Raw genomic sequence first — 94,235 nt, 5'->3', positions numbered from 1 at the left:
GCCTTATAGTAAAAACGTGCCATCCCAAACAAAACGTGCCGCCCCAAAGGGGGCGGCACGCTATCTTTTATCAGCCAACTCGCTGAAGTAAGGCTGCGAAGGCCGCGGGGCCGGGAGGGGTTTCCTAAGGGCACATCCCGCAGCCGCAACGCGGCGAGGACGTGCCCGTGGAAACCCCGCAGGCCCCGCGGCCGGTGGGAGCAACGCTACTTTACGACCAAGATGTCGCAGTCCGTATTGCGCAGCAGGAACGTCGAAATCGAACCCAGCAGCGCATACTTGATCGAGGACAGGCCGCGGGCGCCGCAGAGCACCAGGTCGGGCTTGACCACGTCGAGCATCTCGTCTTTGAGCGTCTCACGAATACGGCCGGCGCGAATCATGACTTCGACCTCGGGAATGTCGGGATTGGCCTTGGCCTCTTCGAGCTGCTTGGCGATGGAGTTCTTAAATGCCTCCTCTAGGCCGTTGACCAGATCGACCGGATAGGAACCGGCGCTCTCGAGCGCCGTGGAATCGATAACGTGGCCGATGATTAGCTTGGCGCCGTTGTTCGCGGCGACCTTGATGGCGCGTGCGAGCACAAAATCCTGCTGTTCAGTACCGTCGAGTGAAACAAATACCTTGGTGTAGCCCTCGTTCATGGTTTCCTCCTTGGTCTATCGCACGGGCGCGGGGCTCGTGCATCGGGCGGGCGCGGGCGCGTTGGCCGCCGGACACTTTATCTTGTTGCAGTTATACCCAAGGATTTGGGTTTGACCGCTCGCAATTCTGTGAACGGGCGAGTTTTTTGGTAAGGGTAGGCGCAGGCGCGCCGCCAACGGTTGATAATGGGACATCGCCCGCACCGTCCGCAGAACAATATCGGCGGGTGTCTAACGAGGGGGTCCCTTTGGATATCATCGAGCTTTTTAAATCTGCCTTCATGGGCCTGGTCGAGGGCATCACCGAATGGCTGCCCGTTTCGTCGACGGGTCACATGATCTTGGTGGACGAGTTCGTCAAGATGAACGTGAGCGAGACGTTCTGGAATATGTTCCTGGTCGTGATTCAGCTCGGCGCCATTTTGGCCGTCTGTGTGCTGTTCTTCCATGAGCTCAATCCCTTCTCGCCCAGCAAGGGTAAGGAGGGCCGTCGCGACACCTGGGTGCTGTGGGGCAAGATTGTGCTCGGCTGCATTCCTGCGGCGGCGATCGGCCTGCCGCTCAACGACTGGATGGAGGAGCATTTCTACAATGCTCCCGTCGTGGCGCTGGCGCTCATTGTGTACGGCGTGCTGTTTATCGTGATCGAGAACTGGCGCGCGAGCAAGCGCGAGGAAATGGCCGTTGCCGGTTCGTTTGGTTCGCGTGCTGTGGCGTCGGGTGGACGTCCCACCGGTGCGCACTTTGCGGCGCCCGCCGCGGCTACCGCTGAGGATGAGGGCGATGATGAGAATCTGGACTTTGGCTCCATCGCCACGCTCGAGGACCTGAGCTGGAAGACTGCGCTGGGTATTGGCTGCTTCCAGGTGCTTTCGCTGGTGCCTGGTACGTCTCGCTCCGGTTCTACCATCATCGGTGGCCTGCTTTTGGGCTGCACGCGTTCGGTGGCGTCCAAGTTCACGTTCTTCCTGGCCATCCCTGTCATGTTTGGCGCGAGTGCGCTCAAGCTGGTCAAGTACTTCATCAAGGGCGGCACGTTCGGCGCCAACGAGGTCGCTATCTTGGGCGTGGGCTGCGTTGTTGCCTTTGTGGTTTCGCTCATCGCCATCAAGTGGCTCATGGGCTTCGTCCGCCGTCACGACTTTAAGTGCTTCGGCGTCTACCGCATCATCCTGGGCATCGTGGTGCTCGCGTACTTCTTCGTTCTGGAGCCTATGCTTGGCCTGTAACTTGGTTGACGCTGCGCGGCGGCCAGAGCGACAACTTGTCATTCAACGAGGGCGGCATGACCAAAAGGTCTATGCCGCCCTCTTTTCATGCCAATTTGTTCGCTCTGGCCGCCGCTCGCTACCGTTGCCATGACATCGGTGGCTCCGTGATTGGTGCATTGGGGGTCAGATTTCTTTGCACCAACGTGGTGCAGACCAACCTGACCCCATTGCACCAAATCTGCCGGGGCGGGCCTGACGGTGGCGCACGGAGTCGTGGTGTGATTTGCGTCGGTGTCCGCGCGGCTCGGTATACTGGTACGGCTCAAACTATGGCGCTGCCCGCAGGCGCGCCGTCCGTCAGATGAGGAGTCGCCCATGACCCAGCCCTTGCCCTGGGAAAAGAACGCCGCGGTGCCCGTGCCGCCCGCGCCGGAACCCGTGCCGCTCGATGTATACGCCGCCCCCGCTGCGCCGGAACCCGAGCTCGTCCCGCTCGACATCTACGACGCTCCCGCGCCGGCGCCCAAGCCCATCAAGCCGCTCGTCGACATCGACAGCCTCAATCCCGCCCAGCGCGAGGCGGTCCTGACCACCGAGGGCCCGTTGCTGGTGCTCGCCGGCGCCGGCTCGGGCAAGACCCGCGTCTTGACCTTCCGCATCGCACATATGCTCGGCGACTTGGGTGTTAAGCCTTGGCAGGTTCTTGCCATTACGTTTACCAACAAGGCTGCGGCAGAGATGCGCGAGCGTCTGACGGCACTCATCCCCAGCGGCACCCGTGGCATGTGGGTGTGCACCTTCCATGCCATGTGCGTGCGCATGCTGCGCGAGGACGCCGATCTGCTGGGCTACACCGGCCAGTTCACCATCTACGATGACGATGACTCAAAGCGCATGGTGCGTGACATTATGCAGGCGCTCGGCATCGAGCAAAAGCAGTTCCCCATCAACATGATCCGCAGCAAGATCAGCTCGGCCAAAAACGCCATGATCGGCCCCGAGGACATGCTCAAGAGCGCCGATAGCCCCAATGACAAAAAGGCCGCGCAGGTCTACCTGGAGCTGGAGCGCCGCCTGCGCGCCGCCAATGCGATGGACTTTGACGACCTGCTCGTGCGCACGCTCGAGCTGCTGCGCACCCGCCCCGAGGTGCTCGATAAGTACCAGGAGCGCTTCCGCTACATTAGCGTCGACGAGTATCAGGACACCAACCACGTCCAGTACGAGATCGCCAACCTGCTGGCCGCCAAGTACCAAAACCTTATGGTCGTGGGCGACGACGACCAGTCCATTTATAGCTGGCGTGGCGCCGACATCACCAATATCCTGGACTTTGAGAAGGACTTTAAAAACTGCAAGACCGTCAAGTTGGAGCAGAACTATCGCTCCACGGGTCACATCCTGAGCGCCGCCAATGCCGTGGTGCGTCACAACTCGCAGCGCAAGGACAAGCGCCTGTTTACGGCCGAGGGCGATGGCGAGAAGATTCAGGCTTTCCAGGCAAGCGACGAGCGCGACGAGGGTCGCTGGATTGCCGGCGAGATCGAGAAGCTGCATGCCAAGGGTACGAGCTACGACGATATCGCCGTGTTCTACCGCACCAACGCCCAGTCGCGTATCCTCGAAGATATGTTCCTGCGCGCGGGCGTGCCCTACAAGATCGTCGGCGGCACGCGATTCTTCGACCGCGCCGAGATCCGCGATGTCATGGCCTACCTCAAGATGATCGTGAACCCGGCCGACGAGATGAGCGTCAAGCGCGTCATCAACACGCCGCGCCGCGGCATCGGCTCCACTTCGATCCAAAAGATTGAGCAGCTGGCGCGCGACAACCGTTGCTCGTTCTTCCAGGCCTGCGAGATCGCAACAGCCGAGACGGGCATGTTTAGTGCCAAGGTGCGCAACGGCCTGTCGAGTTTTGTGGCGCTGGTGCGCGAGGGCCGTCGCATGGACGGCGAGCTCAAGGACGTCGTCGAGATGATTGTCGACAAGACGGGCCTGCTGCAGGCGTTCCGCGCCGAGGGCACCATGGAGTCCGAGAGCCGCGCCGAGAACATCCAGGAATTCCTGGGCGTCGCCGCCGAATTTGAGGAGACGCACGAGGATATCGAGGGCACGCTCGAGAGTCTAGAAGAGCTGCGCGCAGCCGGTGTTGCCGACGTGCCTGCCGGCGCCGAGTCCGAGCCCGTCGTGGTGAGTGCGCCCGCGCCCGAGCCGGGGCCGTCTGCACCGGCATCCTCGTTTGAGGCACTCGTCGGCGCTCGTGACGCCGCGGGCTCCAATCCGCTCGATAGCCTAACCGCCCCGGCGCTCTCGCCGCAGGATGCCTTGGCCGCCGCCATCGCGGGCAACGCGTATGCCGCGCCGACGGAGATGCCGGCGGGTGCCGTGCATGCCGACGAGATCGAGCGCACCTACGGCCCGCTCACCTGCAAGGCGCTGCCGGCACTCATGGAGTGGCTGGCCCTGCGCTCCGACTTGGATTCCCTGGCCGGCGAGACACATGCCATCACCATGATGACCATCCACTCCGCTAAGGGCCTGGAGTTCCCCGCGGTGTTCGTGGCCGGCATGGAGGAGGGTATCTTCCCGCACGTGCACGACTTTGGCGGTAGTGACGATCCGGGCAAGCTCGAGGAAGAGCGTCGCCTGGCCTACGTCGCCATCACGCGTGCTCGCAAGCGCCTGTTCCTGACCTATGCGGCCACGCGTCGCACTTACGGCTCGACCTCTGCCAACCCGCGCTCGCGCTTCCTCAACGAGATTCCGTTCGAGGACATCGAGTTTAGCGGCATCGGTTCTGCCGGTTTTGAGGGCACGGGCTGGGAGAAACGCGGCGACCGTCACGGCACCTTTGGCTCGGGCATGGGCTCGGATATGTATGGCGGCAAGGTGTTTGGCTCGCATACGCGCTCGACCGGCGGTTCCGGTTCGCGCGGCGGATCGAGCTTCGACGATTTCTTTGGCGGCAGCAGCTATGGGACCGAGCGCCATCGTGGGGTCTCGCCCGACGCCGGCCGTGTTGCCTCGACCTTTGGCTCGGGCGCGCCGCGAGCCAAAAAGCCGTCGTCCAAGGTGTCGCCGACGGTGGAGCGCAAGGTCGATCGCGCCAGCGCGTCGCAGGACTTTGCCGCGGGCGATACCGTGAGCCACAAGACCTTTGGCACGGGTACCGTGATCTCGGTCGCCGGAGACATGATCGAGGTGCAGTTCGAAAAAACCGGCCAGACCAAAAAGCTCATGAAGGGCTTCGCACCTATCGTCAAGCTGTCGTAATCCCAGCGGACCTGGGCGGGCGTATAGGGCAACATCGCCTGCTCGGACAGTCCTGCGCAAGACGGAGAGCACATTAAGTGCTCTCCTTTGCGTGCGGAACTCGCGATCGATGTTGCCCTATACGCCCGCCCAGGTCCTTAGATAACGCTGCTTGCGAACGTCGCTCTGCTCGTTCGCTTTTTGGTCTGGAGAGCCGGGTGGGCTGATATATAGATACGAGTAGGGGCTCCTCCGTTGATGAACGGGGGAGCCCCTTGTTTCGTTTTGGTTGTTGTTGCGACCTAGAGGTGGCTGATGATCAGTTCCATCTTGCCTTTGAGGTCAATGGAGCTGACGGTACTGGGTGCCAGCAGGTGACTGCCCTTGTGGACGGGGTCGCCGCAGACGGTGCCTTCGCCGTCGATGACCGACAGGCACATGAAGGGCCAGCGCTGCTCGAGGGTCTTGCTGCCGTCGACGCGCACGCGATCGACGGTGTAGCAGGGGTTGGACTCGAGCTCGGTCACGCCATCGACCTCGGGCGCGGTCACCGTGCCGTCGGTCGGAGCCTGAACATCAAAATCGATGCAGTCGAGGCTCTGCTCAATGTGCAGCGGGCGCAGCTTGCCGTCGGTGCCGGGACGGTCGTAGTCGTACAGGCGATAGGTCACATCGCTCGACTGCTGCGTCTCCAAAATGAGCGTGCCGGTCTTGATGGCGTGCACGGTACCGGAATCAATCTGGAAAAAGTCGCCCTTGTGAATCGGCAACACGTTGAGCATGTCGTCCCAACGTCCTTCCTCGATCATTTGTGCGGCCTCGGCGCGGTCCTTGGCACGCTGGCCGACGATGATTGTGGCGTCGGGCTCGCAGTCCAGCACATACCAACACTCGGTTTTGCCCAGGCTACCGTTCTCGTGCTCGGCAGCGTACTCGTCGTTGGGATGAATCTGGATCGAAAGGTCGTCCTTGGCGTCCAGAATCTTAATGAGCAGCGGGAACTCCTTGCCCTCGCAGTTGCCAAAGAGCTCGCGATGCTCGGCCCACAGCCACGACAGCGTGTGGCCGGCATACGGGCCCTCCGCAATCTGGCAGTCGCCGTTGGGGTGGGCCGAGATGGCCCAGCACTCACCGATGGGGCCATCGGGAATGTCGTAGCCAAATACGGTTCCGAGCTGGCGACCGCCCCAGATCTTCTCGTGGAAGATCGGCGTCAGCTTAATCAAATCGGACATGTTCATACCCCCATTGTGTTGCGCGGGCGCTGCACAAAACAGCTCAAAGCGAGCGCCCGGATGACTACAAAAACCTATGCCAACGTTACGTTGTGCAACTCAAAGCGGTCGCCAACGTTGCGCGAGACCGAATACTCAAAGGCGGTGCCGCTGTCCAAAAAGCCAATCTGGGTGAGCTCGAGCAGGGGAGAGCCAGGCTTGGTGTCCAAGCGCTCGGCTTCTTCCTCGGTTGCTGCCACGGCGCGAATGGTACGGTGGAAGCTCGAAATCTTCAGCCCACATTGCTCGCGGATGAAGCGGTAGACCGATCCGTACAGGTCCTTCTTTTTAAGGCCTGGAATCAGCTCGAGGGGCATGTAGGTGTACTCGATAACGATGGGCTTCCCATCGGCCTGACGCACGCGCACGATGTGATAGGCAAAGTCATCCTCGGCAATTCCCAGCTGGGCTGCGATGTCCGCTGGTGGATTAACAATCGAGAAATCGTAGACCACCGAGGTCACCTTCTCCCCGCGGTGCTCATACGAAAAGCCCTGGGCACGGTCGTTTTTGCCCTGGAAAAACGCCTGACCGGGAAGTCCCGCCGTGTCCTTAACGTAGGTACCCGATCCGCGTCGGCTGGTAATAAGACCTTCCTCGGTGATTTGCTCGATAGCTCGTTTGACGGTGATTTTGGAAACGCTATAGAGCTCGCAGAACTCAACGACGGTGGGAAGCTTGTCGCCCGGTTTAAGAGTGCCATCCTCGATGCTTCGACGAATATCTGCAGCTATCGCCTCGTATTTGGGAATCATTGAACCTCCTTTCCGACATATATCAATACGCAAGTAAGTATAACCCTTAACAAGGCACCCATATAACCTTTATCTAAGAAGCTCGAGAAAGAAAAAAGAAAAAGACGCTTTACTTTTAGAATTAGAGCGCTATAGTTTAAGCAACGAACGGAATCTTTCCGCAGAACAGGATCGACCGTTTGGGGACGGTTTTGTTTTGGCGGGTTGGATATCGGTATGACCGGTGCGCGCCCGCGCCGGATAACCTGCCAAAGCAAACCCGTCTCCAACCGGAAGCTCTAGAACACGAAAGCGAGGACTTTGATGGCACAGTATCAGCTGCCCAACGACTTCTTCTTTGGCGCTGCTATGTCCGGCCCGCAGACTGAGGGTCAGTGGAACCAGGGCGGCAAGCTCGAGAACCTGTGGGACACCTGGTCCATCCAGGATCTGGGCTCGTTCTACAACTGCGTTGGCTCTTACGCCGGCAATGACTTTATGGCCAAGTACCAGGAAGACCTTCGCATTTTGAAGGACTTGGGCCTGGATACCTATCGCACTTCCATCCAGTGGAGCCGTCTGCTCGATGCCGACGGCAACCTTAATGAGGAGGGCGCCGCGTGGTATCACGAGTTGTTCCGCGCCTCTCGCGAAGCCGGCCTGGAGCCGTTTGTCAACTTGTACCACTTTGACATGCCCACCTACCTTTTTAACCGTGGCGGCTGGGAGAGCCGTGAGGTTGTCGAGGCTTACGCACATTACGCCGACGTCGCCTTCCACGAGTTTGGCCAGGAGATCAAGTACTGGTTCACCTTTAACGAGCCCATCGTCGAGCCCGAGCAGCGCTATCAGGAGGGCGTGTGGTTCCCGCAGCTCCACGACTTTAGCCGCGCTCGCACCGTGCAGTATCACATCTCGCTGGCACATGCGCTGGCCGTGGCCAACTACCGTCGCGCCTATGACGAGGGCGCCGTTCGCAGCGATGCCAAGATCGGCATGATCAACTGCTTTACCCCGGTCTACACCAAGGAGAACCCCAGCGAGGCGGACCTCGAGGCCGTGCGTATGACCAGCGGCATCAACAACCGCTGGTGGCTCGACCTCATTACCAAGGGCGAGCTTCCCGCCGACGTGCTCGACAGCCTGGCCGAGGGCGGCGTTAAGCTTCCGTTCCGTGCCGGCGACCAAGAGATTCTTAAGCAGGGTGTTGTCGACTGGCTCGGTTGCAACTACTACCACCCCACGCGCGTTCAGGCGCCGGCGAGCAAGATCGACCAGTACGGTCTGCCGCACTTTGCCGACGAGTACGTGTGGCCCGACGCCGTTATGAACGAGAGCCGCGGCTGGGAGATCTACCCGCAGGGCCTCTACGACTTTGGCATGGACTGCGCTAAGAACTACCCCGATCTTGAGTGGTTCGTTTCCGAGAACGGCATCGGCATCATGGACGAATACAAGAACCGAGACGCCGAAGGAACCATCCAGGATGACTACCGCGTCGACTTTGTACGCCAGCACCTGGAGTGGGTTGCCAAGGCAATTGCCGAGGGCGCCAAGTGTCGTGGATACCATTATTGGGCCGTCATCGATAACTGGTCTTGGGCGAATGCCTTTAAGAACCGTTACGGTTTTGTCGAGGTCGACCTTATGGACGGCTACAAGCGCCGCCTTAAGAAGTCGGCAGCTTGGCTCAAGCAGGTCGCCACGACTCACGTGGTTGATTAGCGAACGGGCGAACGCCCAGACCGCGCGCCGCTGCGCGCAACACATGGCACATCTGGTGGCAGAGGGCGACAGACCACCGTGCGCATAGGAAAAGGCCGGATTTGAAAGTTAGGAGCAATCATGGCCAGTGACAACGGAAAGAGCTTCCTCGACAAGTTTGCCGAGGTCTCTGCGAAGGTGGGAAACCAGGTTCACCTGCGTTCCCTGCGTGACGCCTTCGCGACCATCACGCCGCTCTATATCCTTGCGGGTATCGCGGTTCTTATTAACAACGTCGTGTTCCCTCTGTTCCCGCTCGATGCGGCGGGCCTTGCCAACCTTCAGACGTGGGGTTCGGCAATTACGCTGGGCACCCTCAACGTCTCTGCCATCATCTTGGCTGGACTGATTGGCTACAGCCTCGCTAAGAACGAGCGCTTCGATAACCCGCTCGCTTGCGTGGTCGTCGCCATCTCCGCTTTCGTCATCATGATGCCGCAGCAGATCACCGCCACGCTTGCCGCCACGAGTCCGCTGCTCACCGACAAGATTACCTCTGCCGAGGTCACGGGCGCCCTTTCGACTGCCAACACCGGTACCAACGGTCTGTTCGCGGCCATTATCATCGCCCTGCTCTCCGTTACGCTCTTCATTAAGATTTCCGGCGTCGAGAAGCTCAAGGTCAAGCTGGGCGAGGGTGTGCCTCCCGCGGTCTCCAACTCCTTTAACGTCATGATCCCGATGCTGCTCAACCTCTCGATCTTCGCCATTGCCGCGGCTCTGCTCGCCGTGTTTGCCGGCACCGATCTGTGCACCATCATCTCCACGTGCATCTCCAACCCGCTCAAGAGCATCATGAACGCCGGTCCGTGGGCTGTTATCCTCATCTACACCCTTGCTAACCTGCTGTTCTGCGTCGGTATTCACCAGTCCACCATCTCTGGCGCTACCGTCGAGCCGATCCTGACCATGCTCATCGTCGACAACATGGCTACCTTTGCCGCCGGTGGCACCATCCAGCCCGATCACTACATGAACATGCAGATCGTTAACAGCTTCGCCCTCATCGGCGGCTCGGGCTGCACCCTCATGCTTCTGCTCGACACGCTCCTGTTCTCCAAGAACAAGGCTTCCGAGACCGTTTCCAAGATGGCTATCCTGCCTGGTCTGTTCAACATCAACGAGCCGGTTATCTACGGTTACCCCATCGTGTACAACCTGCCGCTCATGATCCCGTTCGTCCTTCTTCCCGATCTGTTCATCGGCATCACCTATGGCCTTACCTGCGCAGGCATCATCAGCCCCTGCATCGCCCAGGTGCCCTGGACCATGCCTCCCGTCATCAATGCCCTGCTCGCTACGGGCTTTGACTGGCGCGCCGGCGTGTGGCAGGCTATCGAGCTTGTCATCGGTATGGCTGTCTACCTGCCCTTTATGAGGATCTCCGAGAAGGCCATCGCCAAGCAGGAGGCCCTTGCCGAGCAGAACGCCTAAACGTTCGTTTTCCCTTTCACCTTTGCGGGCGCCGGTACGCGGTGCCGGTGCCCGCACCTCTCTTTTGCGTAAGGGCGCAGAAGGAGGGCACAATAACCGCAAGGAATACAACCAGTCGTCGTCTGCGCGCCGCGCAGTTATAAGGAGGAAACCATGAAGAAGATCATGCTCTGCTGCAATGCCGGTATGTCCACGAGCCTGCTGGTCCAGAAGATGCAGGCCGAGGTTGCGAACCGTGGTCTGGATATTGAGGTCGAGGCTCGTCCCATGAACGAGGCCCACGATCACCTGGACGAGTGCGACATGTTGCTGCTTGGCCCGCAGATCGGCTACACCAAGGGCGATTTTGAGAAGGAGGCCGCCGGTCGTTTTCCGGTCGAAGTCATCAACATGGTCGACTACGGCCGCATGAACGCTGCCGGCATCATCGACCACTGCGTCAGCGTGATGGGCTAGGTGCTCCGCATGGACGATATGAACGAACTGCAGATGACCTGCTTTGAGATCATCAGCTACGTCGGTACCGCCAAGAGCATGTACATCAATGCCGTGCAAAAGGCCAAGGAGGGCGATTTTGACGCCGCCGAGGAGCTTATCAAGCAGGGCGACGAGGCCTATAACGGTGGTCACGATGTTCACATGGGGCTTCTGAAGAAGGAGGCCAACGGCGAGCGTAACGGCGAGGCCCCGTTGATTCTGCTGCATGCCGAGGACCAGATGGCCGGTACCGAGACCATGCGAGTCATGGCGACGGAGCTCATCGAGGTTCACAAGCAGCTGCAGGCACTTCAGGCCTAGTCGGCGTTATCGCCGCGATGGACCGTGCGGTCCAACAGACAACATAGTCCCTTTGACGGGCGCCGGGAGTCACCGCCTCCCGGCGCCCTTATTTTTGGGAATGGTCTTGCGTGGCCTGTTGGGCAGCCATTTGCGTTTTCCCAGATAAAACCTGCCAAAACAAACCTGTCTCTTTTTGGTAGGTTTTTGCCTTGGGAGCGGTACCATACAGGCAATGTTTAAACGAGAAAGGTGGGCTCCCATGGAACCTAAACAGTACTACATCGGCATCGACGTCGGCGGCACTTCGGTTAAGGAGGGCCTGTTCGACGAGGACGGAAACCTGCTTGCCAAGGCCAGCGTGCCCACGCCTCCCATCGTTGACGCTGCGGGCTTTGCCGCGGTGACCGAGGCTATCGACCAGGTGGTCGCCAAGGCGCAGATTCCGCGTGCCTTTGTGGCAGGCATTGGCCTGGCCGTTCCGTGCCCCATCCCGGCGTCGGGCGATGCCAAGGTCAAGGCCAACATTGCCATTAACCTGCCCGAGCTGAGGGTCGCCATTCAGGAGCACTGCCCCGATGCGGTCGTTAAGTATGAGAACGATGCCAACGCCGCTGCCATGGGCGAGGCCTGGCTCGGTTCTGCCAAGGGCGTGCAGAACGTGGTGATGGTCACCATCGGTACCGGCGTGGGCGGCGGCGTTATCGTTAACGGCGACGTGGTATCGGGCGTTGTGGGTGCCGGCGGCGAGATTGGCCACATGTGCCTGAACCCGGCCGAGGAGCGCACCTGCGGCTGTGGCGGCCATGGCCATCTGGAGCAGTATTCCAGCGCCACCGGCGTGGTGAGCAACTACCTTGCCGAGTGCAAGAAGGCGGGCGTCGAGCCCATTGAGCTCACCGGCCCCTCCGATTCCAAGGACGTGTTCCAGGCCTGCCGCGAGGGCGACAAGCTCGCGCTGGCCGCAGCCGACACCATGGCCGACTACCTTGGCCGCGCCCTGGCGCTTATCGCCAACGTGGTCGACCCCGAGATGTTCCTGATCGGTGGCGGCGCGTCCGCTTCGGCCGATGTTTATCTCGACAAGGTTCGCGAGCACTTTAAGCAGTACGCGCTCTCTGCCTCGCGCGAGACGCCCATTAAGGTCGCTTCGCTCGGAAACGACGCCGGCATCATCGGTGCCGCCTACGTAGCCCTGCGCGCCGCCGGTAAATAGTCGGTGCAGGAGGGCGGTGGTACAAGGGGGCAGACTTCGCCCCCAGGCTCGCCCCAAATTGCGCCGCGGCCCTTGCGTCTCATAAGGTTCGGCGCCAGCGTGCTACCATAGCTACGTCCAAGTACACATATCAAGTGGAGGATATCCATGGCAAACGTTCTTGTCTTTGGTCACCAGAACCCCGATAACGACGCCATCATGAGCGCCGTCGTCCTGTCCCAGCTGCTCAACCAGGTTGAGTATGCCGGCAACACCTACGAGGCCTGCGCCCTTGGTCAGCTTCCGGCCGAGTCCGCCAAGCTGCTCGCCGACGCCGGCATCGCCGAGCCCCGCGTGATCGAGTCCGTCGAGGCCGGTCAGCTCGTCGTCCTCACCGACCACAACGAGTCTGCCCAGTCCGTCGCCGGCCTTAAGGATGCCACGGTCTTTGGCGTTGTCGATCATCACCGCATTGGCGACTTCGAGACCGCCGGCCCGCTGCACTACATCTGCCTGCCCTGGGGCTCCAGCTGCACCATCGTCACCAAGCTCGCCGGCGTGCTCGGCGTTGAGCTTTCCGACGTCCAGGCCAAGCTGCTGCTCTCGGCCATGATGACCGATACGCTCATGCTCAAGAGCCCCACCACCACCGATGTCGACCGCGCCGTCGCCGCCAAGCTCGGCGAGCAGGTGGGCGTCGACCCGGTCAAGTTCGGCATGGAGGTCTTCCTCACCCGTCCGTCCGGCTCCTTCACCGCAGCCGAGATGGTCGGCAACGACATCAAGATGTTCGAGCCCGCCGGCAAGAAGCTGCTCATCGGCCAGTACGAGACTGTCGACAAGAGCCGCGCGCTCGGCATGATTGACGAGATCCGCGAGGCCATGCGCGCCTACGCCGCCGAGAAGGGTGCTGACGGCATTGTCCTGTGCATCACCGACATCATGGAGGAGGGCTCGCAGGTCCTGCTCGAGGGCGAGACCGAGGCTGCTCAGAAGGGCCTGGGCATTGCCGACGAGCACGACGGCGTCTGGATGCCGGGCGTCCTCTCCCGTAAGAAGCAGGTCGCTGCCCCCATCATGGCCGCCTGCTAGGTTTAGTTGACCGAACGCCACGACCGGATCGCGGACGCCCCGCGCTCCGGTCGTTTTTTGTGCATGCGCCGCGTCGTCTCTTGGACAGGCGTGCCCGTGCCGTTGAGCAAATAATGTTCAACCTGTGGTTCCGCTTTTCGGCCACGCCTGCGTGCTTGTCGTGCAGGGTAGGCTAGATGCAAGCGTAATACGTTAGAGCGCGGCGCCGCCACTTGGGCGGGCCGTGCTTTTTTAAGACGGGAGCTTTCCCGTGAAAGGAGCCGCCCATGGCAGCAACCGAGCAGCTGTTCAACGTCCGTGAGCGCAAGCGCTTTGAACGCCACGACATTTGGGAGCGCATCGCCGAGAACGGCACGATTTCCGCCGCGGTTATGGTCATCGCCGCCATCGCCGCCGTCATTTGCGCCAATACCGATGCCTACGAGGCCATCCATCACTTTTTGGAGACCCCGCTGTATGTGGGTCTGGGCAACCTTACGGCCGGTCTTACCGTTGAGCTTTTCGTCAACGACTTCCTCATGGCGATTTTCTTTTTGTTGGTGGGCATTGAGCTTAAGCACGAGATGACGGTCGGCGAGCTCAAGAATCCACGTCAGGCCATGCTTCCCATGCTGGCGGCCGTGGGCGGCGTCGTCGTTCCCGCCTGCATCTACCTGATCTTTAACCATGCCGGCGCCCGCAACGGTTGGGCCATCCCCATGGCAACCGATATTGCCTTTGCGCTGGGCGTGCTATCGCTTTTGGGCAACCGCGTGCCCAACGGCGTGCGCGTGTTCTTCTCGACGCTCGCCATTGCCGACGACCTCATCTCCATCGCCGCCATCGCCATCTTCTACGGTCAGAGCCCCAATCCGTTTTGGTTGGGCGCCGCCGCGCTTGTGACCTGCGCGCTCGTGTGGCTCAACAGGACGCAGCATTACCGCCTTGCCCCGTACTCGGTGCTGGGCCTGCTGCTGTGGTTCTGCATGTTCAAGAGCGGCGTGCACGCTACGCTTGCCGGCGTCATCCTGGCCTTCACCATCCCGGCCAAGTGCGGCGTCAAGCTCGATAGCCTCACTGATTGGTTGGGCGAGTGCCTGCCGCTGCTCGATGACCGCTACGACGACGAGGCGCACATCTTGGGCCAGCATGACTTTACCGTCTCGACCACCAGGGTCGAGCGCGTCATGCACCGCGTGACCCCGCCGCTCATCCGCATGGAGCGTCTGATCTCCACGCCGGTCAACTTTGTGATTCTGCCGATCTTTGCGTTCGTGAACGCACAGGTTCGCCTGGTGGGTGTGGATATGAGCACGTTGCTCACCGACCCGGTGACGCTCGGCGTGTACTTTGGCATGCTGCTGGGCAAGCCGATCGGCATCTTTGGCATGACGTTTGCCCTGGTTAAGTTTAGGGTCTGCGAGCTGCCGCATAACGTTAACTGGCACATGATTGCCGGTGTGGGCATTCTGGGCGGCATCGGCTTCACCATGTCGATCCTCATCAGCGGCCTTGCCTTCCCGACGGCCCAGTTTGAGGTTCTGGCTGCCAAGGCCGCCATCCTTGCCGGTTCGGTCACCGCTGCCGTGCTCGGTATGATCTACATGAGCGTGGCCTGCAAACACCCCGCGCCCAAAGACAAGTAAAAGCACATACAAGTTTGAAAACGCCGCCTGTGAACACCATCACAAGCGGCGTTTTAGTCATTGGGGACGTTCTTAAACGACTAGGTTTATTCCACCGTTCCGTAGACGGCGCCCCAGCCGTGGGCGGCAAGGGCGGAGTTGAGCTGGTCGCAAAGCGATTGGCGGTCGTAGTAGCCGGGCGGCAATAGGTTCACGATTTCCATGAGATCGGGCGCCAGGTCCAAGATCTCGGCCTGTACGATGAGATCCAGGCGGTCGATGGCGCGGCGGTCGTAAAACAGTCCGTCGACCAGGCGCTGCAGGTCGCCGAATTCCTCGGCCTGGAACGATCCGTATTCCATAGTGCCTCCTTGGGCGCCCCACGCCGGCATGCGCGGCGATTCATAATTCATTGCGATGAACTTAATCTATCACGGCTTCATGCCGTTGCGGCGGTGGCGGTCTATACTTAGACGAACTGCAACGTCCCGCTTCGCGAAAGGTCGCACCCATGCAGACGATCTACCAGAAGATGGAAACCACCGAACTCGATGCCGCCATCGAGGCACTAAAAGCCGAGGTCGCCGAGGTCAAGGCCAAGGGCCTGGCGCTCGACATGGCCCGCGGCAAGCCGTCGCCCTCCCAGGTGGACATCTCTCGACCCATGCTCGATATCCTCAATGCCGATGCCGATCTGCACGACGGCAACGTCGACTGCTCAAACTACGGTTGCTTTGAGGGCATTCCCTCGGCACGCAAGCTGGCGGGGGAGTTCCTGGGTTGCCCTGCCGAGCAGACGCTCGTACTGGGTTCGTCGAGCCTTCTGATCGAGCACGATATCGCCGGCATGTTTTGGCGCTGCGGTTCGTGCGGCAGCGAGCCTTGGGAGGCTTACGAGGCCGCGCACGACGGCAAGAAAGTCAAGTTCCTGTGCCCTGTTCCCGGCTACGACCGTCACTTTGGCATCACCGCCGACCTGGGTATCGAGAATGTCCCCGTCGCGATGACCGATAATGGCCCCGACATGGACGAGATCGAGCGCCTCGTTGCCGCCGACGATTCCATCAAGGGTATCTGGTGCGTGCCCAAGTATTCCAACCCCACGGGCATCACCTTTAGCGAGGACACCGTGCGTTGCCTGGTCGAGATGCCCACGGCCGCGCCCGATTTCCGCATCTTCTGGGACAACGCCTACTGCGTGCACGACCTGTACGACGAGACCGACGAGCTCGCAAACATCTTTGACCTCGCTCGCGCGGCGGGCACCGAGGACCGCGTGGTGGCCTTTGCCTCGACGTCCAAGATCACCTTCCCGGGCGCCGGCATCGGCTTTATCGGTGCGAGCCCCGCGGTTATCGCGGAGTTCTCCAAGCGTCTGAAGGCCGGCCTTATCAGCGCCGACAAGCTCAACCAGCTGCGTCACGTGCGCTTCCTTCCCACCATCGAGGCGGTCAAGGAGCACATGAAAAAGCATGCCGAGTTCTTGCGCCCACGCTTTGAGGCCGTCGAGCGCAAGCTCACCGAGGGCCTGGGCGACACGGGCTGCGCCACTTGGACGCATCCCCGCGGCGGCTACTTTGTGAGCTTTGATGGTCCCGAGGGCTCGGCCCAAAAGGTCGCAGCGCTTTGTGCCGACCTGGGCGTCAAGCTCACGCCGGCTGGTGCTACCTGGCCTTATGGCAAGGATCCGCGCGACACCAACATCCGCATCGCGCCGAGCTATCCCACGGTCGAGGACCTGGAGGCAGCACTCGACGTACTGGTGCTGGCCGTCAAGCTCGTCGCTGCCGAGCTCGCTCGTGCCGAGCGCGCCTAACGCCTAGGGCCCCGCAAGTCCGCGCCCAGTACTATCCGCATTTTCGATACGTAAAGGAGCGTATACATGGATTTGGGTATTTCCACCAACCCCACACCGGAGATCTACACCATTAAGGTGACCGGCGAGATCGATATCTCTAACGCCGATAGCCTGCGCAATGCCATTGACCTGGCGCTCGAGCAGCCCACTGAGGCCGTTGAGCTCGATTTTGCCCAGGTGAGCTACATCGATTCGACGGGCATTGGCGTGCTCGTGGGCGCCGCGCACCACGCGGTCGACCACGGTAAGCGCTTTAGCTGCACTAATGTGCAGCCCCAGGTGATGCGCGTGGTTCAGCTGCTGGGCGTCGACCAGGAGATTTCGATCACGGCGGCATAATCTTTGCCCCCAAAAGGGCGTGCCGTTTGGCATATGTTTGTGATGCGCTCGGACGTTTTGGCGTCCGGGCGCTATACTTGACCGAATGAATAGACGAGTTCCGGCCGAATGGCGCGGTGCGGGCTCGACTCACATCGAGCCTTGGAGGTATGTGTGTTTGGTATTGGAGAGGGTGAGCTCGCGATCATCGTGGTCTTCGGCTTTTTGCTGTTTGGCCCGGATAAGCTCCCGCAGATGGGCCGCACGATCGGCCGTGCCATCCGTCAGTTCCGCGAGACGCAGGAAAAGATGACGGCCGTTGTTCAGTCCGAGATCATCGATCCGGTAAGCGAGGCCGCGTCGGCTCCGGTCAAGCCCAAGAAGGCTGTCGTCGATGACGATTCCGATGCGGACGAGGATGCCGCCGGGACGGCTGCACCCGCAAAGAAGGAGACCTTTGCCGAGCGCCGTGCCCGCCTTGCCGCCGAGAAGGCTGCGAGCGAGGGTGCCACCGAGGGCGAAGGCGCTGCTGATGAGGCCGAGAGCGCCGAGCCCGCCAAGGCCGAGCCTGCTGCTGCCGCCGTCGAACCCGAGCCAGCTGCAGAGCCGGAGCCCAAGCCCGAGCCGGCAGAGCCCACGACGGCTGACCTCTACGCCCGTCGTCCCCGTAAGCGCAAGGCCGTCGTCGACCAGCTCGCTCGCGAGCTCGAGGGCGAGGACGACGCTGCTGCCGCCGACGCCCCGAAGGGAGGCGATGAGTAATGCCTATCGGACCTGCGCGAATGCCGCTTTTCGATCACCTGGGGGAACTCCGTCGCCGCCTGACCATCGTGGTCGTGTCGGTGTTTGCCGCCGCTATCGTGCTGTATTTCGCCACGCCTGTAGTGCTCGACATCCTGGAAGATCCCATCCGCTCCTTTGTGCCGGACGGTAAGTTCTACATCACTACCACGCTCGGCGGCTTTGGCTTGCGCTTCTCGCTGGCCATCAAGATGGCCGTGGTCATGTGCACGCCCATGATCATCTGGCAGATTCTGGCGTTTTTCCTGCCGGCGCTTCGCCCCAACGAGCGCAAGTGGGTCGTGCCCACGGTGCTCGCCTCGACGGTGTTGTTCTTCCTGGGCGCCATTTTCTGCTATTTCATCATCATTCCTGCGGGCTTTGAGTGGCTCATCGGCGAGACCTCGGCCGTCGCTACGGCGCTGCCCGATCTGGAGAACTACGTCAACATGGAGCTGCTCTTTATGATTGGCTTTGGCGTGGCGTTTGAGCTGCCGCTCATCATCTTCTACCTGTCCGTCTTCCACATCGTGTCCTACGCGGCCTTCCGCAGTGCCTGGCGTTATGTATACGTTGGCCTGCTTGTGGGCTCGGCTGTGATTACGCCCGACGGCTCGCCCGTTACGCTGGGGCTCATGTATGGCGCCCTGCTCTCGCTCTACGAGATTTCGCTCGCCATCGCTCGCGTGGTCATTACCGCGCGCGAGGGCAAGGAGGGCCTGTTTGTGAGTCGTCTGGACCTGTTCTCGGACGATGAGGACGACGAGGAGTAAATCGGTATGCACGAGGTTGGCATTGTCAACGGCATACTCGATACAGTGATTCGCGCGGCGCGTGGGGCGGGGGCCTCGCGCGCCGTTTTGGTAACGCTGCGTATCGGGGATATGACCGAGGTCGTGCGCGAGGCGCTCGACTTTGCCTGGGAGACGTTTCGCGACGAGGACCCGCTCACGCGCGGCTGCGAGCTTGCCGTGGAGGAGGTCCATCCACAAAGCGAGTGCCTGGACTGCGGCGAGGTCTTTGATCACGACCGTTTCCATTGTCGCTGTCCCCAGTGTGGCGGCTCCAACGTGCGTCTGCTGCACGGCCGCGAACTCGACATCGCAAGTATCGAGATCGAGACCCCCGACGATTAGCCCGCCAGCAACCTGGGGACGGGGTATAAATGGTAGAAGTAAGGAGCGCCGAGTATGGCCGAGAAAACGATTGATATCGCGTCGCCGATCCTGTCGCGCAACGAGCGCCTGGCAGATCAGCTGCGTCAGCGATTTAATGAGACAAACACCTACGTGATCAACGTCTTGTCGAGCCCCGGCTCGGGTAAGACAACAACGATTCTGGGCACCAACGAGCGCCTGCGCGACAAGGCCGGCTTGCGCTGCGCCGTCATCGAAGGCGATATCGCCTCGGACGTCGACGCCATCACCATGAAGGAAGCCGGCATGCCTGCCATCCAGATCAACACGGGCGGCCTGTGCCACCTCGAGGGCAACATGATCATGGAGGCCGTTGACGCGTTCGACCAGGCCGTGGGTCTGGAAAACATCGACGTCATCTTTATCGAAAACGTGGGTAACCTGGTCTGCCCAGTCGACTTTGACCTGGGCGAAAACCTGTCCATCATGATTCTCTCGGTGCCCGAGGGCGACGACAAGCCCATCAAGTACCCGGGCATCTTTCAGCACGCCGGCGCGCAGCTGCTCAACAAGGTCGATGTGGCCCCGGCTTTCGATTTTGACATGGATAGGTATACTAAGACACTCGATGGCCTCAATCCGCAGGCGCCGCGGTTTGCCGTGAGCGCGCACAAGGGCGAGGGCATGGATGCCTGGTGCGATTGGCTCATCGGGCAGATTGAGCAAGCAAGGGCGTAAGTCGGCCGCCATACGGGCGGGCGTAGCCGCAGAGATACGAGATAGGAGCCTCTTTTGAAGCTCATCATCGCCGAGAAAAACGACGCCGCGCGTCAGATTGCCGAGCGTCTGTCCACGGGCAAGCCCAAAAAGGACAAGGTGTACAACACCGCCATCTACCGTTTTGAGTGGAAGGGCGAGGAGTGCGTGACCATCGGCCTTGCCGGTCACATCCTAGCGCCCGATTTTTGCGACAGCGTGCTGTTCGATAAAAAGCTGGGCTGGTATTCGGTCACCGAGGACGGCGAGATGCTGCCGGCCGACATACCCGATGGCCTGGCGCGTCCGCCCTACGACACCAAGCGCAAGCCGTTTCTTGCCGATGGCATCTCAATCAAGGGCTGGAAACTCGAGAGCCTGCCTTACCTCACCTGGGCGCCCGTCATTAAGCTACCGGCCGAGAAGGAACTCATTCGTTCGCTCAAGAACCTCGCCAAGAAGTCCGACAGTGTCATCATCGCCACGGACTTCGATCGCGAGGGCGAGCTGATCGGTTCGGACGCCCTCAACAAGGTGCGCGAGGTTGCGCCCGACCTGCCGGTCGCCCGCGCCCAGTATTCTTCGTTTACCAAGGCCGAGATCACGCAGGCCTTCGATAATCTCGTCTCGCTCGACCAGAATCTGGCCGACGCCGGCGAGAGCCGCCAGCACATCGACCTCATTTGGGGTGCGGTGCTCACGCGCTACCTGACGCTCGCCAAGTTTGGCGGCTTTGGTAACGTGCGCTCTGCCGGCCGTGTGCAGACGCCGACGCTTGCCCTGGTGGTCGAGCGCGAGCGCGAGCGCATGGCGTTTGTGCCCGAGGACTATTGGCAGATCCGCGGCATGGGCGCCGCACAGGGTGCTGCCGAGGACGACCGCTTTAAGATTGCGCACAAGACGGCGCGCTTTACCGACAAGGATGCTGCTGAGGCGGCGTACGGCCACGTTGACGGCGTTGCGACGGCAACCGTCGCCGCGGTGACCAAGCGTTCGCGCAAGCAGCAGCCGCCCACGCCGTTTGCGACCACCTCGCTGCAGGCTGCCGCCGCAGCCGAGGGCATCTCACCTGCGCGTACCATGCGCATCGCCGAGTCCCTCTACATGGCCGGTCTCATCAGCTACCCGCGTGTCGACAATACCGTGTACCCTGCGACGCTCGATCTGGGCGCCGTGGTGAGCGACCTTGCAAAGATCAACCCGGCGCTGGCGCCCGTGTGCAAAAAGGTGCTCGCCGGCCCCATGAAGCCCACGCGCGGCAAAGTCGAAACCACCGACCACCCGCCTATCTATCCCACGGGCGAGGGCGATCCGTCCGCGCTCGACGGTGGCCAGCGCAAGCTCTACGACCTCATCGCCCGTCGCTTCCTGGCAACGCTCATGGGTCCCGCGACCATCGAGAACACCAAGCTCGAGCTCGACGTCAATGGTGAGCCGTTCGTGGCTTCGGGCGATGTGCTCGTGACCCCGGGTTTCCGTGAGGCGTATCCGTATGGACTCAAGCGCGACGAGCAGATGCCGCCGCTGGAGCAGGGCGATGCGGTCGACGTGTTCGACATTAAGCTCGAGGCCAAGCAGACCGAGCCGCCCGCACGCTACAGCCAGGGCAAGCTCGTGCAGGAGATGGAGAAGCGCGGCCTGGGCACCAAGTCCACGCGCGCGAGCATCATCGAGCGCCTGTACGCCGTGCGCTATCTCAAAAATGATCCCGTTGAGCCGAGCCAGCTGGGTATCGCCATCATCGATGCGCTGTCGCAGTTTGCCCCGCGCATCACGAGCCCCGATATGACCAGCGAGCTCGACGGCGACATGACCCGTGTGGAGCGCGGCGAGGATACCGAAGAGCATGTCGTGATGCACTCGCGCGCGCTGCTGGCTGGCGTGCTCGACGAGCTGCTCAAGCACACGCAGGAGCTGGGCGACGCCATCAGCGACGCCGTCACGGCCGATGCGCGCGTGGGAGCTTGCCCCAAGTGCGGCAAGGACCTGGTTATGAAGACGAGCGCCAAGACCCGTGGCAGCTTCATTGGCTGCATGGGCTGGCCCGACTGCGATGTGACCTATCCGGTGCCGAGCGGCGTCAAGGTGAGTCCGCTCGAGGGCGAGGCGGCCGTGTGCCCCGAGTGCGGCGCGCCGCGCATTAAATGCCAGCCGTTCCGTCAGAAGGCTTTCGAGATCTGCGTGAACCCCACGTGCCCCACCAACTACGAGCCCGACCTTAAGGTGGGCGAGTGCAAGGTGTGTGCCGAGGCCGGACGTCATGGCGACCTGATCGCGCACAAGAGTGAGAAGAGCGGCAAGCGCTTTATCCGCTGCACCAACTACGATGACTGCGGCGTGAGCTATCCTCTGCCGGCGCGCGGTAAGCTCGAGGCGACGGGTGAGACCTGCCCCGAGTGCGGCGCCCCCATCGTGGTGGTCAACACGGCGCGCGGCCCGTGGCGTATCTGCGTCAACATGGACTGCCCGACCAAGGAGAAGAAGCCCGCCCGCGGCCGCAAGACCACGACTAAGGCGAGCACGGCCAAGAAGACGACGGCGGCCAAGAAGACGACGGCTAAGAAAGCCACTGCCGCCAAGAAGACGACCGCGAAGAAGTCGACTACCAAGAAAGTAGCCTCCGACAAGTAACGGCGCGGTCGAAACATTGCCTAAAAAACGAGCGAGGACCCCACGATCCTCGCTCGTTTTTTTGACCGGCAGTTAGGGACGTTCCTTTTCTGCCGGCAGTTTAGGAACGTCCCTAACTGCCGGCTCGGGAACGACAAAGCGCTAGTTCACTTCGACGGGTTTGGCGCCGGGATAGCGCTCCTCAAAGTCTAGGCGATACTTATTGTCATTGGTGCCCGCCACGTTGTCGCGCGACAGCGGCGCCACGATCTCATTCTTGTGGTCCGCAGGCTTGGCGTATTTCAGGCTGATCTCCCAGGCATCACAGATTGCGTCAATGCGGTGATCCAGGTCGTCGTACAGGGCGATGATGTCCTTCCAGGAACTGTAGTTCTTGGAGCTCGTCGGGACGTCCAGGTCCTCGACGATGTCGTAATACTGCTCGATGGTGTCCTCTGTGCGCTCGGCGACGTCGGCGAGATTTTGACGGGTGGTGCGATCTTCTTCCAGATAGCTGCCGTTGAAGTTCTGCGCGCAGCCACGGACGTAGTTGTCGAGGTCTTCGAGCAAGTCGTAGTATTCGCTCAGTCGGCGGTAGAGGTTCTGCTCGGAGAGCGTTGCTTCGCCGCCATCCTCGTCGTCATCGTCATCATCGTCGTACAGGCTGTTGGGATCGCCGAGAGGCTTTAGGTCATCGTCGTCGACGTCATGGTGCAGCTTAGCTACCTCGGCAGTCGTCTGCGTGGCGGCGTTGTCGAAAGGCTTGATCACAAAGAAAACGACCAGGGCGATGATGATCGCCACCAGCACAACGATAACGGCGATAAGCGGCCCGGTGCCGCTCTTTTTGGGAGCGGGGGTCTGTGGCGAAGCGGGCGCGTATGCGGGAGCCGGCTGCTGTTGGGGCGAGCCGCTCGCGACGGGTATGCGCTGCGTGGTCTCGACGGCCGCGGGGCCTGCGGCGAGGTCGGGGCGATAGGCGAGGGGGTCGTCCGCCTTGGCTTGCGGCGTATCGAGGGAACCGGTCTGCTCAAAAGCGGGCTGGCTATCGCTCGCGGTTGTTTGTTCAACGGATGCACCGCACGAGGTGCAGAACTTGGCATTATCTGCAAGAAGCTTGCCGCACGAGGCGCAATACCGAGACATTGCCACTCCTTTCGCCACATTTCAATGCAATACGACGATTATACCCAGCACCCCAAAAAGCCGGCAGTTGGGACGTTCCTTTTCGGCCGGCAGTTTAGGAACGTCCCTAACTGCCGCCTGAGTAGCCATTGGCTAGGTGGGATTTGGGACGCGCCGAGCACTGGGGTATCATGGCTTGGTTGCTATAACTCGCATTTACGCGCCTTGTAGGAAGGGGCTGCGCCCATGGCTTTTGAGCCCGCTCAACATAGCTTTATCACGCTCGAGGGCGTTGATGGCGCCGGCAAGTCCACGCAGGCGCGCTTGCTTGCCCGCGCGCTCGAACTCGCTGGCTACCAGGTTGTGAGCCTGCGCGAGCCGGGCGGCACCGCCATCAGCGAAAAGATCCGCGCCCTGCTGCTCGATCCCGCCAACACGGCCATGGGAGATACCTGCGAGCTGCTGCTCTACGAGGCCGCACGCGCCCAGCTGGTGCACGAGGTCATAGCTCCCGCCCTCGCGGCCGGCAAGGTGGTCCTGTGCGACCGCTTCTACGATTCCACGACCTGCTACCAGGCGTTTGCCGACGGCCTCGATCGCCAGATGGTGCGCGACGCCAACAACCTGGCCGTCGCGGGTACGCACCCGGCTCTCACACTCGTCTATCGCATCACGCCCGAGCAGGCGGCGCTGCGCATGGCCGCCCGTGGTGCGGCCGACCGCATGGAGGCCAAGGGCATGGCCTTCCAAGAGCGCGTCTACCAGGGATTTTGCGCCATTGCCGCCGAGGAACCAAACCGCGTAAAGCTCATCGACGCGACCGCGTCCATCGAGGACGTCTTCGCGCAGACGGTCGAGCAGGTTCGCGTCTACGGCCTCGACATTCCGCAAGATGCCGTCGCTGCCGCGCTAGCCCAGGAGGCCGAGTAATATGGCCCCCGCTCAGGCAAGCCTGCTGGCCAAGCTCGACACCCAACAGCGCGTGCGCGACTTTTTGACCAACGCCATCGCAAGCGGCCGCGCATCGCACGCCTACCTGTTCTTGGGCGCGCTCGGCGCGGGCAAGCTCGACGCCGCGTGGGCGCTCGCCCAAGCCTTCCTGTGCGAGCAGGACGGCTGCGGCTCATGCGATGGCTGCGTGCGCGTCGCCCGCCATACGCACCCCGATGTGCACTATTACACGCCCGAGAGCGCCACGGGCTACCTCATCGCCCAGACCCGCGAGCTGCTCGACGACGTGCCGCTGGCGCCCATCCGTGCCAAGGCCAAGGTCTACATCATCGACCGTGCCGAGCAGCTGCGCGCCAACACCGCCAACGCACTGCTCAAAACGCTCGAGGAGCCGCCCGAGGGCGTTATGTTTATCTTGCTGGGCACCTCGGCAGACGTGATGTTGCCCACTATCGTGAGCCGCTGCCAGTGCGTGCCGTTTCGGCTGGTATCGCCCGCCGTCGCCGCGCAGGCCGTGAGCCGCGCCACCGGTCAGGACCCTGCGCGTTGCCGCATGGCCGTCGCCGTGGCGGGAAGCCCCACGCGTGGCATCGAGTTCCTCAAGAGCGCTGAGCGCCAGGACGCCCGCCGTCAGATGGTTCGCGCCATCGATTCGCTTATCGCCGCCGACGAGGCCGACGTGCTCAGCCGCGCCAAGTCGCTCATCGTCGCCGTTAAGGCGCCGCTCGCCGAGGTCAAGTCCACGCAGGAAAAGGTGCTCGAGCAAAACGCCGACTACCTGTCGCGTGGAGCATTGAAGCAGCTTGAGGACCGCAACAAGCGCGAACTCAACGCGCGCGAGCGTTCGGGTATCATGGAAGCGCTGGCGAGCGCGCGGACGCTCATGCGCGACGTGCTGCTGACGCTTCAGGACGAGGCGGCCGACGTGGTGAACGAAGACGTGCGCGACACGATCGGTCGGCTTGCCGCCGCGACCAATGTTGCGGGTGCCACCCGGGCGCTCGAGGCAGTCGCGACCGCCGAGCGCAACATCGCCAGAAACGTTACTCCCCAGCTGGCCATCGAGGTCATGCTGTTCGATATCAGGAAGGCACTGAAATGCCGTTAGTCGTACCCGTTAAGTTTACCTACGCCTCGCGCGACCTGTGGTTCGATCCGCAGGATCTGGATATCCTCGAGGCCGATTATGCCATTTGCTCCACCGAGCGCGGAACCGAGATCGGCCTGGTCACTGCCGATCCCTTTGAGGTGCCGCAAGATGAGATCGGTCAGCCGCTCAAGCCCGTGCTGCGTGTGGCGAGCGGCATCGACCTGCAGCTTGCCGACGACCTGGCCATCCAGGGCGACGAGGCCATGGTCGACTTCCGCCGCCTGGTCAAGGAGCTCGACCTCGAGATGAAGCCGGTCGGCGTCGAGTACCTGTTTGGCGGCGAGAAGGCCGTGTTCTACTTTGCGGCCGAGGAGCGCGTCGATTTTCGCCAGCTCGTCAAGGATCTGTCCTCGACGCTGCATATTCGCGTCGACATGCGCCAGATCGGCGTGCGCGACGAGACCCGCCTGGTGGGCGGCTATGCCCAGTGCGGCCAGGAGCTCTGTTGCACGCGCTTTGGCGGACAGTTTGAGCCCGTCTCGATCCGCATGGCAAAAGAGCAGGACCTACCGCTCAACTCGTCCAAGATTAGCGGCGTTTGCGGCCGCCTGATGTGCTGCCTGCGTTATGAGTTCGAGGCGTACAAGGACTTTAAGAGCCGTGCGCCTAAAAAGAAGACGCTCATCGATACGCCGCTTGGCAAGGCGCGTATTCAGGAATATGACACGCCGCGTGAGCAGCTGGTGCTGCGCCTGGAGAACGGCAAAGTCTTTAAGGTCAACCTGGCCGATATGACGTGCTCGGAGGGCTGCAAAAAGAAGGCCGCCGAGCAGGGCTGCAACTGCCGCCCCGATTGCGTGACGCGCGACGTGCTCGAGCGTATTGAGTCGCCCGAGATGCGCCTGGCGCTCATGGAGCTCGATCGCGAGAACGGCGTCGACGTGGGCGATGGCCTGTCGAGTGCCGACCGTCTGGCCGGCACTTCGATGCCCAAGCGCCGTCGTCGCGATGCCGAATCCGATGCGCGCACCGCTCAGGGCCAGGGCGAGGGTCGTGGCCGCGGAAAGGGTCGTGGCAAGGCCGAGGCGCCCGAGGCCGAGGGGGCGGCCGATGGCCGTCGCCGCCGCAAGCGCGCGGGCTCGGGCGATGCTACCGAGGCTGCAGCCGCGGGCAAGAACGCCTCTCGCGAGCGCGAGGTTCAGCAGCCCCAACAGCAGAATCGCGGCGGTGGCATGAACCCCACACGTCGCCGCCGCCGTCATCTGTCGAGCGAGGAGCGCGAGGACGCCTTCCGCGCCGCAGCTGCTCGCGAGGCTGGTGCCGCTTCCAAGGGCCCCTCGGCCTCCGATGCGCCTGCCGACAAGGGCGGCAAGTCACGTGGCGAGGAGGAGCGCGCGCCGCGTCCGCGCCGTCGCCATTCCTCGGGCGCGCAACAGAAGCCCTCAGTGCCCTCCGTGGCCGATCAGGTCTCGGATGGCGAGGTCAAGGTCACGCGCCGTCGTCCCGGAGATGGCGGGGGAGCGGCTGCCAAGGCTTCGCGTGGCGCCGCTCGCGACGAGCGCGAGCCGCGCGAGGATCGCGGTGGCGAGGGCTCGGCCGACCAGGGTCAAAAGCGCCGTCGCCGTCGCCGTTCCCGCAAGCCGCGCCAGGATGGTGGCGAGGGCTCGACCCCGTCTTCGTCCACACCACAACCGCCCGCCGGCGAATAACGCCCGCGAGCGGATTTAGCCCGCCTTGCCCCGAGCACATCGGGGTATCATAGCGCCGAATCAACAACCCTCCCTGCGACCGAACGTAGGGAGGGTTGTGTCTTGAAGAGCCATCTGAACATATTGAGCTGTCTGCAGGGTGCCGGTGCCCTACCGTTTGCGGACGAATTACTACCGTTTGCCGAGTGGGCGGCACGCGAGGCGCTCGAGGCATTGTCGCCAACACGATGTGCCGGCTGCGAGCGCGCCGGTGCGCTTATTTGCCAAGACTGCCTGGCCGCGCTCACGCTCATCGACCCACGTCATAGCTGCACCCGATGCGGCGCCCCGTTTGGGGATTTGCTGTGCACTGAGTGTTCGGTCGAGGGCACGTCCTCGGCAATGGCGGAGGCGCTCGACCGCTGCCTGGCGTGCGCCGTCTATGCGCATCCGCTGCCGCGCATCATTAAAGCGTACAAGGATGCGGGTGAGCGACGCCTGGCGCCGTATCTGGCAGAGCTGCTCTACGACACCGCCCTGCATGCCCAGGTCGTAGCGCCCGAACGCTTAGGAGGTGTGCTGTCCGGCGCGGATGCGGTGGTGTTTGTGCCTGCGACGGCGGTAGCGTTTCGGCGGCGTGGTTTTGATCATATGGAGGCCATTGCGCGCCCATTTTGCGAGCTGTCGGGCGTGCCGTTGCTGGACGCCCTGGTCAAGTACGGCCATGGCGACCAGCGCGAACTCGGTCGTGAGGAGCGCCGCGAGCGTGCCCAAGGCATGTATGAGACGGTTGAGGACGTGCACGGCCGCCGCCTGCTGCTTATCGATGACGTTATCACCACGGGCGCGACGATGGCCGCGGCTTCGGCGGAACTCAAGCGCGCCGGCGCCACGGCCGTTGATGGCCTCGCTATCGCACGCGTTTGGTAGGGGTGGTTTTGTGGCAGTAAAGATTGAGCGGTGCAACGAGCCGACAGACGAACAGCTAGCGGCTTCCGTAATCCTAACAGGCGCCTCGGCGCTACGCATGATGCGCGCCGAGCGCCGGCAGATGGGCTACATAAGCTGGAAGGACCTTGATCCCAAGGAGGAGTGCCGTGTGCTGCGCACGTCGTCGCCCTCGACCGAGGACATCTATCTTCCCGATTTGGTGCGGATTGGGGCCGCAAGCGGCGAGGTGCAAGAAGATCTGTGCTTGCTGGTGGGATCTGCGGCGCAGCGCCGCCGCATCCCTGGCGTGAGCTGGTCCGTGTGTTCCGGGTTGCCCGCCGGCTCGATTCTAGAGGTGGAACCGGGGGTGTACAGTCTATCTCCCGAGGCCCTTTGTGTTGCCATCGCGCGCGAGGTCGGCTGCATCCAGGCGTTTGCCCTGGCCCAGGAACTGTGCTCTAAGATTTCACTGAGCGACCGCGGGAAGTATCTGCCTCCCTACACCTCGCCTGTCGTGAACAAATTGGCAAAGGACAAAGACCAGCCGCCAGATGTCGGTTACTTTGAGGTCGAGTCCGTGCTGACACCCGATCGCCTGGTAGATTACCTCGCGGCATGCAAGGGGAATGTGGCCAAACAGCTGCTGCGCCTGTGTCCCTACCTGTCAGAAAATCTGCGCTCGCCCATGGAGTGCATCATGCTCGCTCTGTTTTCGCTTCCGTTTTCCTATGGCGGATTTGCCTGCGGTCCCTTTAAGACCGACTACAAGATCGAGTTCGATGACCGTGCGCAGGCAATCTCGGGGATGCCGCATGCAGTTTGCGATGCGTATCAGGAAGCAGCCCAGTTTGACCTGGAATACAACGGTGAGCTGGGCCATTCTTCTCGGAGGGGACGTATCCATGATGAAAAGCGCAACACGGGCTTGATTACTATGGGAATCGAGGTCGCGACGGTCAACAACGAAATGCTCTGTGACATGGAAGCGATGGAAGCACTCGCATGGCGCATCCACCAGCGTATGGGTAAGCGATATCAGAATCGCGTAGAGGCTCGTCGAAAGAGGCAAGATGCTCTGCTGAATACGCTCCGAGCGTGCTTTGGGCTCAAACCAGCGTAAAACTATGGCTTTATAGGGGGTCTGTTTATATGCTCTGTGCAAAAAACGGCAAATATGAGTACTGTTACTAGATTAGTGACAGCAAAAACAAAGAAACTTGGGCCGATAATCTGGATTCAGCGAAGAGATAATAAACGAATGTGGAATATCTTGGCGCCAAGCAGGCTGTGCGGAACTCAAAAAGGGCTCGTGAGGCGGTAATACGCTGCTACTAAATTGGTAACAGTACTCATATTTGCCGTTTTTTGCACACGGCACCCTGAGACGGGTGCCCCGGAGCTCCCCGTAGGGGAGCTCCGGGCTTCATAGGGGCACGAATGGTCCGCTCCGACCCGCAAAATCTGTACTCGAGATGCGAATGACGCCCCTAACCTTAAACTTTAGCTTGAACTTAGCTATAATGCGCTTCGTTCCTACCAGGCTGTGGTTGCGGACGGACGAAATGCCCGTCCTAGTCCAAGACAGACGCGGTCAAAGGGATCCACGTAAGCGACCGCGTGCGCGCGGCGCGATCATGGCGCGTCCTAGATGTAAGCCGCACCGTCCGTTCTACTTTCTTTGGGGCAATACCGCCTCGCGGGCGAGCGGGTCAGTCGTGAAGGTGGCTGCGGCCTCCCGAGCAAACACCCCGGTGCGCAAGTGTGGGGTCAAATACCAGGTCAGCTGGTGGGAACAACCTGATATTCCGCGCAACGCACGGATTGTATACGACACAGAAGGCAGGGTAGTGGACATGGTGAGGGGCAGCTTGATGCACGCGGCTCGGTTGGGTGCTGGGACCGCAGCGGTCATTGCCGTTTTGGGCCTGAGCGGATGCGCGTTCAACCCGCTGTCTACGTTCACGACTCCCACGATCGACCAGATCGAGTACGAGACCGTCACGCCGGCGGTGTCGGACGATGCCCTGGTCACTCCCGGAACCCTGACGGTCGCCCTCGATACTTCCGATGCGCCGCAGGCCATGCAGGACGCCGATGGCGAGCTCACGGGGTATGCGGTTGACGCCGCCCGCGCTCTCGCAAGCCGCATGGGCCTTAAGGTCGCCTTTGTCGATGCGTCTTCGGCAGATTCCGCGCTCGGCGACAAAAAGGCCGATATCTTTATCGGCGAGATTAACTCCACGGACGGGGACATTAGCTCGCTCGGCACCTGCCTGTACGATGCCACTTCCGTGTTCGGTAAAACTAGCGATGGTGGGTCGCTAAGCGTTTCCACCGATACCCTTAACACGTCCACCCTGGGCGTTCAGACGTCCTCGGCCTCGCAGGAGGCGCTTGCTAAGCAGAGCATCACCGCCAACCAAAAGACCTACTCCAACATCAACGAGTGCTTTGAGGCGCTCGAGTCCGGCGAGGTCGACTATGTGATCTGCGACTCCACGGCCGGCGGCTACCTTGCACGCCTGATGAGCGAGGTCTCCTATGCCGGTGCGCTCGAGGCGCCCTCGACGCTTGGTGTTGCGGGCCTCTCGTCCAATGACGAACTGTGCCGTGCCGTGAGCGATGCCCTCGACGGTATTACGGCCGACGGCACGCTCGAGGCGGTCCACTCTGTCTGGTATGGCACGATGCCCTACGACCTCACCACTAAGACGGTTTCGGGCGCTAACGTGCAGCCGGGCGACTCTGAGTCCAGTGAGACCACGTCCTCCGGCAGCGAGTCCTCCGATTCCAACAATGAGACCGCATCCTCCGAGGACAAATCGTCCAGCCAGGAAGGCACCATCACCGACGACGACATTAACAAACTCAATAGCTAGTTATTGCTAGGGGTGGTGTCTCCTATACGTTGGAAAGGACACCTCTTCACGGTTTCAACACGCACTGCCGGACTTCCCCGATGGGGGAGCCCGGCTTTTTCATCCCAATAAAATCAGCAGGTCAAAGCCAATTTTCGGGACCAAATACAAAGCCGCCGGCCCCCTCCTATAGCGCACTTTGCCACAGAAAAGTGCGAGACTTCGGTATGCGGTATCAAGCAATCGTTATTCGGGTCTTTAGGAATCCGCGTGATTAAATGCACGGCAATGGGTACATAGCCAGTACAGTAAGTCCCCGAGGCAGATTGGAGCCACGTATGGATATCAAGGTTTCTGGACGCAAGACGACGGTAACCGATGCTCTGCGTGCGCATGTGGATGAGAAAATCGGCGAGGCGCTCAAGGTTTTCGACATCGAGCCCATGACAGTCGACGTCGTGCTTCGTTATGAGAAGAACCCCTCGAACCCCAACCCGGCAATCGTCGAGGTCACGGCTCGTGCCCGCGGTTCGGTGATTCGCGTTGCCGAGCACGGCGCAGATATGTATGCTGCCATCGACCTCTCCGCCGATAAGGTCACCCGCCAGCTGCGCAAGTTCAAGACCAAGGTCGTGGACAACCGCCAGGGTGGTGCCAGTGCCGCGGATGTCGCGCCGGTCGAGCGCGTTGAGGATCTGGCCGACCTGCTGCTGCCCGAGGAGGACGATGACCTGCTCGTCCGCGAGAAGGTCATCGATGTCACCCCGATGACTGAGGAGCAGGCGCTGGTGCAGACCGATTTGCTCGGTCACGACTTCTACGTGTTCGAGAACGCGACGACTGGCCTCATCAATGTGGTGTATCACCGTAAGAATGGTGGATATGGCATCATCAAGCCCCGTATCGAAACACTTGACGAGTAAAATACGTTAACTTGCATGAGTTAACGGCCGGCGGTCATCCCATGCGGATGGCCGCCTTTTTTACGTAAGGAGTCGCTTTGATGGACAAGGCTGCATCTACCGGCCATTCAGACCGCTGCCGCATCGTCGTCGATACCTGCTGCGACTTTAGCCCCGAGGTCGCCGCGAACCTCGATGTCGATATCTTGGGCTTCCCCTTTATCATCGATGGCGAGGAACGCACGGACGATATCTGGTCGAGCATCACACCCAAGGAGTTCTACGACCGCATGCGCGCCGGTGCCCGCGTGTCCACCTCCGCCGTGTCGCTCGGTCGCTATATCGAGTTCTTTACCGAGTGCGCCAAAGAGGGTACGCCCACGGTCTACCTGTGCTTTACCTCGGCGCTGTCGTCGAGCTACAACTCCGCGTGCCAGGCGGCAGACGCCGTGCGCGCCGAGTATCCCAACTTTGAGCTGTACGTGGTCGACAACGCTCTGCCCTGTGCGACCGGCGCGCTCTTGGCGCTCGAGGCCGTGCGCCAGCGTTCGGCGGGACTGACCGCCAAGCAGCTGGTCGATTGGGCAAACGAGGCAAAGACCTACGTGCACGGCTACTTTACGCTTGAGAGCTTCGACGCACTGGCTGCCGGCGGCCGCATTCCGCCCGCGGCGGCGCAGCTCACGGCAAAGCTCGACGTCAAGCCCGAGCTCTCCTACGACCTGGCCGGCTCGCTGTCGCTGATCGGCGTCAACCGCGGCCGCAAGAAGGCGCTCAAGTCCATCCTCAAGTCGTTCCGCGAGAACTACGTGCCCGACCGCACCATGCCCATCGCCATCATGACTGCCGATGCCGAGAAGGATGGTGACTGGCTCGAGGCCGCAGTTCGCAAGGAGGAGGGCTGCGCCGACGTCACGATTATCCGTAGTTCCGTCGGCCCTACCATCGGCTCGCACGTGGGGCCCGGTATGGTGGCACTTGCGTTTTGGGGTAAGAACCGAGCCGAGAAAGCCTCGCTTTCCGACCGCATCGCTCGCCGCGTGCGCGGGCAGTAGGCAAGCGATGCGTCCGTAATCGCCCTCGACTCACAGCCCAAACGCTGGCACCGAGTATTCAACCTGGTAATAACACCCAACCCAAAAGGAAAGGTTTCATGGCAAACAAGCTCTCTGTCGCATTTATCGGCACCGGAATTATGGGTGCCCCCATTGCCGGCCACATTCTGGACGCTGGCTATCCCGTCACGGTCAACAACCGCACCAAGTCCAAGGCCGCAGCGCTCGTTGAGCGCGGTGCCGTCTGGGCCGATACGCCGGCAGATGCCGCGGCGAACGCCGACGTCGTCTTTACCATGGTGGGTTATCCCTCCGAGGTCGAGGAGCTCTACCTGGCGGGTGACGGTCTGCTCGCGTGCACTAAGCCCGGCGCGGTCCTGATCGACCTTACCACGAGCTCGCCCGAGCTGGCGCGCGACATTGCCGAGGCCGCCCAGGTCTCCGGTCGCATGGCGTTTGACTGCCCCGTCACCGGCGGCGAGTCGGGTGCCATCGCCGGCACGCTCACGGCTATCGTGGGCGCCACCGAGAACGACATCGCGCCGGTCCGCGACATCCTTTCCACCTTTGCGGCAACCATCTGCTGCTTCGACGGCGCCGGCAAGGGTCAGGCTGCCAAGCTTGCCAACCAGGTGTCGCTGGGCGCCTGCATGGTTGGCATGGCAGACGCCATGGCGTTTGCCGAGCTGAGCGGCCTTGATCTTGAGAAGACCCGTCAGATGATCCTGGGCGGCACCGGCAAGTCCGGCGCCATGGAGAGCCTGGCGCCCAAGGCACTCGACGGCGACTACAAGCCCGGCTTTATGGTCGAGCACTTCATTAAGGACCTGCGCTTGGCGCTCGCCTACGCCGATGACCGCGAGCTTGCGCTGCCCGGCGCCGACGTGGCCTTTACGCTTTACGACATGCTCGATGCCATCGGTGGCGCCAAGCTGGGTACCCAGGCCGTCACGGTCCTCTATAAGGAGGAGGCCGACGCCATCGCCGCCGGTCTGGACTGGTCGCAGTATCGTCCCGAGGAGCATGGTGCTCACGAGGAAGGCTGCGGTTGCGGCGAGCATGGCGACGATCACGAGTGCGGTTGCGACCACCACCATGGCGAGGACCACGAGTGCTGCGGCGGTCACGGTCATGACGACGGCCACGAGTGCTGCTGCGGCCACCATCACGGGGAGTAGCGCCCATGAGCTGGACGTTCGTGGTGCTTGCGCTGGCGCTCTTTCTCTTCGCGATCTACATCGGCTTTTTGTGCGGCCAGTGGGCGTGCGAAAAGCGCGTCATCACCAAGCGCGACTACTGGATTGCCAACTTTGCGGGAGCGGCGGCAGTCGTCCTGCTGACCTGGGTGTTCTCGCTGTTCCCGCTGGTGCAGTTTGCGCCGATCGGCTGGCTCGGCGGCTTTATCGCCGGCCTTAAGATGAGCTTTGGCGAGTCCGTCGGTCCGTGGCGCAAGCACGACGAGGTCTTTAACGTCAACAAGGCACACCGCGCCGCCGCCGACGCGGGCGATGCCGAGGAACGCCGCCGTGCGCGTCGTAATGGCGCTGCCGACCGACAGCTCATCTCGGCCACCGATGACAGCAAGGGTGCTGGCAAGCACGCTAAGAAATAGTAAAAAGAGGTAACTATGGCAGAAAACAAAGACGAACAGCTCACCGACGAGGAGCTGGCGCAGCTTCAGCTGGCAGAGGAGAACGAGAATGCCGTCGACCGTCTGGTCCAGGAGCTCGGCTGCCCCACGCGCCGCATCCGCCAGTTTGCCGCCCGCGTGCTGCACCTGCTCGCCGAGCGCGATCCGCAGCGCGTCGTGCCCTGCGTCCCCGCGCTGATCGAGGCACTCGACCGCCCCGAGGCTCAGACCCGCTGGGAGGCCCTCGATGCCCTGACGGCGCTTGCCACCACCTGTCCCGAGCAGCTGGGCGATGCCTTTGAGGGCGCCGAGACCGCACTGTTCGACGAGATTTCCTCCACGCTGCGCTATGCCGCCTTCCGCCTGCTGTGCGTGTGGGGCGCCACGAGCGTCGAGCGTTCGCGCGAGGCTTGGCCCATCCTGGACGAGGCCATTCAGTGCTACCACGGCGACCTCGAGTATCGCGACATGCTCGGTTGCCTGTACGAGTTTGGCCAGGGCGAGATCGACGCCGAGGTCGCCGAGAAGCTTGCGCTGCGCCTTAAGTTCGATGCCGAGAACGGCAAGGGCAGCTATCTCAAGGCCCGTTCGAGCGAGATTTGCGAAATGCTTGTTAAACGCTTTGACCTTGATCTCTCCAAAAAGAAGAAGCGTGCTAGCGTTAAAAAATCTGACGCCGCCGAAGACGAGGAGTAACAGATTATGGCGCACGATGTAGTCCTGATTCCCGGTGACGGTATCGGTCCCGAGATTACGCAGGCCATGCGCCGCGTGGTCGAGGCCACCGGTGTCCAGATCAATTGGAATGTCCAGGAGGCCGGTGCCGGCGTCATGGACGAGTTTGGCACGCCGCTGCCCCAGCACGTGCTCGATGCGGTCGCCGAGACCAAGGTTGCCATCAAGGGTCCCATCACCACGCCGGTCGGCACGGGTTTCCGCAGCGTTAACGTTGCCCTTCGCAAGCACTTCGACCTGTATGCCTGTGTGCGCCCCTGCCTGTCGCAGCCGGGCGACGGCTCGCGCTTCCGCGATGTCGACCTGGTCATCGTGCGCGAGAACACCGAGGACCTCTACGCCGGCATCGAGTTCGATGAGGGCGCTGCCGAGGTCGAGGAGCTCTCGCAGCTTGTCGAGCGCTCGGGTCAGAAGACCTTCGCCGCCGATTCCGCCATCTCGATCAAGCCCATCTCCATCGCCAAGAGCCGCCGCATTGTGGAGTATGCCTTTGAGTATGCCCGCCGCTGCGGCCGCAAAAAGGTGACGGCCGTGCATAAGGCCAACATCATGAAGGCGACCGACGGCCTGTTCCTGCGCGTTGCGCGCGAGGTGGCCGCCAACTATCCCGATATCGAGTTCAACGACAAGATTGTCGACGCCACTTGCATGGGCCTGGTCCAGAACCCCAACGACTTCGATGTCCTGGTGCTGCCCAACCTGTACGGCGACATCGTGAGCGACCTGTGCGCCGGCCTGGTGGGTGGCTTAGGGATGGCCCCCGGCTCCAACATCGGTGCCGATTGCGCCATCTTCGAGGCAACGCACGGCTCCGCGCCCGATATCGCTGGCCAGGATATCGCCAACCCCACGGCCGAGATCCTTTCTGCTGCGATGATGCTCGATCACCTGGGCGAGAACGACGCTGCTAATCGCATTCGCGCCGCCGTATCTGCCACGCTCGACGAGGGCGAGCAGGTTACCGGTGACGTGCGTCGTGCCCAGACCGGCTCCGTCGAGGGGGCCGTGGGCACGCAGGCCTTTGCCGATGCCGTTATCGCGCACCTGGCCTAAGGCATGCGTGCTGCAAACGCCTAAATAGTACTTAAGTGTTTGCGTATAACCTGAGAATCAATACGCCCGGCGCTCTGTCGGGCGTATTCTATTGAGGACTATGTTTCCTAACAAGGAGTAACCGATATGGGTCTGATTCAAAAGAAGGACGAGAAGGACGAGATCGACGGCATCCAGATCATCGAGCGCGGCGAAGGCCCCGACGGTGACGAGGACGAGAAGATCGACCTGGTCGCCGGTACGTCTGCCGAGCACATTGCTGCCGGTACGACGGCCGAGGAGGAGGACGCCCGTCTGGAGGCTCAGATTGCCGCGGATGCCGCTGACGAGAATCTGATGCCCGAGGCCCAGGATGAGGACGACGATATCCTGGGTTCCGATGAAGACGATCGCGTATCCAAGCACAAGAAGACGATGATCGCCGCCTTTGTGGTTGCCGTCGTGATCGCTGCGGTGGTCGGCTTCTTTATTGGCAATGGCGGCTTTGGCGGCAAGGGTGTCGGCTCGGCGACCCTGACCGAGGACCAGCTCGATTCGACCGTGGCAAGCTATAGCTACAACGGCAAGAAGAGCGATATCACCGCGCGCGAGGCCATCGAGAGCCAGTACAGCCTCGATACCGTCAAGGATAGTGATGGCAACTACACCGCTCCTTCTGCCGACGTCATCCTGTCCTACGTGCGCAACAAGATCCTGCTCGATGCCGCCGAGGACGAGGGCATTACCGTCTCTTCCAAGGAGATGAAGAAGTACGCCGAGGATTCCATCGGCACTTCTGACTACAAGACCATGGCCACGCAGTATGGCGTGTCCAAGGACCAGGCCAAGCAGATCGTCCGCCAGTCCGCGACGCTGCAGAAGCTCTACAAGAAGAAGGTGGGCGATAGCTCCGCAAGCATGCCGACCGCCCCGACCGAGCCTTCTGACGGCAACGAGGAGACCGCGAGCAAGGATTACGCCGACTACATCATCAACCTTGCCGGCGATGAGTGGGATAGCTCAAAGGGCACTTGGAAGGACGAGAACGGCACCTACGCTAAGGCCTTTGCCGACGATGCCTTTACGGCCGATAGCGCTACCTATAAGCAGGCCATGACCGCCTACTACACTGCTTACCAGCAGTACTCTTCGCAGGCTTCGAGCGCCAGCTCCAAGTGGACCGAGTATGCTAACGGCCTCTACGCCAAGGCCAACATCAGCATCTACGGCCTGTTTGCGTAAAGAGTCGCACGGCTCATCGAGCATCTAGCCGATAGACAGCAGAAAGTCCGCCAGTACGGAAGTCGTTCTGGCGGACTTTTTGCGTTGAGGCGTGATTGGTGGCTTAATTATGGCTATTCATCTTTAAGTCCAAAAAGGCTATCGGCTTCATCGTCGGATATATATTCCAGTACATCGCCCGGTTGGCAATCGAGTGCCCGGCATATCGCGTCAAGAGTTGAAAAACGCACGGCAGAAACCTTGCCAGTCTTTATGCGCGACATATTGACTTGGGAGATGCCCACGCGTTCCGCAAGTTCTTTGGATGAGATCTTGCGTTCGGCGAGCATGCGGTCGAGCCGCAGAATGATCATGGATTCCCCCTAGAGCAACTCGTCATCTTGTTTTTGCAGGATACACCCGTAGCGGAAGATGCTGGCAATCAGGATAATAATCAGGCCTGCAAAGAGCATAGAGGGCTCGAACAGCTGGCCGCCGAAGGCATCTGTAAAGCTGCCGCCAAATCCCGAAAGCATCAATCCCGTGACTATGGCACCAAGGAGTCTCACGGCAGCGCCGCCGATAAGGAACAAAAGCCCAACTCGATGTAGCATACGGCTGCATTCAAGGTCAAAGGGCCTGCCCGCCTTTTCAATGATGGAGAAAAGCTTGTATGCGCTCAGTGCGATAGCGAGCGCGAGGAATGTCATCATGACGCTCCCCATGGCGGTGTGACCGTCGTGCGCGATGAGCATAAGTGGGGTCTGTGCATTGGCACCGACGAGAGCGAGGCACGGTCCTTCGCCGGCTTGAAGTTCTACGGATTGGAGACAGAATCCTTGGGAGAGACTGGGCAATATGAGTAGAAGGTCGATTGCAATGACTGCGAAGAGTCCCAGAGCGAGTGCCGCAGTGGCGCAGATTGTGGCCCATTTGCAGATGCGGGTGAGCCTCCTCAGCTCGGCTATTGTCTGTTCGCGACCGATGGCTTCATTCGATGTGGATGCGTTCCGGCGGATCATAGCCCCTCCAACCAATCTCTTGGATGATACTTGTATCTTATATCATAATTAATGACAAACGATAAATAATTACGAATACTGACTAAGTAATGATTGAAAACGATTAGCATGAACTATTAGCTCGTTTTGAGTGTCGGAGTTCGGCGCGCGGGGGATGAGGACAAATGTCAAAACTTCCCGTGATCGCGCAAGCGCTCCATTGTGTTTCCCTAATTCATCTGGGAAAACAACTGCAAACGATTGCAAGTAACCGGTGAGCGGTCGAAAACTACCGTTCACCGATAATCTCAAAACTGGTTCTAACTGGTATTAAGTCAAAAAGACCAATTCACACATCTTCACAATGACCTGCAATTTTTCTTCACGCTATTTTTAGCCGCCCTGCGTTGTTTAGACGCAGGAAAAGATCCGATCTTTTGCCAAAGCATTTCGAAACGGTTTCAAAACCGCAGGTAGAAGTGTTAACGACCGGTAAACGGTCGATTTATCACCGTGAACGGTGCAAAAACGTTTTACCGTATGAATCAACGGAAGCGGCCTCTTCTGGGGTGATATAGTGACAACAACACGTCACGTGGTTACTACCAGTTTAGAAACCACTGGTCTTTAAAGAACGCTTTCCAAGAAGCTTTAAGGGCGAGCGCCCGCTGGCTTCCGAAAATCATCGGACTCAGATTGTACACACCTTCGGAAGGGAAATTTGAATGGTTGGCTTTATTCTTACCGGTCATGGACAGTTCGCACCCGGCCTTGCAAGCGCTATCGCTATGGTTGCCGGCGACCAGCCCGCTTTTACCGTCGTTCCTTTTGAGGGCGATCAGGCTGCTTCCTACGGTGAGGATCTCCGCGCCGCTATTACCGCCATGCGCGAGGAGTGCGATGGCGTGCTCGTCTTTACCGACCTGCTTGGTGGCACCCCGTTCAACCAGTCGATGATGATTGCCCAGGATGTCGACAATGTCGAGGTTCTGACCGGCACTAACCTTCCCATGGTTATTGAGCTTCTGTTCCTCCGCGGCAACGCCACGCTCGCCGAGCTTGGCGAGCAGGCCGTGACCGTTGGCCAGACGGGCATCACCGCCCAGACGGTCGCATCCGTTGCCGGCTCCGAGGAAGAGGATATCTTCGGCGACGAGGACGGCATCTAATGGCCGATTTCGGAGCCAACGTCCTGAGCTCCTCGGTCGCCCTTTTAGGCCTGCTCGCCATCATGGGCTTGATTTACACCATCTGGTCGCAAATCAACATGAAGAAGAAGCAAAAGTACTTCAAGGAGCTGCACACCGAGCTCAAGCCGGGTCAGGAGGTTCTTTTCGCCGGCGGTATCTACGGAACCGTCAAAGGCATCGAAGGCGAGAAGGTCCAGATCAAAGTCCGATCCGGAGCCGTCGTAGATGTTTCGCGTTACGCGATTCAGGAGATCAAGTAACTGTCGTCAGCAAATAACGAAAGGAAGCTGATCAACATGGCAGAACCCAACATTCTTCTTACCCGCATCGATAACCGACTGGTTCATGGTCAGGTTGCCACTCAGTGGAACTCCACTCTGGGCTCCAACCTCATCCTCGTCGCCAACGACGACGTGGCGACCAACACCATGCGCCAGAACCTCATGAAGATGGCCGCTCCCGCCGGCGTCGCTACGCGTTTCTTCTCTCTGCAGAAGACCATCGACGTCATTGGCAAGGCGAGCCCGCGCCAGAAGATCTTCATCGTGGCCGAAACACCGGAAGACGTGCTTACGCTCGTCAAGGGCGGTGTGCCTATAAAGAAGGTAAACATCGGCAACATGCACATGTCGGAAGGAAAGCGCCAAGTCGCCACCTCCGTCGCAGTTAACGACGAGGATGTCGCTGCGTTTAAAGAGCTGCAGGAATTGGGGGTGGAGTTGGAGATCAGGCGCGTTCCGAGCACGCCTGTTGAGGACACGAGCAAGCTCTTCTCGTAATCCTCGTGATCCACGTTGTCAGGAGTGAAACCCTGACGTTCTGTACGTGAAATCCAAAGTGCGTACATACATTTTGAAAGGAGGAGCAAGATGGAATACTCGATCATCCAGATCGCTCTGGTCTTCGTCGTCACGTTCATCGCGGCAATCGACCAGTTTGACTTCCTCGAGTCTCTCTATCAGCCCATCGTCACCGGCGCCGTCATCGGTCTTATCCTTGGCGACCTTAACACCGGTCTTCTCGTGGGTGGTACCTATCAGCTCATGACGATCGGCAACATGCCGATCGGAGGCGCTCAGCCGCCTAACGCCGTCATCGGCGGCATCATGGCAGCCATTCTCGCTATCGCCACGGGCCTCGAGCCCAACGCGGCAGTCGGCCTCGCCATTCCGTTCGCTCTGCTTGGCCAGCTTGGCGTTACCCTGGTCTTCACGCTTATGTCCCCGCTTATGTCCACGGCCGATAACATGGCTCACAACGCGGACACCAAGGGCATCGAGCGCCTGAACTACTTCGCCATGGCTCTGCTCGGCCTGATCTTCGCTGTCGTCGTCACCCTGTTCTTCATCGCTGGCGCTACCATCGGTCAGACCATCGCTTCTGCCATCCCGACTTGGCTGCAGACCGGTCTCTCCGCTGCAGGCGGCATGATGCGCTTCGTCGGCTTCGCCGTCCTGCTCAAGGTTATGATGAACCGCGATATGTGGGGCTTCTTCCTCATGGGCTTTGGCCTCGCGCTCATCACCGTTGCCAACGATTCGCTGGCAACCCCTGCTCTGCTCATCCTCGCTCTCATCGGCTTCGGCATCGCTTTCTGGGACTTCCAGCAGCAGACCGAGCTGAAGGGTGCAGCTGTTTCTGACGGAGGTGACTTCGAAGATGGCATCTAATGAGTATGTGATCCCGGAGCACTACGAGGATCTCACTCCTGCTCCGCAGCTCGACCAGAAGACCCTCAACAAGATGGCTTGGCGCTCCTGCTTCCTGCAGGCATCGTTCAACTACGAGCGCATGCAGGCCGCTGGCTGGCTTTACTCCATCATCCCCGGTCTGGAGAAGATCCACACCAACAAGAACGACCTCGCGGCTTCCATGAGCCACAACCTGGAGTTCTTCAACACCCACCCGTTCCTTGTCACCTTTGTTATGGGCATCGTGCTTTCGCTCGAGCAGAACAAGGTTGACATCCCCACGATCCGCGCCGTCCGCGTCGCCGCAATGGGCCCGCTCGGTGGTATCGGTGACGCCCTGTTCTGGCTGACGCTCGTGCCTATCACGGCCGGCATCACCTCCAACATGGCCATCAACGGCAACGCCGCTGCACCGATCATCTTCCTGGTGATCTTCAACGTCGTCCAGTTCGCTCTGCGCTTCTGGCTCATGAACTGGTCCTACAAGCTTGGCACCAGCGCTATTGACGCTCTGACCGCCAACATGCAGGCCTTCACGCGTGCCGCTTCCATCATGGGCGTCTTCGTCGTCGGTTGCCTGGTCGTCACCATGGGTGGCACCCAGATCAACCTCCAGATCCCCAACGGCACCACCCGTGGTCTCTCCGCTACTACCGTGATCGTCTCCGAGAAGGAGGCCGAGAACTTCACCGGTATGGAGGGCATCGATACCGAGACCGCTGAGGCCGGTACCATCGCCATGACCGATAAGGACGGCAACGCCCTTACCGCTTCCGATGCCGACGGCAACGCTGTCGAGTGCGGCGTCACCGATCTGGGTAACGGCATGGAGTCCGTGACCTACGGCACCGTTACCGAGGATCCGGTCAACTTCTCTGTTGCCGACACCCTCAACACCATCGTCCCGAAGCTCGTCCCGCTTATGCTTACGCTGCTGCTTTACTACATGTTCGCTAAGCACAGCTGGACCCCGACCAAGGGCATTCTCCTGCTCTTCGTCCTTGGCATCCTGGGCGCTGGCCCGCTTGGTCTCTGGCCGAGCATCTGGTAAGGCTCTAGCTTGAGGGGTGTGTCCCTACGCGGCTCACACCCCGACCCCTTAAGCCATGTGTATGTTAAAAGCCGCGTGCTCGAAAGAGCGCGCGGCTTTTGTTTTCTTAATGATTCGGGTGTGGCAGACAGATAATGCATAACACCCTAGGTAGTTAGCCGAATTCGAGCAAAAGGGAGGATAGGATGGCGATCGGAGCGCGTAAGCAACCGCTGTACGATCAGCTGGTCGATATTCTGACCGAAAAGATTGACCATGAATATCGCGCCGGTGACATGATTCCTTCCGAGCGCGAACTTTCGGAGCGCTATGGTCTCTCGCGCACTACGGTACGCCTGGCTCTGCAGGAACTGGAGCGTTTAGGACTGGTGGTTCGGCAGCACGGTCGCGGTACCTTTGTGACCGACCGTTCGGCAAAAGCAACCAATCTTATGCAGTCCTACAGCTTTACCGAGCAGATGCGCGCGATGGGTCGAGAACCCGAGACCACGATTCTCGAGTTTTGCGAGATGGAGGCCGATAAGAATCTGGCCGAGCATATGGGATTGCGCATCGGTGATCGCATTTTTAAGCTCAAGCGTCTTCGCTCTGCCGACAACATGCCCATGATGGTCGAACGCAGCTATCTACCGGTTCGTCAATTTCTGTCCCTAAAGCGACCGCTGCTGGAGCGTAAGCCGCTTTACGATGTGATTGAGCAGGACTTTCAGCAAAAGATTCGCGTGGCCGAAGAGGAGTTCTATGCGAGCATAGCCCGTCCCACCGATGCCCACCTTTTGGGAATTGTCGAGGGCTCGCCTGTGCTCGATTTGGTCAGGACTACGTATAACGAGTCAAACGAGGTAGTGGAGTACACACTCTCGGTTGCTCGTGCCGATCAGTTTAAATACAAGGTTTACCACCAGCGCAGTAACTAGTGCTCGCATCGTTTCCATATGGTGATTCTTTGCATTTAACTGGTTACTACCAGATAACCAACCGAAGTGTATAATTGCACGTCAGAGGATTACTTCTAGAGAGAGGTATTAGAAATGTTCGAGAAGAGTGTCGAGGAGCTCACCGAGCTCGGCGCCCAGATCACCACGGCCGAGATTGCTCAGCAGCCCGAGCTTTGGCGTGATACGCTCAACATCTATCGCGAGAACAAGGAGGCCATCGAGGCCTTCCTGGCCGAGGCTCGCGCTATGGGCGAGGGTCGTCTGTCCGTTGTCTTCACCGGTGCCGGTACGTCCGACTACGTTGGCGATACCTGCGCCCCGTACCTGCGTCACGCTGGCAACACTGATCTCTACGACTTTAAGCCCATCGCCACGACCGACATCGTGAGCGCCCCGCGCGACTTCCTGCGCGCCGAGGATCCCACGCTCGTGGTTTCCTTTGCCCGCTCTGGCAACAGCCCCGAGAGCCTTGCCGCCGTTGCCGTTGCCAAGGAGCTCGTCCACAACGTCAAGTTCCTCAACATCACCTGCGCTCCCGAGGGCAAGCTTGCCGTCGAGTCTGCCGATGATCCCAATGCGCTGACGCTGCTCATTCCGCGCGCCAACGACAAGGGCTTCGCCATGACCGGTTCTTATTCCTGCATGACCCTGCTCTCCACCCTTATTTTCGACACTGCCTCTGACGAGCAGAAGGCCGAGTGGGTCGAGACGATTGCCAAGATGGGCGAGGAGGTCATCTCCCGTGAGCCCGAGATCGCCGATTACCTGGCTGGCGATTTCAACCGCGTGACCTACTTGGGTTCTGGCTCCTTCGGTGGCCTTGCTCAGGAGAGCCAGCTCAAGATCCTCGAGCTCGCTCACGGTCTGGTCGCTACTTCCTACGACACCTCCATGGGCTATCGTCACGGACCTAAGTCCTTCGTCGACGATAAGACGCTCGTCTTCGTGTTCGTCAACAACGACGCCTACACCCGTCAGTACGACATCGACATCCTCAACGAGATCGGTGGCGACGAGATCGCTCAGCACACCATCGCCGTTCAGCAGGAAGGTGCCACCGTCTATGAGGGTGAGTCCTTCACCTTTAAGGGCTACGAGGCACTTCCCGAGGGTTACCTTGCTCTGCCGTTCGTGATGTTTGCCCAGGCTATCAGCCTGCTCAACTCCGTCCGCGTGGGCAACACGCCCGATACGCCGAGCCCCACCGGCACGGTCAACCGCGTGGTTAAGGGCGTGACGATTCACCCCTTCACCGCTTAATCGCGTCCCCCTGTAAGGGCGCCCGTCCGCTCATAACGGCGGGCGGGCGCTTTTTGTTTTACGTGAGCTGGGTATAAGCATTACCACAGTCAACTGCTTTAGAAGCGAGGAGTGCATATGAGCACGTACGCAATTAAGGCTGACAAGTTCTTCTTGCCGGCAGGCCCGCAACTGGGCGGCTATCTTATGGTCGAGGATGGCGTTTTTGGCGCCTGGCAGGCCGACGAGCCCTCTTGCGAGATTAAGGACTACACGGGATCGTGGATCGCACCGGGTATGGTCGATACTCACATCCATGGCTTCTACAACCACTCAACTACCGATAACGATCCCGAGGGCATCGATATCAGCTCAACCGAGCTCGCCCGTCGCGGTACTACCAGCTGGCTGCCCACGACGTTCACCGATGGCGTCGAACAGATCAAGGACGCCTGCGCTGCTATCGCCAAGGCGGACGAGGGCCGCGGCCCCGACTTCTGCGGTGCCCGCATTCAGGGCATCTACCTGGAGGGCCCCTTCTTTACCATGAAGCACGTGGGCGCGCAGAACCCCGCTTACCTGATTGACCCCTCCGAGGAGGTTTTCGACCAGTGGCAGGAGGCTGCGGGCGGTCGCATCGTTAAGAGCGCCATGGCCGCCGAGCGCGACGGTGCCGCTGCTTATGCGGCTGCTCTGAACGCCAAGGGCGTGGTGACCAGCATCGGTCACTCCGACGCCACCTACGATGAGTGCATCGCCGCTATCAATGCCGGTGCCAGCTGCTTTACGCATACCTATAACGGCCAGCGCGGTCTGCATCACCGTGAGCCCGGTGTCGTGGGTGCTGCCATGTCCACGCCCGAGACCTACGCCGAGATCATCTGTGACGGCAAGCACGTAAACCCTGCCGCCATCAAGGCACTGCTGCAGGCAAAGGGCTGGCAGCACACGGTGCTCATCACCGACTGCCTGGGCTGCGGCGGCATGCCCGAGGGCAGCTACACCAGTGGTGGCATGGACGTCATCATGAAGGACAACCTGTGCTGGCTCGCCGACGGCAAAAGCATTGCCGGCTCGGTGCTCACGCTTGCCCAGGGCGTCAAGAACATTGTCGATTGGGGCATCGCCAGCGCTGATATCGCCATTCGCATGGCAACCGAGGTGCCGGCTCGCTCTGCGCACATCGAGGATAAGTGCGGCAGCATCATGCCGGGTCGCGACGCCGACTTTGTCGTGTTCGACCATGAGCTCACCCTCGTCGAGACGTATGTTGGCGGCCAGAGCGTCGGCAACGCCTTTACCGAGTAACGATAGAAAAAGACGGCGGGCCCGAATCTGCTCGGACCCGCCGTATGGGTTAAACGCTCAAAAGCACCTTTACAGTTACAGCTTGTTAGCGATCTTCTTTGCCGTGCGCTTGACGCCGGCCACAAGACCCCCCGCGGGATGCTCCTTTTCGTATGCTAGACGCTTCTCGCGCTTGGCATACTCTTCGACGATGATATCGCCGTACTCATTTTCGATTTTGTCGAAGAAGTCGACGGCGCCCTTAATTTCCTCAGCGGTCGGGTGTCCCTTTTGGACACCGCCGGTGAGTTTGAACGGCCCCCACGTATCAAAGCCGGGGCAGCCGTAGACACCCATAAAGATGGCCTGCCTCATGCGGCAGATGCCATCGATATCCTTGCCGTACCACTTGTTTTTGCCACCGTAGGTCATAAGGCCAAACACCTTGTCCTGCGGCTGCAGCACGTTCGTGAGCACGCGTGCCATATCTTTGTCGATCTCGGAGTAATAGATGCCCGTGGCGACGCCGATCAGATGATATTCGTGCAGGTCGGGGTACTCGTTTTTCCCGAGTGACTTCACGTCGAGGGTATCGATTTCGGGGTGCGCCTCGACGATGGCGTCCACGAGCTTTTTCGTATTGCCGTGGTGGCGTGAGGCATAAAGGATGATGGTTCGCATAAGAAGGCCTTTCAGCTGTAATTGCATCAATGTCTGTATGGTACCCCGTTGCATGGCTGGGAAACCGGACGCATCGATGAACGTGCGGGTTTGTCCTTTGGCCAGGGCCGAGACGGGTTCTTGCGAGCAAAAAGCAGTTGTTCGAAAGGATGGACAATGGAATACGCTCTCTCCAACGATTCGATTTCTATCAAGGTCTCCACGGCCGGTGGTTCGTTTACCTCGATTGAGGCTGGAGGTCGCGAGTACTTGTGGCAGGGCGATCCCGCCGTGTGGTCCGGCCAGGCACCGATTTGCTTCCCGATTTGCGGAGGTTTGCGCGATAACAGCGCCATGACGTTTGCCGGACATCATGTGAAGCTCGCCCGCCACGGCTTTGCGCGCAAGCAGGAGTGGAAGCTGTTGAGCCAAAGCACAAACGAGCTGGCTATGTGCCTGGCATCCGAGGATAACGCCGCGCTGCTGAGCGATTATCCGTATCCGTTTAAGCTTGTCGCCCGCTATACGCTCGAGGACGCCGGCGTGCGCGTCGCCTATGAGGTTACCAACGAGGGCACCGAGGACATGCCGTTCTTTATCGGTGGACATCCCGGCTTTAGGTGTCCGCTCGATGAGGGCGAGGCCTATACGGACTACGAGTTGCGTTTTGAGAAAGACGAGGCTGCGGAGCTCTGCACCGCCGTTCCCTCGACCGGATTGATTGACGTGACCAACCGCTCCAAGAGCCCCATGGTGGGAAAGACGCTGCCTCTGTCACATGAGCTCTTCGATTTTGCGGAGACCATCTTTGACGTGCTCGAGAGCCGTCAGGTCACGCTTTCCAAAAAGGGCGAGGACAAGGGCGTCCGCCTGAGCTTTGAGGGCTTCCCATATCTCATTGTGTGGAGCAAGCCCGAGGGCGATTTTGTGGCAGTTGAACCCTGGGGCGGCCTTTCGACCTGCTCCGATGAGGACGACGTGCTTGAGCACAAGCGCGGCTGCCTTATCGCCAAGCCCAAGGAGACCGTCGTTCGCTCGTTCACGATTGAGATTCTGTAATTCCGTTTTGTCGACTCGTATCGCGAGGCACAAGGAGCCTGCGAGATAAGGAGCTAAAAATGATCCTCACCGTTACGATGAACCCGTCTGTCGATACGCGCTATCAGCTCGATGAGCTCGTCATCGACGACGTCAACCGTGTGACGCCCGAAAAGACCGCCGGCGGCAAGGGCCTTAACGTAGCCCGCGTCCTTGGTCAGTTGGGCGACGATGTTGTGGCAACCGGCCTGCTTGGTGGCCATATGGGCGCCTATATGGCCGAGCTCATGGACGCTAACGGCATTAAGAATGATTTTGTGCCCATCAAGGGCGAGACTCGCATTTGCCTCAACATCCTCCACGCCGGCAACCAGACCGAGCTGCTCGAGAGCGGCCCGACGATTGCCCCCGAGGAGCTCGATGCCTTTACCGCAAAGTTCGCCGAGCTTGCGAGCAAGGCCGACGTCGTCACCATCTCGGGTTCGTTGCCCCGCGGTGTCGAGGCAGACTACTATGCCAAGATCACGGGCATTGCCGAGAACGCCGGCGCCAAGGTGCTGCTCGATACCTCGGGTGCTTCGCTCGAGGCCGCCCTTAAGTCCGAAATTAAGCCCGAGCTGGTCAAGCCTAACCTGACCGAGATCAACGGCCTTTTGGGTACGAGCTTTACCACCGACGATGTGGACGAGCTCCGCGCCGCGCTCGCCTCTGATGCCCGCTTCTCCGATATCCCCTGGGTCGTCGTGTCCATGGGCGCTGCCGGCTCCGTTGGCTTCCACAATGGCCGTGCGTTCCGCGCAAAGACGCCCGATATCCCTGCCGTTAACGCCACGGGCTCTGGTGACTCCACTATCGCTGGCTTCGCGCATGCCATTGCTGCTGGCGCGGACGACGAGACGGTGCTGCGTACCGCCAACACCTGCGGCAAGCTCAATGCCATGGATCCCATGACCGGCCATCTGGTCATGGACCGTTGGGACGAGGTCTACAACGGCGTTGTCGTGACCGAGCTGTAAGGGCTTGGGCGTCGGCCCCGGCATCGCTTGCTAGCTCATGTCGACGACAAGTGCGATAGCATTATGTCGGGGCGCGACGCCGACGTTGTCGTGTTCAATCCCGACCTTACCCTGGTCGAGACGTATGTGGGCGGCAACAGCGTCGGTAACGCGTTTATCGAGTAGCCGCCAAAGAAACGATCCGAGAGGGGATTTAGATGATTTACGGTGCATTGGGCGATATCGAGGAATACCGCGGAATGCTCAAGGGCCTCGATGTGCTGATTGACTGGTTCGAGGAGAACGATCCGGCGAAGCTCGAGGTCGGCAGCCATCCGATTCTGGGCGACAAGGTCTTTGCGAACGTCATGGCTCCCACGACGCGTCCCGAAGGCGAGGCTCACTATGAGACGCATCAGCGCTATCACGACCTGCAGATCGACGTCGAGGGTCGCGAGGCCTTTAAGGTTGCCACGGGCAGCCTGACGCTGGTTCAGGAGTTTGACGAGAAGGACGACTACGATCTGGTCGATTCCGACGCTTCGATCGCCGGCGATCTTGCCGACGACAAGTTCGCGCTGTTTGTTGCCGGCGAGCCTCACATGCCCACGCTCGAGTTTCCGGGCGATGGCGCACAGCCGGTCAAAAAGATTTGCTTTAAGCTGCTTGCAGATGCTTACTGGGAGGAGTAGCGAGCTACTCGGCTGAGCTGTTCGTCTGATGGCGTGATTCCCCTAGGGGAATCACGCCACGACCCCGCCAAGCGTGTTTTCCCTAGGGGAATCACGTTTGGCGGGGTTTTCGGTTTTTGAATAGGGAAGCCTCATTTATTTGCGAAGAACATCGGCTAGCCGCAGGATTGAAATCATCGACCGATAAGTGAGTTCCACTTTTTCGCCCGCAAGCAGTCGTTTCGAGCCAATCTCATCTAGCCCCACAAGCCGAGAAAACAGCGGGCCGCTCATCGTGCCCTCGTCAATTGATTCCCTTATGGTCTTCAAAACGTCCGTATCATGAAGCGATGCCGAGCTGTAGGGGGCAACACGAGCGGAGCTCTCAATTAACGACGAGACAAAAGGATGGAGATGCTTTGGACATAGTCCATCAAACACCACATCCCCATTGTCGTTCGAGCCGACCAGGCGCCAAGTATAATGATCGACCCAGTCATCTCCGTCATATATGGCGTTCATGAACAACTTCCCGTCTAGAGAGAGAAACCTATTTGGACATCGGGGCGCAAGACCGCAATCCATATCGGGCCTGCAGCAGCTCCAGTCCAACGCACCACATAGGTTCCCTTTCTTACATGTGTATCAATCTGCCCCGAAATGCCGGTGAATGCAATTCCAGACCCGTTTGTCGGATAGCAATCGACGTATTTTTGGTTTCCGCTCACAGCCTTGTATAGATATATCGTTCCAGCAAAAGAGAAGGGATCGTTCGCAATTTTGTCCGGAAGAACTTGCCACCTCAAAATCCCGCTACCAATATGGTCAAGCTTGACCGTTCCGCCGTCCCCCTCAAAAGTGGCAAGGGGATTTACCCCAGACTGAGAGTCGGCATCGCCCTCCTTAGCAGTTATCAGCAGGCTGCCCGTATAAGACTGCTAAGGCTCACCTTCAGGACAGGCAGCCTTGGCCCAAGAAGGGCCACTCAGGCAGAACAGTCCGAGCAGCATCAATACCAGCAAAAGAAAACCCTTAGTTCTTTTCATCTATATCGCCAATATCTCTCGACATTTGTATATTGTGACTATTTTAGATCTATATGGCCAATTTGAGCCCTCACCATGGCAATTGTTGCAGCTGGGTTTCTTTTCATTAAGATTTCACTTTGGTAAATCCCCGCCCCTAAGCATTAAACCCGAAGTCCACCGAGTGGGCCGCCGTTGACGTGGCGATGTTTGGATTGGCGCGCACGCACTCAAATTCGGCAACAAAAAAGCCGCCCGAAGGCGGCTATCTTGTGTAATGGAGCCAGCGACCGGGGTCGAACCGGTGACCCCCGCTTTACGAGAGCGGTGCTCTACCAACTGAGCTACGCTGGCGGCCATGTGATGACGCAACTGAGGCGTCAACGGCTGTCTATGATACGGGACATCGCACATCCGCGCAAGTGTTCTGACGGCTTTTCTCACTTTAAATGCACTAATATTAGAGGCGTGATGTCTGCAGTGCCCATTTGGTACTTGACCTGCTGTTGAGTTGGTGGCCGACGTCCCGCTCGTATGGGTCTCAAACAGAATGGGGCAGCCATGGCTCAACCCAAGATCCTTCTCACGCGTATCGATGACCGTTTCATTTACGGGCAAGACGTTGAGCTGTGGAACGAAGCCGTGGGTTCCAATCTTGTCTTAATCGTCAACGATGAGATCGCGGCGGATTCGTGCCAATGGGCACCCATGAGGGTGGCGGCGCCAGAAGGCGTTTGGACGCGGTTTTTCTCGGTGCAAAGGACCATCGACATCATTTATACCGCAACGCCGCGCCAATGGATTCTCATCATGGTGGCGTCGCCCACGGATGCACTCGCGCTGGTTAAGGGCGGTGTGCCAATAACCAAGATCAGCATCGGCCATATGCGGGCGAGGGAGGGCAAGCGCTCTGCAACGCCTGCCATTGCCGTAGACGATACGGACATCGCCGCCTTCAAAGAGTTGCAAAAGCTCGGCATAGAGCTAGAAATCCGTTATCTCCCCAGTTCCGCCCCCGACCCCATTGGCAATCTGTTCAACTGATCCCTTGGGGACGGAGGAAAACGGATCATTTTGCCCTTGCGAGGGATGCGCGCGATGCCGCCTGTCAAAAACTATGCCCATTTACTACGTTTGGTCGGCTATCGCCGAGCATGTCGAATTTGAGAAAAACAAAACCGCAGGTAGACGGCTTGCGAATTTAACAAAAACCGGTGCATGGTCGAGCACCCCGGGCTAAACGTAGTAAATGGGCATAGTTTTGATATGTCACTCATACAGTCACAGCGAAAATGAGCCAAAAGATGAAAAACGCCCGTCGGCGGTGGTGCCGGCGGGCGTTGCTGTGCGATATGTCGCGTTGTGGGCTTAGTGCCTCATAAAGTGATATTCGATCACATTGCTATAGGGATGACCCGGCCCCACGATGCCCTGGGGGAACAGCGGGCGGTGCGGCGTGTCGGGGTACATCTCGGCCTCGAGGGCAAAGCCGGCGCCCCAACCATAGTTGGCGTCGTCCTTGGCGTGCTCGTCACCCAGCCAGTTGCCGGTGTAGAGCTGCACGCCCGGGGCAGTGGTGTAGTAGTCCATCTCACGACCGGTCCACATCTCCTCGACGTGCATCGCGCGGCGCAGGTTGCGGCCGTACTGATAGCCATCGATGCACAGGCAGTGATCGTAGCCACGGGCCTGCTTGATCTGCGGGTCGTCGGCCTCCATGCCGGGTGCGACGGGGCGAAGCTCGCGAAAGTCAAACGGTGTTCCCTCGACCGGAGCAATCTCGCCGGTGGGGATGTTCTGCTCGTTAATGGGCAGGTAGTGGGCGGCGTTGGCGACAAAGAAATGTTCGCAGTCCATGCCGGCGTTATGGCCTGCAAGGTTAAAGTACGTGTGGTTGGTCATGGACACGTAGGTGGCGCGGTCGCTCTCGCAGCCATAATCGATGCGGAAGACGCCGGTGCGCGTAACGGTAAACACGGCCGTAAAGGTTCGGTTGCCGGGCAGGCCCAGCTCGCCGTCCTTAAGCGAGGTGGTCATGCGCACGGCGTTATGGACCTCGTCGAGCTCAACATCCCACACACGTTTGTGCAGGCCGTGCTCAAGGTCGCTGTGCAGGTTGTTGGCGCCCTCGTTGGCGGGCATATGCCAGTCCGTGCCGTCGATGGCGATCGTGGCGCCAGCGGTGCGGTTTGCCACAGGGCCGATGGTCGCGCCAAAGCAGGCGGGGTTGTCAAAGTAATCCTCGAGCTTATCGAAGCCCAGCACCACATCGCGCACGTTGCCGGGAATGTCGGGCACATCGATACCAAGCACCGTGGCGCCATAGTCCATAATGCGAACGCAGATCTCGGGCCCGTCGAGGGTGTAACGATGAACGGGGGTACCGCACGGCGCGGTGCCGAAAAGCTCGGAAGTGATCATTTGGTTCCTAACATCGAGGTATTTCCGACAAACTGTAGCGCGAACAGGGGAGATTATCACTACACCCTACTAAAGCATGGGGTATTTTTCTCAAAAAAGTGATGATTGGAGCTGTGCGGGCGTTCATTTTTGACGCGCGCGAGTCTGATACAATTTGTTCGTTACTGTTTGAATGATATGCGCGCAAAGAACGGCGAGGATTCATCGTGATTAAAGCGGAGCGACAGGATAAGGTTCGGCAGCTGCTCGAGGAACAGGGCACGGTCTCGGTCAAGGAGATTTCGGATGCACTGGGTGTCTCGGATATGACGATCCGCCGCGATCTCGAGGAGCTTGCGAGCCTGGGCGAGATCGAGCGCGTGCACGGTGGAGCCCGCAGTGCGCAGGGCCGTCCACATGCTATGTTGCGCCATGAGTATTCGCACAGCGAAAAGCGCACCAAGCATGCCGAGGAAAAGTTGCAGATCGCGCGCCGCGCCGTGGAGCTCATCGAGGAGGGCTCGACCATCTTTTTGGGTACGGGCACCACGGTTGAGCAGATGGCCTCGATGCTGCCGGCATTTCGTCTGCGCATCGTGACCAATTCGCTTTCGGTGTTTAACCTGCTCGAGGCGCGCGAGGACTGCGACCTGTGCCTAGTGGGCGGCATGTACCGTCGCCGTACCGCCGCTTTTGTGGGACCAACGGCCGAGGATACCCTGCGTGCGCTGGGTATCGACGCGGCGTTTATCGGCGCCAACGGCATTCTGGATGGCGACGTGTCTACGTCTAATATGGATGAGGGTCGTATCCAGCAGCTCGCCTTTAGCAAGGCCGACTCGCGCTATCTGATCGCCGACTCCAGTAAGATCGGCAAGCGCGACTTCTACACCTTCTGCCGTCTGGACAGCCTGGACGCCGTGGTGTGCGAGCCGGGCATCGCCGCCGAGGATCGCGCCGCCATCGAGGAGCACACGCAGGTCATCTGCTAGCTAACGCTGCAGGCGATACTTCTGCCCCTGTCGACGCGGGGATTATCGCTTCACGTTGACACGCAAATGTGCTCGGGCCAAGTATTCAGCTTGTGGGTTAGACCAGGCGGGCGTAGTCCTGTGACCGATGAAAGGCGTGGGCGATATAGATCGTTTCGTGCTCAAACTTGTAAAGACACACGTAGTTGTTGACGGGAAACGATCGGTAATTACGTGCCGCCAGCTCTTGCATGCGCGAGAGGGGACGTAGGAGTGGCTGCTCGCGAAGCAGATCAAGCTGATATTCAAACTCAGCGACAAAAATGCCTGCTGCGCGCGGATTCTTGAGGATCTGGGCAAGGTATCCGACAATACTCTCGTACTCATATCGCGCGCTTTTGAGTATGACGACGTTATAGGTCATATTTGTCTCGTATCGAAGCCGCGAAGGATTCGTAATCGCTGTAGTCGCCTTGCGATATTTCGTCTTCTGCCAACATCATACGAGACAGCAGTTTTGCCTTGGCGATTTCTTCTTGCATGAGGCGATACTGGTCGCTGCTGATGCAGTGCATGGCCTCGTAGCCGTTCTTAGTTACGGTGACGTCGCGCTCAGACTCAACAAGCGTAGTGAATGCAGCAGTGTCCTTCATATCTCGGACGGGCACACAGGTGGGCATAGGTACCTCCTTTGCGTTGGGACACAATTGTACCACGCCTTGACAAGAATTCGGTACCGTCAAATTGTCTCAATCTGTAACGGGTGGGTGTGATCGGAGAGTCTGAGGGTCTTTATGGGTGGAGCAAACGGCGTGACATGCGCTGTTGAATCCGTACGCCCGCTTGCGTTTTCGAGTGAAGAGGCAGCAAAGTTGATTGGCGTAAGCGCGAAGACCCTTGCAAATTGGCGCTGTCCTAGTAAGGGGCCGGAGTACATTCGCCTCGGCAAATCCTCGCGATCCCATGTTCTTTATTGTTACGATGATCATGAGGCTTGGCTGCACTCTCTGCGCCAGCAGGCCAAGGTAAATTGATTGATAGCTGTTGGGCGCGGACAATATCGTTTGGACGGGTATAGCATGGTTCCATGCTCCGCGTTGCTAATTGCGCCGCTGCGTCATTTGTGAAATGGAATGATTGATGATGGAGAGGCGTGAGGTTCTCGGCTTGCCGCTTTTCACTTGGACTAATGACTGCGGCGGCAGAAAAATGTCCTGGCGAACGACTATCGTATAGAACGCAGCGGTGGTTAGATGGGTCTTCGCGGTTTGAGTGGTACATGGATTGTCGGATGTGGGAGACGTGAGAAACCCATGGTTTGGGGCAAGGTTGCTATTCTGACGAGTTTATCTCTTCATCCCTGTGGCAAAATGAGGACATATTGTCCTGTTATCTATCCAGAAGGTGCGTCATGCAATTATCAGCAGATGAGGTAAAGGCCAAGAGACAGGAGCTCGGCTTGACTCAGAAGGAATTCGCCGCTGCCCTAGGCATGGGCCCCAACGGCGAGCGAACGGTGCGCCGCTGGGAGGCAGGCGAAACAAGGCCCACCGCAGCCGAGTCGAAGTACATCTCCACCCTCGGCCATCGCGCCCCCTTTGCACCCGCAGGGGAGGGGAAGCCTGCCTTCACCTTCATCGACCTGTTCGCGGGCATCGGCGGGATCCGCATGCCGTTCCAGGAGCTGGGCGGCAGGTGCGTCTTCTCCTGCGAGTGGGATAAGTTTGCGCAGAAGACCTACCGCATGAACTACGGCGAAACCCCGGCGGGGGACATCCGTGAGGTCGCCGCTTCAGACATCCCCGACTTCGACGTGCTGCTCGCTGGCTTTCCATGCCAGCCGTTCTCGCTTGCGGGTGTGTCCAAGAAGCGCTCCCTTGGTCGCGCTACGGGCTTCGAAGACAAGACGCAGGGCACGCTCTTCTTCGAGGTTGCACGCATCCTGAACGAGAAGCGCCCGAAGGCGTTCCTGCTCGAGAACGTGAAGAATCTGATCAGTCACGACAGGGGCAGAACGTTCGACGTCATCATGCAGGTCCTCCAGGACGAGCTCGGTTACCACGTTCACTACAAGGTTCTGGACTCCAAGGGTTGGACATGCCAGCACCGCGAGCGCATCTACATTGTTGGCTTTCGCGACGATGTGGAGTTCTCTTGGGACGACCTCGACTGCCCGAACAGTGGTCAGAAAGCCGCGGAGATTCTGGAGGAGGATGCGGACGCGAGGTACGTGCTCTCCGACAAGCTGTGGTCATATTTGAAAGCATACAAGGCCAAGCACGAGGCCGCCGGCAACGGGTTCGGCTACGGTCTTATCACTCCATCGGACACCACGAGGACGCTCTCCGCACGCTATCATAAGGACGGTAGTGAGATCTTGGTCTCGCGCGGCGAGGGCGAGAACCCCCGTAAGCTGACCCCTAGAGAGTGCGCGCGCTTGCAGGGATTTCCCGACCGGTTCATAATCCCGGTCTCCGACACACAGGCCTACCGCCAGTTCGGCAATTCGGTGACGGTCCCTGTAATACGGTCGGTGGCCAAGCTCATGATGGGAGCGTGTCAGGATGGATTACGGGGCGCTTAGCAGCTACTTCGACGGCGCGGTCTCGAAGACCCTCGCGGACGTCGATATCGACGCAGGTAGGAGTAATCAGCACGAGTTCAACGGCACGCTGCCGCTGAGGTCGCTGTTCGGTGACGACGACATCCGCGACATCCGCACCACGTTCGCCTACATGTGCGACGAGGCGGAGCCGGAGATGTGCGACGGGACCGTGACTTGGTACGATGCGCGCCGCAAACATCCCACGAGAACCGAGTACCGTCTCTACTACAAGGACAACCCCGCCATCAGGCAGGCATCCGCTGGCGACCTCATGGTGGTCGCCAACTCCGATGACCTCGGGCTGCTCATCATCTTCGCTAAAAAAGGCTCGACCATCGAGTCGCAGCTGAGGTGGCTGTTCGGCTTCGAGGAGCCCGACCGCTCGGGCTATGCCGTATCAAAGGGCGAGCGCAACCGTATCGGTGCGGTGGCCTCGCGCATCCTCGGCATGATTGGTATCGAGACGCGCGCTCCCTTGAGCGCGGATATCTACTTGGACGATATGGTCAAGAGGTTTGGACATACGTTTCCGAAGGGCATCGACTTTACGGAGTACTCCATCTCAACCCTTGAAGGTCTCGACTGGGCGGATGACCCCGATCGAAGCCTGCTCGCGTGCTACGAGCGCGAGGAATTGCTGTTCAAGGTGTTTGAGCGCCATCTGCTTGAGAGAGACCTTGCGCCCTATTTGAACGGCCAGCTCGACGTCGACGGCATTCTGAAGACCACCATGTCGACCTTCCAGCGCAGGAAGTCCCGCGCGGGCACAGCGTTCGAGCACCAGCTTGAGTTCCTGTTCAAGGGTAGGGGAATCCGATACTCCGCACAGCCCTACACCGAGGGAAAGTCGAAGCCGGACTTCATTTTTCCGTCAATCGAGTGCTACCGGGATGAGGGGTTCCCCTCCTCGAGCCTTACGATGCTCGGTGCGAAGACGACCATCAAGGAGCGCTGGAGGCAGGTGCTCGAGGAGGCGAACCGCATCGAGCGTAAGCACCTTATCACGCTGGAGCCCGCCGTGAGCGTGGACTACACGAACGCCATGCGTGACAGCAAGCTCCAGCTCGTCATCCCCTCCCAGCTTTTCCCCACCTACACGCCTTCACAGCAAGAATGGCTCATGGATGTGGGAGGCTTCTGCGAGATGGTCGAGGAGAGGCAACGGGTACTTGACTAGGCCGGGACAATAAGAGCGTTGAGGCGGCGCGCAAGCGCATGACCATCCTGAAGGGCTCCGAAAAGATTGTGGCATCGCTCAATCAGTTCGGCGTTGTCCGGCGCGTGAGGCGGGGGCACTACGTGATTGCAGAGCCCATCGAACTGAATGACGAGCTTACGCGGTTTTTGGTCTTTGCCGACATGCTGGTAAACCGGTCGAGTTACCGGACGTTCCTGGAACTGCAGGACGTGGCCGAGTTGTTTCCGTTCGCGTGCCGTGTGAGCAAGGAGGAACTTGTGGCTGACGAGCGGTTCGAGGTGAACAACTTCGGCGGGGAGTTCTCGGTGGGGGTACGGGAGTAGGAGAGTACAGGTCACTCCTACGACGCAACACCTTTGCCACGCGTGAAAAGCATATCGTCAATCGAAAGCTGCAGGATTTGCAGTTTACCCTGCTCCTCGGCTGGTATCAGCGACGAATCGAGCTTCTCCTTAAGGACTGCGACTATGTACTGGCAGTTGATTGTGCTGGCGCGTGCGATTATGTCACGCAACACCTTACCCTCGATGTTTTCAAGGACGTCATGCACTATGAAGCGCGGAGTCTTGATGCCCTTTGATTCTGCAAACTGCTGATACGCTAAATCAAATGCGGCGATGAGTGACTTGCGTGTGCCCGTGCTGGAGCCAGCGGTATCACGTATTGCAACGGGGAACTTGTTCGACTCTTCATAGTAAACGAGCAGCGGCGATTCGTTGTTGAACTCCCTGGCAAGCGGAGTGAAGAATGCGTTAAACGCAAGCATCATTGCAGCAAAATCGTTGGATTGCGGCTCGTCGCCATCATCAGACGAGCCAAGCGATGCGATTTTTCCCTCAATGCTGGTCTGTTCTACCTCAAAGCTGTTGAGCGTATCTATTACTTCTCGGCATTTGCCGATACTGCTCGAAAGCTCAACTAGGCGTGCCTGAAGCGACTCGTACTCATCGATGAGGTCTTGCTCCACCAATGACATGAATTGGCTGTTCTGCGATGACAGTTGGCTGATTTCACGTTGCACAGATGCACGCTCGGCCTTCAGTTTTTCTGCCACACTCGCGAAATAGGCAATCTTGTTGTCGCAGAGCTGGTTGTTGAATGCGACCATCTCTTCGAAAGTTGCATTCACCATCGGGATCATCGAACAGACTTCCTCGAAAAACCGTCTGCTCAAATTAACGTCGGCTTGTCTACCGCGCTCTTGCATAGCAGTCTGCAGGGCCTCTTCATTTCGTTGCAGCCTGTAGTCTATGTCTGAGAGTTGCAGTGTCAGAGATGCGTATCGGGTGCGTGTAGCCGCGATTTCATCGCGGTTGGCCCTGTAGACATCGGCGTCGATGATGCTGTTGAGCTTGCACTGGACTTCTTCATGCTCGGCTTCGAGCCCTGCAAGTATCTGCTGCTGCTCGCTGACCGTATCGACGTTCTGGACTTTCTTATAGCGTTTGATGGACTCACGCGTCTTGTTCAAGTCCTTGTTGAGGTCGTCACGCTTTTTGTCGAGTGCCGGATCTGAGATGCCGAACAGAGCGTTGTAGACACTCCGGTAGATGGATGTGCTGCCGCTGGGAACGGTTTTGAGGAAGGAATTATCATCCCCGCCTACGGACACGCGGACAAATGAATTGATCAATTGGCGAAACGTGGGCACATTCGCTTCGTTCCCGAAAAGCAAGACATTGAGTCGTTGCTGGTAAGCTTTCTGCCCCATCTTTTCGCCGTCTATGTAGTACCTTCCATTCGGGAAGAGGTCGATTGTGAGAATCACGTCATCGCCATCGGGAAAATCCGATGTCAGTGTCATGTCGACGGCGATCTTGTTTGTGACGATGAAATCGCGTAGCTCCTCGGTCACCGTGCCCGTGTCGGCGTCTGTGTAAATGAGCTTCCTGTCCTTGGCGCCCATTGCGATATCAATGAGCTTGAGGAAGGTTGTTTTTCCAACGCGATTGTGCGATTCGGAGTCCTCGGTATCGACGATGAGGTTGGCACCCTTGTGGAATAAGACCTCGCGAACTATTTCGTCAGTTGTTGTCTTGCGAATTCTAAGCGACTTGATGAACATGTAGCCCTCCCTTCTCGTCTATTGACACGCGTCCGAGGAGGAAGAGAAAGTCCAAAGCCATGACAAAGAAGTCGTAGCTCACTTCTTTCTTGACCAGAGTGTTCGCCGTTACCTCATAGAGTTGACCGGCGTCCAAGCCTGGGTTCTGGTCGATGTAGCCATCCAAGGCGGCAGCGATGTAATAGACCGTGCTCGTCGGCTCATTATTGCGATCAAGCAGCAGCATCGTCATCACCTGGCCTCAGAAGGACTCTGCATTTTGCCACGGCAACGGCAATCAACGCAACGCAGAACTGGTTGATGATTTCTTCGGGGACCTCGTCAGCCTGAAAGCCTGCGTCATTCACAATCATGTTATAGATCTCGTTCTCGATGAGCTTGAGCTGTGCATCGCCGTTTCCTACGCACAGCTTGCCGTCATCGCGAACGTCTGCCACATTGACAAACATCTTGTTCAGCCTTTGGATGATGGCTTCGCTGTCGGGGAATTCCTTGATCACGCTGTCGAGACGAGCGTAGTTCTCAGAATACTCGTTGATGATGTTTAGGTAACGCGGTGCGTGGTTGTAAATCAGCTTCTTCTCTATAGGAGGCGGAGGCGTAAGGGGGAAATCTTCGCCCGTTGGCTCAGTCGACGAAATCATGATTTGCAGGAGTTTATACATGAGCGTCTTTGTAAGCGGCCGGTGCGGGCCAGACGAGACGGGCTGGTAGATGTTTATGTCATGTGAGTCATAGCTATTGGAGTCGCCGGTTATGTTCGTGGCGACCTTTCCAATTGCGCTCTGGCTTGTCTGCGTTGGCTTATCGCGAAGCATGGATGTTCGCCGAGTTGTTGCTGCCTACGACGTTTGTGGCAACTTTACCTGTAGCGGTCTGCGAGTTGTCGCTTAGACTCTTTTTGATTGACTTGATCTCTTGCTTGTTTTGGAGCGAGATGACGGCGGCGGCGATGGATGCGATAGACGCGATAATTCCAAGGATAAGGTTCACAGTCTCCATCTTGCCTCCCAAATGTCAAGTCCAATATTCTAGACCATTATCGAGCGTTCGCTCGTTGCGTTGCCTCTAATTCTTGCTAATGGTCACAAACTGCCGAACGGACTGGATGACCTCACTTTGTGACCGACCTTTAGCCTATTTGCATGGTTAAGGGACGGTTCGTTTGTGCTGGCCTATGTCAATCGAAAGGCAGGCCGACATGGACGGAGACGACCATAGCATCGACGACGAGGAAGAGGTCGCAGCGCAGGCGGGCGGCCAAGAAGGGGTCGCGCAGGCGGAAGAGCCGCAGGCAGTGGACTCGGAGAGGGGCTACCAGGCGCTTCTCGCCAAGCAGGAGGCTCGCATCAAGGAGCTTGAGGGGCAAGTGGCCGAGGCTGCCAAGAGCGCCGAGGTGGCGGACGCCCTGCGCGGCGAAATCCAGCAGGTGAAGGCCAGGCGGCCGATGAGCGCATCGCCTTCGCGGCAGACATGGCGACGTTCGCAACCATGAACCTGACCCACCTCTTCTACTCATGCACGGCGCTGGAGGTGGTCTCCGGTTTGGGCAACCTCGCAGGTGTCAAGTCGTGCGGTTCGCGTTCGCTTCGCGCTCGTCGCCCGCCGAGCTGGACTTCCGAGGCTTCGACCCGTCTGCGCTCACCGACCTGACCTACTGCTTCTCGGGGTGCTCGTCGCTGGTGACGATCTACGCCGACGCCACCTGGGCGCTGCCTTCGAGCGGGGTTTCGGACTCGCAGTGCTTCTATAACTGCTACAAGCTGACGGGCGGCAACGGAACCACGTATGCAAGCAGCAGGACGGTTTATACCCACTTCCGTATCGATACGACGGCTACGCCTGGTTACCTGACTGTCTCTGCTTGACATGCTCTTTGGCTACGGTATTTGCGTCAGTCTGGGTAATATCCGAGAACATTTCATCAACGATGCGGACATGGCATTCATAAGCTGCATACCTGCTGGACCTCACCGCATTTTCCGCTTCCTGCAGGCGTGTTGCAGCATCCCTGAATCGGGATTTTGCCGCCATTTGCCCCATGATGGAGTCTGGGTGGTTGTCACTGAGTACGTCTGCGTCTCTCAGTTCTATTTCCGCACTTGCAATGCGTTCCATAAGCAGATTGTATTGGGCATCGCCGACCTCAGACAGGCAGAGCACAAGGTCTTTAAACGCTGCTGCGGTCAGCATTCGATTGAGCACTGCCCTGCAAGCTTCTGGCTCGGCATTCGCCTTCGCGACCATATCATTCACGAGGTATTTTTCCCATTCCTCATGGTCTCCGCCGTTGCCGCCAGACTGTTCCGGAAGCCACTCCGCACTAACTTTTCTCGTCATACGCTCGATGGACAGAACAGCCTCGCCGCTGAGACCAAGGAAGTCAGCAATATCTTGGAGCTCGTACGTATCACAATCGGTCTCCCCGATGAGAAAACCTACTGGCTTTCCGAATATGTCAGCCAGATCTACGAGGTCATCCCATTGAGGAAACTGATCTCCTTTTCGAAATCGGCTGATCTTTCTCGCAATCGCCTTGCGGCCGTTCTCCCTTTCCACTGCATAGCGGTCATCGGCTAGCGAGGCATCATCGGTACCGTTACGCTTTTGATAGAGCAGACGCGCAAGGCCGATATTGCTAATGCCTCTGCGCCCCTTTTCTATTTCATAGCTTTCCATCAAACCGCTGAGTCTCTTTGGAAAAATGTCCTTAGGGCGATCTTTGCGGACGTACATTGTCTTAATCATTCCTCATTAACAACAGATAAGACAATTATAGGACATATACCGTCTTATTTACCGATGGCATGATAGCACTGTCGAAAGTGAGCACCCCAGTGGAAGCGGTGCTGAAGTGAAAGAAAGTGAGGAAAAGGCAATGACGACTTGGGACTATGCGCAATTGTCGCATCTGGCGAAAGAGCTCGGTGGGCCTCAGGCGCTGATCAGCAATATCAGAGCGGGCGGGATTTCCGTTGGAAGAATCCAGGGTGGAGTAATCGGTTCTGTAGCCACGCTAGTCGCAGGTGGAATCGGACTGTATGCCTACGACAAGCACCAGAGGAAGATCGCTCTTGCTGAACAGAGTGCAACCATTCTCAAGGCGAACATCGAAGTATACGAAGAGGCACATTCGTCAACAGAAGTTGATGAGGCTACGAGAGAGACGCAACATAGTGAGGAGGAAACGGTAACTGAATCCAGTGGCGGCGAAGAGGCCTAGCCACCAGATTCATTAGACAGCCACTACCACGAGGAGCCCCGGTATGTACCAGGGCTCCAATTCGTTCTTATACCTTGCAGCGGATACTTAGATCTCTCGGGACTTGCAGTAGAGCGGGTCGCCCTCTCCGACCAGCACATCCCACCGCCATTGCGGGGTCTCGGTGCCGGACTGGCAGAGCGCATCGAGGGGCATGACTTTTTGCTCGGGCGAGCAGGGGCAAAGGTCTGCCTTGATGTGGGCCATGTCTTCGGCCTGGCCGGCGAGCTTTTTTATCCGGGGACCATGCTTTCGGCACGCGATCCCCCATCCTCAACCTCCCAAATCAAAAACTCAATCTGTAACACCTAGACTCGATTTGAGCAGATATCTGTTACAGATTGAGACGTTTCGGCAGAGTGATTCCCGTTTGTCTTGATTTGTAACAGGTAGAGGCAAAAAACTCGACTTGATGTTGCAGATTTAGACAAACGGCTGCCGACCCGCGCGAAAACAAAAAGGCCGCATGCGAGCCCGTGGGGGATTCACATGCGGCCGACAGGGTATGTGACTGAAACTAGGCCATGAGCAGGCCGGTCTCCGCGACGTTCTTGTACCAGTACGCGCTCGCCTTGGGATAGCGCTTCTGGGTCTCAAAGTCGATGTAGAACAGGCCGTAACGTTTGTTATAGCCGTTGGTCCAGGAGAACTGGTCCTGCAGCGACCACACAAAGTAACCGTCGACGTTTACGCCGCCGTCGATTGCCTTGAGGATCCACGCGAGATGCTGGCGCATGTAGTCGATACGAGGGGCGTCATCGATAAAGCCGTCCTCGAAGTCGTCCTTATAGCCCATGCCGTTCTCGGTAATGTAGATTTTCTTGTAGTTGGGGTAATCGTTCTTAATGCGGAGCAGCAGGTCGTACAGGCCCTCGGGATAGATGATCCAGTCCCAATCGGTGGTGGGTACGCCTTCGCGCACGCATGACTCGCCCACGCCCTTGAGGAACCAGCGCGAGGAGCCCTTGTCGCCGGTGCCATTGTGGTTGATGTCGTTTTCGCCTTCGGCGGCACGCAGGAACTGGCACTTGTAGGTGTTGACGCCCAGGCAATCGTTGTAGGGGAGCGCGGCGGTCAGCGCGGCGATGTCCTCGTCGCGGACGTCGAGCTCGCCGCCGGCGATATGGGCCAGCTTGGTCGCAGCCTCCATGGTGTCGGCTGCATAGTGGCCGCGGAAAGTGGCGTCGAGCACCCAGCGGTTGTTGATGACGTCGGCCATGCGGGCGGCCTCGCAGTCGGCAGCGCTGTTGGGATCGAGGGGATACTTGGGCTCCAGGTTCTGGACAATGCCGATCTCGCCCTCAAAGCCGCCCTCATGGAAGGCGACGACGGCCTTGGCGTGGGCCACCATCATGTTGTGCATGAGCTGGAAGGCCTTGTCCAGGCGGTACTTCTCGCCGTGCGGCCAGTTGCCGACGATAAAGCTGCCCTCGGCGGTTGCGGGAATCTCGTTAAACGTGAACCAGTGCTTGACCTCGGCGAACTCGGCAAAGCAGAACTTGGCGTACTCGACAAAGGCATCGATGGTCGTGCGCGTCAGGAAGCCCTCGCCGCCGTCCTGGTAGAAGGCCTCGGGCGTATCGAAGTGATCGAGCGTGACATAGGGGATAACGCCAGCTTTGTTGCAGGTGGCAAAAAGCTCGTGATAGAAAGCGACGCCCTCGGGGTTAATCTCGCCAGTGCCACTGGGGAAGATACGGCTCCAAGCGATGGAGACACGAATGCCGTTAATGCCAAAACGCTGGCACAGGTCGATATCGACCGGATACTTGTTGTAGAAATCGCTTGCGGGGTCGGGGGAGAAACGACCTTGGGCTGCCAGGAAATCGTCCCAGGGCACTTTGCCCTTGCCGTGCGTGCGGGTCTCGCCCTCAACCTGGTAAGCGGCGGTGGCGCCGCCAAACACAAAGCCGTCGGGGAACTTCATGGGATTGGTCATGAGTCATCCTTTCTGTGGGATACGAATAGGGAGAGGTGCCCGAACTGGGGATCCGGGCACCAACAGAGGGAGGAGCTAGTCGAGGTTCTCGCGGAGCCACTTGATGGCGCCAGCGGGGTCGCGGGTAAGGTCGATATATTCCTTGCCGCGCGGGGCGAGCAGCTTAATGCCCAGGCGATCGGTGTCGGCCTTCATGTCGTTGTAGTAGCTACGGACCTGCGGGGCAAGCACGATAACGTCGTACTGATCCATGATGGCAGTGTGCTGGCCATAGGCACCTGCGGAGGAAGCGATGTTCTCTCCGGTCTGCGCGGCACCTTCCTTGATGGCGTTGGCAAGCATGGCGGAGGTGCCGGCGCCAGCGCACAGGACGAGGACCTTCAGACCGTCGACATCCTTCTTGGCGGATGCGCCGGCGGCGGGCTCGGGCTGATCGGCGACAGGCTCGCTGTTGACGGCAGCGGCGGTCGGCTCGACGGAAGCGGTAGTCTGCTCGACAGCGGGCGCAGAGGCGTTGGCGGCGATGGTGACAGCGCCATCGGACTCGAGACCCAGCTCGGCGGCGCGCTCGGCTTCCTGGTCGCAGAGCAGCTTATCGTATGCCTTCAAGAACGGCAGGTAGATGATGGCGTCCAGCAAGATGATGATCGCGACAAACACCAGGGCGATAAGCTGGAAGTTCGTGGTGATGAAAATGCCGATGGGGGCGGGGGTGGCCCAAGGCACCACGAAGGAGAAGCCGTTCATGCCCACGTTATCGATAAAGAACTTGGCAACACTTACGTTGACGCAGCCGGCGGCAACAAAGGGGATGAGCATGTAGGGGTTAAGGATCATCGGCGCGCCAAAGAGCAGCGGTTCGTTGACAGCGAAGGCCACAGGAACAATCGAGGCCTTGCCGACGGCTTTGAGCTGCTTGGACTTCATAAAGAGAATCAGCAGAAGCGGCACGATGAACGTGGCGCCGGTGCCGCCGAACTCACCCACGAGCGACATGTTAAAGGTGAGGGAATGGGCGGGGTGGCCGCCTGCCAGCAGAACCTGCAGGTTCTCGGCCTGGTTGGCAAGACGGATGGGGTCGATGCCCGGCTGGACGATCGAGGGGCCGTGGACGCCGATGAACCAGAAGAACGCGGTGGCTGCCTGGATAAGGATAAGGCCAGGATAGGTTTCTGCAGCGGTGAAGAGCGGGGAGAGCAGTTTGATAAGCAGCTCGGAGAACGGAACGCCCATGAGGTTGCGCACGACGACATCGATGATGCCGCAGATGATGACGGCGCCGCCGAAGGGGATGATGTCGCGGAAGTTCTGAGCGATGGCGCCCGGGACCTCCTTGGGCAGCTTAATGGTCAGATCGCGCGAGACGCAGAATTTGTAGACCCACACGGTAATGAACGCGGCGATATAGGCCGAGAACAGGCCGCGCGTGCCCATGCTGGTGCAATCGAAGACCGAAAGTTCGGAGCCGTTGAACTTGGTGGTGAACTGCGTGACTGCGAGCAGCAGCATGCTGCACTGGGCGGCCACCATGGTGGAACCGTCGTTGAGCACTTTGCCGGCGGGCATACGACGGTTCATGGATGCCGTGAAGTTCTTGGCAGTGGTGCCGGCAACCATGATGCCCATGACGCCCATGGTGAAGTTGTAGAGCTTGTTGCACCAGTCGATGAGCGGCTGGGGCAGCGTGATGCCGACTACGCCGGGAAGGGTGGCAATGAGCAGAAAGATCGAAGAGGTGAGGACAATGGGCATGCACCCAAGGAATCCGTCCTTGATGGCCTGGAGGTATATGTTCCTCGAGATCTTCTCAAAGAACGGCTGATGCTTTTCGAGCATTTTTACGATGGCGTCCATAGAGCTCCTTTACTACTTGATGCGCGATGCATGTGGATGGAACTGGTCGTCGATGGATGGTCAGGACTGCCCGGAAGCCTTCCTACTTAAGGAAGGCATTGCGAAATGACAACGTTGTCATTTCGTTAATGACAACGTAAGACATTATTGGAAGAGCAACAAGGATATACGGGTGAGTGGTCGATATTGTCCGGTAAACGGTTGATTTATCAGTCAGGCAGGTAGTGTATGCTAGAACGCAAAAAGCAAGCGATGCAAAACCGACTGGAGAAGCAGTGGCAACGATGGACAAGAAAAACGTCTCGATGAACGATGTGGCGATTGCCGCGGGTGTTTCTCTCAAGACGGTTTCGCGTGTGATCAACGAGCCCGATAGCGTGCGAGAGTCGACACGCGATAAGGTCCATTCCGCAATGGAGGCACTCGGGTTTCGAACTAACTTTGCCGCGCGTTCGCTCAAGTTGGGCCGTTACGGGTGCATCGGCGTCGTGCTGTTTCACTTGTCGGGTGGTGCCGTGGACATGATTGACGGTATCGCCGATGCCGCCGAGGAACGCGGCTTTGCGCTCACGATGATTAAGAAGCGCGCAGGGGAGAAGATGACCCTTGCCGATGCGGCGCGCAGGATGTCGCAGCTGCCTGTTGATGGCATGATCTTCAACCTGCGTCAGATGGTCGATGACTTTGATACCTTTGAGGCACCGAAGGACCTCAAGACGGTGATTATCACACCGATGGAACATCCTACCTGCTCCACCGTCAGTGACGACCAAGAGGGCGGCGCGCGCATGGCGTGCGAGTACTTCTTGGATCATGGTCACAAGAACGTGTATTTCGTTTCGGGTAAGAAAGAGTCGCTGTCGAGCCAGTGCCGTATGAAAGGTTGGCGTGCGGCACTCGAGGCGCGTGGCATTGAGCCGCCCGAGCCTCTGCAAGGCGATTGGAATGCGGATAGTGGCTATGCCGCGGGCCTTGTGCTTGCCGATAAGCCCGATTGCACGGCGGTCCTCGCCGCTAACGACTGCATGGCAAACGGCGTGATGATGGCTCTACGTGACAAAGGGCTCAGTGTGCCCGACGACGTGTCCGTGATCGGCTTCGACGATGAGCTCTACAAGACGATTCCCAACTCGATTCTGACGTCGGTGAAGTTTCGCCATCGCGAGCTGGGCATCCGTGCGCTTAACGAGGTCGTCGCAGGTCTGGAAGCCCCGAGCTCCAGAAGCCGTACGCTCGTCTCGGGCGTGTTGGTCGAGCGCGCGAGCGTGCGGGATCTGCGGGCGTAGACGTGCTCGGCCTGTTCGTCTAAATCTGTAACAGGTGGGACCAAAAAACTCGACTAGGTGTTACAGATTTAGACAATTCGGTCCGGCTTATTCCGTTTGTCTCGATTTGTAACAACTAGACGGTCAAAAGTGGTCTAGATGTTACAGATCGAGACAAACGAACGCGGCCCAGCTCGCTCAAAAACAAAACGGCGGATACGACCAAGGATGCTGAAGCATCCACCGGGAAGGTCGTATCCGCCACATGGAAAGAGGTGCATGGACGCAGCGCTCATGCGATCGGGAATGGTAAGGTGCACGGCAGCGTGATGGTCACGGCGGCCGATGGCGTTAGCTAGTCCAGACGACGGGTCTGCGCCACGTGCTTATACCAGTATGCGCTTGCCTTGGGCGTGCGCTTCTGGGTTTCAAAGTCAACGTAGAAGAAGCCGTAACGCTTGTTGTAGCCATTGGTCCAGGAGAACTGATCCTGCAGGCTCCATAGGAAGTAGCCGCCCACGTTGACACCCACCTCCATGGCCTTGAGCAGCCAGCGCAGGTGCTGCTCGATGTAGTCGATGCGCGGCTGGTCGTCCACAAAACCGTCCTTGTAGGGGTCCTTGTAGCCCATGCCATTTTCGGTGATGAAGATCTGCTTGTAGTTGGGGTAGCGCTGCTTAATGTAGACGAGCAGATCGAACAGACCCTCGGGATAGATGATCCAGTCCCAGTCGGTGGTGGGGATGCCGGGCTTGTTCACGTGCTCGCCAATGCCCTTGACGCGCCAGCGGCCGGTGCCCTTCTCGCCCGTACCGTTGTGGTGCAGGTCGTTCTTGCCATCGTAAGCCTTCAAAAAACGGCACTGGTAGTTGTTAACGCCCAGGTAGTCGTTGTAGAGCGCGGCCTCGCGCATGATTTCCAGATCCTCGTCTAGGATCTCGATGGTGCCACCCGAGACGGCGGCCAGGCGGTTGGCGCACTCGAGGGTGTCGGGCGCGTAGTCGCCGCGGAAGGTGGCGTCGAGCAAGAACTGGTTTTGCAGCACGTGCTCGTTGTTGGCGGCCTTGATATCGGCGGGGTCGTTCTCGTTGAGCGGGTACTTGAACTCCAGCGACTGAATGACGCCGATCTTGCCCTTAAAACCGCCGTTGTGGAAGGCCAGCACGGCCTTGGCGTGGGCGAGCATCATGTTGTGCTCGCACTGGAAGGCCTCGGCAAGATGCGCCTTGACGCCACCGGGGAAGGTGCCCTCGATGTAGGTGTTGGAGGCGTCGGCCCAGATCTCGTTAAAGGTGAACCAGTAGGTCACCTGGTCGGCGTACTCCTTAAAGCAGAAGGTGGCAAAGTCCACAAAGGCGTCGATGGTCTCGCGGTTGAGGAAGTCGCCCTTCTCAAAGAGGGGAAGCGGCGTGTCAAAGTGATGCAGCGTGACGAACGGCTCAACATGGTGCTTATGGCACTCGGCGAAGAGGTCGTGGTAGAACTGGACACCCTCGGGGTTGATCTCGCCGGTGCCGTTGGGGAAGATGCGGCTCCAGGCAATGGAGAGGCGAACGCCGTTGATGCCAAACTCCTCGCACAGCTCCAGATCGACGGGGTACTGGTTGTAGAAGTCCGAAGCGGGATCGGGGGAGAAGCGCCCCTGGGCCTCCAGGAAGTCGTCCCAGGCGACTTTGCCCTTACCGTGAGTGCGAGTCTCGCCCTCTACCTGGTAGGCAGCAGTGGCGCCGCCAAAGACAAAGTCCTCGGGAAACTGCGCGGGCGGGTTGGTGACGCTAGCAGGGTTAACGGACATGATGATCCAATCGTCTAAATCGAAGGGCCAGCCGGTCTTGGATGGTCGGCTGGCCCTGAGCGTTACTTACTTCGAGAGCTGCTCGGAGACGAAGGCGAGAGACTTATCGCCGTTCTGGGAGAGCTCGATGTATTGCTTGCCACGGCAGGCGACGCACTTGTTGCCCACGCGCTCGCAGTCCTTCTGCAGGTCGGCCAGGTAGCTGGCAGCCTGCGGGGCCAGGACGACCAGGTCAAAGTCGGGGAGCATGTCCACGTGGTTGCCATATGCCTCGGCAGCGGTTTCAAGATTGATGCCGCGCTCCTTGGCAGCCTTGGCCAGCGCGTTGGCGAGCAGGCCCGAGGTACCGCCGCCCTGGCAGAGCACGAGCACGCGCTTGCCGTTGAGGTCGCTGGCGGTCGTTGCCTCGGCAGCGGGTGCTGCAGAAGCGGCGGGGGAGTCGGCCTTCACGGCCTCGGCAGCAGCGCCGGCGGCAACGCTCTTGGCGTCAGCCTTGCCCTGGAAGGCATCGTTGAGCTTGGCGGCCTTCTCGGCGTTCTTGGCGGCGAGCTCCTCCTTGGAAATTTCGGCCTCCTCGGCGCACTTCTGGGCGTCATAGGCACGGAAGAACGGGTAGTACAGAACGAAGTCGACGACCAGGATAAGGGCGAGCATCACAAAGGCGAGCGGCTGGAAGCCCAGGCCCATGATGGTGCCGATGGGCCCGGGGACGGTCCAAGGCAGGGTGTACATAAAGCCGTTCATGCCCAAGAAGTCGATAAAGATCTTGAGGATCCAGATGTTGGCGATCGGGGCAAAGACAAACGGGACAAAGAAGACGGGGTTGAGCACGATGGGTGCGGCGAACAGCAGCGGCTCGTTGACGGCAAAGCACACGGGGACGATGGCGGCCTTACCGACGGCGCGCATCTCCTGAGACTTGGCCAGGAAGCAGAACATAAAGACCAGGACAAGCGTGGCGCCGGTGCCGCCCATGCAGACGACGAAGTACTGGGCACCCTGGGTCAGGACAGCGGAAGCGTGCTGACCGGCCTGGAACGCAGCCAGGTTGTCGGTCATATTGGCAACGAGAGCGGCGGCGATGGCGGGCTCGACGATCGAGGGGCCGTGGACGCCCACGAACCAGAAGAGGCTCATGGCGCCGTAGATCACAGCGAGGCCGATGTAGCCGTCGGCGGCGGTGAACAGGGGCTGGAACACCTGGATGACGCCCTGGGCAAAGCAGAAGCCAAAGGCGGCGCGGAAGACAATGTCAAAGACCCAAAAGACGGTGATGCAGACGGAGAAGGGGATGATGTCCTTAAAGGTCTGCGAGATGTTGGGCGGAACCTGCTCGGGCATCTTAACGGTGATGTTGCGCTTAATGAAGAACTTGTAGATGATGCCGGTCACAAACGCAGCGATAAAGGCGGTCAGCAGGCCCTTGGAACCAAGGTAGGTGGTGTTGAAGCCGCTGGCGGCGTCCGTGGCGATCGTGTCGCTCGAAAGGAGCAGAAAGCCGATGATGGCCGCGCACATGCACGAGATGAAGTTGATCTGGTTGTTCTTGGGCAGGTCGCGGTTCTGAGCGTCGGCGAAGTGCTTGGCTGTGGTGGCGGCGCAGGCGATGGCCAGGATGCCCATGGAGTAGTTGTAACACTTCCACAGGGCGTTGTTGATGTCATCGGGCCAGTAGAAACCCCAGATGTTGGGGACCGAGGCTACCAGGCAGAAGATGGACGAGAAGATGATGATGGGGATGACGGAGATAAAGCCGTCGCGGATTGCCTTGAGGTACTTGTTGCGGGCGATCGCGTTGAAAAAGGGCTGGCCCTTTTCGATGATGGCGATGAGTTGCTCCATGCAATGCTCCTAAGAGTCGGTGGGTTAGCAACGATGGTAGCTTTTGGCGTTCGGTTGCCAAAATGTTGACGTTGCCATTTTGCGACACAAAAAAAGACGCGAACCGGTGGTTCCTGTGCCTGCGAACCGTCGATTCCTTACGCGTAAACGTTTGAGCCGCCCGGTGGCTCTGTGTTTGCACAATGGCAACGTTAACATTTGTGCGACAAAAGCCGTTCGGGGAAGCAGGATTGTCGGTGAACGGTAGGTTTTGGGTGGTGAGCGTATTGCGGGGGAGGCGTTGGATATACTTGGAGGCGTTAAAAATGACTGCGTAGGGTGCCGCCAATGGCATCGTCGACATAGAAAGATCGACCTATGGCCGCTGTTAAAAAATCGGTTTCCGTTAAGGATGTGGCGCGTCTCGCGGGCGTCTCGGAGCAGACAGTTTCGCGTACGGTGCACGATTCGCCCAGCGTGCGCCCCGAGACCAAGGAGCGCGTGCGTGCCGCCATGCGCGAGCTGGGGTATCGCCCCAATTTTGCCGGTCGATCGCTGCGCCGCGGCAAGTTTAAGACCGTTGGTGTCGCCATGTTCAACATTACCGGTACCGGTAACCTCGATCGTATGGAGGGCTTTGCCGCCGCGGCTGACAAACATGGCTATGCCATCACCCTTACTAAAGTAGACGGGCATCCGTATACCCTCGAGAGCGCATCGTCGCGTATGAGCGCACTGCCGGTGGACGGTATGGTTGTGATCATGAACCGCATGCCGGCGGACTTTGGCACCTTCGAGCCGCTGCCCGGCATGCAGACGGTGCTCGTTACGATGTTGGAGCACCCGCTCTGTTCTACGGTCGATAACGACCAGTTCGATTGTTCGCGCCAGGTGGTCGAGTACTTGCTGGGGCGGGGGCACAAAACCGTGCACTTTATCTCGTGTCCCGAGCGCTCGCTTTCGGGCATGCGGCGTGAGGAAGGCTGGCGCGAGACATTGCGCGCGCATGGCATTGAGCCACCGCAGCTCGTGCGCGGTGACTGGACGGCGCAGAGTGGATATGCTGCCGGCCAGGTGCTTGCGGATGATCCGACCTGCACGGCCATTTATGCCTCCAACGACGCCATGGCCTACGGCTGCATCCGCGGGCTGGAGTCGCGCGGGAAGTGCGTGCCCCAGGACGTGAGCGTGGTGGGTGTTGACGATAGTCTGGGCGATATCGTGCCCGATCGTCGCCTGACCACGGTGCGCTTTGACAACAAGCGCGTCGGCATGTGGGCGGTCGACAAGATTGCCGGCGCCGAGGGCGTTGAACCCGGTGTGGAGCACATGCTGTTTCCGGGCGTGCTCGTCGAGGGCGATACGGTGCGCGATGTACGCTAGGGCGCGGATCTGTTTGGGTTGCCGCTAATTGTGTTCGATATTGTTCAGATTGGTTTAAAAACCGTTCACGGACGAAAAGTAACCGTTCATAGCTCGAAATTACGTTTTGTGCTGTTCTTTTTTGTTTGAATGTTATTGTTTCTGTCATACACAACGCAGCGCGTATGCCCGGACGCGATGCTCTCCATTGGTTCATATGTGAAAGGAACGCAACATGGCAACCAAAGAAGAAATCTCGATGGTTGGATTCGAGATTGTCGCATACGCAGGTGACGCCCAGACCGATCTGCTTGCAGCGCTCGATGCTGCTCGCGAGGGTGACTTTGAGAAGGCCGAGCAGCTGCACAAGGATGCCAGCGATGCGCTCATCGGTGCCCACGACACGCAGACCAAGCTGCTTTCGCAGGAGGCCGGCGGTGGCGAGATGGAGATGACCTTCATCATGGCTCACGCTCAGGACACCCTCATGACCACTATGATCCTGGAGAAGCAGACCCGCTTTACCATCGATGCCTACAAGCGCATCGCCGAGCTCGAGGCCAAGCTCGCCTAACGAGCCCGCACAACCAAGTCCCCTTCCAAAAGCTCTGCCGCTACCCGCGGCAGGGCTTTTTCTGTCCTCCTCCAAGTTGCGGTGAAATAGGGACTGAATAGGGGCCGGCGGGCACAAAACAAACCCTATTCCACCGCAACTCATCCCGAGACAGTCATTGGGGACGTTCTTAAACGACTAGTCGTTGGGGACAGTCTTGGAGCTTCTGCACGCCCTCCCGTTCGGTTTTTCGATGGGTGGGTATACTTCCATCCGCAATGCAGGCCGGAATGAGGAGGTGTCCAAATGCCGGACAACGGATTGATTCAAAAGACAGATGCGCACGAGATGGCTCATGGGCGTCCTGTCCAGATAACCGAGCATACGACGGTAACCGAGCTGCAGCCCAGCCTGTCCGATGTCGTGTGCGCAAACAAAAAGCTGCAGATTGGCTTTATCGTTGCGCTCGTGGTACTGGCGCTGCTGTCGGGCTTTGTAGCTCGTCCGCATTTTGCCGATACCAAAACTTGGGACTCTACCATCGAGGTCATCGATCAAAAGAAGGGCAATGTTTTGGCGCTCACGACCTCGTGCGTCGCCCTATCTGCGGGTATCACTGCGCTGCCGGGCGATACGGGAACGCCAGTTGCCGAGCAGCTCGCGCAGCTTTCAGGCAACCTTGGTATCGTGCTTGCTGTGCTCTACCTCGAGAAATACCTGCTAACCATTTTGTGGTCGGTTGGCCTGGGCATCTTAATCCCGTTTGCGTTGGTGCTCTTTGCGGTGTCGCTCGGCATTCACGGGCGCTGGAGCACGAGCGCCGTCCTGCGCCGTGTGGCGACGCGCGTGCTGGTGGTTGCCGTGATCGGCATGGCGCTCGTGCCCGCGAGCGTATGGGTGTCGCAGAAGGTCGATGAAACGTATCGAGTGAGCATCGAGACGGCCGAGCAAAAGGCGGCCGACGCTGCGGGTGCGGCAGATAGCGACAGCTCCAAAGTAAGCAAGAAAAAGACCGAGTCCACAGAGTCCAAGAATGTGCTTGAGCAGCTTGCCGACGGCGCCTCGGGTCTCGTCACGTCGGTGACCAGCGGCGCCAAGCAGATGACCGACGAGATCGTGCAGCAGGTGACCGATCTCATCGAAGGCGTCATTGTGATGATCGTGACCTCGTGCGTTATCCCGCTGCTGGTGCTCGCGGCGTTTCTGTGGCTGGGCCACACCCTGCTGGGGATTGATATTTCCGGCCCGGCGAACTATTTGACGGGCCGCTTTCTGAGTGCTCCGTCCAAGCACGCCAAGAAGGGCAGGCAGTCTGAGTAGGCGGCAAAGCGTTCTTTGGAAGATCAACTGTAAGAAGGGCGGCCGAGACACGTTCTCGGCCGCCCTTTTGTTTGTTGAATACGCGGTCGCTACGTCCGCGCCGGGTCCAGACGGTCGGCAATCATCCGTGAACGGTATTTGTTCAAAAAAGAACAAAGATAAACAAATAATTCTTGCAGTTGATGTTCGAATGTGTTCAAATAAACACGAACAGTGAAGAACCGCACATTCAGATGCCCGGACCTGAACGCGATTCAACACTTCCAAACAGAAACTACGCACCTGCGTATCTCTCAAGGAGGATGTCATGAGGGTTGTAATCGCTTCCGATGCCGACGGTATGTCGATGAAGGAGTCCATCAAGGAGATGCTCATCGCCGACGGTCACGAGGTCGTCGACTATTCCGAGACCCCTGCCGCGGACTTTGTCGATTCCGCGACCGCCGTTGCCAAGGACCTGCTGGAGCACAAGGATTCCCAGGGCTTCGCATTCGATAAGTACGGCGTCGGCTCCTATATGGCCGCCGTCAAGATCAAGGGCATGGTCGTCGCCAACATTTCCGACGAGCGTTCCGCCTACATGACCCGCGAGCACAACGGCTCGCGCATGGTCACCATGGGCCCGGGCGTTGTGGGCACCGAGGTTGCCAAGAAGATCGCCCGCGAGTTCCTGCGCGCCCAGTACGCCGGCGGCCGTCACCAGATCCGTGTCGACATGCTCAACAAGATGGCCTAACGAGAGCCACCGAGAACTCGAACTTCTACCTCAACTTGTGAATTCAGACGAAAGGACGTTCTGATGAAGAAGACCATCGCAATCGGTTGCGACCATATCGTTACGGACGAGAAGATCTATCTGGCCGACCGCCTGGAGCAGGCTGGCTACAAGGTGCTCGACTGCGGCACCTACAGCCACACCCGTACGCACTATCCCATCTACGGTAAGGCCGTGGGCGAGGCTGTTGCCAGCGGCAAGGCCGACTTTGGCGTGGCCCTGTGCGGCACCGGCATTGGCATCACCAACGCCGTCAACAAGGTTCCCGGCGCCCGCTGCGCCCTGGTTCGCGACATGACCTCTGCCCTGTATGCCCGTCGCGAGCTCAACGCCAACATCGTGGGCTTTGGCGGCAAGATCACCGGCGAGTTCCTGATGGCCGATATCATGCTTGCCTTCCTGGAGGAGCCCTACGAGAAGACCCCCGAGCACGATGCCCTGATCGCCAAGATCGATGCCTGCAATAAGGCCGATGCCGAGGCTCAGGCTGACCCGCACTTCTTTGACGAGTTCCTCGAGAAGTGGGACCGCGGCGAATACCACGATTAGCGGGTATCCGGCGTAATTAACTAGTCCGTTGACGGCTCGCGTTTCTGTGAGGGGGCGCGAGCCGGTTTTCTATCAGCCCAATTGGCCCAGCGGGCTGGACGTGCATTGTTCTTTTGTTTGCGGCGCTGCCTCATTACCTTTCTGCTAAAGGCACGACGTTCACAATGGATCGTGCGAGATGATATGTGAAGGAGAAGATTCCCATGGAGTTTGTTCTTGATAACGGCTCTGTCCGCATTGCGTTGAGCACGGCTGGCGGATCGTTCACTTCTATTACGGCCAACGGCCGTGAGTACCTGTGGCAGGGTGACCCGGCGGTCTGGTCGGGCCAGGCACCCATTTGTTTCCCGATCTGCGGCGGCCTTCGTGACGGTCGCGCAATGACCATGGGCGGCCGCGAGGTCAAGCTTGCCCGTCACGGCTTTGCGCGCAAACAGGAGTGGAAGCTCGATGAGCAGGGCGACAACATGGTTGCGCTGAGCCTAAGCTCTGCCGACCATGCCGAGTTGCTCGAGCAGTACCCGTATCCGTTTAAGATCGTTGCTCGTTACACGATCGATGCGGAAAAGGTGGCCGTGTCGTACGAGGTGACCAATGAGGGCACCGAGGACATGCCGTTCTTTGTGGGCGGTCACCCTGGCTTTAAGTGCCCGCTTGATGAGGGCGAGTCCTATGACGACTACGAGCTCCGTTTTGAGCAGCGCGAGGCTGCCGAGCTCTGTACTGCCGTTCCCTCGACGGGCCTGATTGATGTTGAGCATCGCAGCAAGAACCCCATGATCGGCCAGAACCTGCCGCTTACCCACGAACTCTTCGACTTCGCGGAGACCATCTTTGACGTGCTCGAGAGCCGCGTGGTTACGTTGACCAAGAAAACCGAGGACAAGGGCGTGCGCCTGACGTTCCCCGATATGCCGTACCTGATTGTGTGGAGCAAGCCCGAGGGCGACTTTGTGGCTGTTGAACCGTGGGGTGGTCTGTCCACCTGCTCCGACGAGGACGATATTCTGGAGCACAAGCGTGGCTGCCTGGTGGCCAAGCCGGGAGAGACCGTCACTTGCGGCTTTGAGATCGAGATCCTTTAACGAGTTATCGTATGTTTGGGGCCGCGCGTGCCGTGCCCCGGAAACAGGAGTTCAATATGATTCTGACCGTTACCATGAATCCGTCGATTGATACGCGCTATCAGCTCGACAAGCTGATCATCGACGATGTTAACCGTGTGACGCCCGAAAAGACCGCTGGCGGTAAGGGCCTCAACGTGAGCCGCGTGCTGCTGCAGTTGGGCGACGATGTGCTCGCGACCGGTCTGCTCGGCGGCCACATGGGTGCCTATATGGCCGAGCTTATGGATGCCGACGGCGTCAAGAACGACTTTGTGCCCATCGCCGGTGAGACGCGCATTTGCCTGAATATTCTGCACGAGGGCAATCAGACCGAGCTGCTGGAGAGCGGTCCGCAGATCGCCCCGGCCGAGCTCGAGGCCTTTACGGCCAAGTTCGCCGAGCTTGCAGCGAAGGCGGACGTTGTGACGCTTTCGGGCTCGCTGCCGCGTGGCGTCGATGCCGGCTACTATGCCGAGCTCGTCAAGATCGCCGAGGAGGCGGGCGCCAAGGTGCTGCTCGACACCTCGGGTGCATCGCTGGAGGCCGCGCTGGAGTCCGACGCTAAGCCCGAGCTCGTAAAGCCCAATCTGACCGAGATTAACGGCCTGCTGGGTACGTCCTTTACGACCGATGATGTCGATGCCCTGCGCGAGGCGCTCGCCGCCGATGACCGCTTTGCCGGTATTCCCTGGGTTGTCGTTTCGATGGGCGCTGCCGGTTCGGTTGGCTTCCATGAGGGTCGCGCGTTCCGCGCCAAGACGCCCGCGATTGCGGCTGTGAACGCGACGGGTTCCGGCGACTCGACCATCGCCGGCTTTGCGCATGCCATTGCTGCCGGCGCCGACGACGTCACGGTGCTCAAGACCGCCAATACCTGCGGCAAGCTCAACGCCATGGATCCCAAGACCGGCCACCTGGTCATGGACCGCTGGGACGAGGTCTACAACAGCGTTGTCGTGACTGAACTGTAGGGTTACGCGGTTTTACCAAACCGCGTAACGGCGCGACGCTGCAAACGCCCCTAAGCGGCAATCTGACGTTCAATCGTCGGGCATGACCAAAAGGTCAATGCCCTCCTCTTTCACGTCACCTTGCTCGCTTAGGGGCGTTTTCGCTGTCGTTGCCAAGACACCGGCGTTGCCTTGGTCGCAAGTAGTCATTGGGGACGCTCTTTAATGACTAGTCGTTTAAGAACGCCCCTTAAGAATGACCCCAATGACTACACTCAAAAACGGCGCCCGTCGGCGATGTTGCCGGCGGGCGCCGTTGTCTTGAAGACGAAATGATCTGTTTTCCTCCGTCCCCAAGGGACCATTACAGTGAGTCGATAAAGCGCTGCTGGGCGGCGCGGCCGGCTTCGTCCCACTTAAAGACGCCGGCGTTGTCGAGCACGTGGCCAAACACCACGCCGACCTCCTCGTGCAGGATGTCGATGGCGTTTTCGGCCGTAAGCTCGTCGGCGCGGCGGGCAAAGACGTCCTCGGCCCATGCGGCGTGGCTACGGCATAGATCATCGCCCTCGAGCGCACCGGCAAGGTCGTAGCTGGCATCGGCCTTGGCCGCTAGCAAGTGCTCGCGGACAGCGCCGAGCTCGGGAACCAGGCGCGGCGGAAGAATGGCCAGGCCCATGACCTCGATCAGGCCGATGTTCTCCTTCTTAATATGGTGGTACTCGGCATGCGGGTGGAAAACGCCCAGCGGATGCTCGCCGGTCGTGATGTTGCAGCGAAGCGCCAGGTAGGCCTCGTAGATCTCGCCGCCGGCGTTGCCGCGGGAGTCGACGCGGCGGATGACGGGCGTCACGGTGTTGTGCGCTACGCCGTCGGCTGTGTGCGCGATGACGCCCACCGACTCATCGGTCCACTCGCGCCAAGCGAGGATGATCTTCTCGGCGGCGTCGAGCAGCTGGGCGCGGTCGTGCGAGCGCAGTCGCAGCACCGAAAGCGGCCACTGCAACACGGTACCGCTGACTTGGTCAAAGCCAGGCACGCTAAACTGCGAGACCTCGGTGGCATGCATCATTGGGAACTCGTGCGCGCCGCCCTGGAAGTGGTCGTGCGACAGAATCGAGCCGCCTACGATGGGCAGGTCGGCGTTGGAGCCAATAAAGTAGTGCGGGAACAGGTCGACAAAGTCGAGCAGGCAGGTCAGCCCCTTGCGGTCGACGTGCATCGGACGATGCTCAGAGCTCATGGCAATGCAGTGCTCGTTAAAGTACGCATACGGGCTGTACTGGAAGCCCCAGCGCTCGCCGTTGAGCTGAATGGGGATAACGCGCAGATTCTGGCGGGCGGGGTGAGCGCCGCCGTCGGCTGCGGCAGAGCGTCCGGGATAGCCCTCGTTTTCGATGCAGAGCTGGCAGGCGGGATACTTATCTCCCGTGTTCTTTGCAACGCCGGCCGCGGCAATGTCACGCGGGTCCTTCTCGGGCTTCGACAGGTTGATAGTGATCTCGAGGTCGCCCCAGTTGGTGGAGGTGCTCCATTTGATGTTGCGCGCGATGGCGGCGCGGCGCACGTAGCCGGCGTCGCAGCACAGGCCGTAGAACCAGTCGGTCGCGGCGCGGGGCTCGTCGACGCCCATGCGGCCGTTGAATTCCTCGTTTACAATCGAAGGCCTCGGCATCAGCACGCCCATGATGCGCATGGCGATGCGGTCGCGGCCCGATGCCGTGTCCTCGGCGGCACCGTTGGCGACGGCGGCCTCGGAAAGCGCGGCAAGCGTGCCCTCCAGGTCAAAATCGGGGAGCGTATCGGGGTGCAAGAGCGAGAGCTTCTCGTTCTGCAACGCCCAGGTCATGTCGAGCGCGGGGCCCGTGGCGCCGATGCACTCCAGAATGGTGTTGTAGGCCCAGATGCGGTCGTCCTGTCCGATCATCGATCGGTGGATAGCATACTCAGTCAGGCCCTGCGCAGCCTCGCGCACATCAGTCATTACAGCCATGCCGCGTAAGCCCCCTTGTCAGAGATAGCGTAATGACGGGCAGAGCCCTCGCCCAGCCAGCCGTTCATCTTGGCGATGAAGGTGTCGACCAGGTCGAGCGGCACGAAGGCCTGGATGGTGCCACCAAAGCCGCCACCGTGGATACGGACGGCGCCTCGGCCGTCGAGGACATGCTCGGCCAGTGCCAAGGCGTACATGGAAGGCTGCTCGGAGCCCAGCTTGGCAACGACATTCTGCAGGTACATGGCAGAGCTGGCGCCGGACTCGCGCGTCAGGACCAGGAACTGGTCGATGTCGCCGGCGTTCAGGGCAGCCCAGCGCTTGTCGACTAGGCCGTTTTCGTACCAGTAGTGAACGGCGCGCAGGCAGGCACGGTCGCCCAGCTTGGCGCGCAGCTCGGGGAGTTTGGCGTCAAAGTCCGCCACGTTTACCTCGCACAGACGCGCCTTGCCAAACTCGGCGGCGACGTCCTGCATCTCGCGCGGAACGGCGGCGTAGTCGTCGGTAGCTGCCACATGGTCGGCACCGACCTTAACGAGCACGAGTGCATAGCCGTGATCCTCAAAGTTGAGTTCGAGCTTCTGGGTCTTGGGCTGGGCCTGATCCTCAAAGTCCATGTAGGCGAGTCCGCCCAAGCAAACGGCGGCCTGGTCCATCAGACCGCAGGGCTTGCCGTAGTAGTTGTTCTCGGTGCGCTGGCTCATCTGGGCGAGCGTGACGGGCTCAATGGCGGGCGCGCCCCAGAGCGTCTCCATGGCACGACCGTACGCGGCTTCGACGGCGGCAGAGCTGGAAAGGCCGCCGCCCGAGGGGACGGAGCAGGTAAAGGCAAAGTCGAAGCCTTTGGGCTCAACGCCAAGGGCTGCGACCTCGTGGGCCATACCGCGCACGAGGCTTGCGGACGTGCCCTTCTCGGACTCCTGAACGTCTAGCGTGTCGAGCGCGATCTCAAACGTGGGATAGCCCTCGTCGGCAACGCGAACCTTGTTGGAATCGGTTGCCACGGCGATGCCGTCGACGGCGACATCGAGCGAGCCGGCGATAACGTGGCCACCCTCGTGGTCGGTGTGGTTGCCGCTGATCTCGGAACGGCCGGGCGCGTGCACGTAGAGCACCTGGCGGTCGCCGATGGGGCCAAACTCCTCCTCGAACAGCTTGGTGAGCGTGGCGAATGTCTTTTCGTCGGGGGTGGTCATGGGAGTCCTTTCCTTGGCGCGCACGGGTGGGTTTTGCGTCGTTATGAGTACGTTAACAACTTGAAGCGGCATGAACCAAGTGTTCACAATACCGCACGTTACGGGCTATGTTAACGTACTCATAACACATCGCTTGTCACTTTTTGAGAATCTGGTAATCGGTAGAAATTCAGCCGTGAACGGTACTGCCGTATGGACTTATAAAGCAGAAGAGATGCAGATAGAAAAAGTAGAGTACGTTAACATGCGTCCGACGATAGCGGGCCTCGGCGCGGGATGTATTTCTGCCCGGGCCGGCATTCACGCTATTCAGATCTCGCAAGGGTGAAGGTGATCCTGTGGCAAGGCGCCCGTCCAACGATACCAGTTCGCGTCCGGTCTCCATGGCCGACGTCGCCCGCGCTGCCGGCGTTTCGCAGCAGACGGTTTCGCGCGTCGCCAACGGCTTGCCTAACGTTAACGAGCAGACGCGCCAGCGCGTACAGGCCGCTATGCAAAAGCTCGGCTTTCGTCCGAGTTATGCCGGTCGCTCGCTGCGCGACGGCCGTTATCATTCGGTCGGCCTGTGCGTCAACGATGTCACCAAGTTCGGCAACCTCTCAATGATCGACGGCATCGCCAGCGCTGCTCGCGAGCATAATTGCGCCATCACGCTGGTCGAGATGTCCAAGACCGAGGAGTTTTCGCTTGCCGAGGCCACGCGTCGTATGGCCGCATTGCCGGTGGACGGCATCATTATCGGCATGAGCCGTATGGCGCCCGATTTTGAGACGTTTGATCCACTGCCGGGCATTGGCACGGTCATCGTTACCATGTACGCGCACCCGCGGGTGACCACGGTAGACTCCGATCATTACGGCTGCTCGCTCTTGCTTATGAATCACCTGTTTGAGCTGGGGCATGAGCAAATTCGCTATATTGGCGGCCCGTCGTTCTCGGTCGACGAGCAATTTCGTCGAGCCGGTTGGCAGGATGCGCTCGAGCGTAGGCACATTAAGCCGCAGACGCCGCTCGAGGGCGACTGGTCTGCCAACAGCGGTTACGAGGCCGGCAGATATCTGGCCGAGCACGACCGCACCATGACGGCGATTTACGCGGCAAACGACCAGATGGCAAACGGCGCAATTGCAGCGCTGCGCGATAGTGGCTTGCGCGTGCCCGAGGACGTGAGCGTGGTGGGCGTCGATGATTCGCTCGATGATTTTGTGGCACACAACGAGCTCACGACCGTGCGATTTGATCTACATCAGCGCGGACGCGAGGTATTCGAGCATGCGGTTCCCGAGGCGGGTACGGCGGGCAAAACCGTTGCCATTCGTATTCCCGGCCAGCTCATTATTCGACATAGCACGGCGATACCGCGCGCATAGTTTGCGCAGGTAAACGGCGATTTATCGTATTTCAATAACAATCGGTATGGATGCCGGCAGATAACAGCTGGGATACTGCCGAGTGTTATGATAGACGGGTTCTTTTGTCTATCTAGGAGGCTTTGCCTGATGGAGATCACCAAGGATATCCGCTACATCGGTGTCGACGATCACGACATTGACCTGTTCGAGGGCCAGTACGACGTGTCCGAGAACGGTATGGCATACAACAGCTACGTTATCTTGGGCGAAAAGATCGCTGTCGCCGATTCAGTCGATGGCGGTTTTGTCGACGAATGGCTCGGCAACCTCGAGGCCGCGCTCGATGGCCGTACGCCCGACTACCTGGTCGTCCATCACATGGAGCCCGATCACTCCGCCGGTATCGCCGCCTTTATGGAGCGCTATCCCCAGGCACAGATTGTGGCCAGCATGGGCGCCTTCCGCATGATGGTCAACTACTTTGGCACCGACTACCCCGAGCGTAAGATAGTCGTCAAAGAGGGCGACGTGCTCGACCTGGGTGGCCACAGCCTAACGTTTGTCTGCGCCCCCAACGTGCACTGGCCCGAGGTGATCTTCTCCTACGAGTCTACCGACAAGGTGCTCTTTAGTGCCGACGGCTTTGGCAAGTTCGGCGCCAACGACATCGAGGACCCGGAAGGCTGGGCCTGCGAGGCGCGCCGCTACTACTTTGGCATCGTCGGTAAGTTCGGCAAGTTCGTGCAGGCCGTGCTCAAGAAGGCCGCCGACCTGGACATTCAGATTATCTGTCCGCTCCACGGCCCCGTGCTGACCGAGAATCTGGGCTATTACCTCGACACCTACAACACCTGGTCGAGCTATCAGCCCGAGGACGAGGGCATCACGATCGCCTATGTGAGCGTGTATGGCCATCTGAAGGCTGCTGTTGAGGAGCTCGCTTCTGCGCTCGAGGCTCGCGGCCAGAAGGTTTCCGTTTTTGACCTGGCACGCGACGATATGGCCGAGGCCGTTGAGGATGCGTTCCGCTATGACCGTCTGGTGCTCGCCTCCATCACCTATCAGGGCGAGATCTTCCCGTTCATGAGCACCTTTATCCATACGCTTGCCGAGCACGCCTATCAGAACCGTACGGTGGCACTCGTCGAGGCCGGCTCTTGGGCGCCCACCGCTGCCAAGGTTATGACCAAGGAGCTCGAGGGCATGAAGGACATCACCCTGGCGCAGAACAAGGTGACCGTGCTGGGCTCGCTCAACGACGCCTCGCGCGCTCAGATCGAGGTTCTCGCCGACGAGCTTTCCAAGTAGCGATATATCGCTTTTAACGCTCAAACCACCACAAAGGGGACAGGCACCTTTGTGGTGGTTTTTGTTTAAGCGCCGGCGATGACGAGATTTGGGCGGGCGTCGTCGACGATATCGGCGATTGAGGTGGCTACGGTGTGATCGGGGTCGCGGTCCATCACGATGGTGTCGACGTCGGTAAGCTCGGCAAAGCGGTACATGCCACGTCCGTTGACCTTGCTGGCATCCATGAGGGCGACGCTTTGACGGGCGGCACCGACCATAGCCGCTTTGGTCTCGGCCATCTGCGGAAAGTCGGTCGTAAAGCCGCAGCCGGGAACAAAAGCGCCGGGGCACATGACGGCAAGGTCGGCGTGGACCATTTGGAGCGCCTGCATGGTAAGTGGGCCGTACAGATAGCGATGACCTTTGCGCAGTGCCCCGCCCAGCATGACGACATCGACCGAGGGCATGCTCTCGTCGATATAATCAGCGATGGTAATGTCGGCCGTGATAACGGTGATGCCGTCGCGCTGGTCGAGGAGCCGGACGAACTCAAGCGCCGTGGTGCCCGAATCGACGAGCAGCGTGTCGCCGTCATTGACAAGCTCGATGGCGCTTTGCGCGATGGCCTGCTTGGCAGCGACGTTGACATTGATGCGGCGATCCTGCGTGGAAACGGTCAGGCGTTTGTGGAGCGATACGGCACCACCATGTGTGCGGCGCAGCTTGCCTGCTTCGGCGAGCGCGTCCAGGTCGGCGCGGGCGGTGACGGAGGACACGCCAAAGGTCTGGGCGATTTCTGCTACCTGCACCGAGGCATTATGCTCGAGCATTTCCATAATGGCGGACCGACGCTCATCGGCGAAAGCTCGGGTTGTTGCATGGGCCATATCCGCTCCATCATCGTCTGAAATTTGCAGGAATTGTGTTGAGTCTATTTTCGTTCATTTTCTTTTTAAGTAAGAAAACGCCTTTCGATTACTTACTTTTTCTATAAAAGAAAGATAATCAAGGCTCAAAACTCAATTTCGAACACGCGCGCTCGGGTTCGACCCCTTCCGTTTACTTTTCAAAAATGAAGGTTGGACCTCGCGCGATGACAATATCTCGCACATGCATACCCGCTGAATTTCATACAATGAGCGCAGCAAAACGCAAGGTAAAACGCCTTGTGAACAACTACGCCCGATGTCCAGATGCGGGCGAGGGAGAGGAGCAAACGCTCATGGCACTTGTTACCACCGAAAAGATGCTCAAGGACGCTCAGGCCGGCCACTACGCTGTTGGCGCTTTCAACGTCGAGAACCTCGAGTTTGTTATGGCCGTTCTGGCCGCTGCCGAGGAGACCAAGTCCCCAGTCATCATGCAGACCACCCCGGGCACCATCAAGACCGCTGGCCTGGATTACTTCTACGGCATGGTCAAGGCCGCTGCCGAGCGCGCTTCCGTACCCGTCGCCCTGCACCTCGATCACGGCGATGGCTATGACCGCTGCATGCAGGCTTTCCGCACGGGCTACACCTCCGTTATGATCGACGGCTCGCACGAGTCCTTCGAGGACAACATCGCCCTGACCAAGTCCGTCGCCGACGCTGGCCGCGCCATGGGCGTGCCCGTCGAGGCTGAGCTCGGTAAGGTTGGCGGCAAGGAGGACGACGGTCCCGCGGTTGAGGGCGAGAGCCCCTACACCGATCCGGCCGAGGCCAAGGAGTTCGTCGAGCGTACCGGCTGCACCTCCCTCGCAATTGGCGTTGGCACCAGCCACGGTGTGTACACGAGCGATCCGCACATCGAGCAGTCCGTGGTCAAGGCCATCCGCGACGCCGTCGACGTGCCGCTGGTCCTGCACGGCACCTCCGGTGTGCCCGATGAGCAGGTTGCCGAGGCTGTGAAGAACGGCATCTGCAAGGTTAACTACGCCACCGAGCTGCGTCAGGCCTACACCAAGGGCTTCATGGCCTACATGGCCGAGAACCCCGCCTGCTTCGATCCCAAGAAGCCGGCCAAGGAGGGCATGCGTGAGATCACCGAGCTGGTTAAGATCCGCATGACCAACCTCAACTCTGTGGGCAAAGCAGAGTAACAACAAGGGTACTCTGATCCCACCGGACGGTTTGGGCGGGTCCCGTACTTAGTTTCCAAAACGTCCTCGCGCATGAAGGCCCCCGTTGTCTCGCTTCTTCGAAGCGTTGACAACGGGGGCCTTCGCGCTGCGGAATGATTTTGGAAACTAAGTACGGGACCCGCCCAAACCGTCCTGCTCAATCGCCCTTGTGGCGTTGGGGCTGAAAGGGTGGGACGCGTGGGTTATTTGGTTGTTAGGGTTAGTAGGTCGTTGGGGGTTTTGAGGTTGTAGGTGGCGTTTGGGATATCTTGGTGTGATCCCCATGCTGCTCGGGCAAAACTGACCCCTGCCGAAGTTGCGCATTGTTCGTCGTAGACGGTGTCGCCAACGTAGACGACGTTGCCAGGATTCGCGCCCGTACGCCGGAGATATTCGAGCATGGGAGCGGGTGCGGGTTTATGTTCGGTTGTGTCTTCGACAAGGATGATGTGCTCAAAATACTTATCGAAGCCAAGGGGTGCAATTTCTTCTGCGTATTCGTCGCGCGCACGTGAGGAGACGATGCCAAGTTTGCAGCCATTGTCGGAGAGTGTTGCGATAACTTGGTGCAAGCCGGGAAACACGCTGATGGTGCTTTTAAAGCTGGCGGCAACTTGGCACCAGCGATCCAGCGTTGCCTGTGAGTAGATCCCAAGTTTCTCAAGGGCGTTCTTGCCGGGTATGCCGAGGGCAAATTCAAGCTCGTGTCGGGGGAGCGTTTTGCCGGTTTCTTCTTGGACAATCTGGCCAAGCGATGACAGCACGCTTTCTTCTGTATCTGCCAATGTCCCATCAACGTCAAACACGATATGGTCAAAGTGCTTCATATGATTGCTCCTCTCTGTTGTTTGCCTGCAAGTTTGATGCAGTGACAGAAAAAGGGCTAGCGGGATTTCTGCCTGGTACTATCGAGATTCTGCCTCGCTGCTCGATAGCTCGAAGGAGTGCATCCCATTTGTTCTTTAAATACCTGGCCAAGATGGCTTGCTGTCGCAAAGCCGCATTGGCGCGCGACTGTCTGGACCGTTCGCGTGGTGTGTGCCAAAAGTTCGCAAGCACGGTTTACGCGGTATGCGCGCAGATATGCCGCCGGGGTCGTTCCTGCGCAAGCTTCGATAATGCGGTAACACTCTCTTTCGCTTACGCCGGATGCAGATGCCATCTGGGGCACATCTATAGCGGCTGCATAGTTTGCGCGGATATAGTCCAGGATTGCCTTGAACTGTACGTCGCGGTTGGTCATCCAAGAGGTGTTGTCGGAGGAAAAGAGCGGTTCGGCCTTGGCGTAAATCTGAATCCAGAGCTCTGACAAACTATTTCGAAGCGCCATCTCGTTCTGCGGCCGTTGAAGGTCGTGGTTAAAGGAACTCTTTAGCAAATCGATAAAGGGCATATCGTCGGGGTTGGTGGGCGACCATTTGAGCACATCGACGCCTCGACATTGCAGCAAAGGATTGATATAGCGCTTTTGAAGGCGTCCCGCGGGATCGCCGAGCATCGACGGCTGAAAGATATGCAACATTTGAATGGCTGGTGCCGAATTGGGTGATTGCAGCGTGCTGTGCAAAACGCCGCCGTTGATAAAGCCGGCGGACCCTTCCTCAAAGCGTACGTGCTCATGAGCCGCGCGCGTTCGATAGTCAATCGCTCCCTGCTCCATGTAGAAAAGCTCAACTTCGGAATGCCAGTGCCAGGGGACGGAATTGCCCGGATAGCGAGCGAATTCTGCGCGTTCGGCAATATAGGGCCAGTCTTCGCCGGTCTCGGGAAACGCTTCCTCGCGTCCTCCGCGGTGCAATTCTATGTGATCCATGTTTCGCATGGCATCAGTATAAAGCGCGATGGGCTTAGATTGCTCTTGCCTGTTCGGGGAACGCCTTGTCTAGGGATGCTTGGAGCTTTTCGAACGATGCTCGCAAGTTGTGGCTCTGGTCGGTTGAGCGTTTGGCTTTTGTGGTGGGGGAGTCGAGGAAGCCGTTTCTCTGTGTCGGGGGGAAGGAGAAAAGGTTCGCATGATTTAGGGATGGCTGCTGTGCTGCGTCATTGGAAGAATGCATGCTTATGCGGCCTCCTCGATGTCCACCAAAAGTTTGCGCACGGGGTGTGCTGCTAGATCCCGTGCGTTGGCAGTATTATGCCGCGGACGTCGCAAAGAAGCGCTAAAGAAAGGCTTAACCTGGTTTGGTGTTACGATGAAACCGCAGGTAAAAGCTATCGAGTAACACTCTTGAAAGGTTTTGGGCTTAAGAGCTTTCTAAGGTTTGTGACGTGGATGTGGCGCGGACGTGCGGGGCGTGTGGACGGCTCGTTCCTAGCGCTGCAGCTCTGCGGTGCGCACCTGCTCGATGACCTTTTCCATCGTGGCGTCGATGCGGTCCTTTTTGAGCTCACATTCCCAGATGGTTATGGGTGTCCAGCCCATTTGAGTGAGTGCTGCCACGGCGGCTCGGTCGCGCTCGACGTTGCGGCGGAACTTTGCCTCCCAAAACTCAACATTGCGCTTGGGCTGACTTGGGTTGCATTTGGGGCAGCGATGCCAAAAGCAGCCGTTGACGAAGATGGCGATCTTGCGCCCGGGAAAGGCGATGTCGGGTTTTCCGGGCACCTTCCATTCCAGACGGTATCCCGTAAGGCCTGCGGCGCGCAGGCGCTGGCGAACGAGCAGCTCAGGTTTGGTGTTCGCACGCTTGTTGCCCTTCATGGACTTTTTTATAGCGGCGCGACGGCGCACGAGCTCACGCTCGTCGGCAGAAAGGTCCGAGGTATCGATGCCGTCCAGCAGGCCGGGCTTGGGGCGCTTTTTGCTACGGTGCTTAGGTGCGCGCTTGGGTTTGGCGGCAGACTCGTCGGCCATGGCGGCCTCGGCGTCATCGGCGGCGCTTGCCTCAAGCCGGTCTTCCTTCAGCTCAATCAGGGCATTAATAAGCCCCTTGTCGGCGGGCATCCATTCCACCGTGGCAAGCGAGGTGCGCGGAATCCAGCGGATATCGAGCTGGCGGTCGTGCTTCTGAGGCTCATCGGATTCATCGGCGAGCGAGCAGTAGTAGCACTCCATGGAGAGATGGAAATCGGGGTAGTCATACTCAACGGTGTAGAAATCGCGCAGGTTGGTGACTTTTACCTGCAGCTCTTCCATAAGCTCGCGGCGTACGGCGTCCTCGGGCGTCTCGCCGCGCATGAGCTTGCCACCGGGGAACTCCCAAAGTCCCTGCATGTCGCCATAGCCGCGCTGCACGGCAAGCAGCTCATCAGATCCATCCTTGCGAATGATCCCAGCGGCAACATGAACAGTCTTCAACAGGAGTCCTCTCTCAACATCAACGCGTGGCAGGGTAGCTACGCGTACCTTACACAACGGTAAGGCAAGCGTAAGCCATATCGATGGTAGCCGACTCGTCTTCTTGCGACTATAGATGCCGTAGACTAATTGCAAGAAAGGACTCGGTATGCAAACCACGCACATGGCGACCCCGGTACTGGAGGTCGCGCATCTCGAAAAGGTATACGGAGCGCTGGGCAACGTGACCCGCGCGCTCAACGACGTCAGCTTTACCGTCAACCGCGGTGAATTTGTTGGCATCATGGGCGCTTCGGGCTCGGGCAAGTCGACGTTGCTCAACTGCGTGTCGACCATCGATAGCGCCACGAGCGGCACGATCCGCATTAACGGCCAGGACGTGACGCGCATGAAGCAGGCCAAACTCTCGCAGTTCCGCCGCGAGGAGCTCGGCTTTATCTTCCAGGACTCCAACCTGCTCGATACGCTCACGGCACGCGAGAACATCGCTCTGCCGCTCACCATCGCCCGCACAAACTCGGCAGAGATCTCGACTCGCGTGCAGGATGTGGCAGCGCGCCTGTCCATCAGCCAGGTGCTCGACAAGTATCCCTACCAGATGTCCGGCGGTCAGCAGCAGCGCGTTGCCGCGGCTCGCGCGCTCGTCACCGACCCCACCATGATCATGGCCGACGAGCCTACCGGCGCCCTCGACTCCAAAAGCGCCCGCCTGTTGCTCGAGAGCCTAGAGGCCCTTAACCGCCGCCTACGCGCCACCGTGCTCATGGTCACGCACGACAGCTTTGCCGCCAGCTACACGAGCCGTGTGCTGTTTATTCGCGACGGCAAGATCTTCACCGAGCTGCGCCGCGGCGACATCGACCGCCGAGAGTTCTTCGACCGCATTATGGAGGTCGTTGCCATGATGGGCGGTGAGGGCTCCGATGCTCTGTAAACTCGCTTGGGGCAACGTCCGCCGCGCCGGCCGCGACTACCTCGTCTACTTGCTGACGCTCACCCTGGGCGTCACGGTCTTCTATGCCTTTAACACCATCTCGATGCAGGTCGACATCGCCGGCATCGATGAAGAGGGCTTGGCGCAGGTTATGGGCAGCATACTCGGCGACCTAACGTACTTTTTGGCCGGTGTCATGGCCTTTTTGATGGTGTATGCCAATAACTTCATCATGAAACGCCGCAAGAAGGAGTTTGGCCTGTACCAGGTGCTCGGCATGGGGCGCGGGCGCGTCGCCACGATCATGGCGCTCGAGACCGTGATAGTATCGGTCGTGGCCTTTGTCGCCGGCATTGTGCTGGGTGTGGGACTCTCCCAGCTCATGACGTTCTTTACGGCCTCGCTCTTTAAGACACAGATCGCCAATTTCCACTTCTTTTTCTCGATGCATGCGTTCAATCTGACCCTTGCCTGCATGCTCGTAATGTTTGTGCTCACGCTACTGCTGAACCTTCGCGCCGTGCGTCGCACCAAACTCATCGAGCTTATGGGTGCCGAGCGTCGCAACGAGAGCATCAAGACGCGCAACCCCTGGATTGCGATTGCCATCTTTGCCGTGGGCGTGGTGCTTGTGGGCGTGGCCTATTACCGTCTGCTACGTGATGGGTTCCCGCTAACCGCGACGGACAGCAAGCTGCAAGAGGCCATGAACCAGTTTGGCATTACGACCGCTATGGTTACAGTGGGCACCTTTGCCCTGTTCTGGGGACTCTCGGGCATGCTCATCAAGCTGCTGCAGAGCCTGCGCGGCGTGTATTGGCGCGGCCTCAACATGTTTACCGTGCGCCAGCTTGCGGCCAAGGTCAACACGGTGTGCTTTTCGATGGGCGTCATCGCGATGCTCCTGTTTTTGGCCATCACCTCGGTGACGTGCGGTATGTCGATTGCCAATGTGATGAACGAAAACCTGGAGCGCTATAACCCTGTTGACGTGTCACAGACGTATGTCTATTACACGCCCGATACGCTCGACTACTACAAAGAGTACATCAATCCGTCTGAAGCCGATCGCATGGTGCTGGCCGATAGTACGGTCGATTTGTACTCCGCATGGCACGGCGATCCATGGCACGGCGATCGTAAGGGCAAGTCGGCGGACAACAACGACGAGACCGGCAAGAAGGTCAATATTGCCGATGTTGCCGGTGAGCATGTGCAGATCGATTCGTATCTGAGTTACCCGCTTGGCGGTTCGGATCCTTCGGTGACTCCAAGTGAAATGTGCAAGGCCATGGGCGAAAAGCTTCCCAAGGCGTTCGGGGGTAGCAATGCCGATACGATGGGTCTGTTTGTGACGCCGGCGAGCCAGTACAACAAACTGCGTCAGATGATGGGCGAGGAGCCGGTGCACATCGGTCACGACCAGTATCTGCTCACGTGTGATATGGGCGGCGAGCTGGTCGACCTGTACACCAAGTATATGGCTGGCGGCCATGCCCTTACCTTGGGCGGGCATACGCTCAAGCCCGCAACCGATAAGTCGGACGAAGATGCGGCGGCCATCGCCAACTCGGCGATGGGCAGTAATCCGGGTACCGTCGTCGTTGCCGACGAGCTGTTGTCCCAACTTAATCTGCAGCCGTATTCCAGTAGCCTGCTCGTTAACTACAAACAGGGGATGGATACGACCGAGGCAGACGAGAGTATTAAATACACTGTGCTCGACAATCTGCTCGTTGACGGCAAGGAGCCGGGGTCGTGGGGAACCTTCATCACACGCTCCGAGATGTACGCGCAAGCAGCGCAAATGAACGGTCTTATTAGCTACCTAGCCATCTACATCGGCTTTGTATTGGTCGTTGCATGCGCGGCGATTCTGTCGATCCAGCAACTCTCCAACGTGGCCGACGGCAGCCGCAGCTATCGTGTGCTGGCACAGATCGGCTGTGAGGACCGCCAGATTCGCCATTCGGTGATGGCGCAGCAAGCAGTGTTCTTCCTGTTCCCTCTGGCAGTGGGCCTGGCGCACTCCTTTGTGGCACTTAAGGTGATCATCGAGCTGGTGAGCATATTCGGAAATATGAGCATCGGCGGCACCGTGGGCCTCACCTGTGCAATCTTCCTGGCAGCCTATGGCGGATACTTCCTGGTGACCTACCTCATGAGCGCCGGAATGGTGCAAGCTGCCATAGCCACCCGCTACAGCGAGTAGCTCGTTCAGCTCGGATTTATCGTAGGTTGAGCATAAGTCAGCGAAAACGCCCCTAGGCGAGCAAGGTGACGTGAAAGAGGAGGGAAGCGTACTTCGGTACGCGACCGACGATTGAACGTCAGGTTGCCGCTTAGGGGCGTTTGCAGCGTCGAGCCGTTACGCGGTTTGGCAAACCGCGTAACTAAATACGCTCTGCGATCTCGTGGATGAGGTAGTCGGTCTTTTCCCAGCCCAGGCACGGGTCGGTGATCGACTTGCCAAAGACACCGCCGTCGACCGGCTGGTTGCCATCCTCCAGGTAGGACTCGATCATAAAGCCCTTGACCAGCTTGGAGATGGACTCGTTGCGGCGGCAGCTGTCGAGCACCTCCTTGCAAATGCGATACTGCTCCAGCGGACGCTTGCCCGAGTTGTCGTGGTTGCAGTCGATGACCGCTGCCGGATTGGCATAGCCGGCATGCTCGGTATAGCGTTCGGCCAGGCGCTCCAGGTGCTCGTAGTGGTAGTTGGGGTAGGTGCGACCGTCGAGACCGATGTAGCCACGCATAACGGCGTGCGCGAGCGGATTGCCGTCGCACTCGACCTCCCAGTTGCGGAAGATGAAGCTCTGGTGCGCCTGCGCGGCGTAAATGGAGTTGAGCATAACGGTGGTAGAGCCGGCAGTGGGATTCTTCATGCCGACGGGTACCGAAATGCCGCTCGACACCAGGCGATGCTCCTGGTTCTCGACCGAGCGTGCGCCCACGGCAACATAGCTCAGCAGGTCGACGAGGTATTGGTAGTTGGACGGGTAGAGCATCTCATCGGCGGTAAAGAAGCCGGTCTCCTCGATGACGCGCAGGTGCATGTGGCGGATGGCCTTGACGCCCTCGAGCAGGTCGTCGGGAGCCTCGGGGTTGGGGTTGTGCAGAAGACCCTTGTAGCCGGTGCCCTTGGTGCGCGGCTTATTGGTGTAGACGCGCGGAATGATGATGAGCTTGTCCTTGACCTCTTCGGCGACCTTGGCCAGTCGGTTCATGTACTCAAGCACCGAATCCTCGCGGTCGGCAGAGCACGGGCCGATGATGAGTACCTTGCGCGCGTCCTCGCCGGTAAAGACTTTGGCGACCTCGGCGTCAAATGCCTGCTTTTTGGCAGTAAGCTCGGCGGAAAGCGGCATCTCCTCGCGGATCTCCATGGGGATCGGCAGCCTGCGTTTGAATTCCATGGCCATAGGGGCCTCCTCAATCAATTGATGGCAATGAGAACATTGTCGAATGCTCGGCATTATCCGCTGTCGCACGCTAAAGTGCAAGTCCTTGTCACCCCGAAACCTGCCAAAAAGGGACAGGTTTATTTTGGCAGGTTTTATCTGGGCAAACGTCGGCGGATGCCGGGAGGGAGCTGCGCCACGCGGAACCCTAAGGCTGTTGCCGGTTCCCCAGGAAACACTCCGTGGGCAAAAAATGCCAAATATGAGTACTGTTGCTCACCTAGTAACATATCCGTCTAGCGAGATAATAGACAAAGTGATAAATATGTTCATTAACGTTGGCAGACAGAAGCCTGCTAACGGGCGTTTTGATTAATTCAAAGGCGTATAGGGGTAGCGCGCAGAGATGTGGTGTAAGAGGCGGGGAATGCC

90 protein-coding genes and 1 tRNA gene are annotated in these 94,235 nt (G+C 59.3%); 61 read left to right on the top strand and 30 right to left on the bottom strand.

Going from position 1 to position 94,235, the window contains the following annotated elements; translation table 11 throughout:
- Positions 1 to 206: 206 nt before the first annotated feature.
- Positions 207 to 644 (bottom strand): universal stress protein, encoded by a 438-nt coding sequence (locus DWY51_RS03830; RefSeq protein WP_006235921.1) that lies wholly within the window; start codon positions 642 to 644, stop codon positions 207 to 209.
- 248 nt (positions 645 to 892) lie between these two features.
- Between DWY51_RS03830 and DWY51_RS03825 the strand changes: the two genes are divergently transcribed.
- Together DWY51_RS03825 and DWY51_RS03820 are read left to right on the top strand one after the other, a co-directional pair.
- The gene (locus DWY51_RS03825; protein WP_117769929.1) at positions 893 to 1,873 is read left to right on the top strand and encodes an undecaprenyl-diphosphate phosphatase; all 981 of its coding nucleotides are present in this window, start codon (positions 893 to 895) and stop codon (positions 1,871 to 1,873) included.
- A 357-nt stretch (positions 1,874 to 2,230) separates the two neighbouring features.
- Positions 2,231 to 5,131: an ATP-dependent helicase gene (locus tag DWY51_RS03820; RefSeq protein WP_117769928.1), complete on the top strand. Its 2,901-nt coding sequence runs from the start codon at positions 2,231 to 2,233 to the stop codon at positions 5,129 to 5,131.
- Positions 5,132 to 5,412: 281 nt separating this feature from the next.
- Here DWY51_RS03820 and DWY51_RS03815 read toward each other — a convergent pair whose 3' ends face one another.
- Both DWY51_RS03815 and DWY51_RS03810 read right to left on the bottom strand, forming a co-directional pair.
- Entirely contained in the window at positions 5,413 to 6,351 is a 939-nt protein-coding gene (locus DWY51_RS03815; RefSeq protein WP_117769927.1) for a type I phosphomannose isomerase catalytic subunit, read from the bottom strand.
- A gap of 68 nt (positions 6,352 to 6,419) precedes the next feature.
- Positions 6,420 to 7,139 carry a GntR family transcriptional regulator gene (locus DWY51_RS03810; RefSeq protein WP_117769926.1) on the bottom strand — a complete coding sequence of 240 codons (720 nt, stop codon included), beginning with the start codon at positions 7,137 to 7,139 and terminating at the stop codon, positions 6,420 to 6,422.
- A gap of 303 nt (positions 7,140 to 7,442) precedes the next feature.
- Here DWY51_RS03810 and DWY51_RS03805 point away from each other — a divergent pair, with 303 nt between their 5' ends.
- From DWY51_RS03805 to nhaA, 7 genes are all read left to right on the top strand, one after another.
- Positions 7,443 to 8,843 (top strand): glycoside hydrolase family 1 protein, encoded by a 1,401-nt coding sequence (locus DWY51_RS03805; RefSeq protein ID WP_117769925.1) that lies wholly within the window; start codon positions 7,443 to 7,445, stop codon positions 8,841 to 8,843.
- 120 nt (positions 8,844 to 8,963) lie between these two features.
- A complete protein-coding gene (locus tag DWY51_RS03800) occupies positions 8,964 to 10,316 on the top strand; it encodes a PTS sugar transporter subunit IIC (RefSeq protein WP_117769924.1) in 1,353 nt (450 codons plus the stop codon).
- A gap of 153 nt (positions 10,317 to 10,469) precedes the next feature.
- Positions 10,470 to 10,772, top strand: a complete 303-nt coding sequence (locus tag DWY51_RS03795) for a PTS sugar transporter subunit IIB (protein WP_035137700.1) — start codon at positions 10,470 to 10,472, stop codon at positions 10,770 to 10,772.
- A gap of 9 nt (positions 10,773 to 10,781) precedes the next feature.
- Positions 10,782 to 11,114: a PTS lactose/cellobiose transporter subunit IIA gene (locus DWY51_RS03790; RefSeq protein ID WP_199411361.1), complete on the top strand. Its 333-nt coding sequence runs from the start codon at positions 10,782 to 10,784 to the stop codon at positions 11,112 to 11,114.
- A 241-nt stretch (positions 11,115 to 11,355) separates the two neighbouring features.
- Entirely contained in the window at positions 11,356 to 12,309 is a 954-nt protein-coding gene (locus tag DWY51_RS03785) for an ROK family protein (protein ID WP_117820909.1), read from the top strand.
- A 147-nt stretch (positions 12,310 to 12,456) separates the two neighbouring features.
- Positions 12,457 to 13,380, top strand: a complete 924-nt coding sequence (locus DWY51_RS03780; RefSeq protein ID WP_006235927.1) for a manganese-dependent inorganic pyrophosphatase — start codon at positions 12,457 to 12,459, stop codon at positions 13,378 to 13,380.
- Between the two features lie 266 nt (positions 13,381 to 13,646).
- Positions 13,647 to 15,005 carry a Na+/H+ antiporter NhaA gene (gene nhaA / locus DWY51_RS03775; protein ID WP_117769923.1) on the top strand — a complete coding sequence of 453 codons (1,359 nt, stop codon included), beginning with the start codon at positions 13,647 to 13,649 and terminating at the stop codon, positions 15,003 to 15,005.
- An 86-nt stretch (positions 15,006 to 15,091) separates the two neighbouring features.
- Here the strand turns inward: nhaA and DWY51_RS03770 are convergent, their stop codons facing one another.
- The gene (locus tag DWY51_RS03770) at positions 15,092 to 15,346 is read right to left on the bottom strand and encodes a hypothetical protein (RefSeq protein ID WP_040359778.1); all 255 of its coding nucleotides are present in this window, start codon (positions 15,344 to 15,346) and stop codon (positions 15,092 to 15,094) included.
- Positions 15,347 to 15,495: 149 nt separating this feature from the next.
- Here DWY51_RS03770 and DWY51_RS03765 point away from each other — a divergent pair, with 149 nt between their 5' ends.
- The 7 genes from DWY51_RS03765 (at position 15,496) to DWY51_RS03735 (ending at position 22,463) form a co-directional block, all read left to right on the top strand.
- A complete protein-coding gene (locus tag DWY51_RS03765) occupies positions 15,496 to 16,800 on the top strand; it encodes an aminotransferase class I/II-fold pyridoxal phosphate-dependent enzyme (protein ID WP_117769922.1) in 1,305 nt (434 codons plus the stop codon).
- Positions 16,801 to 16,866: 66 nt separating this feature from the next.
- Entirely contained in the window at positions 16,867 to 17,181 is a 315-nt protein-coding gene (locus DWY51_RS03760) for an STAS domain-containing protein (RefSeq protein WP_117769921.1), read from the top strand.
- Between the two features lie 153 nt (positions 17,182 to 17,334).
- Positions 17,335 to 17,922, top strand: coding sequence for a twin-arginine translocase TatA/TatE family subunit (locus DWY51_RS03755; RefSeq protein WP_199411360.1), 588 nt, complete (start codon positions 17,335 to 17,337; stop codon positions 17,920 to 17,922).
- Positions 17,922 to 18,713 (top strand): twin-arginine translocase subunit TatC, encoded by a 792-nt coding sequence (gene tatC, locus DWY51_RS03750; protein ID WP_055285525.1) that lies wholly within the window; start codon positions 17,922 to 17,924, stop codon positions 18,711 to 18,713. The genes DWY51_RS03755 and tatC overlap by 1 nt, the downstream gene beginning before the upstream one ends.
- 6 nt (positions 18,714 to 18,719) lie before the next feature.
- A complete protein-coding gene (hypA, locus tag DWY51_RS03745) occupies positions 18,720 to 19,076 on the top strand; it encodes a hydrogenase maturation nickel metallochaperone HypA (RefSeq protein WP_117769919.1) in 357 nt (118 codons plus the stop codon).
- Positions 19,077 to 19,130: 54 nt separating this feature from the next.
- Positions 19,131 to 19,814, top strand: coding sequence for a hydrogenase nickel incorporation protein HypB (gene hypB / locus DWY51_RS03740; RefSeq protein ID WP_117769918.1), 684 nt, complete (start codon positions 19,131 to 19,133; stop codon positions 19,812 to 19,814).
- Between the two features lie 54 nt (positions 19,815 to 19,868).
- The gene (locus tag DWY51_RS03735) at positions 19,869 to 22,463 is read left to right on the top strand and encodes a DNA topoisomerase I (protein ID WP_117769917.1); all 2,595 of its coding nucleotides are present in this window, start codon (positions 19,869 to 19,871) and stop codon (positions 22,461 to 22,463) included.
- Positions 22,464 to 22,604: 141 nt separating this feature from the next.
- Here DWY51_RS03735 and DWY51_RS03730 read toward each other — a convergent pair whose 3' ends face one another.
- Positions 22,605 to 23,588 (bottom strand): zinc-ribbon domain-containing protein, encoded by a 984-nt coding sequence (locus DWY51_RS03730; RefSeq protein WP_117769916.1) that lies wholly within the window; start codon positions 23,586 to 23,588, stop codon positions 22,605 to 22,607.
- 225 nt (positions 23,589 to 23,813) lie between these two features.
- Here DWY51_RS03730 and tmk point away from each other — a divergent pair, with 225 nt between their 5' ends.
- The 13 genes from tmk to DWY51_RS03665 all read left to right on the top strand — a co-directional run bounded on the left by tmk (position 23,814) and on the right by DWY51_RS03665 (position 37,680).
- Positions 23,814 to 24,497: a dTMP kinase gene (gene tmk, locus DWY51_RS03725; RefSeq protein WP_117769915.1), complete on the top strand. Its 684-nt coding sequence runs from the start codon at positions 23,814 to 23,816 to the stop codon at positions 24,495 to 24,497.
- 1 nt (position 24,498) lies between these two features.
- Positions 24,499 to 25,626, top strand: a complete 1,128-nt coding sequence (locus DWY51_RS03720; protein WP_117769914.1) for an ATP-binding protein — start codon at positions 24,499 to 24,501, stop codon at positions 25,624 to 25,626.
- Positions 25,617 to 27,317, top strand: a complete 1,701-nt coding sequence (locus DWY51_RS03715) for a regulatory iron-sulfur-containing complex subunit RicT (protein ID WP_117769913.1) — start codon at positions 25,617 to 25,619, stop codon at positions 27,315 to 27,317. Before DWY51_RS03720 ends, DWY51_RS03715 begins: the two co-directional genes overlap by 10 nt.
- Before the next feature lie 102 nt (positions 27,318 to 27,419).
- Entirely contained in the window at positions 27,420 to 28,226 is an 807-nt protein-coding gene (locus tag DWY51_RS03710) for a ComF family protein (protein ID WP_233504615.1), read from the top strand.
- Between the two features lie 10 nt (positions 28,227 to 28,236).
- A complete protein-coding gene (locus DWY51_RS03705) occupies positions 28,237 to 29,346 on the top strand; it encodes a hypothetical protein (protein ID WP_117769912.1) in 1,110 nt (369 codons plus the stop codon).
- Between the two features lie 751 nt (positions 29,347 to 30,097).
- Positions 30,098 to 31,105 (top strand): ABC transporter substrate-binding protein, encoded by a 1,008-nt coding sequence (locus DWY51_RS03700; RefSeq protein WP_158556900.1) that lies wholly within the window; start codon positions 30,098 to 30,100, stop codon positions 31,103 to 31,105.
- Between the two features lie 317 nt (positions 31,106 to 31,422).
- Positions 31,423 to 32,007: a ribosome hibernation-promoting factor, HPF/YfiA family gene (gene hpf, locus DWY51_RS03695; protein WP_006236248.1), complete on the top strand. Its 585-nt coding sequence runs from the start codon at positions 31,423 to 31,425 to the stop codon at positions 32,005 to 32,007.
- 80 nt (positions 32,008 to 32,087) lie between these two features.
- On the top strand, positions 32,088 to 33,041 hold the full coding sequence (locus DWY51_RS03690; protein ID WP_117769910.1) for a DegV family protein: 954 nt from the start codon (positions 32,088 to 32,090) through the stop codon (positions 33,039 to 33,041).
- Between the two features lie 98 nt (positions 33,042 to 33,139).
- A complete protein-coding gene (locus DWY51_RS03685) occupies positions 33,140 to 34,219 on the top strand; it encodes an NAD(P)-dependent oxidoreductase (protein ID WP_117769909.1) in 1,080 nt (359 codons plus the stop codon).
- A gap of 5 nt (positions 34,220 to 34,224) precedes the next feature.
- The gene (locus DWY51_RS03680; protein WP_117769908.1) at positions 34,225 to 34,653 is read left to right on the top strand and encodes a hypothetical protein; all 429 of its coding nucleotides are present in this window, start codon (positions 34,225 to 34,227) and stop codon (positions 34,651 to 34,653) included.
- 15 nt (positions 34,654 to 34,668) lie between these two features.
- Positions 34,669 to 35,367, top strand: a complete 699-nt coding sequence (locus DWY51_RS03675) for a HEAT repeat domain-containing protein (protein WP_117769907.1) — start codon at positions 34,669 to 34,671, stop codon at positions 35,365 to 35,367.
- A gap of 6 nt (positions 35,368 to 35,373) precedes the next feature.
- A complete protein-coding gene (locus tag DWY51_RS03670) occupies positions 35,374 to 36,459 on the top strand; it encodes an isocitrate/isopropylmalate dehydrogenase family protein (protein ID WP_022094615.1) in 1,086 nt (361 codons plus the stop codon).
- Between the two features lie 126 nt (positions 36,460 to 36,585).
- The gene (locus tag DWY51_RS03665) at positions 36,586 to 37,680 is read left to right on the top strand and encodes a hypothetical protein (RefSeq protein ID WP_117769906.1); all 1,095 of its coding nucleotides are present in this window, start codon (positions 36,586 to 36,588) and stop codon (positions 37,678 to 37,680) included.
- Between the two features lie 113 nt (positions 37,681 to 37,793).
- Here DWY51_RS03665 and DWY51_RS03660 read toward each other — a convergent pair whose 3' ends face one another.
- Positions 37,794 to 38,009, bottom strand: a complete 216-nt coding sequence (locus DWY51_RS03660; protein WP_255413283.1) for a helix-turn-helix transcriptional regulator — start codon at positions 38,007 to 38,009, stop codon at positions 37,794 to 37,796.
- A gap of 33 nt (positions 38,010 to 38,042) precedes the next feature.
- The gene (locus DWY51_RS03655; RefSeq protein WP_117769905.1) at positions 38,043 to 38,681 is read right to left on the bottom strand and encodes a DUF2975 domain-containing protein; all 639 of its coding nucleotides are present in this window, start codon (positions 38,679 to 38,681) and stop codon (positions 38,043 to 38,045) included.
- 704 nt (positions 38,682 to 39,385) lie between these two features.
- On the opposite strand from DWY51_RS03655, the gene DWY51_RS03650 reads away from it, so the two are divergent.
- The 8 genes from DWY51_RS03650 (at position 39,386) to nagA (ending at position 46,077) form a co-directional block, all read left to right on the top strand.
- Positions 39,386 to 39,829, top strand: a complete 444-nt coding sequence (locus DWY51_RS03650; RefSeq protein ID WP_055310428.1) for a PTS fructose transporter subunit IIA — start codon at positions 39,386 to 39,388, stop codon at positions 39,827 to 39,829.
- Positions 39,829 to 40,110, top strand: a complete 282-nt coding sequence (gene yajC, locus DWY51_RS03645) for a preprotein translocase subunit YajC (protein WP_117654923.1) — start codon at positions 39,829 to 39,831, stop codon at positions 40,108 to 40,110. The genes DWY51_RS03650 and yajC overlap by 1 nt, the downstream gene beginning before the upstream one ends.
- 36 nt (positions 40,111 to 40,146) lie before the next feature.
- Positions 40,147 to 40,629, top strand: a complete 483-nt coding sequence (gene agaV / locus DWY51_RS03640) for a PTS N-acetylgalactosamine transporter subunit IIB (RefSeq protein WP_117716286.1) — start codon at positions 40,147 to 40,149, stop codon at positions 40,627 to 40,629.
- A 90-nt stretch (positions 40,630 to 40,719) separates the two neighbouring features.
- Complete coding sequence (locus DWY51_RS03635; protein ID WP_022094610.1) at positions 40,720 to 41,520, top strand: PTS sugar transporter subunit IIC; 801 nt, start codon at positions 40,720 to 40,722, stop codon at positions 41,518 to 41,520.
- Positions 41,510 to 42,592 carry a PTS system mannose/fructose/sorbose family transporter subunit IID gene (locus DWY51_RS03630; protein WP_055251210.1) on the top strand — a complete coding sequence of 361 codons (1,083 nt, stop codon included), beginning with the start codon at positions 41,510 to 41,512 and terminating at the stop codon, positions 42,590 to 42,592. The genes DWY51_RS03635 and DWY51_RS03630 overlap by 11 nt, the downstream gene beginning before the upstream one ends.
- Positions 42,593 to 42,777: 185 nt before the next feature.
- The gene (locus DWY51_RS03625; protein WP_022094608.1) at positions 42,778 to 43,509 is read left to right on the top strand and encodes a GntR family transcriptional regulator; all 732 of its coding nucleotides are present in this window, start codon (positions 42,778 to 42,780) and stop codon (positions 43,507 to 43,509) included.
- 114 nt (positions 43,510 to 43,623) lie between these two features.
- Positions 43,624 to 44,790 carry an SIS domain-containing protein gene (locus tag DWY51_RS03620; RefSeq protein ID WP_035137674.1) on the top strand — a complete coding sequence of 389 codons (1,167 nt, stop codon included), beginning with the start codon at positions 43,624 to 43,626 and terminating at the stop codon, positions 44,788 to 44,790.
- Between the two features lie 117 nt (positions 44,791 to 44,907).
- Complete coding sequence (nagA, locus tag DWY51_RS03615; protein WP_117769904.1) at positions 44,908 to 46,077, top strand: N-acetylglucosamine-6-phosphate deacetylase; 1,170 nt, start codon at positions 44,908 to 44,910, stop codon at positions 46,075 to 46,077.
- 75 nt (positions 46,078 to 46,152) lie between these two features.
- On the opposite strand, the gene DWY51_RS03610 is transcribed toward nagA, so the two are convergent.
- The gene (locus DWY51_RS03610; RefSeq protein ID WP_233504614.1) at positions 46,153 to 46,737 is read right to left on the bottom strand and encodes a flavodoxin domain-containing protein; all 585 of its coding nucleotides are present in this window, start codon (positions 46,735 to 46,737) and stop codon (positions 46,153 to 46,155) included.
- 156 nt (positions 46,738 to 46,893) lie between these two features.
- On the opposite strand from DWY51_RS03610, the gene DWY51_RS03605 reads away from it, so the two are divergent.
- The 3 genes from DWY51_RS03605 to DWY51_RS03590 all read left to right on the top strand — a co-directional run bounded on the left by DWY51_RS03605 (position 46,894) and on the right by DWY51_RS03590 (position 49,441).
- A complete protein-coding gene (locus DWY51_RS03605; RefSeq protein ID WP_117769902.1) occupies positions 46,894 to 47,775 on the top strand; it encodes an aldose 1-epimerase family protein in 882 nt (293 codons plus the stop codon).
- Between the two features lie 59 nt (positions 47,776 to 47,834).
- A complete protein-coding gene (locus DWY51_RS03600; RefSeq protein ID WP_117564754.1) occupies positions 47,835 to 48,770 on the top strand; it encodes a hexose kinase in 936 nt (311 codons plus the stop codon).
- A 197-nt stretch (positions 48,771 to 48,967) separates the two neighbouring features.
- Positions 48,968 to 49,441: a YhcH/YjgK/YiaL family protein gene (locus DWY51_RS03590; protein ID WP_117769901.1), complete on the top strand. Its 474-nt coding sequence runs from the start codon at positions 48,968 to 48,970 to the stop codon at positions 49,439 to 49,441.
- A 135-nt stretch (positions 49,442 to 49,576) separates the two neighbouring features.
- Here the strand turns inward: DWY51_RS03590 and DWY51_RS03585 are convergent, their stop codons facing one another.
- On the bottom strand, positions 49,577 to 49,942 hold the full coding sequence (locus tag DWY51_RS03585) for a hypothetical protein (RefSeq protein ID WP_117766459.1): 366 nt from the start codon (positions 49,940 to 49,942) through the stop codon (positions 49,577 to 49,579).
- A gap of 781 nt (positions 49,943 to 50,723) precedes the next feature.
- Positions 50,724 to 50,799 (bottom strand) — tRNA-Thr (locus DWY51_RS03580).
- A 207-nt stretch (positions 50,800 to 51,006) separates the two neighbouring features.
- Here DWY51_RS03580 and DWY51_RS03575 point away from each other — a divergent pair.
- Positions 51,007 to 51,489 carry a PTS sugar transporter subunit IIB gene (locus DWY51_RS03575; RefSeq protein ID WP_117769900.1) on the top strand — a complete coding sequence of 161 codons (483 nt, stop codon included), beginning with the start codon at positions 51,007 to 51,009 and terminating at the stop codon, positions 51,487 to 51,489.
- Between the two features lie 324 nt (positions 51,490 to 51,813).
- Here DWY51_RS03575 and DWY51_RS03570 read toward each other — a convergent pair whose 3' ends face one another.
- On the bottom strand, positions 51,814 to 52,866 hold the full coding sequence (locus tag DWY51_RS03570) for an aldose epimerase family protein (RefSeq protein ID WP_117769899.1): 1,053 nt from the start codon (positions 52,864 to 52,866) through the stop codon (positions 51,814 to 51,816).
- A 206-nt stretch (positions 52,867 to 53,072) separates the two neighbouring features.
- Here DWY51_RS03570 and DWY51_RS03565 point away from each other — a divergent pair, with 206 nt between their 5' ends.
- Complete coding sequence (locus tag DWY51_RS03565; RefSeq protein ID WP_233504613.1) at positions 53,073 to 53,837, top strand: DeoR/GlpR family DNA-binding transcription regulator; 765 nt, start codon at positions 53,073 to 53,075, stop codon at positions 53,835 to 53,837.
- A 97-nt stretch (positions 53,838 to 53,934) separates the two neighbouring features.
- Here DWY51_RS03565 and DWY51_RS03560 read toward each other — a convergent pair whose 3' ends face one another.
- Together DWY51_RS03560 and DWY51_RS03555 are read right to left on the bottom strand one after the other, a co-directional pair.
- On the bottom strand, positions 53,935 to 54,240 hold the full coding sequence (locus tag DWY51_RS03560; RefSeq protein ID WP_117769898.1) for a type II toxin-antitoxin system RelE/ParE family toxin: 306 nt from the start codon (positions 54,238 to 54,240) through the stop codon (positions 53,935 to 53,937).
- Complete coding sequence (locus DWY51_RS03555; RefSeq protein WP_117769897.1) at positions 54,230 to 54,496, bottom strand: type II toxin-antitoxin system Phd/YefM family antitoxin; 267 nt, start codon at positions 54,494 to 54,496, stop codon at positions 54,230 to 54,232. Before DWY51_RS03555 ends, DWY51_RS03560 begins: the two co-directional genes overlap by 11 nt.
- A 731-nt stretch (positions 54,497 to 55,227) precedes the next feature.
- On the opposite strand from DWY51_RS03555, the gene dcm reads away from it, so the two are divergent.
- From dcm to DWY51_RS03540, 3 genes are read left to right on the top strand one after another with little or no spacing between them, the layout of a single operon-like run.
- Positions 55,228 to 56,400, top strand: coding sequence for a DNA (cytosine-5-)-methyltransferase (gene dcm / locus DWY51_RS03550; protein WP_117769896.1), 1,173 nt, complete (start codon positions 55,228 to 55,230; stop codon positions 56,398 to 56,400).
- Positions 56,381 to 57,598: a type II restriction endonuclease gene (locus DWY51_RS03545; RefSeq protein WP_117769895.1), complete on the top strand. Its 1,218-nt coding sequence runs from the start codon at positions 56,381 to 56,383 to the stop codon at positions 57,596 to 57,598. The genes dcm and DWY51_RS03545 overlap by 20 nt, the downstream gene beginning before the upstream one ends.
- Before the next feature lie 38 nt (positions 57,599 to 57,636).
- Positions 57,637 to 57,942, top strand: coding sequence for a hypothetical protein (locus DWY51_RS03540; protein WP_117769894.1), 306 nt, complete (start codon positions 57,637 to 57,639; stop codon positions 57,940 to 57,942).
- 17 nt (positions 57,943 to 57,959) lie between these two features.
- Here the strand turns inward: DWY51_RS03540 and DWY51_RS03535 are convergent, their stop codons facing one another.
- From DWY51_RS03535 to DWY51_RS03520, 4 genes are all read right to left on the bottom strand, one after another.
- Entirely contained in the window at positions 57,960 to 59,684 is a 1,725-nt protein-coding gene (locus DWY51_RS03535) for a DUF2326 domain-containing protein (protein WP_117769893.1), read from the bottom strand.
- Positions 59,665 to 59,910, bottom strand: coding sequence for an ABC-three component system middle component 6 (locus DWY51_RS03530; protein ID WP_117769892.1), 246 nt, complete (start codon positions 59,908 to 59,910; stop codon positions 59,665 to 59,667). Before DWY51_RS03530 ends, DWY51_RS03535 begins: the two co-directional genes overlap by 20 nt.
- Positions 59,897 to 60,349, bottom strand: a complete 453-nt coding sequence (locus tag DWY51_RS03525; protein ID WP_117769891.1) for a hypothetical protein — start codon at positions 60,347 to 60,349, stop codon at positions 59,897 to 59,899. Before DWY51_RS03525 ends, DWY51_RS03530 begins: the two co-directional genes overlap by 14 nt.
- Positions 60,350 to 60,488: 139 nt before the next feature.
- Entirely contained in the window at positions 60,489 to 60,686 is a 198-nt protein-coding gene (locus DWY51_RS03520; protein WP_117769890.1) for a hypothetical protein, read from the bottom strand.
- Between the two features lie 199 nt (positions 60,687 to 60,885).
- On the opposite strand from DWY51_RS03520, the gene DWY51_RS03515 reads away from it, so the two are divergent.
- Entirely contained in the window at positions 60,886 to 61,179 is a 294-nt protein-coding gene (locus DWY51_RS03515) for a hypothetical protein (protein WP_147333354.1), read from the top strand.
- A gap of 76 nt (positions 61,180 to 61,255) precedes the next feature.
- Entirely contained in the window at positions 61,256 to 61,552 is a 297-nt protein-coding gene (locus DWY51_RS03510) for a hypothetical protein (RefSeq protein ID WP_117769888.1), read from the top strand.
- Here DWY51_RS03510 and DWY51_RS03505 read toward each other — a convergent pair.
- The gene (locus DWY51_RS03505; protein ID WP_147333353.1) at positions 61,521 to 62,432 is read right to left on the bottom strand and encodes a hypothetical protein; all 912 of its coding nucleotides are present in this window, start codon (positions 62,430 to 62,432) and stop codon (positions 61,521 to 61,523) included. The two genes, DWY51_RS03510 and DWY51_RS03505, sit on opposite strands and share 32 nt — an antisense overlap.
- Positions 62,433 to 62,562: 130 nt before the next feature.
- Between DWY51_RS03505 and DWY51_RS03500 the strand changes: the two genes are divergently transcribed.
- Positions 62,563 to 62,907, top strand: coding sequence for a hypothetical protein (locus DWY51_RS03500; protein WP_117769886.1), 345 nt, complete (start codon positions 62,563 to 62,565; stop codon positions 62,905 to 62,907).
- An 87-nt stretch (positions 62,908 to 62,994) separates the two neighbouring features.
- Here the strand turns inward: DWY51_RS03500 and DWY51_RS09555 are convergent, their stop codons facing one another.
- The 3 genes from DWY51_RS09555 to DWY51_RS03490 form a co-directional block, all read right to left on the bottom strand.
- A complete protein-coding gene (locus tag DWY51_RS09555; protein WP_171021499.1) occupies positions 62,995 to 63,153 on the bottom strand; it encodes a hypothetical protein in 159 nt (52 codons plus the stop codon).
- A 310-nt stretch (positions 63,154 to 63,463) separates the two neighbouring features.
- Complete coding sequence (gene lacG / locus DWY51_RS03495; RefSeq protein WP_199411358.1) at positions 63,464 to 64,885, bottom strand: 6-phospho-beta-galactosidase; 1,422 nt, start codon at positions 64,883 to 64,885, stop codon at positions 63,464 to 63,466.
- Between the two features lie 75 nt (positions 64,886 to 64,960).
- A complete protein-coding gene (locus DWY51_RS03490) occupies positions 64,961 to 66,739 on the bottom strand; it encodes a PTS lactose transporter subunit IIBC (RefSeq protein ID WP_117769885.1) in 1,779 nt (592 codons plus the stop codon).
- A 284-nt stretch (positions 66,740 to 67,023) separates the two neighbouring features.
- Here DWY51_RS03490 and DWY51_RS03485 point away from each other — a divergent pair, with 284 nt between their 5' ends.
- A complete protein-coding gene (locus DWY51_RS03485) occupies positions 67,024 to 68,025 on the top strand; it encodes a LacI family DNA-binding transcriptional regulator (RefSeq protein ID WP_117766469.1) in 1,002 nt (333 codons plus the stop codon).
- 334 nt (positions 68,026 to 68,359) lie between these two features.
- On the opposite strand, the gene lacG (DWY51_RS03480) is transcribed toward DWY51_RS03485, so the two are convergent.
- A complete protein-coding gene (gene lacG / locus DWY51_RS03480; RefSeq protein ID WP_117766471.1) occupies positions 68,360 to 69,799 on the bottom strand; it encodes a 6-phospho-beta-galactosidase in 1,440 nt (479 codons plus the stop codon).
- Positions 69,800 to 69,865: 66 nt separating this feature from the next.
- A complete protein-coding gene (locus tag DWY51_RS03475) occupies positions 69,866 to 71,641 on the bottom strand; it encodes a lactose/cellobiose PTS transporter subunit IIB (RefSeq protein WP_117766473.1) in 1,776 nt (591 codons plus the stop codon).
- 357 nt (positions 71,642 to 71,998) lie between these two features.
- Here DWY51_RS03475 and DWY51_RS03470 point away from each other — a divergent pair, with 357 nt between their 5' ends.
- The 7 genes from DWY51_RS03470 (at position 71,999) to DWY51_RS03440 (ending at position 78,256) form a co-directional block, all read left to right on the top strand.
- Positions 71,999 to 73,003 (top strand): LacI family DNA-binding transcriptional regulator, encoded by a 1,005-nt coding sequence (locus tag DWY51_RS03470; RefSeq protein WP_117766475.1) that lies wholly within the window; start codon positions 71,999 to 72,001, stop codon positions 73,001 to 73,003.
- Between the two features lie 214 nt (positions 73,004 to 73,217).
- Entirely contained in the window at positions 73,218 to 73,556 is a 339-nt protein-coding gene (locus tag DWY51_RS03465; RefSeq protein ID WP_006234827.1) for a PTS lactose/cellobiose transporter subunit IIA, read from the top strand.
- A 285-nt stretch (positions 73,557 to 73,841) separates the two neighbouring features.
- Positions 73,842 to 74,855 carry a hypothetical protein gene (locus DWY51_RS03460; RefSeq protein ID WP_117766477.1) on the top strand — a complete coding sequence of 338 codons (1,014 nt, stop codon included), beginning with the start codon at positions 73,842 to 73,844 and terminating at the stop codon, positions 74,853 to 74,855.
- A gap of 307 nt (positions 74,856 to 75,162) precedes the next feature.
- Positions 75,163 to 75,591 carry a galactose-6-phosphate isomerase subunit LacA gene (gene lacA, locus DWY51_RS03455; protein WP_006234830.1) on the top strand — a complete coding sequence of 143 codons (429 nt, stop codon included), beginning with the start codon at positions 75,163 to 75,165 and terminating at the stop codon, positions 75,589 to 75,591.
- A gap of 63 nt (positions 75,592 to 75,654) precedes the next feature.
- On the top strand, positions 75,655 to 76,179 hold the full coding sequence (lacB, locus tag DWY51_RS03450; protein WP_006234831.1) for a galactose-6-phosphate isomerase subunit LacB: 525 nt from the start codon (positions 75,655 to 75,657) through the stop codon (positions 76,177 to 76,179).
- Positions 76,180 to 76,382: 203 nt separating this feature from the next.
- The gene (locus DWY51_RS03445; RefSeq protein ID WP_117766479.1) at positions 76,383 to 77,264 is read left to right on the top strand and encodes an aldose 1-epimerase family protein; all 882 of its coding nucleotides are present in this window, start codon (positions 76,383 to 76,385) and stop codon (positions 77,262 to 77,264) included.
- Between the two features lie 56 nt (positions 77,265 to 77,320).
- Positions 77,321 to 78,256, top strand: a complete 936-nt coding sequence (locus DWY51_RS03440) for a hexose kinase (protein WP_117746107.1) — start codon at positions 77,321 to 77,323, stop codon at positions 78,254 to 78,256.
- A gap of 343 nt (positions 78,257 to 78,599) precedes the next feature.
- On the opposite strand, the gene DWY51_RS03435 is transcribed toward DWY51_RS03440, so the two are convergent.
- Both DWY51_RS03435 and DWY51_RS03430 read right to left on the bottom strand, forming a co-directional pair.
- The gene (locus DWY51_RS03435) at positions 78,600 to 80,228 is read right to left on the bottom strand and encodes a UDP-glucose--hexose-1-phosphate uridylyltransferase (protein WP_187364996.1); all 1,629 of its coding nucleotides are present in this window, start codon (positions 80,226 to 80,228) and stop codon (positions 78,600 to 78,602) included.
- The gene (locus DWY51_RS03430; RefSeq protein ID WP_117766485.1) at positions 80,219 to 81,424 is read right to left on the bottom strand and encodes a galactokinase family protein; all 1,206 of its coding nucleotides are present in this window, start codon (positions 81,422 to 81,424) and stop codon (positions 80,219 to 80,221) included. Before DWY51_RS03430 ends, DWY51_RS03435 begins: the two co-directional genes overlap by 10 nt.
- A gap of 383 nt (positions 81,425 to 81,807) precedes the next feature.
- Here DWY51_RS03430 and DWY51_RS03425 point away from each other — a divergent pair, with 383 nt between their 5' ends.
- Together DWY51_RS03425 and DWY51_RS03420 are read left to right on the top strand one after the other, a co-directional pair.
- Positions 81,808 to 82,794 carry a LacI family DNA-binding transcriptional regulator gene (locus DWY51_RS03425; protein WP_117769957.1) on the top strand — a complete coding sequence of 329 codons (987 nt, stop codon included), beginning with the start codon at positions 81,808 to 81,810 and terminating at the stop codon, positions 82,792 to 82,794.
- A gap of 129 nt (positions 82,795 to 82,923) precedes the next feature.
- On the top strand, positions 82,924 to 84,084 hold the full coding sequence (locus tag DWY51_RS03420) for an FprA family A-type flavoprotein (protein ID WP_187364997.1): 1,161 nt from the start codon (positions 82,924 to 82,926) through the stop codon (positions 84,082 to 84,084).
- Between the two features lie 65 nt (positions 84,085 to 84,149).
- Here the strand turns inward: DWY51_RS03420 and DWY51_RS03415 are convergent, their stop codons facing one another.
- On the bottom strand, positions 84,150 to 84,953 hold the full coding sequence (locus DWY51_RS03415; protein WP_117769884.1) for a DeoR/GlpR family DNA-binding transcription regulator: 804 nt from the start codon (positions 84,951 to 84,953) through the stop codon (positions 84,150 to 84,152).
- A 335-nt stretch (positions 84,954 to 85,288) separates the two neighbouring features.
- Between DWY51_RS03415 and DWY51_RS03410 the strand changes: the two genes are divergently transcribed.
- Positions 85,289 to 86,146 (top strand): class II fructose-bisphosphate aldolase, encoded by an 858-nt coding sequence (locus DWY51_RS03410; RefSeq protein WP_022095149.1) that lies wholly within the window; start codon positions 85,289 to 85,291, stop codon positions 86,144 to 86,146.
- Between the two features lie 224 nt (positions 86,147 to 86,370).
- Here the strand turns inward: DWY51_RS03410 and DWY51_RS03405 are convergent, their stop codons facing one another.
- The 3 genes from DWY51_RS03405 to vsr all read right to left on the bottom strand — a co-directional run bounded on the left by DWY51_RS03405 (position 86,371) and on the right by vsr (position 89,465).
- Entirely contained in the window at positions 86,371 to 86,994 is a 624-nt protein-coding gene (locus DWY51_RS03405; protein ID WP_117769883.1) for an HAD family hydrolase, read from the bottom strand.
- 56 nt (positions 86,995 to 87,050) lie between these two features.
- On the bottom strand, positions 87,051 to 87,980 hold the full coding sequence (locus tag DWY51_RS03400; protein ID WP_158556899.1) for an AraC family transcriptional regulator: 930 nt from the start codon (positions 87,978 to 87,980) through the stop codon (positions 87,051 to 87,053).
- Positions 87,981 to 88,478: 498 nt separating this feature from the next.
- On the bottom strand, positions 88,479 to 89,465 hold the full coding sequence (vsr, locus tag DWY51_RS09625; RefSeq protein ID WP_233504612.1) for a DNA mismatch endonuclease Vsr: 987 nt from the start codon (positions 89,463 to 89,465) through the stop codon (positions 88,479 to 88,481).
- A 148-nt stretch (positions 89,466 to 89,613) separates the two neighbouring features.
- Between vsr and DWY51_RS03380 the strand changes: the two genes are divergently transcribed.
- Both DWY51_RS03380 and DWY51_RS03375 read left to right on the top strand, forming a co-directional pair.
- Positions 89,614 to 90,399, top strand: a complete 786-nt coding sequence (locus tag DWY51_RS03380) for an ABC transporter ATP-binding protein (protein ID WP_117769880.1) — start codon at positions 89,614 to 89,616, stop codon at positions 90,397 to 90,399.
- Entirely contained in the window at positions 90,389 to 92,611 is a 2,223-nt protein-coding gene (locus DWY51_RS03375; RefSeq protein ID WP_117769879.1) for an ABC transporter permease, read from the top strand. Before DWY51_RS03380 ends, DWY51_RS03375 begins: the two co-directional genes overlap by 11 nt.
- A 181-nt stretch (positions 92,612 to 92,792) precedes the next feature.
- Here DWY51_RS03375 and DWY51_RS03370 read toward each other — a convergent pair whose 3' ends face one another.
- A complete protein-coding gene (locus tag DWY51_RS03370; protein ID WP_117769878.1) occupies positions 92,793 to 93,824 on the bottom strand; it encodes a 3-deoxy-7-phosphoheptulonate synthase in 1,032 nt (343 codons plus the stop codon).
- Positions 93,825 to 94,235 lie beyond the last annotated feature (411 nt).

It is taken from the genome of Collinsella sp. AF25-2LB, assembly GCF_003458415.1.
Lineage (GTDB): Bacteria > Actinomycetota > Coriobacteriia > Coriobacteriales > Coriobacteriaceae > Collinsella.
Note: the sequence above shows the minus strand (reverse complement) of the source record. Positions and strands in the feature narration are given on the sequence as shown.

Coding starts and splice junctions, on each gene's coding strand:
- DWY51_RS03830 (WP_006235921.1), bottom strand. CDS start 644: ATGAACGAGGGCTACACCAAGGTATTTGTTTCACTCGACGGTACTGAA.
- DWY51_RS03820 (WP_117769928.1), top strand. CDS start 2,231: ATGACCCAGCCCTTGCCCTGGGAAAAGAACGCCGCGGTGCCCGTGCCG.
- DWY51_RS03815 (WP_117769927.1), bottom strand. CDS start 6,351: ATGAACATGTCCGATTTGATTAAGCTGACGCCGATCTTCCACGAGAAG.
- DWY51_RS03810 (WP_117769926.1), bottom strand. CDS start 7,139: ATGATTCCCAAATACGAGGCGATAGCTGCAGATATTCGTCGAAGCATC.
- DWY51_RS03805 (WP_117769925.1), top strand. CDS start 7,443: ATGGCACAGTATCAGCTGCCCAACGACTTCTTCTTTGGCGCTGCTATG.
- DWY51_RS03800 (WP_117769924.1), top strand. CDS start 8,964: ATGGCCAGTGACAACGGAAAGAGCTTCCTCGACAAGTTTGCCGAGGTC.
- DWY51_RS03795 (WP_035137700.1), top strand. CDS start 10,470: ATGAAGAAGATCATGCTCTGCTGCAATGCCGGTATGTCCACGAGCCTG.
- DWY51_RS03790 (WP_199411361.1), top strand. CDS start 10,782: ATGGACGATATGAACGAACTGCAGATGACCTGCTTTGAGATCATCAGC.
- DWY51_RS03785 (WP_117820909.1), top strand. CDS start 11,356: ATGGAACCTAAACAGTACTACATCGGCATCGACGTCGGCGGCACTTCG.
- DWY51_RS03780 (WP_006235927.1), top strand. CDS start 12,457: ATGGCAAACGTTCTTGTCTTTGGTCACCAGAACCCCGATAACGACGCC.
- nhaA (WP_117769923.1), top strand. CDS start 13,647: ATGGCAGCAACCGAGCAGCTGTTCAACGTCCGTGAGCGCAAGCGCTTT.
- DWY51_RS03770 (WP_040359778.1), bottom strand. CDS start 15,346: ATGGAATACGGATCGTTCCAGGCCGAGGAATTCGGCGACCTGCAGCGC.
- DWY51_RS03765 (WP_117769922.1), top strand. CDS start 15,496: ATGCAGACGATCTACCAGAAGATGGAAACCACCGAACTCGATGCCGCC.
- DWY51_RS03760 (WP_117769921.1), top strand. CDS start 16,867: ATGGATTTGGGTATTTCCACCAACCCCACACCGGAGATCTACACCATT.
- tatC (WP_055285525.1), top strand. CDS start 17,922: ATGCCTATCGGACCTGCGCGAATGCCGCTTTTCGATCACCTGGGGGAA.
- hypA (WP_117769919.1), top strand. CDS start 18,720: ATGCACGAGGTTGGCATTGTCAACGGCATACTCGATACAGTGATTCGC.
- hypB (WP_117769918.1), top strand. CDS start 19,131: ATGGCCGAGAAAACGATTGATATCGCGTCGCCGATCCTGTCGCGCAAC.
- DWY51_RS03730 (WP_117769916.1), bottom strand. CDS start 23,588: ATGTCTCGGTATTGCGCCTCGTGCGGCAAGCTTCTTGCAGATAATGCC.
- tmk (WP_117769915.1), top strand. CDS start 23,814: ATGGCTTTTGAGCCCGCTCAACATAGCTTTATCACGCTCGAGGGCGTT.
- DWY51_RS03720 (WP_117769914.1), top strand. CDS start 24,499: ATGGCCCCCGCTCAGGCAAGCCTGCTGGCCAAGCTCGACACCCAACAG.
- DWY51_RS03715 (WP_117769913.1), top strand. CDS start 25,617: ATGCCGTTAGTCGTACCCGTTAAGTTTACCTACGCCTCGCGCGACCTG.
- DWY51_RS03700 (WP_158556900.1), top strand. CDS start 30,098: ATGCACGCGGCTCGGTTGGGTGCTGGGACCGCAGCGGTCATTGCCGTT.
- hpf (WP_006236248.1), top strand. CDS start 31,423: ATGGATATCAAGGTTTCTGGACGCAAGACGACGGTAACCGATGCTCTG.
- DWY51_RS03690 (WP_117769910.1), top strand. CDS start 32,088: ATGGACAAGGCTGCATCTACCGGCCATTCAGACCGCTGCCGCATCGTC.
- DWY51_RS03685 (WP_117769909.1), top strand. CDS start 33,140: ATGGCAAACAAGCTCTCTGTCGCATTTATCGGCACCGGAATTATGGGT.
- DWY51_RS03680 (WP_117769908.1), top strand. CDS start 34,225: ATGAGCTGGACGTTCGTGGTGCTTGCGCTGGCGCTCTTTCTCTTCGCG.
- DWY51_RS03675 (WP_117769907.1), top strand. CDS start 34,669: ATGGCAGAAAACAAAGACGAACAGCTCACCGACGAGGAGCTGGCGCAG.
- DWY51_RS03670 (WP_022094615.1), top strand. CDS start 35,374: ATGGCGCACGATGTAGTCCTGATTCCCGGTGACGGTATCGGTCCCGAG.
- DWY51_RS03665 (WP_117769906.1), top strand. CDS start 36,586: ATGGGTCTGATTCAAAAGAAGGACGAGAAGGACGAGATCGACGGCATC.
- DWY51_RS03660 (WP_255413283.1), bottom strand. CDS start 38,009: ATGCTCGCCGAACGCAAGATCTCATCCAAAGAACTTGCGGAACGCGTG.
- DWY51_RS03655 (WP_117769905.1), bottom strand. CDS start 38,681: ATGATCCGCCGGAACGCATCCACATCGAATGAAGCCATCGGTCGCGAA.
- DWY51_RS03650 (WP_055310428.1), top strand. CDS start 39,386: ATGGTTGGCTTTATTCTTACCGGTCATGGACAGTTCGCACCCGGCCTT.
- yajC (WP_117654923.1), top strand. CDS start 39,829: ATGGCCGATTTCGGAGCCAACGTCCTGAGCTCCTCGGTCGCCCTTTTA.
- agaV (WP_117716286.1), top strand. CDS start 40,147: ATGGCAGAACCCAACATTCTTCTTACCCGCATCGATAACCGACTGGTT.
- DWY51_RS03635 (WP_022094610.1), top strand. CDS start 40,720: ATGGAATACTCGATCATCCAGATCGCTCTGGTCTTCGTCGTCACGTTC.
- DWY51_RS03630 (WP_055251210.1), top strand. CDS start 41,510: ATGGCATCTAATGAGTATGTGATCCCGGAGCACTACGAGGATCTCACT.
- DWY51_RS03625 (WP_022094608.1), top strand. CDS start 42,778: ATGGCGATCGGAGCGCGTAAGCAACCGCTGTACGATCAGCTGGTCGAT.
- DWY51_RS03620 (WP_035137674.1), top strand. CDS start 43,624: ATGTTCGAGAAGAGTGTCGAGGAGCTCACCGAGCTCGGCGCCCAGATC.
- nagA (WP_117769904.1), top strand. CDS start 44,908: ATGAGCACGTACGCAATTAAGGCTGACAAGTTCTTCTTGCCGGCAGGC.
- DWY51_RS03610 (WP_233504614.1), bottom strand. CDS start 46,737: ATGCGAACCATCATCCTTTATGCCTCACGCCACCACGGCAATACGAAA.
- DWY51_RS03605 (WP_117769902.1), top strand. CDS start 46,894: ATGGAATACGCTCTCTCCAACGATTCGATTTCTATCAAGGTCTCCACG.
- DWY51_RS03600 (WP_117564754.1), top strand. CDS start 47,835: ATGATCCTCACCGTTACGATGAACCCGTCTGTCGATACGCGCTATCAG.
- DWY51_RS03590 (WP_117769901.1), top strand. CDS start 48,968: ATGATTTACGGTGCATTGGGCGATATCGAGGAATACCGCGGAATGCTC.
- DWY51_RS03585 (WP_117766459.1), bottom strand. CDS start 49,942: ATGAACGCCATATATGACGGAGATGACTGGGTCGATCATTATACTTGG.
- DWY51_RS03575 (WP_117769900.1), top strand. CDS start 51,007: ATGGCTCAACCCAAGATCCTTCTCACGCGTATCGATGACCGTTTCATT.
- DWY51_RS03570 (WP_117769899.1), bottom strand. CDS start 52,866: ATGATCACTTCCGAGCTTTTCGGCACCGCGCCGTGCGGTACCCCCGTT.
- DWY51_RS03560 (WP_117769898.1), bottom strand. CDS start 54,240: ATGACCTATAACGTCGTCATACTCAAAAGCGCGCGATATGAGTACGAG.
- DWY51_RS03555 (WP_117769897.1), bottom strand. CDS start 54,496: ATGCCCACCTGTGTGCCCGTCCGAGATATGAAGGACACTGCTGCATTC.
- dcm (WP_117769896.1), top strand. CDS start 55,228: ATGCAATTATCAGCAGATGAGGTAAAGGCCAAGAGACAGGAGCTCGGC.
- DWY51_RS03545 (WP_117769895.1), top strand. CDS start 56,381: ATGGATTACGGGGCGCTTAGCAGCTACTTCGACGGCGCGGTCTCGAAG.
- DWY51_RS03540 (WP_117769894.1), top strand. CDS start 57,637: ATGACCATCCTGAAGGGCTCCGAAAAGATTGTGGCATCGCTCAATCAG.
- DWY51_RS03535 (WP_117769893.1), bottom strand. CDS start 59,684: ATGTTCATCAAGTCGCTTAGAATTCGCAAGACAACAACTGACGAAATA.
- DWY51_RS03530 (WP_117769892.1), bottom strand. CDS start 59,910: ATGCTGCTGCTTGATCGCAATAATGAGCCGACGAGCACGGTCTATTAC.
- DWY51_RS03525 (WP_117769891.1), bottom strand. CDS start 60,349: ATGTATAAACTCCTGCAAATCATGATTTCGTCGACTGAGCCAACGGGC.
- DWY51_RS03520 (WP_117769890.1), bottom strand. CDS start 60,686: ATGGAGACTGTGAACCTTATCCTTGGAATTATCGCGTCTATCGCATCC.
- DWY51_RS03515 (WP_147333354.1), top strand. CDS start 60,886: ATGGACGGAGACGACCATAGCATCGACGACGAGGAAGAGGTCGCAGCG.
- DWY51_RS03505 (WP_147333353.1), bottom strand. CDS start 62,432: ATGATTAAGACAATGTACGTCCGCAAAGATCGCCCTAAGGACATTTTT.
- DWY51_RS03500 (WP_117769886.1), top strand. CDS start 62,563: ATGACGACTTGGGACTATGCGCAATTGTCGCATCTGGCGAAAGAGCTC.
- DWY51_RS09555 (WP_171021499.1), bottom strand. CDS start 63,153: ATGGCCCACATCAAGGCAGACCTTTGCCCCTGCTCGCCCGAGCAAAAA.
- lacG (WP_199411358.1), bottom strand. CDS start 64,885: ATGACCAATCCCATGAAGTTCCCCGACGGCTTTGTGTTTGGCGGCGCC.
- DWY51_RS03490 (WP_117769885.1), bottom strand. CDS start 66,739: ATGGACGCCATCGTAAAAATGCTCGAAAAGCATCAGCCGTTCTTTGAG.
- DWY51_RS03485 (WP_117766469.1), top strand. CDS start 67,024: ATGGACAAGAAAAACGTCTCGATGAACGATGTGGCGATTGCCGCGGGT.
- lacG (WP_117766471.1), bottom strand. CDS start 69,799: ATGTCCGTTAACCCTGCTAGCGTCACCAACCCGCCCGCGCAGTTTCCC.
- DWY51_RS03475 (WP_117766473.1), bottom strand. CDS start 71,641: ATGGAGCAACTCATCGCCATCATCGAAAAGGGCCAGCCCTTTTTCAAC.
- DWY51_RS03470 (WP_117766475.1), top strand. CDS start 71,999: ATGGCCGCTGTTAAAAAATCGGTTTCCGTTAAGGATGTGGCGCGTCTC.
- DWY51_RS03465 (WP_006234827.1), top strand. CDS start 73,218: ATGGCAACCAAAGAAGAAATCTCGATGGTTGGATTCGAGATTGTCGCA.
- DWY51_RS03460 (WP_117766477.1), top strand. CDS start 73,842: ATGCCGGACAACGGATTGATTCAAAAGACAGATGCGCACGAGATGGCT.
- lacA (WP_006234830.1), top strand. CDS start 75,163: ATGAGGGTTGTAATCGCTTCCGATGCCGACGGTATGTCGATGAAGGAG.
- lacB (WP_006234831.1), top strand. CDS start 75,655: ATGAAGAAGACCATCGCAATCGGTTGCGACCATATCGTTACGGACGAG.
- DWY51_RS03445 (WP_117766479.1), top strand. CDS start 76,383: ATGGAGTTTGTTCTTGATAACGGCTCTGTCCGCATTGCGTTGAGCACG.
- DWY51_RS03440 (WP_117746107.1), top strand. CDS start 77,321: ATGATTCTGACCGTTACCATGAATCCGTCGATTGATACGCGCTATCAG.
- DWY51_RS03435 (WP_187364996.1), bottom strand. CDS start 80,228: ATGGCTGTAATGACTGATGTGCGCGAGGCTGCGCAGGGCCTGACTGAG.
- DWY51_RS03430 (WP_117766485.1), bottom strand. CDS start 81,424: ATGACCACCCCCGACGAAAAGACATTCGCCACGCTCACCAAGCTGTTC.
- DWY51_RS03425 (WP_117769957.1), top strand. CDS start 81,808: ATGGCCGACGTCGCCCGCGCTGCCGGCGTTTCGCAGCAGACGGTTTCG.
- DWY51_RS03420 (WP_187364997.1), top strand. CDS start 82,924: ATGGAGATCACCAAGGATATCCGCTACATCGGTGTCGACGATCACGAC.
- DWY51_RS03415 (WP_117769884.1), bottom strand. CDS start 84,953: ATGGCCCATGCAACAACCCGAGCTTTCGCCGATGAGCGTCGGTCCGCC.
- DWY51_RS03410 (WP_022095149.1), top strand. CDS start 85,289: ATGGCACTTGTTACCACCGAAAAGATGCTCAAGGACGCTCAGGCCGGC.
- DWY51_RS03405 (WP_117769883.1), bottom strand. CDS start 86,994: ATGAAGCACTTTGACCATATCGTGTTTGACGTTGATGGGACATTGGCA.
- DWY51_RS03400 (WP_158556899.1), bottom strand. CDS start 87,980: ATGGATCACATAGAATTGCACCGCGGAGGACGCGAGGAAGCGTTTCCC.
- DWY51_RS03380 (WP_117769880.1), top strand. CDS start 89,614: ATGCAAACCACGCACATGGCGACCCCGGTACTGGAGGTCGCGCATCTC.
- DWY51_RS03375 (WP_117769879.1), top strand. CDS start 90,389: ATGCTCTGTAAACTCGCTTGGGGCAACGTCCGCCGCGCCGGCCGCGAC.
- DWY51_RS03370 (WP_117769878.1), bottom strand. CDS start 93,824: ATGGCCATGGAATTCAAACGCAGGCTGCCGATCCCCATGGAGATCCGC.